The organism is Streptosporangium sp. NPDC051023, assembly GCF_040689595.1.
GTDB lineage: Bacteria > Actinomycetota > Actinomycetes > Streptosporangiales > Streptosporangiaceae > Streptosporangium.
The window spans coordinates 1-90,369 of record NZ_JBFBCE010000020.1 but is presented as its reverse complement, the minus strand read 5'-3'; the positions used below and the strand labels follow the sequence as shown (position 1 = coordinate 90,369).

At 69.5% G+C, this 90,369-nt stretch carries 77 protein-coding genes, 1 pseudogene and 1 riboswitch; of the genes and pseudogenes, 42 read left to right on the top strand and 36 right to left on the bottom strand.

Features of this window, described 5'->3' with window-relative positions:
- Positions 1 to 222: 222 nt before the first annotated feature.
- Together AB0395_RS15805 and AB0395_RS15800 are read right to left on the bottom strand one after the other, a co-directional pair.
- Positions 223 to 861 carry a Uma2 family endonuclease gene (locus AB0395_RS15805; RefSeq protein WP_366281088.1) on the bottom strand — a complete coding sequence of 213 codons (639 nt, stop codon included), beginning with the start codon at positions 859 to 861 and terminating at the stop codon, positions 223 to 225.
- A 171-nt stretch (positions 862 to 1,032) separates the two neighbouring features.
- Positions 1,033 to 2,376, bottom strand: coding sequence for an NAD(P)/FAD-dependent oxidoreductase (locus tag AB0395_RS15800; RefSeq protein ID WP_366281086.1), 1,344 nt, complete (start codon positions 2,374 to 2,376; stop codon positions 1,033 to 1,035).
- A gap of 117 nt (positions 2,377 to 2,493) precedes the next feature.
- Here AB0395_RS15800 and AB0395_RS15795 point away from each other — a divergent pair, with 117 nt between their 5' ends.
- From AB0395_RS15795 to AB0395_RS15780, 4 genes are all read left to right on the top strand, one after another.
- Positions 2,494 to 3,021 (top strand): MarR family transcriptional regulator, encoded by a 528-nt coding sequence (locus AB0395_RS15795; protein ID WP_366281085.1) that lies wholly within the window; start codon positions 2,494 to 2,496, stop codon positions 3,019 to 3,021.
- 184 nt (positions 3,022 to 3,205) lie between these two features.
- Positions 3,206 to 3,517, top strand: a complete 312-nt coding sequence (gene groES, locus AB0395_RS15790) for a co-chaperone GroES (RefSeq protein ID WP_184712660.1) — start codon at positions 3,206 to 3,208, stop codon at positions 3,515 to 3,517.
- Between the two features lie 89 nt (positions 3,518 to 3,606).
- Positions 3,607 to 5,232, top strand: a complete 1,626-nt coding sequence (groL, locus tag AB0395_RS15785; RefSeq protein ID WP_366281083.1) for a chaperonin GroEL — start codon at positions 3,607 to 3,609, stop codon at positions 5,230 to 5,232.
- Positions 5,233 to 5,507: 275 nt separating this feature from the next.
- Positions 5,508 to 6,146, top strand: a complete 639-nt coding sequence (locus tag AB0395_RS15780) for a sigma-70 family RNA polymerase sigma factor (RefSeq protein WP_366281161.1) — start codon at positions 5,508 to 5,510, stop codon at positions 6,144 to 6,146.
- Positions 6,147 to 6,401: 255 nt separating this feature from the next.
- Here the strand turns inward: AB0395_RS15780 and AB0395_RS15775 are convergent, their stop codons facing one another.
- Entirely contained in the window at positions 6,402 to 6,779 is a 378-nt protein-coding gene (locus AB0395_RS15775; protein ID WP_366281081.1) for a DUF5319 family protein, read from the bottom strand.
- A 130-nt stretch (positions 6,780 to 6,909) separates the two neighbouring features.
- On the bottom strand, positions 6,910 to 7,908 hold the full coding sequence (locus AB0395_RS15770) for a helix-turn-helix transcriptional regulator (RefSeq protein ID WP_366281080.1): 999 nt from the start codon (positions 7,906 to 7,908) through the stop codon (positions 6,910 to 6,912).
- A 399-nt stretch (positions 7,909 to 8,307) separates the two neighbouring features.
- Between AB0395_RS15770 and guaB the strand changes: the two genes are divergently transcribed.
- Positions 8,308 to 9,789, top strand: a complete 1,482-nt coding sequence (gene guaB, locus AB0395_RS15765; RefSeq protein ID WP_366281078.1) for an IMP dehydrogenase — start codon at positions 8,308 to 8,310, stop codon at positions 9,787 to 9,789.
- Positions 9,790 to 9,937: 148 nt separating this feature from the next.
- Entirely contained in the window at positions 9,938 to 11,056 is a 1,119-nt protein-coding gene (locus AB0395_RS15760; RefSeq protein WP_366281076.1) for a GuaB3 family IMP dehydrogenase-related protein, read from the top strand.
- 207 nt (positions 11,057 to 11,263) lie between these two features.
- On the opposite strand, the gene AB0395_RS15755 is transcribed toward AB0395_RS15760, so the two are convergent.
- A complete protein-coding gene (locus AB0395_RS15755; protein ID WP_366281074.1) occupies positions 11,264 to 12,175 on the bottom strand; it encodes a MerR family transcriptional regulator in 912 nt (303 codons plus the stop codon).
- A 343-nt stretch (positions 12,176 to 12,518) separates the two neighbouring features.
- Between AB0395_RS15755 and AB0395_RS15750 the strand changes: the two genes are divergently transcribed.
- The gene (locus tag AB0395_RS15750; RefSeq protein WP_366281073.1) at positions 12,519 to 13,457 is read left to right on the top strand and encodes a hypothetical protein; all 939 of its coding nucleotides are present in this window, start codon (positions 12,519 to 12,521) and stop codon (positions 13,455 to 13,457) included.
- On the opposite strand, the gene AB0395_RS15745 is transcribed toward AB0395_RS15750, so the two are convergent.
- The 4 genes from AB0395_RS15745 to AB0395_RS15730 all read right to left on the bottom strand — a co-directional run bounded on the left by AB0395_RS15745 (position 13,458) and on the right by AB0395_RS15730 (position 17,544).
- The gene (locus AB0395_RS15745; RefSeq protein ID WP_366281071.1) at positions 13,458 to 14,282 is read right to left on the bottom strand and encodes a class II fructose-bisphosphate aldolase; all 825 of its coding nucleotides are present in this window, start codon (positions 14,280 to 14,282) and stop codon (positions 13,458 to 13,460) included.
- Positions 14,283 to 14,494: 212 nt separating this feature from the next.
- Complete coding sequence (locus tag AB0395_RS15740; RefSeq protein WP_366281069.1) at positions 14,495 to 15,493, bottom strand: hexose kinase; 999 nt, start codon at positions 15,491 to 15,493, stop codon at positions 14,495 to 14,497.
- On the bottom strand, positions 15,490 to 16,626 hold the full coding sequence (gene nagA / locus AB0395_RS15735; RefSeq protein WP_366281068.1) for an N-acetylglucosamine-6-phosphate deacetylase: 1,137 nt from the start codon (positions 16,624 to 16,626) through the stop codon (positions 15,490 to 15,492). The genes AB0395_RS15740 and nagA overlap by 4 nt, the downstream gene beginning before the upstream one ends.
- 36 nt (positions 16,627 to 16,662) lie before the next feature.
- Positions 16,663 to 17,544, bottom strand: a complete 882-nt coding sequence (locus AB0395_RS15730; RefSeq protein WP_366281066.1) for an SIS domain-containing protein — start codon at positions 17,542 to 17,544, stop codon at positions 16,663 to 16,665.
- Between the two features lie 104 nt (positions 17,545 to 17,648).
- Here AB0395_RS15730 and AB0395_RS15725 point away from each other — a divergent pair, with 104 nt between their 5' ends.
- Positions 17,649 to 18,419: a DeoR/GlpR family DNA-binding transcription regulator gene (locus AB0395_RS15725; protein ID WP_366281064.1), complete on the top strand. Its 771-nt coding sequence runs from the start codon at positions 17,649 to 17,651 to the stop codon at positions 18,417 to 18,419.
- Positions 18,420 to 18,536: 117 nt separating this feature from the next.
- Here AB0395_RS15725 and AB0395_RS15720 read toward each other — a convergent pair whose 3' ends face one another.
- On the bottom strand, positions 18,537 to 19,796 hold the full coding sequence (locus tag AB0395_RS15720; RefSeq protein ID WP_366281063.1) for a cytochrome P450: 1,260 nt from the start codon (positions 19,794 to 19,796) through the stop codon (positions 18,537 to 18,539).
- A 23-nt stretch (positions 19,797 to 19,819) separates the two neighbouring features.
- Positions 19,820 to 21,169, bottom strand: coding sequence for a glutamine synthetase family protein (locus AB0395_RS15715; RefSeq protein WP_366281062.1), 1,350 nt, complete (start codon positions 21,167 to 21,169; stop codon positions 19,820 to 19,822).
- 608 nt (positions 21,170 to 21,777) lie between these two features.
- Between AB0395_RS15715 and AB0395_RS15710 the strand changes: the two genes are divergently transcribed.
- On the top strand, positions 21,778 to 22,305 hold the full coding sequence (locus AB0395_RS15710) for a MarR family winged helix-turn-helix transcriptional regulator (RefSeq protein WP_366281060.1): 528 nt from the start codon (positions 21,778 to 21,780) through the stop codon (positions 22,303 to 22,305).
- A gap of 154 nt (positions 22,306 to 22,459) precedes the next feature.
- Here AB0395_RS15710 and AB0395_RS15705 read toward each other — a convergent pair whose 3' ends face one another.
- Positions 22,460 to 23,140 (bottom strand): response regulator transcription factor, encoded by a 681-nt coding sequence (locus tag AB0395_RS15705; RefSeq protein WP_366281159.1) that lies wholly within the window; start codon positions 23,138 to 23,140, stop codon positions 22,460 to 22,462.
- A gap of 203 nt (positions 23,141 to 23,343) precedes the next feature.
- Here AB0395_RS15705 and AB0395_RS15700 point away from each other — a divergent pair, with 203 nt between their 5' ends.
- The 3 genes from AB0395_RS15700 (at position 23,344) to AB0395_RS15690 (ending at position 26,103) form a co-directional block, all read left to right on the top strand.
- A complete protein-coding gene (locus AB0395_RS15700; RefSeq protein ID WP_366281059.1) occupies positions 23,344 to 23,973 on the top strand; it encodes a hypothetical protein in 630 nt (209 codons plus the stop codon).
- A gap of 32 nt (positions 23,974 to 24,005) precedes the next feature.
- Positions 24,006 to 24,920 (top strand): hypothetical protein, encoded by a 915-nt coding sequence (locus AB0395_RS15695; protein WP_366281057.1) that lies wholly within the window; start codon positions 24,006 to 24,008, stop codon positions 24,918 to 24,920.
- Between the two features lie 151 nt (positions 24,921 to 25,071).
- Positions 25,072 to 26,103 (top strand): hypothetical protein, encoded by a 1,032-nt coding sequence (locus AB0395_RS15690; RefSeq protein ID WP_366281055.1) that lies wholly within the window; start codon positions 25,072 to 25,074, stop codon positions 26,101 to 26,103.
- A 158-nt stretch (positions 26,104 to 26,261) separates the two neighbouring features.
- Here AB0395_RS15690 and AB0395_RS15685 read toward each other — a convergent pair whose 3' ends face one another.
- Positions 26,262 to 26,933, bottom strand: coding sequence for a response regulator transcription factor (locus AB0395_RS15685; protein WP_366281053.1), 672 nt, complete (start codon positions 26,931 to 26,933; stop codon positions 26,262 to 26,264).
- 168 nt (positions 26,934 to 27,101) lie between these two features.
- The gene (locus tag AB0395_RS15680) at positions 27,102 to 28,310 is read right to left on the bottom strand and encodes a histidine kinase (protein ID WP_366281052.1); all 1,209 of its coding nucleotides are present in this window, start codon (positions 28,308 to 28,310) and stop codon (positions 27,102 to 27,104) included.
- Positions 28,311 to 28,518: 208 nt separating this feature from the next.
- Between AB0395_RS15680 and AB0395_RS15675 the strand changes: the two genes are divergently transcribed.
- The 5 genes from AB0395_RS15675 to AB0395_RS15655 are packed head-to-tail and all read left to right on the top strand — an operon-like array spanning position 28,519 to position 34,067.
- A complete protein-coding gene (locus tag AB0395_RS15675; protein ID WP_366281051.1) occupies positions 28,519 to 30,042 on the top strand; it encodes a hypothetical protein in 1,524 nt (507 codons plus the stop codon).
- On the top strand, positions 30,039 to 30,467 hold the full coding sequence (locus AB0395_RS15670) for a FixH family protein (RefSeq protein WP_366281050.1): 429 nt from the start codon (positions 30,039 to 30,041) through the stop codon (positions 30,465 to 30,467). The genes AB0395_RS15675 and AB0395_RS15670 overlap by 4 nt, the downstream gene beginning before the upstream one ends.
- 45 nt (positions 30,468 to 30,512) lie before the next feature.
- A complete protein-coding gene (locus tag AB0395_RS15665) occupies positions 30,513 to 31,667 on the top strand; it encodes a hypothetical protein (RefSeq protein WP_366281048.1) in 1,155 nt (384 codons plus the stop codon).
- 3 nt (positions 31,668 to 31,670) lie between these two features.
- Positions 31,671 to 32,288 (top strand): hypothetical protein, encoded by a 618-nt coding sequence (locus AB0395_RS15660; protein WP_366281047.1) that lies wholly within the window; start codon positions 31,671 to 31,673, stop codon positions 32,286 to 32,288.
- A gap of 36 nt (positions 32,289 to 32,324) precedes the next feature.
- On the top strand, positions 32,325 to 34,067 hold the full coding sequence (locus AB0395_RS15655; RefSeq protein WP_366281045.1) for a glycerol-3-phosphate dehydrogenase/oxidase: 1,743 nt from the start codon (positions 32,325 to 32,327) through the stop codon (positions 34,065 to 34,067).
- 117 nt (positions 34,068 to 34,184) lie between these two features.
- On the opposite strand, the gene AB0395_RS15650 is transcribed toward AB0395_RS15655, so the two are convergent.
- The 4 genes from AB0395_RS15650 to AB0395_RS15635 all read right to left on the bottom strand — a co-directional run bounded on the left by AB0395_RS15650 (position 34,185) and on the right by AB0395_RS15635 (position 38,581).
- Positions 34,185 to 35,672 carry an acyl-CoA dehydrogenase family protein gene (locus AB0395_RS15650; RefSeq protein WP_366281043.1) on the bottom strand — a complete coding sequence of 496 codons (1,488 nt, stop codon included), beginning with the start codon at positions 35,670 to 35,672 and terminating at the stop codon, positions 34,185 to 34,187.
- An 892-nt stretch (positions 35,673 to 36,564) separates the two neighbouring features.
- Positions 36,565 to 37,728: a methyltransferase domain-containing protein gene (locus AB0395_RS15645; protein ID WP_366281042.1), complete on the bottom strand. Its 1,164-nt coding sequence runs from the start codon at positions 37,726 to 37,728 to the stop codon at positions 36,565 to 36,567.
- 23 nt (positions 37,729 to 37,751) lie between these two features.
- Positions 37,752 to 37,874: a hypothetical protein gene (locus tag AB0395_RS15640; protein ID WP_366281040.1), complete on the bottom strand. Its 123-nt coding sequence runs from the start codon at positions 37,872 to 37,874 to the stop codon at positions 37,752 to 37,754.
- Between the two features lie 311 nt (positions 37,875 to 38,185).
- A complete protein-coding gene (locus AB0395_RS15635; protein ID WP_366281039.1) occupies positions 38,186 to 38,581 on the bottom strand; it encodes a cupin domain-containing protein in 396 nt (131 codons plus the stop codon).
- A 52-nt stretch (positions 38,582 to 38,633) separates the two neighbouring features.
- On the opposite strand from AB0395_RS15635, the gene AB0395_RS15630 reads away from it, so the two are divergent.
- Entirely contained in the window at positions 38,634 to 39,626 is a 993-nt protein-coding gene (locus tag AB0395_RS15630; RefSeq protein WP_366281038.1) for a helix-turn-helix domain-containing protein, read from the top strand.
- 307 nt (positions 39,627 to 39,933) lie between these two features.
- On the top strand, positions 39,934 to 40,299 hold the full coding sequence (locus AB0395_RS15625) for a MerR family DNA-binding transcriptional regulator (protein WP_366281036.1): 366 nt from the start codon (positions 39,934 to 39,936) through the stop codon (positions 40,297 to 40,299).
- 142 nt (positions 40,300 to 40,441) lie between these two features.
- On the opposite strand, the gene AB0395_RS15620 is transcribed toward AB0395_RS15625, so the two are convergent.
- Positions 40,442 to 40,777 carry a helix-turn-helix domain-containing protein gene (locus tag AB0395_RS15620; RefSeq protein ID WP_366281035.1) on the bottom strand — a complete coding sequence of 112 codons (336 nt, stop codon included), beginning with the start codon at positions 40,775 to 40,777 and terminating at the stop codon, positions 40,442 to 40,444.
- A 132-nt stretch (positions 40,778 to 40,909) separates the two neighbouring features.
- Between AB0395_RS15620 and AB0395_RS15615 the strand changes: the two genes are divergently transcribed.
- Entirely contained in the window at positions 40,910 to 42,310 is a 1,401-nt protein-coding gene (locus AB0395_RS15615) for a DHA2 family efflux MFS transporter permease subunit (protein ID WP_366281033.1), read from the top strand.
- A gap of 160 nt (positions 42,311 to 42,470) precedes the next feature.
- Here the strand turns inward: AB0395_RS15615 and AB0395_RS15610 are convergent, their stop codons facing one another.
- Entirely contained in the window at positions 42,471 to 42,779 is a 309-nt protein-coding gene (locus AB0395_RS15610; RefSeq protein WP_366281032.1) for a hypothetical protein, read from the bottom strand.
- A 107-nt stretch (positions 42,780 to 42,886) separates the two neighbouring features.
- A complete protein-coding gene (locus tag AB0395_RS15605) occupies positions 42,887 to 43,486 on the bottom strand; it encodes an ABATE domain-containing protein (protein WP_366281031.1) in 600 nt (199 codons plus the stop codon).
- A gap of 89 nt (positions 43,487 to 43,575) precedes the next feature.
- Between AB0395_RS15605 and AB0395_RS15600 the strand changes: the two genes are divergently transcribed.
- The 5 genes from AB0395_RS15600 to AB0395_RS15580 all read left to right on the top strand — a co-directional run bounded on the left by AB0395_RS15600 (position 43,576) and on the right by AB0395_RS15580 (position 48,383).
- On the top strand, positions 43,576 to 44,376 hold the full coding sequence (locus AB0395_RS15600) for an MBL fold metallo-hydrolase (RefSeq protein WP_366281030.1): 801 nt from the start codon (positions 43,576 to 43,578) through the stop codon (positions 44,374 to 44,376).
- Between the two features lie 153 nt (positions 44,377 to 44,529).
- On the top strand, positions 44,530 to 45,798 hold the full coding sequence (locus AB0395_RS15595) for an MFS transporter (protein ID WP_366281028.1): 1,269 nt from the start codon (positions 44,530 to 44,532) through the stop codon (positions 45,796 to 45,798).
- A 237-nt stretch (positions 45,799 to 46,035) separates the two neighbouring features.
- Positions 46,036 to 47,220, top strand: a complete 1,185-nt coding sequence (locus tag AB0395_RS15590) for a methyltransferase domain-containing protein (protein WP_366281027.1) — start codon at positions 46,036 to 46,038, stop codon at positions 47,218 to 47,220.
- Positions 47,221 to 47,613: 393 nt separating this feature from the next.
- Entirely contained in the window at positions 47,614 to 48,195 is a 582-nt protein-coding gene (locus AB0395_RS15585; protein WP_366281026.1) for a DUF5753 domain-containing protein, read from the top strand.
- On the top strand, positions 48,183 to 48,383 hold the full coding sequence (locus AB0395_RS15580) for a DUF397 domain-containing protein (protein WP_366281024.1): 201 nt from the start codon (positions 48,183 to 48,185) through the stop codon (positions 48,381 to 48,383). The genes AB0395_RS15585 and AB0395_RS15580 overlap by 13 nt, the downstream gene beginning before the upstream one ends.
- Positions 48,384 to 48,545: 162 nt before the next feature.
- Here the strand turns inward: AB0395_RS15580 and AB0395_RS15575 are convergent, their stop codons facing one another.
- The 3 genes from AB0395_RS15575 to AB0395_RS15565 form a co-directional block, all read right to left on the bottom strand.
- Positions 48,546 to 49,622 (bottom strand): hypothetical protein, encoded by a 1,077-nt coding sequence (locus tag AB0395_RS15575; protein ID WP_366281022.1) that lies wholly within the window; start codon positions 49,620 to 49,622, stop codon positions 48,546 to 48,548.
- Between the two features lie 354 nt (positions 49,623 to 49,976).
- The gene (locus AB0395_RS15570; protein WP_366281021.1) at positions 49,977 to 51,524 is read right to left on the bottom strand and encodes an alpha/beta hydrolase; all 1,548 of its coding nucleotides are present in this window, start codon (positions 51,522 to 51,524) and stop codon (positions 49,977 to 49,979) included.
- A gap of 378 nt (positions 51,525 to 51,902) precedes the next feature.
- Entirely contained in the window at positions 51,903 to 53,450 is a 1,548-nt protein-coding gene (locus AB0395_RS15565; protein WP_366281020.1) for an alpha/beta hydrolase, read from the bottom strand.
- A 420-nt stretch (positions 53,451 to 53,870) separates the two neighbouring features.
- On the opposite strand from AB0395_RS15565, the gene AB0395_RS15560 reads away from it, so the two are divergent.
- From AB0395_RS15560 to AB0395_RS15545, 4 genes are all read left to right on the top strand, one after another.
- Positions 53,871 to 54,887, top strand: coding sequence for a class I SAM-dependent methyltransferase (locus AB0395_RS15560; RefSeq protein WP_366281019.1), 1,017 nt, complete (start codon positions 53,871 to 53,873; stop codon positions 54,885 to 54,887).
- Entirely contained in the window at positions 54,884 to 56,884 is a 2,001-nt protein-coding gene (locus AB0395_RS15555; RefSeq protein WP_366281018.1) for a glycosyltransferase, read from the top strand. The genes AB0395_RS15560 and AB0395_RS15555 overlap by 4 nt, the downstream gene beginning before the upstream one ends.
- A gap of 15 nt (positions 56,885 to 56,899) precedes the next feature.
- Positions 56,900 to 58,678 (top strand): glycosyltransferase, encoded by a 1,779-nt coding sequence (locus AB0395_RS15550; RefSeq protein WP_366281017.1) that lies wholly within the window; start codon positions 56,900 to 56,902, stop codon positions 58,676 to 58,678.
- 274 nt (positions 58,679 to 58,952) lie between these two features.
- On the top strand, positions 58,953 to 62,405 hold the full coding sequence (locus AB0395_RS15545; RefSeq protein WP_366281016.1) for a CDP-glycerol glycerophosphotransferase family protein: 3,453 nt from the start codon (positions 58,953 to 58,955) through the stop codon (positions 62,403 to 62,405).
- A gap of 145 nt (positions 62,406 to 62,550) precedes the next feature.
- Here the strand turns inward: AB0395_RS15545 and AB0395_RS15540 are convergent, their stop codons facing one another.
- Entirely contained in the window at positions 62,551 to 63,435 is an 885-nt protein-coding gene (locus tag AB0395_RS15540) for an SDR family oxidoreductase (protein WP_366281015.1), read from the bottom strand.
- Between the two features lie 112 nt (positions 63,436 to 63,547).
- On the opposite strand from AB0395_RS15540, the gene AB0395_RS15535 reads away from it, so the two are divergent.
- The gene (locus tag AB0395_RS15535; RefSeq protein WP_366281013.1) at positions 63,548 to 64,111 is read left to right on the top strand and encodes a helix-turn-helix domain-containing protein; all 564 of its coding nucleotides are present in this window, start codon (positions 63,548 to 63,550) and stop codon (positions 64,109 to 64,111) included.
- Positions 64,112 to 64,165: 54 nt separating this feature from the next.
- Here AB0395_RS15535 and AB0395_RS15530 read toward each other — a convergent pair whose 3' ends face one another.
- From AB0395_RS15530 to AB0395_RS15520, 3 genes are all read right to left on the bottom strand, one after another.
- Positions 64,166 to 64,552 (bottom strand): hypothetical protein, encoded by a 387-nt coding sequence (locus tag AB0395_RS15530; RefSeq protein ID WP_366281012.1) that lies wholly within the window; start codon positions 64,550 to 64,552, stop codon positions 64,166 to 64,168.
- A gap of 329 nt (positions 64,553 to 64,881) precedes the next feature.
- Entirely contained in the window at positions 64,882 to 65,097 is a 216-nt protein-coding gene (locus AB0395_RS15525) for a DUF397 domain-containing protein (protein ID WP_366281011.1), read from the bottom strand.
- On the bottom strand, positions 65,085 to 65,912 hold the full coding sequence (locus AB0395_RS15520; protein WP_366281010.1) for a helix-turn-helix transcriptional regulator: 828 nt from the start codon (positions 65,910 to 65,912) through the stop codon (positions 65,085 to 65,087). Before AB0395_RS15520 ends, AB0395_RS15525 begins: the two co-directional genes overlap by 13 nt.
- A gap of 296 nt (positions 65,913 to 66,208) precedes the next feature.
- Here AB0395_RS15520 and AB0395_RS15515 point away from each other — a divergent pair, with 296 nt between their 5' ends.
- A complete protein-coding gene (locus AB0395_RS15515) occupies positions 66,209 to 66,619 on the top strand; it encodes an ATP-binding protein (RefSeq protein ID WP_366281009.1) in 411 nt (136 codons plus the stop codon).
- A 437-nt stretch (positions 66,620 to 67,056) separates the two neighbouring features.
- On the opposite strand, the gene AB0395_RS15510 is transcribed toward AB0395_RS15515, so the two are convergent.
- The gene (locus AB0395_RS15510) at positions 67,057 to 69,987 is read right to left on the bottom strand and encodes a M36 family metallopeptidase (RefSeq protein ID WP_366281008.1); all 2,931 of its coding nucleotides are present in this window, start codon (positions 69,985 to 69,987) and stop codon (positions 67,057 to 67,059) included.
- A gap of 173 nt (positions 69,988 to 70,160) precedes the next feature.
- The gene (locus tag AB0395_RS15505; protein WP_366281007.1) at positions 70,161 to 72,320 is read right to left on the bottom strand and encodes a beta-propeller domain-containing protein; all 2,160 of its coding nucleotides are present in this window, start codon (positions 72,318 to 72,320) and stop codon (positions 70,161 to 70,163) included.
- Between the two features lie 86 nt (positions 72,321 to 72,406).
- On the opposite strand from AB0395_RS15505, the gene AB0395_RS15500 reads away from it, so the two are divergent.
- The 3 genes from AB0395_RS15500 (at position 72,407) to thiC (ending at position 77,121) form a co-directional block, all read left to right on the top strand.
- Positions 72,407 to 73,972, top strand: coding sequence for a succinic semialdehyde dehydrogenase (locus AB0395_RS15500; RefSeq protein ID WP_366281006.1), 1,566 nt, complete (start codon positions 72,407 to 72,409; stop codon positions 73,970 to 73,972).
- Positions 73,973 to 74,274: 302 nt separating this feature from the next.
- Positions 74,275 to 75,144 (top strand): hypothetical protein, encoded by an 870-nt coding sequence (locus AB0395_RS15495; RefSeq protein ID WP_366281004.1) that lies wholly within the window; start codon positions 74,275 to 74,277, stop codon positions 75,142 to 75,144.
- A 151-nt stretch (positions 75,145 to 75,295) separates the two neighbouring features.
- Positions 75,296 to 75,408: riboswitch (TPP riboswitch) on the top strand.
- Complete coding sequence (thiC, locus tag AB0395_RS15490; RefSeq protein ID WP_366281003.1) at positions 75,403 to 77,121, top strand: phosphomethylpyrimidine synthase ThiC; 1,719 nt, start codon at positions 75,403 to 75,405, stop codon at positions 77,119 to 77,121. Its footprint overlaps the riboswitch before it by 6 nt.
- 242 nt (positions 77,122 to 77,363) lie before the next feature.
- Here thiC and AB0395_RS15485 read toward each other — a convergent pair whose 3' ends face one another.
- The 3 genes from AB0395_RS15485 to AB0395_RS15475 form a co-directional block, all read right to left on the bottom strand.
- Positions 77,364 to 78,092: an SDR family oxidoreductase gene (locus tag AB0395_RS15485; protein WP_366281002.1), complete on the bottom strand. Its 729-nt coding sequence runs from the start codon at positions 78,090 to 78,092 to the stop codon at positions 77,364 to 77,366.
- A gap of 160 nt (positions 78,093 to 78,252) precedes the next feature.
- The gene (locus AB0395_RS15480) at positions 78,253 to 78,963 is read right to left on the bottom strand and encodes a response regulator transcription factor (protein ID WP_366281001.1); all 711 of its coding nucleotides are present in this window, start codon (positions 78,961 to 78,963) and stop codon (positions 78,253 to 78,255) included.
- 34 nt (positions 78,964 to 78,997) lie between these two features.
- Positions 78,998 to 80,401 carry a histidine kinase gene (locus AB0395_RS15475; protein WP_366280999.1) on the bottom strand — a complete coding sequence of 468 codons (1,404 nt, stop codon included), beginning with the start codon at positions 80,399 to 80,401 and terminating at the stop codon, positions 78,998 to 79,000.
- Between the two features lie 248 nt (positions 80,402 to 80,649).
- On the opposite strand from AB0395_RS15475, the gene AB0395_RS15470 reads away from it, so the two are divergent.
- The 4 genes from AB0395_RS15470 to AB0395_RS15455 all read left to right on the top strand — a co-directional run bounded on the left by AB0395_RS15470 (position 80,650) and on the right by AB0395_RS15455 (position 83,336).
- Positions 80,650 to 82,026 carry an alpha/beta hydrolase gene (locus AB0395_RS15470; protein WP_366280997.1) on the top strand — a complete coding sequence of 459 codons (1,377 nt, stop codon included), beginning with the start codon at positions 80,650 to 80,652 and terminating at the stop codon, positions 82,024 to 82,026.
- Between the two features lie 34 nt (positions 82,027 to 82,060).
- Positions 82,061 to 82,555 (top strand): hypothetical protein, encoded by a 495-nt coding sequence (locus AB0395_RS15465; RefSeq protein ID WP_366280995.1) that lies wholly within the window; start codon positions 82,061 to 82,063, stop codon positions 82,553 to 82,555.
- Between the two features lie 146 nt (positions 82,556 to 82,701).
- The gene (locus AB0395_RS15460) at positions 82,702 to 82,926 is read left to right on the top strand and encodes a hypothetical protein (RefSeq protein WP_366280993.1); all 225 of its coding nucleotides are present in this window, start codon (positions 82,702 to 82,704) and stop codon (positions 82,924 to 82,926) included.
- Entirely contained in the window at positions 82,923 to 83,336 is a 414-nt protein-coding gene (locus AB0395_RS15455) for a type II toxin-antitoxin system VapC family toxin (protein WP_366280992.1), read from the top strand. Before AB0395_RS15460 ends, AB0395_RS15455 begins: the two co-directional genes overlap by 4 nt.
- A 158-nt stretch (positions 83,337 to 83,494) precedes the next feature.
- Here the strand turns inward: AB0395_RS15455 and AB0395_RS15450 are convergent, their stop codons facing one another.
- The 3 genes and pseudogenes from AB0395_RS15450 to AB0395_RS15440 form a co-directional block, all read right to left on the bottom strand.
- The gene (locus AB0395_RS15450) at positions 83,495 to 84,130 is read right to left on the bottom strand and encodes a hypothetical protein (RefSeq protein ID WP_366280991.1); all 636 of its coding nucleotides are present in this window, start codon (positions 84,128 to 84,130) and stop codon (positions 83,495 to 83,497) included.
- A gap of 141 nt (positions 84,131 to 84,271) precedes the next feature.
- Positions 84,272 to 84,664: a VOC family protein gene (locus AB0395_RS15445; RefSeq protein WP_366281158.1), complete on the bottom strand. Its 393-nt coding sequence runs from the start codon at positions 84,662 to 84,664 to the stop codon at positions 84,272 to 84,274.
- 159 nt (positions 84,665 to 84,823) lie between these two features.
- Positions 84,824 to 84,982, bottom strand: a pseudogene (locus tag AB0395_RS15440) (IS701 family transposase); the annotation flags it as partial.
- Between the two features lie 443 nt (positions 84,983 to 85,425).
- On the opposite strand from AB0395_RS15440, the gene AB0395_RS15435 reads away from it, so the two are divergent.
- From AB0395_RS15435 to AB0395_RS15420, 4 genes are all read left to right on the top strand, one after another.
- On the top strand, positions 85,426 to 85,899 hold the full coding sequence (locus AB0395_RS15435) for a nitroreductase family deazaflavin-dependent oxidoreductase (RefSeq protein ID WP_366280990.1): 474 nt from the start codon (positions 85,426 to 85,428) through the stop codon (positions 85,897 to 85,899).
- Positions 85,900 to 86,233: 334 nt separating this feature from the next.
- The gene (locus tag AB0395_RS15430; protein WP_366280989.1) at positions 86,234 to 87,094 is read left to right on the top strand and encodes a glycoside hydrolase family 16 protein; all 861 of its coding nucleotides are present in this window, start codon (positions 86,234 to 86,236) and stop codon (positions 87,092 to 87,094) included.
- Positions 87,095 to 87,164: 70 nt separating this feature from the next.
- Complete coding sequence (locus tag AB0395_RS15425; RefSeq protein ID WP_366280987.1) at positions 87,165 to 88,562, top strand: pyridoxal-dependent decarboxylase; 1,398 nt, start codon at positions 87,165 to 87,167, stop codon at positions 88,560 to 88,562.
- 178 nt (positions 88,563 to 88,740) lie between these two features.
- Complete coding sequence (locus tag AB0395_RS15420; RefSeq protein WP_366280985.1) at positions 88,741 to 90,261, top strand: DUF885 family protein; 1,521 nt, start codon at positions 88,741 to 88,743, stop codon at positions 90,259 to 90,261.
- Positions 90,262 to 90,369 lie beyond the last annotated feature (108 nt).

Sequence of the window (90,369 nt, the reverse complement as noted above, 5' to 3'; positions counted from 1 at the left end):
TCGCGGGTGGAGAGGTCGCGATGTCCGTCGAGAATGAGGCGACGCTCCCGGTCGCACCCGTGCCGGAATACCCGGAACGGCACGGAATGATCGCGGGTGGAGAGGTCGCGATGTCCGTCGAGAATGAGGCGACGCTCCCGGTCGCACCCGTGCCGGAATACCCGGAACGGCACGGAATGATCGCGGTGGGCGAGGAGCCGTGGAGGTCTCTTTCTCCTCCCGTCAGTCGGGAAGCTCGGTGAGGTCGATGTCGATGGGGAACGGCTCGGTGAGCTTGAGACGGCCGTGGTGGATGCCGGTGATCGTGTAGGAGTGGCTGACAGGGTCGAGTTCGTAGATGTAGACGACCGGCTCGTTGGCGTTGTTCTCCACCAGCCAGAAGTGCGGGATGCCCGCCGTGGCGTAGCGCTTCGGCTTCACCTCATGGTCGCGGAACTCGGATTCGGGTGAGACGACCTCTATGACGAGTTGCACCTCGTCGGGGTTGTAGGCGGTGCGGGACCTGTCTTTCGCCACCTCGCTGTCGATCATCAGAACGTCCGGACACGGCCGTTGCCGTGGGCCGAGCACAAGGTCCATCTGCGTCACGGCCTTCAGGTGATCGGGCGCCTGTGCGTTGAGGCTGGTACGCAGGCCGTACAGGACGTACTCGTGAAAGCGCTTCTGGGGGGACATGAAGATTAGGGCTCCATCGACGAGTTCGACGTGCTTGAAGAAGTCCGGCTCGCCGTGTGGGCCTTCCTGGGGAAGCCGGTCGAGGTCGCCGGCCGTCCATCCGCCAGGCGGCGGATAGGGCCAGTTGGCGAGCGGGTCGCCGGCCTCGCGCAGCGTGCTCGTTTCCTCGCTCATCGTGCTGGTCACGTCGCCCACCGTAGTGTCTTTCCCGTCACCGTGTGTGGTCATCGGTTACGTTCTCCTCGGTGCTCGCTCGTCTCCCTCGTATGTTCCCCGAAGTCGTATGTTCCCCGAACCGGGGCCCGATGTCGCGGGAAAGCGCGGGAGTTCGTCCGGAACCGCGGGGCGGGGGCGGGGTCACGCGTCCGCCGCGCGGTAGGCCGTGAGGTCGTCGAGGAACTTCCTGCGCAGCGCGGGGATGTGGTTCGTCGCGCGGAAGAACGTCCGGTTCGCCGCCAGGACCGCGCGGCCGACGAAGGGCCTGTGCAGGGGGTCGGCGCCGTTGGTGCCGTTCTGGGCGAGGGAGTCGGCGACGCGGGCGAAGCCGTACGGGATCATCTCGGCCTCGTAGGCGCCGACGGCGTCGAGCAGCGATCTGGCGCCGTCGCGGACGGCGACGAGGTGCCTGCGCAGGAGCATCGCGTCGCGCAGGGCGGTGTTGGCGCCGACACCGTGGCCGGGCGTCATGGTGTGGACGGCGTCGCCGAGCAGGGTGACGTTGGTGCTCTTCCAGGGGGCGATCGGCACCGAGGTGCGGATGGCGATCGGGAAGCAGCTTCCGGGGTCGGCGGCCTCGAACAGCTCCCGCATGTCCGGGTGCCAGGTGGGCGTCATGTCCAGGACGACCCGCCTGAGCTCCTCGCCGCGCAGGTCCATCACATCGGGCGGGAACTTGTCGGCCGAGGCGGAGAAGCCCCAGTTGATGTAGTCGCGGGTGTTGTCGTACAGCAGACCGGGCCACCGCCCGATCAGCTCGGCGTCGTTGCCGCCGATGCCGTGTTTGACCGTGCCGTCGCGGTCCCACTTGAACTCCATGACGTGCCAGATGCAGAACTGGCCCTTCGGCGCGAAGGTCAGGGAGATCCCGTTGAAGACCTCGTCGGGTAGCAGCGCCCTGGTCCTCGGGGTCACCTCGACCTTGGCGGAGATCGCGATCACCCCGGTGTCCTTGACCTCCGCGTGCGGCAGGTACTGCTTGCGAACCCTGGAGCCGGTGCCGTCCGCGGCGACGAGCAGGTCGCCGGTCGCCGAGGTGCCGTCGGCGAAGAAGGCGGTTACGGTGCCGTCGCCGTTGCGCTCGTAGTGGGTGAAAGCCTTGCCGAAGTGCACGACGTCCTCCATCCCGGTGAGCAGCACCTGGCGCAGGGTCATCCTGGAGACGGAACGCTCGCTGTCGACGGGGTCGTGGTTTTCGGGCAGCGGGAAGGACGCGATCGTCTTGCGTCTCTCCGTCAGCACGTTGAGGTAGGCGGGCGCCCTCGCGCAGGTGGCGGTGTAGATGTCGAACAGCTCCTGCGGCAGGCACTCCTTCAGCGCGTGGTTGCCGGTCGGGTCGATGCCGACGCGGTAGCCGTACACGCCGTCGGCGCGGGTGCGGTGGCGCTCGTAGACGGCGACCGAGATCCCGGCGCGCCGCAGGCCGTGAGCCAGGCACATCCCGCCGGTGCCGGCGCCGATGACGATCACGTGCAGAGAGGACATGGGAGCTCCCGCTGGGAAGGGTTCACGGAGATCTCGCTGGTCGTGCTGTACGGATTCCTCGAACGTCTTGTATCTTGATGTTCGAGACATATTTAGCTTGATTGTGAAGAGACTTGAATGTCAAGGGAAAATTCTGGTGATTTCTGGACGGCGCGGGACGGGGGCGGCGGTGAGGAAGATCTCAGGGCCGTGCTGGGGGCGGAGGTCCAGGCGGGGCAGGCAGCCGTTGACGCCTTCGACGAGGCGGTCGCCGTCTGCCTCGGGGTGAACAGGACCGACCTGCGCTGCCTTGAGGTCCTGATCCGGCGCGAGGCCGTCACGCCGAGCGTTCTGGGGGGCGAGCTGGGACTCACGACGGGCAGCGTGACCGCGATGCTCGACCGTCTCGAGAGGGCGGGATATCTGACGCGCTCTCCCGATCCGGGGGACCGGCGCAAGGTCGTCGTGCGTGCCACGACGGAGACCCTGGAGCGGGCCGCGGAGCTTTACGGGCCCATCGTCGAGCAGGGAGGGCGCATGACCGCGGGCTACACCGACGCCGAGTTGCGGATCGTGCTGGACTTCCTGCGACGCTCCAGGGGGCTCTACGAGAGCGAAGTCGAACGCGTCAGGAGTCTGCCGGCCGCCCGGCGGCGAAGGGTTTGACGTTTCGCGTACGGCGCACAGGAGCGGTTCGTGTTGACTGTCAAGGCCTCCTTGCATACTGTTCCGTATTGGCACTCTCCCGGTGAGAGTGCCAGATACATGCGACGAGGCAGGTCTGACACCCGCGACGGCAGACCGCTGGTCGCCTCTTCTAGATCATTCAAATCTGAAGGGGAGGTCCGACGTGACGACCGCCACCAAGGTTCCCGTTAAGCCGCTCGGCGACCGCATTGTGGTCCAGCCGCTCGAGGCCGAGCAGACGACTGCTTCCGGTCTCGTCATCCCGGACACCGCCAAGGAGAAGCCGCAGGAGGGCAAGGTCCTCGCGGTTGGCCCCGGCAACTGGGACGAGGACGGCGACAAGCGCATCCCGCTCGACGTCAAGGAGGGCGACGTCGTCCTCTACAGCAAGTACGGCGGCACCGAGGTGAAGTACGGCGGCGAGGAGTACCTCGTGCTCTCCGCTCGCGACGTGCTCGCCATCATCGAGAAGTAATCCACGCTTCACAAAGATGACGCATCGAGCCCCGGGTCGCGAGAGCGCCCGGGGCTTTGTGCGCCGACGTACTTTCAGAGAGGACTAGCATGCCGAAGATCCTGGCGTTCGAAGAGGATGCCCGCCGCGCTCTTGAGCGTGGTGTCAACGCCCTCGCCGACGCGGTCAAGGTGACCCTCGGCCCGCGTGGCCGCAACGTCGTCATCGACAAGAAGTTCGGTGCCCCGACCATCACCAACGACGGTGTCACCATCGCCCGTGAGGTCGAGCTGGACAGGCCGTACGAGAACCTCGGCGCCCAGCTCGCCAAGGAAGTCGCGACCAAGACCAACGACGTCGCCGGTGACGGCACGACCACCGCGACCGTCCTCGCCCAGGCGATGGTCCGCGAGGGTCTGCGCAACGTCGCGGCGGGTGCCCAGCCGCTCTCCCTCAAGCGCGGCATCGACCTCGCCGCCAAGGCCGTCAGCGACAAGCTGATCGAGGCCGCCAGGCCGGTCGAGGACAAGAAGGAGATCGCCCACGTGGCGACGATCTCCGCGCAGGACGCCAAGATCGGCGACCTGATCGCCGAGGCGTTCGACAAGGTGGGCAAGGACGGTGTCATCACCGTCGAGGAGTCCAACACCATGGGCCTCGAGCTGGAGTTCACCGAGGGCCTCCAGTTCGACAAGGGCTACCTCTCGCCCTACATGGTGACCGACCAGGAGCGCATGGAGGCGGTCCTGGAGGACCCCTACATCCTGATCAACCAGAACAAGATCTCCTCGGTCGCGGACTTCCTGCCGCTGCTCGAGAAGGTCGCGCAGACCAAGAAGGCGCTGCTCGTCATCGCCGAGGACGTCGAGGGTGAGGCTCTCGCCGTCCTGGTCACCAACAAGATCCGCGGCACCTTCACCTCGGTCGCGGTCAAGGCCCCCGGCTTCGGTGACCGCCGCAAGGCCATGCTGCAGGACATCGCCATCCTCACCGGTGGCGAGGTCGTCAGCGAGGAGGTCGGCCTCAAGCTGGAGCACGTCGGCCTCGAGGTGCTCGGCACCGCCCGCCGCGTCGTGATCACCAAGGACAACACCACGATCGTGGACGGTGCCGGTGACGCGCAGGCGATCGCCGACCGCGTCAAGGAGATCAAGCTCGCCGTCGAGCAGTCCGACTCCGACTGGGACCGCGAGAAGCTCCAGGAGCGTCTGGCGAAGCTGTCCGGCGGCGTCTGCGTGCTGCGGGTCGGCGCGGCCACCGAGGTCGAGCTCAAGGAGAAGAAGCACCGTCTCGAGGACGCCATCTCTGCGACGCGCGCCGCGATCGAGGAGGGCATCGTCTCCGGCGGTGGCTCCGCGCTCATCCACGTCTCCAAGGTCCTGGACGACCTGGGCCTGTCCGGCGACGAGGCGACGGGTGTCTCCGTGGTCCGCAAGGCGCTCATCGAGCCCGCCCGCTGGATCGCGGAGAACGCCGGCCTCGAGGGCTACGTCGTGACCACCAAGGTCGCCGAGCTCCCCGTCGGCCAGGGCCTCAACGCCGCCACCGGTGAGTACGGCGACCTGGTCGCCCAGGGCGTCATCGACCCGGTCAAGGTCACCCGCTCGGCCGTCCAGAACGCGGCCTCCATCGCCGGCATGCTGCTGACGACCGAGGCTCTCGTGGTGGACAAGCCCGAGGAGGAGGCCCCGGCTGCCGCGGGCGGTCACGGCCACGGTCACGGCCACGGTCACTGATCTTCGTCGGCCCGCACGGCTCGCATCCCCACAGGGATGTGAGCCGTTTGCGTTTTCCGGTAAACCGAAACATGCCTCAAAGCGTCACGCCGAGATGTGCCCCATAGAGTAAACTTTCCCCTAACCAATGGCCGACATAATCGGCAATCCCATGAAATATTTCTTCATAGTCAAAGCCTTATTGTGGCCGAGTGATTACGCCCCGTTATCTCCTCCTCAATGTGACCAATCCGTAGCCGTTTGCCATGACGACAGGCTCGATCGGGGCGGGCATCATGCCTAACGTGACCGAGGGATGCGTCGCCGACGCCAAAAGTGGGGTAAGGCTTGCGACGAGATCTGAAGGGGTTGCCCACAGGGACGATCTCAAGGATCTGACAAGCCTCGCCGTTCAGGGAGATCGCACCGCGATCGAATCTCTGATCGCGCAGCTACGGCCAATGGTCGTCCGTTATTGCCGTGCCCGCCTTGGCCGGGTTTCCGGCCAGTACCACATCGCGGACGACGTGGCTCAGGAAGTGTGCATCGCGGTGCTGTCCGCACTGCCCCGCTACCGTGACATGGGACGCCCTTTCGCGTCCTTCGTCTTCGGTATCGCCTCTCACAAGGTGGCCGACGCGCTGCGCAGTTCGGTGCGCTCCGCCGTGCCCACCCAGGACCTTCCGGACGGTCCCGACGAGGGGCCAGGGCCGGAGGAGACCGTGGTGCGCTACATCGAGGCTGAGCACGCCCGCAGGCTGCTGTCCAGGCTCCCGGACAACCAGCGCGAGCTGCTCATGCTCCGCGTGGTTTCGGGATTGTCCGCCGAAGAGACGGGTAATGTGCTGGGCATGTCACCAGGCGCGGTTCGGGTCGCGCAGCACCGGGCGCTTGCCCGGCTGCGCGCGATGGCGGAGCTGGAGTCGATAGCTTGACCGCGGAGCAGTCGAGCCGGATCCAGCGGCGTCGTCAAGGAGTGCGGAGGGGGTCTCGCCGGACCGGTGAGACCCGTGGGCGGGTGTGCCCATGACGGCGGTCCACCCCCGGCGTCCGGCTCGGAGATACGGTCCTGAGGAGGATCGGGGCGTTTCCGAGACCGACAGCCTCGTTGAGACGCTCTCCCTGAGGAAGGCCGTTCCCTCCGCCGACGCCGCGGTCCGCCTGCTGTCCGCGCTGATCGACGACGTCGATCAGCGGTGTTCCTCGGTGTCGATTACCCCGTCGACGTAGCCCCTGGCGTACTCCCAGGTGACGTAGTTCGCCGGGTCGGGCTGATAGGCGGGCTCGTGGACCTGGGGCCTGCCGTTCTCGATCATCTGGCGCAGGTTGCCGCGCAGCAGCTCCCAGTCGAAGTAGTGCTGCTCCCCGCACTCGGGGCAGTCGAGGACCAGGCCGAGCACGCCCTGGGGCTCGAGAAGGGAGCGGAAGACCTCAACGTCGGCGAGGTCCGTCATCGCCTCGTCGCGTTCGGCAGAGGTCAGCGGCTGAGACGCCTCCGCCTCGCCCAGCGCCGCCGCCGGGTCGTCGGGGTCATCCGCGAACGGGTCGCGAGGGACATCGTCGAGCACGATCCCACCTTATGGCCTCGATGCGGCCAACAGACTCCGAACAGCACGAGCCGGTCGAGACACGCTCGCACGCGTGACCGGTGGCCGGAGACTACACGAGCCGGGCGTATCAGGCGAGGGTCCCGCGGCTCTACGCCAGCCAGCCGCGCCGAGCCGCCTCCGCGCCTGCCTGAAAGCGCGTCTGCGCGCCGAGTTCCGCCATGGCGTCGGCGAACCGGGCGCGCACCGTCCGCACCGAGATCCCCAGCTGCCGGGCGATCATCTCGTCGCAGACCCCCTGGGCGGCCAGCCGCAGCACCCGGGTCATCCCGTCGCACCGGTGCGCCCACGGCAGCGGCGCGGCGCGGACCCACAGCTCTTCGAAGAGCGAGCGCAGCGCGGCCACCACGACGGCCGCCCTGACCAGATGGAAGTTGTAGGCGTTCTCCGCGAGGGTGCCTCCCCACCGGGCGGGCATGCCCGCGGCCTCGGTGCCGGCGACCAGGAACCAGCTCGGCGCCGCGTCCAGGGTGCGGATCCGCGCCCCGGCCTTGTGGAACTGCCCCAGTTTCTCCCGCAGGGCGGGCATCTCCAGCGTGTGGACCGGGATGATGGTCCGGGAGGAGAGCAGTCCCGCGCGCTGGGCCCCGATCCACTGGTCGGCGTATCGGTGCGCGAAGTCGTTCATCGTCCGTCTGTCGGGGATAACCGAGAGCAGTTCGAGCGGCGGCGTCTGCATGGCCATGCCGATCACGCTCTCGTAGAGCTCGTCCGCCCCGCCGACCAGGTCGACCGCGAACTGGCCCGTCTGGTAATCGCGGCCCGCGTCGTACTGGTGGATGAGGTCGCGGATCGACCCGACCACGATGTCGATTCTGCGGCTCTCCGCGGCGAGCCGGTCGAGGCGGTCGGCGACCAGGTGGCCGAGGGCCGTGGCGGGGTGCCGGGCGAGGTACTCCCCGCCCTGCTCGTCGACCACGCCCAGCTTCACCAGCGTGGCCAGCTCGCGGCTCAGCGGCTCAGGGGAGCCGTCCGTCGCCTCGGCGAGCTCGGCGCAGGTGGCGCGGTGCAGGCGCAGCACCGCGTTGTACAGGGAGATCTGGGCCGAGGTGAAGCCCAGACTCTCAAGCGGCGGTGTGTCGGTACGCATCGGCGAGAGGCTCCTGAGATGACACGGCGTTCCGCGAGGATAACCTCCCGAATCGCCCCTGTCCGGGCGTTGTCTGTACTGGCCCGCCGAGGGTGCAACTTCGTGCAGTTGCACGTCCGCACATTGCGGGGTGAACGGAAGGTAACACAGACTTTACGCAGCGTCGGCAAGCGGCGCGGGTGTGGTGGCTGTTCGGACGCGGAGGGGGGTTCGGCGGCGTGCGGCGCCCCGCGCCCTTGCCGGTGACCGGGGAACCGGGCGGGTCACCGACCGCTCGGTTCCCCACCTTCCCTCGGGTTTCCCCGGTGTCCTCCAGGTTTGGAGCCAGACTCTAAACTGTGACGTGGGGGCCGGCGCCTTCCCCATCTCATGAGAGCGCCGCGGCAGGAGGGGTTGCAGATGGCAAAATTCACCGAGGCCGGGCTCACGTTCGACGACGTGCTCCTGGTTCCCGCGTATTCGGATCTGCAGCCGGGCGAGGCCGACACCACCACGCGTCTCTCGCGTGGGATCACTTTGCGCATCCCGCTCGTCTCCGCGGCGATGGACACCGTCACGGAGGCCAGGATGGCGGTGGCGATGGCCCGCCAGGGCGGCATCGGCATCCTGCACCGCAACCTGTCCATCGAGGACCAGGCCCAGCAGGTCGACCTGGTCAAGCGCTCGGAGGCCGGGATGGTCACCAACCCGGTCACCTGTTCTCCCGATGACACGCTCGCCGACGTCGAGCGGCTGTGCGCCACCTACCGGATCTCCGGTGTCCCGGTGACCGACGCGACCGGTGTGCTGGTCGGCATCGTCACCAACCGCGACATGCGCTTCGAGACCGACCACAGTCGTCCCGTGCGCGAGGTCATGACCCAGATGCCGCTGGTCACCGCGCCGGTCGGGGTCTCCAGGGACGAGGCGTTCGCGCTGCTCAGGGAGAACAAGATCGAGAAGCTCCCGCTGGTCGACGCGGGCGGCCGGCTGCGCGGGCTCATCACCGTCAAGGACTTCACCAAGAGCGAGCAGTACCCCCTGGCCACGAAGGACGCCGACGGCAGGCTCGTCGTCGGGGCGGCCATCGGCATCGGGGAGGACGCGGAGAAGCGGGCGGCGGCCCTGATCGAGGCCGGCGTCGACGTGGTCATCGTGGACGTCGCGCACGGGCACTCCAAGGGCCTGGCCGACATGATCTTCAAGCTCAAGGCCAACAGCAAGGTCGAGGTCATCGGCGGCAACATCGCCACCCGCTCCGGCGCCCAGATGCTGGTCGACGCCGGGGCCGACGCGGTCAAGGTCGGCGTTGGGCCGGGCTCCATCTGCACCACCCGCGTGGTCGCCGGTGTTGGCGCCCCGCAGGTGACGGCCATCCACGAGGCCTCGCTCGCCGCGGGTCCCGCCGGGGTTCCGGTGATCGGCGACGGCGGCCTGCAGTACTCCGGTGACATCGTCAAGGCCATCGCGGCCGGGGCCGACGCGGTCATGCTCGGCTCGCTGCTCGCGGGCTGCGAGGAGTCGCCGGGTGAGCTGATCTTCATCAACGGCAAGCAGTTCAAGTCCTACCGGGGGATGGGCTCGCTCGGCGCGGTCCGCAACCGCGAGCGCGGCGGCGCCTCCTTCAGCAAGGACCGCTACGCCCAGGCCGACGTCGGCAGCGAGGACAGGTTCATCCCCGAAGGCATCGAGGGTCAGGTGCCCTACCGCGGCCCGGTCGCCGCGGTCGCCCACCAGCTCGTCGGCGGTCTGCGCCAGGGCATGTGGTACTCCGGGTGCCGGACGGTCGAGGAGATGCACACCAGGTGCGAGCTCATGCCGATCACCGCGGCCGGTCTCAAGGAGAGCCACCCGCACGACATCCAGATGACGGTCGAGGCTCCGAACTACCACCGTCGATAGGGTCCTGTCACGGACACCGAGGACGAACGGCGCGAGGTTCGCGACAGACTTCGGCGCGCAGGCGGGCCGCACCGGCCCGTGTAGGCACGGTACGGCTCGCGCTCGCTCGGCGCGCGCCGTACACGCATGAAATGGGAAAGACAGACATATGACTCAGGTGGAGATCGGTCGCGGCAAGAACGGCCGCCGTGCCTACGCGCTCGACGAGATCGGCATCGTCCCCTCCCGTCGCACCCGCGACCCGGAGGAGGTCTCGATCGCCTGGCAGATCGACGCCTACCGGTTCGAGCTGCCCGTCGTGGTCAGCCCGATGGACAGCGTGGTCTCGCCGAAGACCGCGATCGAGGTCGGCAGGCTTGGCGGCCTGGCCGTGCTCGACCTCGAAGGACTGTGGACCCGCTACGACGACCCGACGCCGCTGCTGGCCGAGGTGGCCGAGCTCAAGGGTGAGGCCGCGACCAGGCGGCTTCAGGAGATCTACAACGCTCCGATCAGGGAAGAGCTGATCGGCCGCCGCATCGAGGAGATCCGCGCGGCCGGGGTGACCACGGCGGTGCGCCTGTCGCCGCAGCGTACGGTCCAGTACCACAAGGCCGTCATCGACGCGGGCGTGGACATCTTCGTGATCCGCGGCACCACGGTCTCCGCCGAGCACGTCTCCGGGCGGGCCGAGCCGCTGAACCTCAAGCAGTTCATCTACGAGCTGGACGTCCCGGTGATCGTCGGTGGCTGCGCCACCTACACCGCGGCGCTGCACCTGATGCGGACCGGCGCGGCAGGCGTCCTCGTCGGCTTCGGCGGCGGCGCCTCGCACACCACGCGCACGGTGCTCGGCGTCGCGGTGCCGATGGCCACCGCGATCTCCGACGTGGCCGCCGCCCGCCGCGACTACATGGACGAGTCCGGTGGACGCTACGTCCACGTGATCGCGGACGGCGGCATGGGCACCTCGGGCGACATCGCCAAAGCGATCGCCTGCGGCGCCGACGCGGTCATGGTCGGCTCGCCGCTGGCCAGGGCGGCGGAGGCCCCCGGCCGCGGGTTCCACTGGGGCTCGGAGGCGCAGCACCCCGAGCTGCCCAGGGGCAAGCGGGTCGAGTTCGGCACGGTCGGCACGCTGGAGCAGATCCTGCACGGCCCCTCCTCGGTCGCGGACGGCTCGATGAACCTGATGGGCGCGCTCAAGCGGACGATGGCCACCGCCGGATACTCCGACCTGAAGGAGTTCCAGCGGGTCGAGGTCGTCGTCGCCCCCCAGAACGGCTGACTCATCCCCGAACGGTCCCACCCAGAACGGCCGCCTCTCGGAACGCGCCTTCCGGAACACCGGAACACGCCTCCTGGAAGGGCCTCACGGAGGGCCGAGGCTTCACGGGACGCTCGCCACGAACCGGGCGTCCCGCTCTCTTCTCGTTCTTCACCGCCGGGTGTCGGGATGTCCTCTACGGACGCCGTACGGCGGGTGGTGACGCCGTCAGCCGTGGGCGCGCATGGCGGCGATCACCCACTCGAAGGCGGGGACGGCGGGCGGGGACGGCTGGTGGCCGTTGAGGGTCGCCAGCAGCTGCCAGTAGCGCTCCATCCGGGCGTCGGCGAGCGTTTCGAGCCACTCACGCAGCCCGGCGCGCTCTCCGGCCCCCAGGCGGGGCTCGACGACACGGTTCAGGACGAGCCCGCCCTCCACCGACTCCGGCGTGACCCCGTCGGCCAGCGCCTTGTTCGCGTGCTCCAGCACCAGTCGCCGCAGCTCGAGACCCGCCTCGACGCGCGGCGCCGCGGAACCGCCGAGCACGATCGTCCTGGCCCGCTGCCGGAACTCCTCGTCGGTGATCAGGTCGGCGAGCTCGACCCAGGCCTCGACCTGGTCCGGCGTCGGATCGTCGGGCAGCTCGCCGGGCAGTTCCCGCATCCATCCGGCGACGATCGCCCCCTCCTCGCCGAGGTCGGCTCCGGCGAAGGTCGCGTCGACGAAGTCGTCGATGAGCTGCTGCCGCTCCCTGGCGGACAGCTGGGCGAGTTTGTGTGTCATCAGTGTCTCCTCGGTGGTGCCGCCGTGTTCGGCGATCGTCCTGAGTACGGCCCGGCGGAGTTTCAGGGCCCGGATCTCCGCGTCCAGCGCCCTGGCGTGTGTCGCCGCGACCTCGGCCACCGTGACCCGCCGTGCCAGGATCTCCCGGACGGTCTCCAGCCCGACGCCGAGCTCGCGCAGCGTTCTGACGAGATCGAACCGGGCGACCGCCGCCGCGTCGTACAGGCGGTAGCCGCCCGAGGAACGGCCGGCCGGCGGCACCAGCCCGATGTCGGACCAGAAGCGGATCGTGTGCACCGACAGGCCGGTACGGCGGGCGAGCTGTCCGATCGTGTGGAACTCCGCGCTGTCACTCACGGGGAGAATCTGCACCTTCGAGTGACACGAGAGTCAAGTCATCCCCTCTCGCAGAGGGGGCGGCGGCCGGGGCCAGAGTCTGGGCCTGGCCTTGGCCGGATGCTGTTCGTCCGGTAGATCATGCGGTGTCCGTCGTTGGTCGCCGTCCCGCGGGTCCCGGGGGTGTCCGCGGGACGGGTGCGAGAGGCCGATCGCCTTGAGAGGTGACTGTGCAACGGGTGCCAGGGCATGGCCTTCGGCGACGTTGCCGTGTTGTTGGTCCAGCCAGGTGGCAGATCACGAAATTGACACTGTGGGGGTTGGTAAAAGTGACGTATGCCGAAAAATCTGTGAACATTCGCATGTGTCGGATGATCGTGAGCTGCGGATTGCTCTTCGCGAAGGCCCGTTCCATGTCGCGCTCCGCGCTGCGGTCGAGGCGAGAGGCCTGACGTTGGATCGGCTCCGCCATCGCCTCGAGGAGCGCGGGCTGCGGGTCGGGATGACGAGCCTGAGCTACTGGCAGCAGGGGCTGCGCCGCCCAGAACGGCCCGAGTCGCTGCGTGCCGTCCGCGCCCTGGAGGAGATCCTCATCCTTCCGCCGCGCTCGCTGATGGGCCTTCTGGGGCCGCCGCGCCCCAGGGGCAGGGGGCAGGGCAACGGAGCCCCGCCCGGGCCCGGGGGCTCCTACCCCTCTGTCCTCGAGCCCTCCCGCGCGCTCTCCGCCCTGCTGCACGACCTCGATGGGGTCGCCGACGACAGGCGGCTGCACATCGGCGGGATGTACGAGACGCTGCAGATCGGACCCGACCGCAGCATCGTCCGCCGCGAGACGCTCCAGGTGATGCGGGCACAGGAGGACGCGGCCGACCGGCACATCATCGTCTACCGGGGCGATCTCGGATGCGACGTCGAGAGGGTGCGGATCAGGGCGCTTGAGGACTGCCGGGTCGGCAGGGTCAGGCGGGACGGACCGACCGCGCTCGTGGCGGCGGAGCTGTTGTTCGACCGCGCGCTGCGGATCGGGGAGACCCAGGTGCTCCGCTACGAGCTGGCCGACCCGAGCGGGGTCGAGACAACCGAGTACGAGCGGGGGTTCCGCTTCCCGGCGGGCCAGTACACGCTCAGGGTGAGCTTCGCCGCCTCCGCGCTGCCGGTCGGCATCCGCCGCTTCGCCCGCCACGACCACGGCGCCGAGGATCACGACCACGCTGAGCTGACCCTCAACGCCCACCACGCGGTCCACCTGGTGGCCGACTCGCTCCAGCCCGGCCTGCTCGGGATCCGCTGGAGCTGGCTGTGATCAGCCCGCCAGGACTCCGAGGAGCCGGGTGACCTCGGCGGCGACGGCCGTACGGGCCGCACCGAGGTACTTGCGGGAGTCCACCACCTTCCCGTCGGCCGCGAGGTAGTCACGGACCGTCCCGGTGAAGGTCTTGTTGAGGTGGGTGGCGATGTTGATCTTCTTCATGCCGTGCCGTACGGCGGCGCGCAGGGTCTCGTCCGGCACGCCGGAGGAGCCGTGAAGCACCAGCGGGACCGGGACCACGGCGTGCAGGGCGGCGATCAGCTCCAGGTCGAGCACGGCGTCCCTGGTCATCATGGCGTGCGAGCTGCCGACGGCGACGGCCAGCGCGTCCACGCCTGTCCTCGCCACGTAGTCCACGGCCTCGTGCGGCCTGGTTCGCGCCCCCGGCGCGTGCACCCCGTCCTTGCCGCCGACCTCGCCAAGCTCGGCCTCGACCCACAGGCCGCGGTCGTGGCACAGGGCGGCGACCTCGGCGGTGAGCGTCACGTTCTCCTCGTCGGGCAGCGCCGAGGCGTCGAACATCACCGAGCCGAATCCCAGCTCGACGGCCTCCTCGACGAGCGCGCGGTCCGTGGCGTGGTCGAGGTGCACGGCGACGGGTACGGTCGCCGCCGCGGCGACCGCGAGCGACGCCGCGGCGATCGGCGCGAGCGCGCCGTGGAAGCGGACGCAGTTCTCGCTGATCTGCAGCACGACGGGCGCGCCCGCGGCCTCCGCTCCGGCGACGATCGCCTCCGCGTGCTCCAGCTGGATGACGTTGAACGCGCCGACGCCCGCCTGGGTGTCGCCGACGATGTCGCCGATGCCGACGAGGGGCATGGTTGGCCTCCGTTTTCTGTGGATCTCGGCCGGGGCCTGTCACGGGGCTCCGGCCGGTTCGCCGCGGGACCGTGTCCTGGCCCGCGAAGCTTCTGCCCCGGGAAGGTCGTGGCTCCGGAAGGTTGTCGTCCTGGGAGGTTGTGGTCCCGGAAGGTTGCCGTCCCGGGAAGGCTCTGGCTCGGGAAGGTTGTGGCCCGGGAGGGCGCGGGGGCCTACGCTCGCGCGGGCTCCACCCGGATCCCGGGATGGACGTCCGCGAAGACGTCCGCGTCGAAGTCGCCCGCGACCGGCGCGGCGACCGCCGCCGCGCCCAGCGCCGCGGCCCTGCGCAGCCGTTCCGGCCAGGGCGTCCTCTCGACCAGGCCCAGTGCCAGCCCCGCGACCAGCGCGTCGCCCGCGCCGGTCGGGTTGCCCTCGACCCGGTACGGCATGGCCGCCCGCCACGAGCCCTCCGGGGTCACCGCGAGCAGCCCGTCCGCGCCGAGCGAGACCACGACGGATCCGGCCCCCGAGCGTTGCAGGGCCTGCGCCCCCCGCATGGCCTCACAGAGCCCGTCCACGCCGGGACCGGGTGGGCCGCCTCGTGCGGCGAGGGCGCGGGCCAGCTCCTCCACGTTGGGCTTGACGATCTCGGGGCGGCCCTCCGGGGCGTGCCTGAGCGGCTCGCCGTCCGCGTCAACGATCGCCGGGACACCGCGCTCGCGGGCGCGGGCGGCCAGTTCGGCGTAGAAGCGGGCGGGCACCCCCTGGGGGAGGCTGCCGGAGATGACGACCGCCGCGGCCTGCCCGATCCACCTGTCGTAGTCACGCAGGAAACGTTCGAGTTCGGCCTCGGTCACGAGGGGACCGGGCTCGTTGAACAACGCCGTGCGCCGCCGTTCGGACGGGCCGGGCCCGAGGTCGTGGACGGCCAGGGTGGCGCGTGACGCGGCGGCGATCGGGGTGAGGGCGGCGGGCAGGCCCGCCGCGGCGAGGTCGGCCAGGACCGCCTCGCCGTTCGTGCCACCGGCCAGGCCGGTGACGAGGACGTCGTGGCCGAGGGCGGCGAGCACCCTGGCCACGTTGACTCCCTTGCCGCCCGCCCTGCGGTGCACGGTCCGCACCCGGTTGACGCCGTCCCAGTCGACGTCGCCGGTCGCGTAGGTGACGTCGAGCGCGAGGTTCAGCGTGACGGTGAGGATCAGGCCGCGAGCGGCGGGCGGGGAGGTCATCGGGGTTCCGTGATCCAGCTTCCGTGCCTCATGACGCCGGAGACCTCCAGGTCGTCGGTGAGCACCACCAGGTCGGCCTGCTTGCCGACGGAGACGGAGCCGAGGCGGTCGGACAGGCCGAGCACCCTGGCGGGGGTGAGTGAGGCGACCTCGGCCGCCTCCGTGAGGGAGAGCCCGACCAACTGGACGCTGCGCCGGAACGCCACGTCCATGGTGAGCGTGCTGCCCGCGATGGAGCCGCCTCCGGCCAGCCTGGCGACGCCGTCGACGACCTCGACCCGCATCGGGCCGAGCCCGTAGACGCCGTCGCCCATGCCCGTCGCGGCCATCGCGTCGGTGATCAGCGCGGTCCTTCCCGGGCCGGCGACGTCGTAGGCGAGCCGCAGCATCGCCGGGTGCACGTGCACGCCGTCGTTGATCAGCTCGATCGTGACGCGCTCGTCCTCCAGCAACGCGGCGACCGGACCGGGGTCGCGGTGGTGCAGTGACGGCATCGCGTTGTAGAGGTGGGTGGCGACGCTGCCGCCCGCGTCGATGCCCTGGAGGGTCTGCTCGTAGGTGGCGTCGCTGTGCCCGAGGGCGGCGATCACGTTGTTCGCGACCGCCTCCCTGATGATGTTCAGCGCGCCGGGCAGTTCGGCGGCGACGGTGAGCATCCGCACGTGGCCGCGCCCCGCCTTGAGCAACTCGGTGAACTCCTGCGCGGAGGGGTCCCGCAGGAGGGCCGGGTTGTGCGCGCCGCAGCGGGCCTTGGAGATGTAGGGACCCTCGAAGTGGATCCCGGCCAGCACGCCGTCCTCGCACAGGTCGGCCAGGGAGGAGGCGGCCCTGGCCAGATCGTCCCTGGACGCGGTGACCAGGCTGGCAACGATCGTGGTCGTGCCGTGCCCGGCGTGCAGGGCGGCGATCCGGTGCGCCTCCTCCTGGTCCCCGGTGGGGAAGGAGCCGCCGACCCCACCGTGGGTGTGGATGTCGACGAAGCCCGGCACCACGTACCGGCCCCCGAGACCAAGGCCCGGTCCCGGGGCCGAACCATGGCCCACGTGGGTGATGCGACCGTCTTCGATGGTGAGCCAGCCCTCGTGAACACCTTCGGGGGTCACTATGCGGGCGTCGGTGAGTGTGATGCTCATGGCCTCATCCTTCCCGCTTCTCTCCGGGATCAATGATCAGGAGGAGAGGATGACGGACCTGGTGAGGTGGAGCGGCTCGTCGGGATCGAGCCCCTGGGCGTGTGCCCTGGCCACGGCGACCCGCTGGATCGTGATCAGCTCGGCCATCGGGTCGAGGGAGCTCTCCAGGAACGATCCACCGGTGGCCTCGACCTCACCGCGCAGCCCCTCAGGGCTCCGGCCGAGCATCCAGGTGATCCGGCCGGGGCCCGCGATGCTGATCGGGCCGTGGCGGTACTCCATCGCCGGGTAGGACTCGGTCCACGCCCTGCAGGCCTCGCGCATCTTCAGGGCCGCCTCCAGTGCCAGGCCGTACGACCAGTCCCGGCCCAGGAAGGTGAACTGCTCGGCGGTCAGTGCTCCGGCGGGCAGGGGAGTGGCGAGTGCCCGCTCCGCGTCCGCGATCGCGCCGGTCAGGTCCGCACCGAGGTGGGAACGGAGCAGGGCGAGCTGCGTCGTGGCGAACCGGGTCTGCACGACCGACCTCTCGTCGGCGAAGTCGAGCAGCGCGATCTCGTCGGCGAGGGTCATGACGGGGGTGCCGGGGGAGGCGGTGACGGCGGTCGTTCTCGTGGTCGTGCCCCTCAGGTCCTTCAGCACCTCCAGGACCTCGGTCGTCGTTCCCGACCTGGTCAGCGCGAGCACCCGATCGTATGGCCGCCCGGCGGGGAACTCCGAGGCGGCGAAGGCGTCGGTCTCGCCGTGCCCTGCCCGCTCACGGAGCACCGCGTACGCCTGGGCGATGAACCACGACGTGCCGCAGCCGACGACGGCCACCCGCTCTCCCCGCTGGGGAAGCGCGTCCGTCGGCACTTCGCTGACGGCACGGCGCCAGCAGTCGGGCTGGGACGTGATCTCGGCTTCGGTGTGCGTGGTCACGGCGCGCCTCCCCGGCAAGTTTCGTTTATGAGTGATTTATAGCAGAAATGAGCAAGATTGTGCAGATATAGGTTTTGATCGCCCGCTGTGTCAGGCTGTTGACCGTGAGCCGATATGAGCGCTGGAACGCGATCCTTGAGCTGCTCTCGCAGGAGGGGCGACTGTCCGTCGAACAGGCGGCAGAGGCGCTGACCGTTTCCACCGCGACGATCCGCCGTGACTTCGACCAGCTCGCCCAGCAGCAGATGCTCATGCGCACACGCGGAGGCGCCGTCGCCCAGAGTGTGAGCTACGACCTGCCGTTGCGGTACAAGACCGCACGTCACGCCGATGAGAAACAGCGGATCGCCGAGGCCGCCGCCGAGCTGGTCGCGCCCGGCGCGATCGTCGGCATGAATGGCGGCACGACTACCTCGGAGGTCGCGCGGGCCCTGGCGATTCGGGCCGACCCCGAGCTCGGCTTCACGATCGTCACCAATGCACTGAACATCGCCGCCGAGCTGACGGTCCGTCAGCACGTGAAGATCGTGCTGACGGGTGGAGTCGCCAGGCCGCAGTCCTACGAGCTGATCGGCCCGCTGGCGTCCGGGGTGCTTGAGCAGGTCACGCTCGACATCGCGTTCCTGGGGGTCGACGCGATCGACGCGGAGGCGGGCGCCTTCGCGCACCACGAGGGTGAGGCGAGCGTCAACAACCTGCTGATCGGCAGGGCCTCGCAGGTGGTCGTGGTCGCGGACGCCTCCAAGGTCGGTGGCCGGGCCTTCGCGCGGATCTGCCCGATCGGCGCGATCGGCACCCTGATCACCGACGACGGCCTCTCGGACGAGGAGGCCGCCCGGTTCACCGACGCGGGCGTGAAGGTCGTCCGCGCGTAGCCAGGCGCCCCCGGCCGCGCCGCTGCGGGGACCCGCCGGGGAGCAGGGGACCGCACGGGGGCTCGTCGGAGGCCGAAGGACGGGCCCGGCGGACGCGCGCGGAAGGCCGGCCCTCCGTCAGTGGGTCCGAATCCGGACGGGGAACCTCTTGATGCCGTTGACGAAGTTGCTGCGGACACGGGTGACCTCGCCTGCCGGCTCGATGCTCCTGATCCGCGGCAGCAGCGTCTCGAACATGAGCCGCATCTCCATCCTGGCCAGGCTGTTGCCGAGGCAGAAGTGCGGGCTGCCCTTGCCGAAAGTGACGTGGTCGTTGGGGCGGCGGGTGACGTCCAGCTTGTACGGCTCCGCGAACACCTCCTCGTCGCGGTTGCCCGAGGCGAACCACATCACGACCTTGTCGCCCGCGCTGATGCGCTGTCCCCGCAGCTCGACGTCGCGGGTGGCGGTCCTGCGGAAGTGGTAGACCGGGCTGGCCCAGCGCAGCAGTTCCTCGACGGCGTTGGGGATCAGCTCGGGCCTGTCCTGCAGCAGGGCGAGCTGGTCGGGGTTGTCGATCAACGCCAGCATCGAGTGGCTGATCGCGTGCCGGGTCGTCTCGTTCCCGGCCACGACGAGGAGCAGGAAGTAGTTGTCGAACTCGGTCGCGGTCAGCGGCTCGCCGTCCTCGGGGACGCGGTTCACCAGCTTGCTGACCAGGTCGTCGCCGTCGCCACCGCGCCGCCGGCGGGCGAGCTCCCTGCCGTACTCGAACACCTCGAGGGCGCTCGGCGACCGGAACGGCAGGTGCTTGTACTTCTCGCTCTCCGCATCAGAGATGAGGACGTCCGCGTAGTCGGGGTCGTCGTTGCCGATCATCTTGTTGCCCCAGTCGATCAGCCGGCCGGTGTGGTCCTCGGGGACGTCCAGCATGCGGGCCAGCACCTGGATCGGGAAGTCGGCGCTGACCTCGCGGACGAAGTCGAACTCCCGGTTGCGCAGCGCCGCGTCGACCGTGGCGCGGGTCAGGCCGCGCAGGAACTCCTCGTACTTCTGCAGTGTCCGGCTGCCGAAGTCGCGCTGGAGCAGTTTGCGCAGCGCGCGGTGCCGTACGCCGTCGGATTCGAGCATGGACCGGCGGATCTTGATGAGGTCGTCGTCGATCTCCTCCAGGTTGACGAACCGCGTCGAGGTGAACGTCTCGGCGTCCCGGTCGACGGCGACGATGTCCTCGTGCCGGGTGATCGACCAGAAGCCGGAGTTCGGGGCCTGTTCCGGGTTCCAGTGCACCGGCGCCTCGCGGCGGAGCAGGTCGAACCGCTCCCAGGCCCGGTTCTGCTCGAAGGCGTCGAGATCGGTGAGGTCGACAGCGGCGAGGTCGACAGAGGTGCTGGTCATGGCGGCTCTCCTGCTCGTGACGGTCAGAGGTGGTACGCGTACTCGCGGAACTCCCAGTCGGTGACCCACCGGGAGAAACGCTCGACCTCGTCGCGCTTGTAGTCGAGGAAGGTGCGGACGAACTTCGGGCCCAGCAGTGTGGCGAACTCGGTGTCGGCCTCGAGCGCGTCGAGGGCGGCGCCGAGGTTCTGCGGAAGCATCTCAGCCTTGCTCGTGTCGTAGCCATACCCCTCAAGCGGGGGCGGGACGACCAGCTCGTCACGAATGCCCAGGTATGCCGAGGCCAGCAGGCCCGCGATCACCAGGTAGGGATTGGCGGTCGCGTCGCCGAGCCTGAGCTCCAGCCTGGAGGCACGACCGCGCTCCGGGGGGATGCGGACCATGGCGCTGCGGTTGTCCAGGCCCCAGTCGACGAGCCACGGGGCCAGGGTGTCCGGGCCGAACCTCTTGTAGGAGTTGACCGTCGGGTTGGCCAGCGCGGCCAGTGCGGGGGCGTGCGCGAGCACGCCCGCGACCGCCGACCGGCCGACATCGGACAGGCCGTGCCCGCCGTGTGGGTCGTCGAAGGCGGGGCGTCCGTCCTTCCAGGCGGAGAAGTGCAGGTGGAAGCCCGAGCCGCCCTCGTCGTTGAACGGCTTGGCCATGAAGGTCGCGAGCTTGTCCTCCTGCCGGGCGAGCTCCTTGACGGCGCTCTTGAACAGGAACGCCCGGTCGGCGGCGTCCAGGGCCTCGGAGTGCCACAGGTTGATCTCGAACTGGCCGCTGGCGAACTCGTGGTTGGCGGCGACCGCGTCGATGTCGTAGTTGTCCAGGTGCCGCAGCGAGCGCAGCAGGAAGTTCTCCGGGTCTCCCTTGCGGCCCGCCACGTAGACGTTGCCGGTGGCCTCGCCGTACCGGCTCCAGCCCGAGGCGGCGTCCGCGTCCCGCTGCAGGACGTAGAACTCCAGCTCGGGGCCGACCATCGGGGTCATACCCAGCTCGTCGAACGCGGCGACGACGCGCCTGAGAACGTTTCTGGGACTCTCCTCCGACGGTGTCCCGTCCGGGTTGAAGACGTCCGCGATGCAGTGGGCGACGCCCGGCTCCCAGGGCACCTCCCGCACCGTCGACAGGTCGGGGAAGGCCACGACGTCGGGCAGTCCGTCCGCGAGGCCGCCGTCGATGGGGACCACGTCCCCCGTCGGGGTGGTCGCGTAGACGGACCGGCAGAACGCGACGCCGTCGCCGACGGTCTGGGCGAACCGGTTGAGCAGGATGTCACGTCCGCGTTCGGTGCCGATCAGGTCGGAGTACCCGAGACGGAGGACGTCGATGCCGCGTCCGCGGAGTTCACCGGCTGTGGATTCCAGCCCGGACTCATCGAAATGGCCCATTGCCGCGCTCCTCAGTTCGTTTGAACCCGTACGATAATCACGAGGTGGACCGCTGACAAGGGGGGTCGTTCCCCCAATATTGTATGGATCCAAACGATTGGAAATCGTGGAGTTTCGAGGGGATTCCTCTCGCGTGTGGACGGCGACCGCGTGTTCCGGGAGGTGCCGGAGGGTTGTCCGGAGGTGGTCTTGACCGGTGCCGCGTGCCGTCATAATGTTTGGTTCCGAACGATTGATTCGACCTCCGTGCCCGCCGCCATGCTTTCGGGAACACGTGAACACCGCTGTTTCCGCCGATCTCGACGAGTCCCTGCGTGAGGAGGCCGAGGAGGCGGCGGGCGTCTGTCCGCTACAGGCGATCACTCTTGAAGGCTGATCCTCGCCGCTCGCCCCGCCGATCCGGCCGTGATCGTCGCGGGCGCGCATTATCGTGAGCTGATCGCGTCATGGGCGGAATCGGGGGCGATTCCATAACCTCTCAAGCGTTTGCGGCCGGTTCATCGTCTAGGATCGGCAGGGTCTGAACGATTAGGACACCTCTGCTGCCCGGTGTGGAAAGCCGGACGCACGGAGACGTGCCGGCACGGTCGACCCCCGAGGAGCTGTTTGTGAGCGGCGCGCATACCCTGCGGCAGACCGAAGAGGCCGTGACCGGGAAGATCGAGGGTCTGGAGCTGGATTTCCGGGCGATGACCGCGATATCGAACCTCTACCGGGTCGCCTCGTCCATCAGGAATCACTTCGAGCAGACCGTGCTGAAGGAAGCCGATCTCACCTGGACCGCCTTCGTGGTGCTGTGGGTCGTGTGGATATGGGAATCGATCGAGAACCGGCACGTCGCCGCCGAGGCGGGCATCACCAAGGGCACGTTGACCGGAGTGGCGCAAACGCTCGAAACCCGCGGCCTGATCGTCCGGGATATCCCGGCCAGTGACCGCAGGCGTACCGTTTTCTCCCTCACGCCCGAGGGCAAGAAACTGATGATCACGCTGTTTCCCGAGTTCAACCGGGAGGAGCAGTTCGTGCTCTCCGGACTTGGCGAGCGGCGGTTGACCGAGCTTGGTAATACGCTGCGTCACGTCCTGAAGCATTTGGAAAAAGAAGGCCCGGATCGAAGGGCCTCCAGGAACGCCTAGAACGTCGGACCATTTTTTCCGAGGCCTGCCGTGTGGCGGGCCTCGGCTGTTTTCCTGGCCCCGAGAGCGGGGCCAGGAGTCATGTTCACCGGGCTCGTGCGTTCTTTTCGTCGACGACGGCGCCGTTGAGGATGGGGACTTGCGCGGTAGGGCTCTAACGGGGCAGCAGCCCCGACTCGTGGACGAGGATCGCGGCCTGGACGCGGTTGGCCAGGCCGAGCTTTGTGAGTGAGTGGCTGACGTGTGCCTTGACGGTCGCCTCGCTCATGGTGAGCAGGCGGCCGATCTCCGCGTTGGAGAGGCCGCCCGCGACCGCCCACAGGACCTGCCGTTCGCGGTAGGTCAGCACGGACAGGCGCTCGCGCGCGGTCTCGGCCCGTGACGGCTCTTCCTCGCCTTTCTCGGCGAACGCGCTGATCAGGCGCTTGGTGACGGTCGGGGCGAGCATGGCGTTGCCCGCGACGACCGTACGGACGGCGGAGGCGAAGTCCCGCGGCGCGGTGTCCTTGAGCAGGAAGCCGACCGCGCCCGCCCGCAGCGCCAGGTGGACGTACTCGTCGTGGTCGAACGTCGTCAGCATGATCACCTTGGGGGGCTCGGGCAGCCTGCCGATCTCCGCCGCGGCGGTGATCCCGTCCATGCCAGGCATGCGGACGTCCATGAGGACGACGTCGGGGACGAGCCTGACGGCCGCGCCGACCGCGTCCGCGCCGTCGCATGCCTCGCCGACGACCACGATGTCCCCGGCGGCCTCCAGGATCATGCGCAGGCCGGAGCGGACGAGAAGCTCGTCGTCGACGACCAGTACGCGGAGCCGGTCGAGGTCGGCGAGCATCGGCTGCGGAGCGAGCGGGGCCTTCGCGTCGGTGTCAGTGTTGGTGTCGCCGGTCGCGGCGCCGACACCGGTGTACGGCGAGCGCAGGACGCCGAGCACCTCCCGCAGGTTGAGCCGCCTCGCCGTACTCCATGTCCCGAGCGTAGGGCGCCCCGGCGGCACGCACCCACGACGATCGTCGCGGTGCCCCCCTACCAAAGTCGGTGTTCCCGCTGGTCGTGTTGTCGCCGGGCTTCTCCGTGCCCCGCTCCTCGCTGACGGCCCTGGCCGAGGACCTGGCGAGCAGGGGATACGTCGTGGCGGGCATCGACCACACGCACGAGGTCACGGGCACGACCTTCCCCGACGGGCACACCGCGACCTGCGTCGCCTGCCCGCACGAGGACGACGCCGACTTCGGCCCGAAGGTCACCGGGGGCAGAGCGGCGGACGTCTCCTTCGTGCTCGACCGGCTGACCGGGCCGGACCCCGCCTGGAAGGACGCGGGACTGATCGAGCCGTCCAGGATCGCGATGGTCGGTCACTCCATCGGCGGCAGCGGCGCGTCGAGGACCGTGGTCACCGACTCCCGGGTGCGCGCGGGAGTCAACATGGACGGCACCTTCTACATGCCGATTCCCGGCAAGGGGCTCTCCCGCCCGTTCCTCATGATGGGCGCGGGCGAGTTCCACGAGCCGGGCAAGCTGGACGTCTCGTGGGACCGGGACTGGCGCCGGATGACCGGGTGGAGGCGCTGGGTCACGGTCGCGGGCATGGAGCACATGTGCTCCACGAGGAACCGTCGTCAGATGGAGGTGAGGGCACGGGCGGCGTTTTGCCGGTTCAAAGGATGAACCGGATGGGGCATCGTGAGCGTTTTATGGGCATGAGCCGACACCTGACGCGCATGGCGGTCCCGTGTCTCACGCTGTCCCTGACACTCGCGGCCTGCGGGACGACGCCCTCGGCACCCGGCAAGCCGGACGCCACGGGGCCGGGAGCCGTCGAGACCACGGCGGGAGGCGACCGCGCGCCCCGCTACGCGGGAAGCGGGACCGTACTTCAGGATGGTCGCCACGGTCCGCAGCTGTGCACGGCCGTCGCCCAGTCCTACCCACCGCAGTGTGGCGGGATCGACATCGTCGGCTGGGACTGGAAGGCCGTCGAGTCCGAGGCGGCGGGAGACACCCGGTGGGGAGAGTACCGGGTGGTCGGCACCTGGGACGGCAGGCGCCTCACCCTCACCGAGACACCCCGGCGGCCGGTCGTGAGCACGACTCCTCCCTCGTCCCGGCGGCACGACCCGAGGTACGACAGCCCGTGCCCACGGCCGGCAGGGGGATGGAAGCCGGTCGATCCGGCGAAGGCCACCGAAGAGGCGAGGCAGGAGGCCATGGACCGGGCGGGGAAGGCGCCGGAGTTCGCGGGCGCGTGGATCGACCAGGCCTACCTCGACGACGTCCCCACCCCGCAGGCGTCGACGGCGGCGAACGACCCGGCCAGGTACGTGCTCAACCTCAGGTTCACCGGCGACCTCACGGGCCGTGAGCGATGGATCCGCCAGGTGTGGGGCGGGGCGTTGTGCGTGAGCGGTGCGAAACATGCGGAAGCGGAGCTCCGTGGCATCCAGCAGAAAATCGACAAGGAGCTGGAAGGGCTGCAGAGCTCAAGCGTCTCGACCCTGGACAACCGCGTCGAGGCGCTGGTCCCCGTGGTCACCGACGAACTGCGGCGCACGTTCGACGACCGGTACGGAGCCGGTGTGGTGTTCCTTGAGGGGATCCTGCGGCCGGTCGGGTGAGCGCGTCGTCGCGCCCCCGGTCACGAGGCGCGGGCCCGGGGCCCGGCGCAACTTTCGATGCGGTGGCGCTCCGCCCTCGGCAGGGGAGTCCCCCTCTGGATCATCCTTTGGGGTGAGGCTCCCGATCGCCTGTCTGGCTATGGTCCTGGACATGCGTTCTCTCGGATGGACTCTGGCGGTTGCGGGGCTGGTTCTGGCGGGCTGTGGCAGTGGGGGGACCACGGGACAGGGGGGCACCGGGCTGCGCCAGATGATGACGCACCTGGACGCCGACGGTCCCGCGGCCGGTTACCTCGAGTACGGTGACATGGCGCACTGGCGGAAGCTTGGCGTGGTCACCGAGAACGGTCCCGGCCAGGACCGCCGCTGGATGGCCGCCATCGGCGCGGGCTTCGGCGACCTCGGCGTCAACGCGAGCAGGCTCGCCGAGCCGACCGGGCTCAACGTGTTCGCCACCGATCAGGGGGCCGTCTTCGGCATCCCGCCGAAGACCGGGATCCGCGTCGAGGGCCGCCTGGACTCCTCCGCCATCCGCGCCAAGCTGACCGCCCTGGGCGCCAAGCCCCGAGAGATCGGCGGGCAGGAGGGGGTGTCCCTCGCCGAGGACAACATGATCGACATGAAGGGCCCGCAGACCGCCCAACTCGGCCTGATCAACCAGCTCAACCAGGTGGTGGTGACGGACTCCGCGCTGGTCGCGGGCCCCGCGGCCGCCCCCGTCGCGTCCGCGCTCGGGGCGGGGTCCTCCCTCGCCGACAGCCCGGACCACGCCGCGGTCGCCGACTGTCTCGGCGACGTCGTCGCCGCGATCGTCATGGCTCCCCGGCAGCCGGGCGGCGTGACCCTGTACGGCGTGGGCCTGCGCAGGCCCGCGGGAACGGCCGACAAGGCGGTGGACGTGGTGTGCGTGCTGCCGCGCGTCGCGGAGGTGGGCAAGACGTTCACGGAGAGGTTCACCACCGCCGCCAAGGTCGGCGGCAAGCCGCTGGGAGATCTGGTCGAGACGGTCACGCACGACGACGTCCGTTCGGGGGAGCGAACGGTGCACCGCGCCCTCCTGACCGTCAAGCCCGACGGTCCGGTCATGGTCGCCAACCAGCTCCTGGTGCGCGACGAACTGGCGTCGCTGGCCGACCCCGCCGCCCCCGCGAACCCGCTCGACCTCGTGAAGCCCACCTCTTGACGCGCTCCCCGGCCTGGCTGACATTCCGGTGGCGTTCGACGCCGTGAAGCCCGCGCGGTGGGGTTCGCCGCCGGGTGGTCAGCGCAGGACGTAGGGCGCCGACGCCTTGAGGTACTGCTCCCGGGAGGGAACGGTCATGACCGGGGGGCGCGGCGGCGTCACGAGGCCTCCTGGGGACGTTGTCCGGCCAGGCCGTTCAGGTGGGCGTACACGACGGCGTGGACACGGTCGCGCAGGCCGAGCTTGGCGAGGATGCGTGACACGTGCGTCTTGACGGTCTCCTCGCCGACGTGGAGGGCGACGGCGATCTCGGCGTTGCTGCGGGCGTCGGCCAGCAGAAGCAGCACCTCACGTTCCCGGGACGTCAGCCGTTCCACCTCGGGCGGGACAACCGGCGGCTCGATGCTGGTGGTGAACCGGACGATCATGCGTCGTGTCACCGAGGGGTCGATCAACGCGTCGCCGCGTGCGGCGACCCGCATCGCGGACATCATCTCCTCGGGAGGCAGGCTTTTGAGCAGGAAGCCGCTGGCCCCCGCCCGCAGTGTGCGGTAGAGGTAGTCGTCGCTGTCGTAGGTGGTCAGCACGAGTACTTTCGTGACGTTCCCCGGCGTCGACAGGATCGCCTCCGTGGCGGCCAGGCCGTCCAGTCTCGGCATCCGCACGTCCAGGACCGCCACGTCAGGGCGGAGTCTCGCGGTCTCGGCCACCGCCTCGTGGCCGTCGCCGACCTCGGCGACACAGCGCAGGTCCGGCTGGGTCTCGAGTACGGCGCGCATACCGGAACGGAACATCGCGTGGTCGTCGGCGAGCAACACGCGCAGCGTCACGGAGGGTCTCCAAACAGTGCGGGCGGGGATTGTCGTGCGAACAGGGATCCGCGGACCGAGATCGTCGTACGTGCAGGGGGTGGCGTGTGGACGGGGATCGTCGTGCGAGTGGGGGACGGAGGGGGACGGCGAGGGACACGGTGGAGGTCTTCGGGAACACGGGAGTCCTCAGGGGCATGGCTGCTCCAGCGGGAAGCTCACCCGGACCTGCCAGTGCCTGCCGTCGGGGCGCACGCCGTACGTGACCCGGCCGCCGAACAGCGTGACCCGCTGCCTGATCCCGGCCAGGCCGCGGTGCGGCGAGTTCCGGCTCTCAGGGTGCCCGGCCCGCTCGGCCAGCTGGTTGGTCACGGTCACGACCGCCTCGGTGTCCCGGTACTCCAGCTCGATGTCGACGCTCTCACCCTCGCCGTGCCGCAGGGCGTTGGTCAGGGCCTCCTGCGCGATGCGGTACAGCGTGACGTCGAGCGAGCCCGGCAGCTCACGGGGGACACCGTGGGTGGTCAGCGTGATCGTCAGACCCGCCGCCCGCACACCGTCGAGCAGCTCGTCGAGGTTGTTCAGACCCGGCTGGCGCCGCGCGGTGTCCGTTTCGTCCCCGTGCAGGATGGCCAGCAGCCTGCGCAGGTCGGCCATGGCGGAGCGGCTGCTCGACTCGACGGCGGTGAGTGAGCGATGCACCCTGTCGTCGGGCCTCGCGTTGCCGGCGGCCACGCCCAGCCCGAGCCTGGCCGCGCCCGCGTGCATGCCGATGGCGCTGACGTGGTGGGAGATCACGTCGTGCAGGTCGCGGGCGATGGCGCTGCGCTCCTCGGCGACGGCGCGTTGCACCGCGATCTGCTCGTCGTGACGCCGTAGCTCGGCCTGTCGTTCCAGCTCGGCGATGTAGGCGCGCCGATCGGTCGTGTACCGCCCGACCAGCCAGGGGAGAAATGCTCTGGCGATCGCTTCGAGCACCAGGGAGGGCAGCGCCGTCGCCAGGCCGATGGAGTTGTCGTAGTCGGACAGCAGGTGGCATCCGGCGATCCCCGTCGTGAGCGCGGCCAGTGCCGCCAGCGCCTGGGCCGAGCGCAGCCACGCGCCGGCGCGGTAACCGGCGACCAGCAGGCCGGTCTCGGCCACCTGCCAGGTGACGCGGACGAACAGGAACGGCGTCAGCAGGAGAGCGAGGCCGTGGAGCGCCGCGACGACACCGGAGAACCGGGCGGGCGTGGCCAGCGCGGCGTCGATCGCCACGATGATGAAGAACATCGTCCAGAACCGCCACCCACCGGCCGACGGGCTGTAGAGCAGGAGCAGGCCCGCGTCCGTCATCGCGCACACCCCGGCGACCAGCAGGGACCGACGGGTCAGCGACCGTCCGGTGTCGCGGGTCATGCCACCTCTTTCCGGCGAACTCTCCGGCGAAGCGGTGTGCCGCTCCCGTATCCGGGTACCACACCGCAGGCTACTTCCCGAGGGACGAATCGGCGCGGGAGAGCGGGAGAGATGACCCCTCCGGAGCGCCGTGTCCCTCACGTGGGGGACACAGGTCCCGCCTTCAGGTGACGAAATCCAGGAAGCCCGCTCGTTAGCGTCGGAAGGGATGAGAACCTACCGAAACGGCGTGCGTGTCTTCGCCGTGCTGATGGCCGTCGTGGCCCTGCTGGCGTTCGGCTCGCAGCCCGCGCTGGCTGACGGCGCGCCGATGGGGCAGGACGTCCACGTCGCGCAGACCCTGGGCACGCGTGAGCTCTCGGTCGTCCTGCGGCGTGTCGACGAGGTGCCGGGCCCGTTGCGGGTCGACGTTCTCACCCATGTCGGCACCGCCGCGGGGACGCTCACGCTGCGGCTGACCCCGACCGGTGTCAGCGTCGGGACCGACGGCCTGCCGCCCGCGGGTTCCGTGGTCGGCGAGGGCGAGCTGGTCCTCGGCGCCGTGCCCGGCTCGTACGGGATCACGTTGCGCGTCGACCGTCCCGGCCCATGGGAACTGGCCGTCGACGACGGGCAGCGCATCGGGCGGATACCGTTCGTCGTCCCGGCCCCGGTCAGGTCGCCTCCCGATGTGGTCGCCTACGCCGGGTTCTCCGCGGCGGGAGGGTTGCTGCTGCTCGCGCTCGGCCTCGCGGTGTGGTCACGGCGGTGGTGGCCACCGCTGGTCCCGGCCTGCGGGATGATCGCGGCCCTGGCGGTGGGGGTGACCGGCGCGTCACTGTCCCCGCTCACGCCCCTTCCCCCGCAGCCTGGCCTGCAGATCGACGCGACGGCCGACAACGTCGCGGCGCCCTACGCGGGCGGCAGGCCCCCCACGACGGACTACTCAAGGCCGCCGGTGAACATGCTGGTGCGCGCCTCGAAGGCAAGCGCGGGACGCCCCGTCGACCTCGATCTCCTGCTGTCGGACGGCTCGACGGGACGTCCCGTGGACGATCTGCTCGTCCGCGACAACGCGCTGATTCATCTGCTGGTCGTCTCACCGTCCGGCCGGTTGTGGCACCTGCACCCGGTCCGGTACGGCCCCGGCCACTACCAGGTCAGCCTGGTCGCGGCCGAGCCCGGTCACTACGCGATCTCGGCGGAGCTGGCCAGACGCGGCGGCGGCGTGCAGCTGATCCGCTCGGCGACCGGGCTGGACGTTGGCGAGGGGCTCTCGACCGTCACGGCGCTCCCCGTTCCCGGGGGCCTCGGGGCGAGGAACGTCGACGGGATCCGGGTCGACCTCACCGCCTCGACGCTGTCCGCGGGCACCGCGAGCACGATCACCGCCAAGGTCGGCGAGACCGCCGACCTGCAGCCGTGGCTCGGCATGGTGGGGCATCTCATCGTCGTCGGCCCGCTGTCCGGCTCAGCGCCGGTCGGCACCGCCGCGGAGTCCGCCCCGATCTGGGGGCACGTGCATGCGATGGCGGCGACTCCGCGGGGCGCCGTGAGCCGTCCCGACGAGACCGTCGCGGCCTTCGGGCCTGTCGTGCGGTTCACCCACACCTTCCTGGAACCGGGCCGCTACCGGCTCTGGCTGCAGGTGGAACGGAACTACTCACTTGTGACCGTGCCCGCGGTGCTGGACATCACGGCCCCGCGCGACAGCACGGCACCGGAAACGGAAGGAGGCCGGTCATCGTCATGACGTCAGTGGCCGGCGGTCGCCGCCGGACCTTGTGGACGGCCGTCTGCGCCGCGGTTCTGGCCGGTGCCGCGCTGTGGCTGTTCTGGCCGTGGGGCGACACAGGCCCGGCGGTGCTGAGCAACGGGACCGCGCACTACCGGATACGGCTCACGGTCGACGCCTCGCGCACGGGGGCGAGCCCCGTGACCGTGGAGGTGGCCGATCTCCAGGGACGGCCGGTGACGCTGCGGAAGGTCACCGTCGAGCCGGTGATGACGACCATGGGGCACGCTTACGAACCCGTCGACGCCGTGGCCGCGGGACCGGGGAGATACCGGGCGGAGAGCCTCTCCCTGCGCATGGGCGGCGCCTGGGAGCTCAACGTGCTCCTGCACGGGCCCACCGGGGTCGAACAGGCCGCCTTCCCACTCCTGGTGACCGGATGACGTTCCCAACCCCCATCAAGATCATGAACAACCGAGGAGGAAACGATGACCGTCGCCGCTGACGGGGCGCTACCGGCTCGCGGGCGCGCCCCGGCGTCCACCCGTACCACGACCGTGTCCAGAGGGTGGATACCGGCTTTCGTCGTCCTGCTGGGCGCGGCGTTCTCACTGTCCGCATCGAGCTGGGACATCCAGTGGCACATCGACGTCGGCCCCGACACCTTCTTCACGCTGCCGCACCTGTTCCTGTACGCGGGCAGCGCCCTGTCCGGGCTGGCCAGTCTGACCGTGGTGCTCATGACCACCGCGGCGCGGCGGGCGGACCGCGCGGTGGACGCCACGGTCGGCGGGCGGGCCGTCCGGGTGTTCGGCGGGACCTTCGCCGCGCCGCTCGGCTACCTCATCTCCGGAACCGGCTCCGCGGGCTTCCTGCTTTACGGCCTGTTCGACCTGTGGTGGCACAGCCTGTACGGCTTCGACGCGGTGATCGCGTCGCCCCCGCACATCGGCCTCCTCCTGTCGATCTCGCTGAGCATGGTCGGCGCCGTGATGGTCTTCGCGGCGGCCTGGGGCCATCGCTGGGCCCGCCTGGGCGTCGTCCTCGCCCTCACCGTGATGCTGGCCTTCAGCCTGGTGGCCACGCAGGGCCTGGTCGAGCTCGAAGGCGGTGTGATCGACGCCATCACCGTCGGCATCACGTTCCTCACGGTGCTGGTCGTGTTCACGGCCGCGGGATTCCTGCGTGATACGCGCCTCGTCCTGGGTTTCGGAGCCGTGTTCGCGACCCTGCAGGCCCTCCTGTGGTGGTTCTCGCCATGGGCGACGAGGGCGTACGCCGTGGCGGTCGGCCTGCCGCTGCGCGACTACGTCGACGTGGCGCCGCTGGTGCCCTCGCAGATGCCGATGTCCCTGCTGGCGGCGGCCGGACTGGCGCAGGGGGTGACGTGGGTGGCGCGTCGCCGTGGCTGGCCGGAGCGCCTGGTCGCGCCGCTCGCGGGCGGTTTGATCGGGATGTTCGTGACGATCTGCGGGCTGGTGCAGTCGTCCGTGGTCTACCAGTACCCGTTGCCGTCGGCCGTGGAGTTGACGCCGACGATCGTCACGGGCGCCCTCATCGGCGTGCTGGCCGGATTCCTCGGCCGGCGCTTCGGCGTCATGCTGCGCGCGATGGTTCCCGCCACGACCGTGAGAGATCGGTGACCCATGTCCATCGCCCGTCCGCCGCGCGCCTCCCGCTCGTGGCGAGTCTCCCGTCCGCTGCGAGCCGGTACGGCGCTGCTGGCCGCGATTGGCCTGGTCCTCGCCGCCGCGACCCCGGCCCTGGCCTACCCACCGGTCGAGACCGTGCACACCGAACGCGTTCAGGTCGGCCCGTACGGCATGACCGTGGGGTTCAGCACGTGGCCCCTGAGGGCCATGCAGTCGCTTGACTTCACGTTCGTCCCCGACGGGGGGATCAGCGGCAAAGGCGGCTCTGTCACCCTGATCGGCCCGGACGGGAGAGATCAGAGGAGCCCGCTGGCCAGGCACCCGCGCAAACGTGAGGTCTGGGGCCTGGACACCGTGTCCGTGCCGACCGAGGGGAACTGGGTGTTCACGTTCACCGTCGACGGTCCCTCGGGGCGGGGCGAGGGGCGCACGGCGGCCTTCTCCGCCCTGCCACAGCCCGGACCGCCGCTGGCCCTAAGCTGGGCCGTCGGCACGATCCCCCTCTGGGCGCTGGTGGCGCTGATCGTGGTCGCCTGGCGCCGTACGGGGCCGGGCCGCCGGGATGGGCTACCCGCCAGTAGTAACGCTCGGGCTGAGGGGGTAAGTACCTGACGTAAGCCGGTGACCCGTACCCCAGGGAGATGCATCATGACGGCGCGAATGGGCACGGCTCGGCTCGGCCCCGCCGAGCGGGCCGCCGCACTGACGCAGATGGCCGCTCAGGAGCTCGACGTCGTGGTGGTCGGCGGTGGGGTGGTCGGTGCCGGGGTCGCGCTCGACGCGGCGACGCGAGGCCTGAGCGTCGGGCTGTTCGAAGCCCGTGACTTCGCCTCGGGAACCTCGTCCAGATCGTCGAAGCTGATCCACGGCGGGCTGCGCTACCTGGAGCAGCTCAACTTCGACCTCGTCAGGGAGGCGCTCCAGGAGCGGGCCCTGCTGCTGCAGCGGATCGCCCCCCACCTGGTCAGGCCGGTGCCGTTCCTGTTCCCGCTGACCCACCTCGGCTGGGAGCGGCCGTACGTCGGGGCGGGCCTGGTGGTCTACGACTCGCTGGGCTTCTCCTTCGGGTTCACCCGGGGCGTCCCCGGGCACCGGCACCTGTCGCGCAGGAGGGCCTTGCGGCTCGCGCCCGCGCTGCGCCGTACGGCCTTCTCCGGCGCTGTGCAGTACTGGGACGCCCAGGTTGACGACGCCAGATACGTGATGACCATGCTGCGGACCGCCTCGACCTACGGGGCGCACGTCGCCTCGCGGGCCCAGGTCGTCGGTTTCCTGCGGGAGGGGGAGCGGGTCACCGGGGTCAGGGTGCGCGATCTGGAGGGCGGGACCGAGCTGGACGTGCGGGCCAGGCAGATCGTCAACGCCACCGGTGTGTGGACCGACGACATTCAGGAACTGGTCGGAGGACGCGGGCAGATCCACGTCCGGGCCTCGAAGGGCGTCCACCTGGTCGTCCCGCGCGACAGGATTCACGCGCTCACCGGGATCATCCTGCGGACCGAGAAGTCGGTGCTCTTCGTGATCCCCTGGGGCCGCCACTGGATCATCGGGACCACCGACACCCGCTGGGACCTGGACAGGGCCCACCCGGCCGCCTCTCGCTCCGACATCGACTACGTGCTCGAACACGTCAACCAGGTGCTGTCCGTGCCGCTCTCCCACGACGACGTCGAGGGCGTCTACGCCGGGTTGCGGCCACTGCTGTCCGGGGAGTCGGAGGAGACCTCCAAGCTCTCCCGCGAGCACGTGGTGGCCCACCCGGTGCCGGGGCTGGTCATGGTGGCCGGGGGAAAGTACACGACATACCGCGTCATGGCGAGGGACGCGGTCGACGCCGTGGCCCATGGGCTCGACCAGCGGGTCCCGCCGTCGTGCACCGACCGGATCCCGCTGGCGGGGGCGGAGGGCTACCAGGCGCTGTGGAACTCCCGGCAGCGCCTCGCCCAGTCCTCCGGGCTGCACGTGGCACGGATCGAGCACCTGCTGCAGCGGTACGGCTCGCTGGTCGACGAGGTCATCTCGCTGATCGAGGAGGACCCGTCCCTGGCCCGCCCGCTGGCCGGGGCGGACGACTACCTCAGGGCGGAGGTCGTCTACGCGGCCACCCACGAGGGCGCGCGGCATCTGAACGACGTGCTGTCCCGGCGCACGCACATCTCGATCGAGACCTTCCACCGGGGGGTCGCCGTGGCCGAGGAGGCGGCCGAGCTGCTCGCCGGGCCGCTGGGCTGGGATGCCGAGCAGGTCAAGCGTGAGGTGGAGTACTACACCAAGCGCATAGAGGCCGAGCGGCTCTCCCAGGAGCAGGACACCGACCAGGAGGCCGACGCCATCCGCCTGGGCGCCCCCGAGATCGTCCCGGTCGCGGTCCCCGACCCGAACCGCATCTAATGCCGCGTTCCTGAATACGGTCGTGCATCCCTGTCAACCTGGGGTGATGATGGTTTCAGGGGATTGTCGTGCGAAGCTGCTGCATGCGCGTCCGCCGGCGGATGCCGACCCTCCTGGTCACGTCTGGGCGAGATGCGAGAACGCGCTATGGGGCGGCCGTACCGCATCGTCGGCGTCGCCGAGGATTCCGGTGGCCAATAGGCGGAATTCCGCGGCGATGCCGACGAGGTCATGGTTGAGGAACTCGGTGGCGGCCTGGACTCTGCCGGGGGCGGCGCGGGTCTCGGCGGCCCACCGCATGACCTGACCGGCCGCGAACAGGTAGGCGATGGCACGGCCGGCCAGCACCTGATGTTCCTGGTCGAGGTCTTGATCGAGGAAGCTCAGGTCCGGCTTGAGAGCTGTGACGGCGGGCGCGGTGAGTGGCCAGCCGGCCAGGAAGCCGCTGAGGGGCTGGCTGGCTTGCCGGGCCAGGCAGTACTCGGTGAGCTGCTGGCTGAGCAGGTCGTTGTTACCGTCGAAGATCGTGAAGACGCGGCTGTCCAGGGCCGCCTGGCCGGCGATGTTGGTGGGTGAGCCGCATCGGTACCCTTCGCCGCCGGCCAGCTGCTGGTAGTGCAGGGCCGAACTGAGCATGCGTTCGGAGGCGACCGTCTTGATGGCTTGCACGGCGGGGAACGCCAGTGTCATGTCGGCTTTGACGTCCAACGTCGTCTGCAGATAGTGGTTGAGCGCCTCGCAGATGGTGTAAGAGGTGTCGATGGCCGCGAGCCTGTAGCGGGCGAACCGGATCGTCGACAACGGCGCCGTCCCGATCTTGCGGTGGTCCGCGTACGCGTGCGCCTCACGGCTGACACGGCGGAGGAATCCGCACGCCAATGCCGCCATCATCGCCCGCGACACCAGGAGGATCTCCACCATGGTGCCCAGGTTCGCTCCCTCGACCTTGAGCCGCCGGTGCCGGGGAACGGTCGCATCGATGTCGTTGACTCCGTAGTCGACTACCTTCAGGCCCAGTGGTTCGTAGCGCTCGATGGTGCGGAAGCCCTCGCTGCGCTTGACGATGAAGTAGCCGTACTCGCGGCGATCGGAATCTGCGTGGCGAGCGACGACCAGCCACCAGTGTGCGGAGAAGCTGAGGGCCTGCCAGTGCTTACGGCCGCGGATTCGGTAGCCTCCCTCGACCTCCTCGAACGTGGTGGTCATGCTGGACAGAGCCGAGCCGCAGCCGGGTTCGGTGGCGGCGAGCCCGGCCATGAGCGGATCATCGCCGGCGAAAAGCGGCAGCATCTCCTGCTGGGCGTCCTCACCGGCCCACTTCGCGACGGGCCGCAGACCGAGCGCCATGTTGACCGTCACGTGGACGCCCAATGCCAGGTTCCACTCCGAGGTGGTCTCGGCGATCCGGCACATTTCGACGTGGCTGTCGCGGCCTCCGAACTGCTTGGGCAGAGATGGAAGCAGGACACCGGCCTTCACCAGGTGTTCCCAGTCGTCGGCGGGAAGGTTCTGCTGCGGATAGCTGGCGGAGTCGAACGTGGATGCGACCGCGTCGATGCCTGCGATGAACTCGTTCGTCGGCAGTGCCAGAAGATCCCTGGTCATATGCTCGCTCTCAGCGCCGGGGGTCGGCAGGGGGAAGGAGGATCCCGATCAAGGCCGCCCTAACATCCGAAATGCCCGTTCCATAATTTAGTAGTTTGGCATACGAACCTCCTCCCGGGACGCTTGTTATGTGTAGTGGCCCACAAGCTCATGGCGATTACGTAAGACGTCATTTTGGCCAGCCCCGAACCACTCGCCCGTCGCCCTGGACCAGGCCTCACCTCGACGGCTGGATGATCTTACTTTCGCACGCGAGCCTTACGACTGGCCGGTGTGGTCGGACCCGGGTTGCAGAGCCGGGGACCTACAGCTCGGCCAATGCTCTGAAGGCTTTCGATGACTTCGAGAAGCACTTCAGGGACAACACGCTTCCCACGTTGAATACATTGGCGAACGCTGTAGCTCTGACAATCGATGAAAAACAGTCGACAATTGACCGTATCGTTCGCGGAACGGCATCTTGTGGGTGCCGGAAACCTGGCCGGCGCTGTTGACCCGCGGTTCGGCACTCGAGTGCACGGCGCTGGGGGTCCCGGCGGTATTGGCGAAATTTTCAATGGATGCGCAGGTCGGAGCTTCCTTATAGATATTCGCACACAGTGTGGAAGGTGGGCCGCCGACCTGTTTATCCGTTGCTTCCTGTGTCATTACCACTGGAACCCCCTGAGCAACGAAAGACGCGCAGGCATGTGATCACACCAGAGGTGCAGAGAAAGTCACTCTCCAGGCAACTGGGACGCTGAAAAAAGACGCAGAAGGCGAGACAAACGCGTCAGGCGCAATAGGCGTACTCAGCTGGTTACCGGCGCCCGAGAGGTTCTCGGCACGCTCTCTGAAACGCGAAGGCCCCTGCCGACCGAACGTCAACGGAGGCCTCTGCCACACTCACACTTCAGTGCACGGCCACTGCTTGCGATACGAGCGCTGATGGCTCGCCCAGCCATACCTGCCGGCGACCGTCGGCGGTGACGGTCAGCCCGAACTCCTCATGCCCCGGCCGTCCCTGCTCGACCCACCAGCGGTGCGCGGCCTCGACCTCGTCCCACAGGCTGCGTGGCCCACCCTGGTAGACCCGCGAGTCCGCGGGGTCGTTCTCGTCGAAGAAGGTCGCGGCCCATGACCGGTCGCTCAGCCCGAACAACCACATGGTCTGCTTACCGCTCGGGCTGCGACCAACGGTGTAGGAACAGCCGGGCACCAACAGGCCAAGCACGAAGTCCACCGCGGCGTAGGAGCCCTCGGCCACGACATCGGCCTCGGTGAGCGCCGTCGAGGACTCGCGGGTGTCAGCGGGCCAGTGGCCGTCAGGCAGGTAGTCGCTGAAATCCCACCTCACCCGCTGAGAGCGCACATGCATGAACCGGGCAGGCCCGGTGAAGTGCCCGCTGGCACTGCCGTCGCCGGCCACGACCAGCCGCACGATGGCGTTCTGATCGGTGAGGTCCGGCCCCCATGGCATCACGATCACCCCGCCGGGCCGGGTCTGCCGGATCCAGGCGTAGGGCACTTCACGCACACCTGCGGTAACGAGGACTCCGTCGTAGGGCGCCCATTCCGGCATGCCCAGCAGACCTTCACCGACGAAGACCTTCGGGTGCCATCCGGCGGTGGCCAGGGCTTTGCGCGCGGCCTTGGCCACCGCCTCGTCGATCTCGATCGACACCACGTTGTCCTCACCCAGGCGAGCCGACAGCAGAGCGGCGCACCAGCCGGTCCCGGTGCCGATCTCCAGCACCTTCGCCCCATCGACCAGCGACAGGTCGGCGAGCATGGAGAACACCACGCTCGGCATCGAGCTGGAGCTGGTCGCCAGTTCCCCATGGTCGGCTCCGACACGCCGGGGCCGACCGTCGTCCCACTGGGTAATGAGAGGCATGTCGGTGTAGGCCCAGCGCTGCCATTCCTCGGGGTCGTCGGCTTTGGACGCCACCACGCGCTGCCCCTCGACAGAGGGCCACATCACCTCGGGCAGGAACAGCTCCCGGGGGACCGCGTCGTAGGCGGGCGCCCAGTCAGGGGTCATCGCGCCGGAGGTCAGCAGATGATCACGTAGCATCCGCTGCCCCGGCCCTGTACCGCTCACTTCGACGAGGGCTTCGCGTGCTTGCCGTCATCGGGGCGGCCGTCGGACTGCTCCTTGGTCAACGGCGTCGGCTTGAGCACCTTTTCCTTCTCAACGGGCTTGCCCTCATGATCTCCCATATGCGCGTCTTCCTTCCCTTGCCGGGCCCCTGACGCGGAGCGGTCGTCGTAAGCGTAACCTCACCGCCGGTGACCGGTAGGGGAGAATTCAATCTCTGCGGCCCTGGCCGTCTGCGCTGTCGTCCTGGGGCGGGCGGGCCCGGTAGAAGGATCGAGCGAAGGCCGGCGCGGGCCTCCACGAAAGAGCGCTTTCCAGGTGGTGGGCGTAGCGGCCGGCGGGGTCGGAATCCAGCTCCTGGCGCTGGCCGGGCACCGTGAAGCCGAGCGCAGCCGCCGTGCGTAGATCCACCGCCTTCAGCAAGCCTGTCGGCTCAGGTGTTGAGTGCGTGCCCGGTGGTTGCGTCCACGTGGCTCGGAATCTCGTCGTGGCGATCGCCCACGGTCGGTGTCCCGGTGGGCTCGAACATCAGGATGGCGGCGCCGGACGGAGCGTACGGCCTGTGCTCCGTGCCTCGGGGAACGGTGAAGACCGCACCCTGTGGGAGCAGGACCGTGCGCTCCCCCGCGGGCTCGCGCAAGGAGATGTGCAGTTCTCCGTCGAGTACGAGGAAGAACTCGTCGGTGTCGTCGTGGACGTGCCAGATGTGTTCGCCCTCGACCTTGGCGATGCGGACGTCATAGTCGTTGACGCGCGTGACGATGCGAGGGCTCCACAGGGCGTCGAAGGAGGCCAAGGCCTTGCTGAGGGGGATCGGTTCGTTACTCATGAGCCCATCCTCCGCCGTTCCGCATGGTCGGCGTAACTGCTAGGAATTGCAAATGGCGAAAGAATCCTCGCACGCGGTTCACGCGGCGGGCGTACACCGGGTCGTCGCGATCGTGGACGAGAACTCGAACCCCTTCGAGCTCGGCTGCGCGACCGAGGTCTTCGGTCTGCGCAGACCGGAGCTCGGTCGTGATCTCTACGACTTCAGGCTTTGCTCCCCCGAGCCCCGCACCCTGATGCGGGACGGATTCTTCACGCTTACGGGAGTCGGCGATCTGGAGGTGGCCGACGCGGCGGACACCTTGATCGTCCCCAACCGCCCCGACGTCGAGGTGCCCCGTCGCCGGGCCGTGCTCGATGCCATCAGACGGGCGCACGCGCGCGGTGCGCGCCTGATCGGCTTCTGCAGCGGCGCTTTCACGCTGGCGGAGGCCGGAGTCCTCGACGGGCGCCGGGCCACTGCGCACTGGCAGTGGGCGGACTCCTTCCGGGCCCGCTTCCCCTCGGTCCAGCTCGAATCAGACGTGCTGTTCGTGGATGACGGTGACATTCTCACCGCGGCGGGGAGCGCGGCCGCCCTCGACCTTGGACTGCACGTGGTCCGCCGCGACTACGGCGCGGAGGTGGCCAACTCTGTGAGCCGGCGCCTGGTCTTCGCGGCGCACCGGGACGGTGGGCAGCGGCAGTTCGTGGAGCGCCCCATACCCGACCTGCCGGACGAGTCCCTGGCTCCCATCCTGGCCTGGGCCCAGGAACGGCTGGACTCACCGCTCACGGTCTCCGACCTCGCGGCGCGTGCGGCGGTCAGTCCGGCGACGCTGCATCGCCGCTTCCAGGCACAACTGGGCACGACGCCGTTGACATGGCTCACGGGGGAACGACTCGCCCTGGCATGCCGGTTGATCGAGCGAGGTGAGTCTCGCTTCGAGATGGTCGCGCGGCGCAGCGGGCTTGGCACCGCCGCCAATCTGCGCATGCTGATGCGTCGCGCGACCGGCATCACTCCGTCGGCCTACAAGCGTCGGTTCGGGCCTGAGGCGAGTTGACGGCGGGGCATCCTCTGACCGGTTCCGGCTGCTGTCCACCGGCAGCCGCACCGCGCTGCCCCGGCACCGCACGCTGCGCGCGGTCATGGCCTGGAGCTGGGAGTTGCTGCGAGCACGCGCGTGATGGCCCGGTACGACCCGCAGAGAAGGCCGCGGACGACCAGGCGCAGATGCGCGAGCTGGTGGACCGGCTGTCGGAGCGGTCCTGCCAAGGCGCGTGGAAGGGTGGTGATGTTGTTGACCTTCCCCTTGGGTGAAGCCCCAGCATCGTTGACACCGGTCGTCGTGGCCGGGACGAGGAGGAGTGGTGCGGGAGCTGCTGACGATCGGAGCGTTCGCTCGGGCAGCTCGGCTGTCGCCGAAGGCCCTGCGGCTCTACGACGAACTCGGGCTCCTGCTGCCGGCCGCCGTGGATGGCGATTCGGGATACCGGTTCTACATCGACCATGGCTTCTCCGGCACTGCCCGCCGCAACCGCGCCGGCCTCGACCAGGCCCTCGCCGTCGTCTGGGACGGGTCGGTGTTCACCGTCACCAAGTTCGACCGGTCCGGCCGCGGCGTGCTGTTCGGCCTGGGCGGCTCGGTCTATGACCGGAACGACCCGTTCGGCCGGCTGTTCCCGCAGACCCTCGCGACGGTCGCCGAGTTCGAAGCCAACATCGGAAAGAACTGACCGACACCCAGCCGGATCGACGGCGCAGAGGCCCTGGTCTGCGCACTCCCTCAGCCGAGACGCATCCGACTAGATGCTGCCCGACGGTGGACACGTGCCCGATGCCAGGGATTGACATCCATGTCAGCGCACGCCGAAACCTTTACGGCAGGCCGCTGTTCAACGGCTCGGCCGTACCGAGGCGCAGGATCGGATCCAGCAAGCCCGGGAAGCGATCGCGTAGATCGTCGGCGCGTGGCCGGATCCGCCGGTGTCGGCCGTCGACGGTCATGCTGATCAGCCCGGCCTCGCGCATGATCCGCCAGTGGTTGGACAGCGTCGACATCGGCACGTCCAAACCGTCGGCGAGAGCGGAACAGGTCGACTCGGGATTGATCCAGGCCCGCCGTACCAACTCCAGGCGCACCGGATCGCCGAGCGCGTGCAGCACTGACGCGAGTGTCAGTGACTCGCGCGGGGGCTGAGGTAGCGGTCGCATGCCTCAACGATACCTCACTATTCGACACTTCGGAATTATCGAACTATCGTGCAGAGGCATGCGCATCTCGAAGGGTCGGAGGGACCGCTTGTGGCCGTAGGCATTCGATCGAACCAGGCAACCCTGCTCACAGTGACCTGCCTGGGGCAGTTCATGGTGCTGCTCGACAGCACCATTGTCGGCGCGGCACTGCCCGACATGCAGCAGCGATTACACACTCAACTGACCGGCCTGCAATGGATCGTCGACGCCTACGTGCTGCTGGTCGCCATGCTGTTGCTGTCCGGCGGCGTCTTCGCCGACCGCTTCGGCCGCAAGCAGCTGTACCTGGCCGGTGTCACGGTGTTCACCATCGCGTCCGCGCTGTGCGCTGTCGCACCCTCGATCGGCTGGCTGATCACCGGACGGGTGGTGCAGGGCATCGGGGCCGCGGCGCTGAGTCCCGCCTCGCTGGCCCTGCTCGCCGCCGCGTATCCCGTCCCGCAGGAACGCGTCAAGGCGATCGGGCTGTGGGCCGGATTCAGCGGAATCGGCCTGGCCGCCGGACCGTTGGTCGGCGGCATTCTGGTGGACGCCTTCGGCTGGCCCGCCATCTTCCTCGTCAACGTGCCCATCGGCGCGGTCCTGCTGCTGGCAGGTCTGTACATCCTGGGCGAGTCCCGCAATCCCGGCGCGCCGACGATCGACATCCCGGGGACGGTCCTGTCCGTCCTGGGTGTGGGAGCGTTGACCTATGGGCTGATCGAGGGCGGTTCCCGTGGCTGGACCTCGCCGGTGATCCTGGGCGGCTTCGCCGCCGCGGTGGTGATCCTCGCCGTCTTCTTCGTCGTCGAAGGACGTGGCTCGACGCCGATGCTGCCGCTGCGGCTGTTCCGGCAGCGGCTGTTCACGGTGTCCAACACGGCGATGGTCGTGGTGGGTTTCGCGCTCATGGGTTCGTCCTTCTTCTTCTCCCAGTTCTTCGTATACGTCCAGGGCAGTTCGATTCTGCGCGCCGGCCTGCAAACCTTGCCCATTTCGCTCGGCATGGTGATCGTCAGCCCGTTTGCGGGCCGACTCGCCGCCAAGTACGGCTTCCGGATCGTGGTCACCATCGGCCTGGCGCTGGCCGGGCTGGGACTGCTGGCGTTGGGCTTGGTGCACGCGGACACCGGCTACGGGAACGTGTGGTGGCGGCTGGCCGTCGTCGGCATCGGTTTCGCTCTGACCATGTCCCCGCTGACCGGCGCCGCCATCCAGGCGGTCGGCCCACAGGAGGGAGGCCTCGCGTCGGGCATCAGCAGCACCACCCGGCAGATCGGCGCGGTGCTCGGCGTGGCGGTGCTCGGAGCCATCGTCCGCACCCGGGAATCCGATGGAGCGTCCTTCGAGGCCGGCCTCAACAGCGCCTTCGTCGCGGCCGGTGCCGTCACCTTGGTCTGCGCCGTGTTCACCGGCCTGTGGCTGGTGAATTCCAAGCCCGCGGAAGTTTCCGCCCCGCAGGCACAACCTACTGGTTCAGGCGATTCACCCACGGTCACGACACCGGTCTGAACCCGCTTCGTCACCCTGATGACGGTGTGGGCGCGTTCCCGGGTACGGCCGCGGGGCCGGATGCCGCCCGGACGGTAGGGCGCTCGCGTCACGCCGGTGCGGCGGGGGGCCACCTCCCCGCCGCGCCGGATCATCGCCCCTCGGGCGGGGAGGGGCTTGGTCAGCGGTGATGCCCGCGGGCACGCGCGACCAGGACGGCGGCTGCGGCGAGGAGCCACAGCTGGACGGAGGCGACCCCGACACTGGTCAGCGCCCCGGCGTCCACCCCGGCCAGCTCGGCCAGCGGGAGCGCCGACGCCACGACGACAGCCGCGCCGAACCAGGTCAGCCAGGTGGGCGCGAGCTCACGGGTCGCGATCACGGCGCAGGCCACCGCGGCGGCGCCGAGCGCGGAGACGCCGAGCAACTCGCCGATCCCGCCGCCGAAGTCGTTCCCGCCTCGCCGCTCGCCGTACCGGCGCTCAGACAAGCACGAGCACGGTGGAGGCGGAGGTGCGGGCGGGTGAGGTGAGAGGTCCCATGCGAGACGTCTCGGGGAGACCCCTGGATGAGACTCCCCGGGGAGACCTTGTTCGCTCACCGCGTCCCGGGCCGGGGGCGGCGGGCGTAGGCCCGGGCGGCGCGGGCGCGGTCGCCGCAGCGGATGGAGCACCAGTGGCGGCGGCCGTGGCGCAGCAGGTAGCGGTTGCAGGGGGGAGATCCGCAGGCGGTGAGGCGCTCGGCGTCGGGTCCGGTGAGCAGGTCGGCCGCGTTGGCCGCGAGGGTCGCGAGGGCGTGGTCGAGGATCTCGTTGACGGGGCACGGGACCGCGCGGTAGGGGCCGTTCTTCTCGTCCCAGTACAGCAGGGCGGCCGTGGGGACCCTGCTCAGCGCGTCGTTGACGGCGGCCAGGGGCACGGGCAGGGCGGGAAGCGCGGCGACACGGGCGGCGAACAGTGACCTGAGATGTTCGCGCAGCGAGCGCAACTGCGCCGTGCACATCTCCTGCACCCCGGCGTCGGCCGGAGCAAGGCCGTGTTTCGTGAGCCAATGGTTCGCCGTCGCAGGGGTGCCGAGAAGGTCGATGAACTGCCCGCCGGGCAGCGCGACGGCGCTGTTGACGAAGTCGAGGGCGGGGTACTGCTCCGCCCCCGGCGCGGGCGGCGGCGCGGACTCGGCGATCAGGGTCTCCCTCATGGGTCTCATGTTACGGCTTGCATTCATCCATGAGAAACAACTACCGTCAGTTCACGGATAGACCGGCCTTCATCCGTGAGGAGTTTCCTGTGGCCTCTGCAGGCTCAATCGATGAGCAGTTCCCCGTCCGCGTTCTCGGCGGCCCGACCGCCCTCTTCGAATACGGTGGGTTGAGGTTTCTCACCGACCCGACCTTCGACGCTCCCGGTGACTACTACGCTCCCGACGACCTCCAGAGGTCGGGCAGCCCGATCCTGACCAAGACCGCCCCCTCCTCCGCCGCGCCCGCCGACCTCGGCCACGTCGACGTGGTCCTGCTCTCCCACGACGAGCACCCCGACAACCTCGACACCTCAGGGCGGGCCCTACTCGCCGACGTCCCGCTCACCCTCACCACGCCCGGAGGCGGGCGGCGCCTGGGGAAGGGAGCCAGGGGGCTGGCCGACTGGGAGTCGATCGAGCTGGACCGCCCCGGCGGCGGCACGATCACCGTGACGGGCGTGCCCGCCGTCCACGGGCCCGGCGCGCGTGAGGAGGTCGAACCGGTCACCGGCCAGGTCGTCGGGTTCGTCCTGACCGGGGAGGGCCTGCCCACGGTCTACGTCAGCGGCGACAACGCATCGCTCGACCTGGTCAGGGAGATCGCCGAGCGCTTCGGCCCGGTGGACACCGCCATCCTCTTCGCCGGGGCTCCCCGCTTCCCCGTCCTCTTCGACGGCGCGCTGATCGTCCTCGACAGCGCCCAGGCCGCCGAGGCCGCAAAGGTCCTCGGCGCCCGCCGGGTGGTTCCCGTCCACTACGACAGCTGGGCCCACTTCACCGAGGGGCGTGCCGAAGTGGTGGCGGCCTTCACCACCGCCGGCCTGGTGGACCGCCTGGACCTGGGCTGACCTGGGCTGACCTGGGCTGACCGGGCAGGCCGGGCGCGGCCGATATCTCGGCCGCGCCCGTCGGCCTGTTCCTTCGCCTCCGCCGACCTCACCCGTCGGAACCGCGCCGGTGGCGCCGTCCTGCCGGGTCACGCCTATCGAAGGAACTCCCCCTTGACGACTTCCGTGCCTGCCCGGATCGAGGACCCCTCGCACTCCCGGACGCAGCGTCGCATCCTGATCGTCTTGGTTGTCGCCCAGGTCCTCAGCGGCGCCGGACTGGCGGCCGGCGTGACCGTCGGTGCACTGCTCGCGCAAGACATGCTCGGCTCCACCGGCCTCGCCGGTCTGCCCAGTGCCCTGGGCACCGCCGGTTCCGCGCTGGCGGCCGTCGCCGTCGGGCGCATCTCCCAGGCCCGTGGCCGCCGCCCTGGTCTTGCCGCCGGGTATCTGGCCGGTGCGGTCGGCAGCGTGGGTGTCATCGCCGCCGCCGTCGTCGGCAACCCCGTCCTGCTGTTCCTCGCGCTGTTCGTCTACGGTGCCGGCACGGCCACCACCCTGCAGGCGCGCTACGCCGGAGCCGATCTGGCCGCCCCCGCCCACCGCGCCCGTGCCGTGTCCACCGTGCTGGTCGCGACCACCCTGGGCGGGGTGGCCGGTCCCAACCTCGCCGCGCCCACCGGCGACCTCGCCCACACCCTCGGCATCCCCCACCTGGCGGGGCCGTTCCTTCTCGCCGGTGCCGCCTACGCGATGGCCGCTTTGGTCCTGGCCATCTGGCTGCGCCCTGACCCGCTGCTGCTGGCCCGCACCCTGGAGGCCGAACGCACCGCCAAGGCGTACGCGCAGCCGGGCGACGCCGACGGCCGGTCGCGTCCGGCGGTCGAAAGGCGCCGCTCCGGCGTGCTGGTCGGTGTGCTGGTCATGGCGCTCACCCAGCTGGTCATGGTTGCGATCATGACGATGACGCCCGTCCACATGCACGACCACGGCCACGGCACCGCAGCCTCCGGCCTTGTCATCGCCATCCACATCGGCGCGATGTACCTGCCCTCACCCCTGACCGGATGGCTCGTCGACCGCTACGGCCGCCTCACGGTCGCCGTCGCCTCCGGGCTGACCCTGCTGGCGGCCGGGATCGTCGCCGCCGTCGCCCCAGGCGACTCCGTAGCCCCGCTCGCGGCGGCCCTCGCGCTGCTGGGGCTGGGCTGGAACTTTGGTCTCGTCGCCGGTACCACGATCATCACCGACGCCGTCCCGACGGCCACCCGCGCCAGAACCCAGGGCCTGGTCGACGTCGCCGTCGCCGTCGCCGGGGCCTCCGGCGGCATGGCCTCGGGCCTCGTCGTCGCCGTCAGCGGCTTCTCCACCCTGGCTCTCGCCTGTGGCGTCGTCGCCCTCGCGCTCCTCCCCGTGATCGCCGCCATCACTCGCGACCGATAACGGCGCGCGGCCCGGTGAACCTCCCCGGTCTTTTGAATGCCTACTGAGCCACGCTGCCGGACGTTACGCTTACAGGCAATCACTCTACGTAAAGAGTCCGGTGGGAGAAGGAAGACGCATGGGAGACCACGCAGGTAAGCCTGCCGAGCATGACAAGCTCCGTCCCGGTAAGCCGACACCGGCACAGTCGGACGGCGCCGCACCGGGTGGGAAGCATGAGAAGCCGAACCCGAAGAAGTGACCGTGGAGCCGGGGCGGCGCAGGCTGCGCGACCTGTTGCTGAGGTCCGGAACGCTGACCCCCGACTGGACGTCGGCTTTCGAGACGGTCCCCCGCGAGCTGTTCCTGCCCGAGGCGATGTGGCCCTCCACGGATCAGGGGCACATCGCCGTCTCCCGGGCTGAGGATCCTGAGGAGTGGCAGCGCTGGGCCGGCGCCGACGTGGCGATCGTCACGCAGTGGGACGACGGTCGCCACACCGGCGCCGCGCCCGGTGAGCTGGCGACCAGTTCCAGCTCGATGCCCAGCGCGGTGTTCTCCATGTTCGCCGATCTGTCGGTGGTCGACGGGGTGCGGGTGCTGGAGATCGGCACGGGGACAGGGTGGTGCGCCGCGCTGCTGTCGGCCCGGCTCGGAGAACGCAACGTCGTCTCCGTCGAGGTCGACGAGACGGTGGCCGAGACCGCACGCAAGGCCTTGGCCGCCGCCGGGTGGCATCCCGAGATTGTTACCGGTGATGGTCTGCTCGGCTGGCCGCAGCGGGCGCCGTACGATCGGATTCTGGTGACAGTGGGCGTTCACGAGGTCCCCGGGGCCTGGATCGCGCAGACCCGCCCCGGTGGGGTGCTGGTGATGCCGTGGGGGAGCCGCTACAGCGGGCAAAACGCCATCGTGCGCCTGACAGTGGCCGACGACGGCACCGCCGGCGGACACTTCACCGGCGCTGCCCGGTTCATGCATGTGCGCTCCCAACGCCTGGACTGGCCCGAGTACGACGACTACCTCCCTGGAGAGGGCTGGCCCATCGACACTCGCCGCTCGACCACTGAGCTGCCAGCCGCGCAGATCGTGGACGAATCCGACTATGCGGCCTCCGACTTCGCGCTCGGCCTGCTGGTGCCCGATTGCGCCCGTGCCTTCGCGCGCAGCCCGCAGGGAGTACAGACCATGTGGCTGTTCGGTCTAAGTGATCGGTCCTGGGCGGCGGTGTACTTCGACGAGGACGACCCTGCGGACTCACAGGTCTACCAGGGCGGTCCCCGCAGCCTGTGGGACGAGGTCGAAGTCGCTCACCGCTGGTGGGTCGGGCAGGGACAGCCGGGACATGAGGAGTTCGGGCTGACCGTCACCGTCAACGGCCGCCAGGAAGTATGGCTGGGCGAGCCGTCCGCGCTTGTGCCGCAGGCCGTACCCGTGCGCTGATTCGACAAGCTCGCCGGTCGCTACCTCGAAGGCGTCACCATCGCGTCGATCATGCTCTGGCTTCGCCACGCCGAATCATCAGACAGGCCTTAGCAGGGCCTGTCGGGCTTTTCCGGTGGTTGGTACTCGGCGGCGATGCCGGAGCGTCGGGGCTCGGCCGGGCGAGGCTCGACGTCGTAGGTCGCTGCGCCTCGGAGGGACAAGATCCTCGACGCTGACGAGGCCATCGCCTACGGCTTCGCCGACACGATGGCCGTCTCCCGTAAGTTCGTATGGTTTGGTCAGTATGACCGAAACCGGAAAAGGCCACCTACTGATGATTTCGTCAGAAGGTGTGATGAGGCACTCGAACTCGAAGGAGCGCTCGGGCGTCTCAAGTCGATGATCGACAACATGAACGCCAAGATCCCACCATGGTTCCGGGAGTGGGTGGAGATCGAGCAACAGGCGGAAAGCTTCCGCGCTTGGCATCCGCTCACCGTTCCCGGGCTTCTCCAGACAGAGGGATACGCCCGCGCCATTCTCAGGGGAAAGCCTGGGGTGTCTTCCGCGTCGGCGGAGAACTCACTCTCCTCCCGAATGGAACGTCAAGCGGTTCTGCGGCGTGAGAATCCGCCCATGCTCTGGGTCGTCATCGACGAAGGCGTTCTTCTGCGTCCGGTGGGAAGCGACGAAGTCATGCTGGGGCAGCTCGACCACCTGCTGGAGTCGGCCCAACAACCCCACATCACCATTCAGGTGCTCCCTTACATCGCACGGGCGACCACGGGCCTTCTCGGCGGTTTTGTCATTGCGCAGAGCAAGGGCATGGTGGATACCGTGTACCTGCAATCCGCGCTGCGTGGGCACACCACAGATCAGCCGGGAGAGGTGAGGGAGACGCTGACGTGGTACGAGGCAATCCGAGCCGAAGCCCTGTCCCAGCGCGAGTCCCTTGTCCTGATCGAGGAAAAGAGAAGCCGATGGACGACCTGAACAGGGCCGAGTGGATGAAGTCATCGCTCTCCGGGCCGGACGGCGGTGAGTGCGTGGAGATCGCCATGCTGCTCCAGGGGCGGGTCGGTGTCCGTGACAGCAAGGACAGCGCCGGTCCTGCGCTGGTCTTCGCCCCCGGTGAGTGGACCACTTTCGTCGAAAGCATCAAGGGCGGCCACTTCGGCTGACCTTTTTGGAACGGGCGTGAGTCCTCCGGTGGCCATCCTCGGTCACCGGAGGGCGTGGATGGTACGGCTGGCGCGGTGACCGGGCTCTTTCAGCGGGTTGCGCGCCGTTCATCAGCGCCGGTCCTCCCCGCCTCACTGCTCGCCGTACCGGCGCTCGAACGGTCACCAGTCCCAGCGTTCGAGCGCCTTCTTCTCGTCGTAGCCCACCAGGGCGGCCAGGAGCAGGTAGAGGTCCCTGTCGTTCTGCGTCTTGGCCTTCTTCGCCGCTTCGTACGCGTCGGGCTCGAACTCGGCGTTCACCATGGCGTCCTGCAGCACGCCGATGAGGAAGCCCCGGATGTTCTGCTCGCCATATATGGCGTAGCGGTTCAGCAGGTACTTCAGGTGGTCCTGGTAGGCGAGGAGCACCTTGGGGGGCGCGTCCGTCGAGACCACGATGGCGTCGCTGGGGCCGGCGATGTGGCACCTGGCCCGCTCGTAGACGGCCCTGGTATGGGCGGCGGAGAGGAGGTCCAGCGCGTGCAGGATGCTTTCGAGTGAGCTGTTCTTGCTGGTCAGCGTGTCCTTGGCGGTGAACAGGACGATGCTCAGCTCACCGGTCGCGGTGAGGTCGGCCTTCTTCGAGGTCGCGGCCGTGAAGAACTCCCCCATGTGCTGCGCGATCGTCTGCGAGGACGTGCTGCTGTCGGCGTGGGACAGGTAGGAGATCTTCGCCGTGCGGCTCCACATGGCCAGCACGGTGCAGGTGTGGATACGCGTGGTCCACGCGGAGCCTGCTCCGACGTGGTAGTAGAGCTGGTCATCGTCGAAGTCGGTTTTGTCCTGGGCGTCCTGCTCGATCGACACGCCCAGGCTCGACAGGGGGGAGGGGGCGCTCTCCGCCGGGTCCATGAGGTCGACCCGGCGGCTCTGGGCGCCGATGACGAGTTGGAGCGCGTCCACCCCGCTGACCTCGTCGGCGGTGCCGTAGAACCGGACGCGGGTGCGGTCGGGGTAGGCCCCCCGCAGCGCGGTCTTGAGGGGGACGAGCAGACCCGCCTCGTCGTCGACGGCGTTGTTCGCGATGATCATGCCGGTCAGGCCCGGTGTGATGCTGCCGACGGCCCGGGGTGAGGCGAGCGTGTAGGTCACGAGGGTGCCCACGGGCTGAGTCCTGAGCTCCTGCGGGATGTCATAGGTGCTCCCGGTCTTGAGGTCGCGCAGGACACCTCGGGTCATGAAGATCTTGCCGTTCGGCATGTAACGCTCCAAAACTGAGGGTGACCCGTTTCCGGAAGCCCGGATGATCTACGGGTCTGCGGGGAGGGAACAGGCCCGCTGTGGGCTTTCGCGGGAAATCGCTCGGGTGAGAGCGGCCGGGGGCACGAATGCGGGCGGGCCAATTATGGATGATCCGAACTTCGGAAGAGTAACACCCGTAAGCACCCTCGAATAGTGATGAACGCGAGGCAACCTGAAGCGGATATAACCCGAGAAAGGCGACATTTGACGCATTCAACTTCTTTTAGGTGTCGGGCGGGATAGTCGGGTCCGTGAGATCCCCGGGCTCGCGCGAAGGCGAGCCCGGGGAGGCCAGAAGGGGATCGGGGCGGGTTAGAACAGGTAGGGGAGTCGGCCTGACGTGCCGAGTGGCGGGGTGACGCGTTCCCGGAGCGGGTTGACCTCGGAGGGCGGGACGGCCGGGCAGCGGGCTCCGGGCGTCGGGAGGGTCTGCGAGATCAGGTAGGAGTCGACGGCCCCCGTGGCGCACGCTCCACGCCCGTAGACGCCGTGCCCCCAGCCCTCATAGGTGAGCAGTCGTCCCGAGCGGCCGAGCTGGCGGGCCGTGCTCACCGCCCACGGGTAGACGGTGGCCGGGTCGTGCAGGGAGTTGACGACCAGCAGCGGCGTGTCCGTGTGGACTCGCAGACGGCGCTGCGGGTTGGGGGTCGGGGCCGGTTGTCCGAGGCAGCCGGCGGTCAGGCGGAGCGCGATGGGGCTGAACCGCATGTCGGGCGCGATCTTCGCCAGCCGACGCAGGTGCTCGCGGTACTCGCGGTAGTCACGGACGGGCAGCCGGTAGTCCAGGCAGAAGATCTGGAGCGGGGAGGGGTAGACGTCCGGCGGCCCGCTGAACGGGGCGGGCGGCGGGCCCAGACGCGAAGTCCGGCCGCCGTTGACCTCGGCCAGGAACTGGGAGAAGTACTCCCAGTTGGCGGGATCGTAGAAGAGGCCCGTCGCGGTCTCGATGAGCGTGAACGCGGCCATCGAGGTGCCCTCCTGCCCCGAGAGCCCCGAGAGACTCGGATCGCCGCGGTCGGCGCGGGCCAGCAGTTCGCGCCAGAGCGCTCTGACATCCCCGTCGTGCTGGAGGCAGCGGCTGTCCCGCTCGCACCAGGCCACGAACTCGTTGAAGGCGTCCTGCGCGCCCCAGGCCTCGGTGTCCAGGAAGCCCTGGGTGTCGAGGCTGTGGTCCATGGTGCTGTCGAGTGTGAAGGCGCGGACCCGGCGCGGGTAGCGCTCGGCGTACTGCTGGCCGAGAAGGGTGCCGTAGGAGACGCCCCAGAAGCTCAGCTTCTCCTCACCGAGCGCGGCGCGGAAGGCGTCGAGGTCCGCGGCGGTGCTGATGGAGTCGACGTGGTCGAACAGCGGGCCGGTGCGAGCCCGGCAGTCGGCGCGCAGACGCTCGTTGTAGGCCAGCATTTTGTCGAAGTCGGCCTGGCTCTTCATGATCGGGGGAAGTCCCTGCATCACCAGGTCTATGGAGCAGACCACGGGATGGCTCCGATTGGTGCCGCGAGGGTCGAGGCTGACGACGTCGAAGCGGCGCAGGATCTCGGGGCTGAGGTCCTTGAGGCTTCCGAAGACCATCTCCACCCCCGATCCTCCGGGGCCGCCCGCCCCCAGCATGAGCGCGCCGATCCTGGCGGCCGGATCGGTGGCCTTGTGGCGGGCGACGCCCACGTTGAACGTGCCGCCTTCCGGGTGGTTCCAGTCGATCGGTACGGCGAGCGTCCCGCACTCCACGGCCGGTTCCTCCGGACAGGGCGTCCAGGAAATCACGGCTCCGGCTTCGGCGGTCCGTGTCGTGGCGGCCGCGACCGGCGCGAGGGACGAGAGAGGAATGGCGAGGCCCAGTAACAGGGCGGCTAATCGTCGCATGGACTGATGATCAGTCAAATATGAAAAAATAGGAATAGTGGGGAATTGTGAGCTTTCGGACCACTTGCGAGGTCGGCGAAGCGGGTCTCCGCGTCTTACGGCACTTCATGGAACGCCATGTGGTGTCTGTGTTTCCCGGCCTCGGCCTCCTCGCATTCGTGACAGAGGTGAGACGGGCGGCGAGGTGGCAGGCGTTTCGGACGTCCGAAATCCAGTTGATGGCCGAAATAACGGTTTTTGTGGGGATATTTCTCCGTGCGGAGCTGGTGCCCGATGCCGCTCGTCCGAGGATGAAGTGTGAGCGTCCACCGTGTGTGCTCGTACGCGCGTCCACGACGCGCGTACGAGCGGGGAGAGCGGAAGGGGCCAAGAAAGGGGTCAGAAGAGGGAGGTCCAGCCCAGTGTGCCGGGTCGCCGGGGGCCGAGCTCCTGGAGCCTGTTGGCCTCGTCGGTGGGCGGGACGGCCGGGCAACTGGCTCCCCGCGCCGGGAGGGTCTGCGAGATCAGGTAGGAGTCGACGGCCTGGGTGACGCACGTCCCCCTGTGGTAGGTGATGTGGCCCCAGCCCTCGTAGGTGAGCAGCCGGCCCGAGCGGCCCAGCTGGCGGGCGGTGCTCGTGGCCCACGGGTAGACGGTGGCGGGGTCGTGCTTGGAGTTGACGACCAGCAGCGGAGTGTCCGTGCGGACCCTCAGGTGATGTTGCGGGTTGGGGATCGGATCCGGCTGCCCGAGGCAGGAGACGACCGGCAGGAGCGCCTGGAGGTTGTACCGCATGTCGGGTGCGATCTTCGCCAGGCGGCGCAGGTGTTTGCCGTACTCGCGGTAGTCGCGGACGGGCAGCCGGAAGTCCAGGCAGAGGATCTGGACGGTGTTGGGAGTGACCTCCTCCGTCCTGGCGGCCGCCGGGGGCACCAGGGGCAACGCCCCCTTGGGTGTCGCCCCGCCGGTGTCGAGGGCGGCGAGGAGCTCGGAGAACGGCGGCCAGGAGTTCGTACTGTAGAAGTAGCCCATCGCGGTGTTGACGAGCATGGGCGCGGTCACCTTGGTGTCGGGCTGCTCGGGATCGGGCAGTTCACCGCGATCGGCGCGGGCCAGCAGCCCCTTCCATAGTGCCCTGACGTCCCCGTCGTGCTGGAGGCAGCGGCTGTCCCGCTCGCACCAGGCCACGAACTCGTTGAAGGCGTCCTGCATGCCCCAGGTCTCGGTGTCCAGGAAGCCCTGGGTGTCGAGGCTGTGGTCCATGGTGCTGTCGAGTGTGAAGGCGCGGACCCGGCGTGGGTAGCGCTCGGCGTACTGCTGGCCGAGGAGGGTGCCGTAGGAGACGCCGTAGAAGCTCAGTTTCTCCTCGCCGAGCGCGGCACGGAAGGCATCGAGGTCGGCGGCGGTGCTGAGGGAGTCGACGTGGTCGAACAGCGGGCCGGTGCGGGCCCTGCAGTCGGCGCGCAGACGTTCGTTGTAGGCCAGCATTTTGTCGAAGTCGGCCTGGCTCTTCATGATCGGATCGGGCGCCTGCGCCATCAGGTCCGTGGAGCAGACCACGGGGTGGCTCCGGTTCGTGCCGCGCGGGTCGAGGCTGACGAGGTCGAAGCGGCGCAGGATCTCGGGGCTGAAGTACTGCGGGCCGTAGAGGACCTCCTCAACCCCCGAGTTGCCGGGACCGCCCGGCCCCAGCACGAGCGCGCCGATCCTGGCGGCAGAGTCGGCGGCCTTGCGGCGGGCGACGGCCACGTCGAACGTGCCGCTCGCCGGGCGCTTCCAGTCGATCGGTACGGCGAGCGTCCCGCACTCCGCCGTCGGATCCTCCGAGCAGGGCGTCCAGGAGATCACGCCGCTGGATTCGGCGGCCCGCGTCGTGGCGGCCGTCACCGGCGTGAGAGGGGTGATAGGTATGAAAAGCCCCAGTAACAGGGCCGCGAATTTCCGCATGTCTTGATCATTGGGGGATTTCGGACATGTGGGTATCGGACGAAAGTACGGCCCGACAATCGTTTCTGAGAACGAGGACAGGGGTTCCCGATGGTACGGCGTTCCGGGGAGACGTCTTGTGTCATTCCGCGTTCTCCGCGTCACTGTCGGTGAGTGCCGGACTGTCCCAGTGGAGAGGGTGGCGCCGCTCCTCCTCAAGGGGGCGCGTTTTTCGGTGAGTTTCCCGTGAAATTCAGGGATGAATCCCGGCATTTCCTTATGGTGCGCAAGCCCTTGGCCCGGGCTTCGCAAAGCCCGGGCCAAGCGCGGGCCGCCGCTTTGACGTGGCCACTACGTTATTTTCACAACGTTGCCCGTTGAATGGCCGGTGGGCGCTGAAAGGCGATCCGTGCGGGCAATTTCCCGAAAGGCCGGATACGTATGCCGTCGAAAAGAGTTCCCAGTCGTTCTCTCAAGGTCGCGGCCGGTCTGGCGCTGGCCGCGTCGGCGCTGGCGTACGGCGCGGGTGAGATCGACGCGCGCCTGCCCTCGGTGCTGTCCGCCGGGCTCGTGGCCGGGACGGGGGGCCTGACGCTCATCGCCGTGCGCTCGGTGCTGCGCGTGTCCCGGCGGGGCAACGCGAGGACCAAACGGGCAGGCAGGGCGACGGGCAGGGCGCTCGCCCGTCTTGAGCGCAGGGTCGGCTCGCTGGAGAACGAGAGCGGGGCGCGGCACGCCGAATGCCTCCGCGCCGTCACCAGGTCGCACGATCTGGTCGAGCGCGGGTTCACCCGCGTCGGCAAGGAGTGCCGCTCCCTGGAGAAGGCGATCGACCGCTCGTACGCGCAGCTGGAGGCGTTCACCGACCTGAGGGCGCTCATCACCCCCCGGGCCCCGCTTCCCGCGCTCAGGGGCTGGGCCGCGTCGCCCGACGTGCTGCGGGTGATGGCCGGATGGATCCTCAGGACCAGGCCCAAGATGATCGTCGAGTGCGGCAGCGGGTCCTCCAGCGTGTGGCTCGGCTACGTCGCCGAGCGGATCGGGGCGACGATCGTGGCGCTTGAGCACGAACCGCGCTACGCGGAGGCGAGCCGCGACCTGGTCCGCGCGCACGGGCTCTCCGCCGTCGTCGAGGTGCGCGACGCGCCGCTCGGGCCGTGGGAGAACGAGTCGGAGACCTATCTCTGGTACTCCCAGGAGGCCCTCGCGGGCATCGCGGACGTCGGCCTCATTTTCGTCGACGGGCCGCCCGGCGACACCGGTCCCGACGCGCGCTATCCCGCGCTCCCGCTCCTGCTGCCCCACTGCTCGGAACAGGTCGCGATCTTCCTCGACGACGCCGCGCGGGAGGGGGACAAGGCGGTGAGCGACCACTGGGCCGTTCGCTTCCCCGAGGTCGTCCGTACCGGCTACCCGGCGGAGAAGGGCCTGGACGTGTTCGTCAGGAGCGGCGGATGAACCGCGAACCGGATACGAGGCCTCCCGCTCTCGGCTGTCACATCGGGTTCGAGGGCAGCCCGGCGGCTCTGTCGAGGCTGTGCGAGGAGATCGACGCGACCTGGACCGACCTGGACGTCGTCCCCGCCGATCACGTGATCGCGGCGGCGGAGCGTGCGGAGGAGAACGGGAAGGAGCGCGCGGGGGAGAACGGGAAACGGGCTCAGGAGCGGGGGAAAGAGCAGCGGGAGGACTTCTTCCTCCTCGCGAGGACCCCCGCCGACCTGCGGCGGGCGGTGCCGTACGGGGGCATGCTGCCGCGGGCCCACGCGCTGACGGTGATCGTCGCCGACTCCCCGCCGTGGCGCATGGCGCCCGTGCCCGTCCCGGACGGCGCCCCGTTCTGGCGCACACTGCGCGACATCCGGGTCCGCAGGGGGGAACGGCGCGCCCGCGACTCGGGGCGCCCGCCCGCCTACTCGTGGCGCGTCGATGTGACCTTCGGCAGGCCCGCGCCCGCGGGCGACGTCCTGCGCGCTCTCGCCCGCGGGCTGGGCGGCCTTCCCCGCGAGACGCTGCACACCCCGGTCGTCTCCCTCGCCGGGGTGGGAACCGGCCACTGGCGGCCGGGAGACCCCAACGCCACCCCGGCACCCGTCTCCGGCCCCGTTCCGGCCAGGCGCGACGCGCCGGGATGCGACCTCTCCCTCCGTACGGCAGGCCCGGACGCTCCCGTCTGGCAGGCGGAGACCGCGCCCCTGGTCGACCGCCCCGAACCCGGCGATCCCGCGCCCGGCCGCTTCGGGCCCGACCATCTCGCGCCGATCGATGAGCGGTCCGTCTGTCCGATCGGCTTCCTCCCCACGGCGGACGGCCCCGTCGCCCAGCTGGTCGAGCGGTCGGGGGCGCCCGAGGTGGTCGGGGAGGACGTCGTCGTACGCCTCCCGGTCTCGGGATCCCTCACGGACGTGGACGTCGCCCGCCTGCGCGGGCTCGCGGGCGTCGCCGTCGACCTCGGCGCCGCCTGGAGCGTCCCGCTCGGCGTCGCCCGTGCCGTCTGCGGCCTCGCGGCAGCGGGCGTCCCCGTGGTCGCCGAGCCCGGGGCGGCGTGGCGTGACCTGCTCGGCGGCGAGTTGGCGGCGCTGCTGGACGGGTTCGCCGCGGAACGGCTGTCCGACGCCCTGGTCCGCGAGCAGTACAGCATCAGGCTGCGGCGGTGCGCGCTGGATCTGCACGGTGTCGCGGGCAGGTGGCGCAGGATCGCCGCCGCGAGCGGCCTGAGGCCGCGGGCCCCGCAGACGGTCTCGGTGCTGCTGTGCACGCGGCGGCCCGACATGGTCGGGTTCGCGCTCGAACAGGTGGGCAGGCAGCGGGGACCCGAGGTCGAGGTGATCCTGACGCTGCACGGCTTCCCCGCCGACCATCCGGACGCCGCGGCGGCCCTCTCCGCGTACCGGGGAGCGATCACGGTGATCGAGGCCGACTCGCGCCTGGTGTTCGGGGACGCCCTCAACCAGGCCGCGGAACGGGCCTCGGGGGCCTATCTGACGAAGATGGACGACGACGACTGGTACGGCCCCGACCATCTGTCCGACCTGCTGCTCGCGCAGCGCTACTCGTCCGCCGACCTGGTCGGCTCCGCGCCAGAGTTCGTCTACCTGGAGCGGATCGGTGTCACCGTACGCCGTGACCTGGCCACGGAGACCTACACCGGCATCGTGGCCGGCGGCACCATGCTGATGTCCCGCGCGGCGTTCGACAACGCGGGAGGGTTCCGGCCGATTCCGCGCACCGTGGACGGCCAGTTGCTGCAGTCGGTCGCGGCGGCCGGGGGAAGGGTCTACCGCACCCACGGCTTCAACTACATCCTCCGGCGCAGGGAGGCCTCCGGTCACACGTGGCAGGAGCCCATCAACGCCTTTCTCCGGTCGTTCAGGCGGCAGTGGAGGGGGCTCCACGCCAATCCGCTGATGGAAATGGAAGGGCTCTCCGCGACCGGAGAGCGTGACGAGGCATAGATGAAGGTGTCGACGATGAACATGCAGGACGTGCGCGTCCATCCGGCGAGGGGAGCGCAGCCGCTGATCCGGCTCAACGACTTCGGCGCCGTGACCCCTCCAGCGCTGGGCGCCTGGACTCCCAGCAGGACCGTGAGCGTCGTCATCCCCGCGTACGGCTCCCGCAGCCTCCCACTGACCCTCGCGAGCCTGGCCGCGCAGAGCTATCCCGGCCACCTGATGGAGGTCGTCGTCGTCGACGACGGCAGCGAGCCCGCGCTACGGCTTCCCGAGATCGTCCCCGAGCACACCCGGATCGTGCGGAGTCGCCCCGGGGGATGGGGGCGTGCGTGGGCCTGCAAGACCGGGGTCGACGTGGCGGACGGGGAGGTGATCCATTGGCTCGACGCCGACATGGTCGTCTTCCGCGAGCAGGTCGAGGCGCAGATGCGCTGGCACCACCTGGCCGACTACTTCACCGTGCTCGGCAGGCTCAAGATGGTCGCGACCTGGGACGCGGATCTCGGTCCCGCCGAGGTGCACGCCGCGGTGAGCGCGGACGCGACGGAGAAGCTGTTCGAGGTGGAGGGCGCCGAGGGCGCCGAGGGCACGGCGCCCCCGGGACACGCCGGACACGCCGGGGGCGCCGGGGGCAACGTCACGGAGACCTGGAGCAGCGAGTACATAGAGCAGACGAGGGGGTTGCGGGAGGCGGGGTTCGACGCGTTCAAGGTCCACGTCGGCGCGAGCGCCTCGCTACCCGCCTCGCTGTTGCGCGCCGCGGGGGGAATGGACACCTCCCTGGTCCTCGCGGAGGACACCGAGCTCGGCTACCGCCTGGCGCAGGCGGGCGCGGTCTTCGTCGCGGACGGGGAGTCCCGCAGCCGCCACCTGGGGGCGTCCACGATGATGCGCAGGGAGCGGGAGGTCAAGCGGCACAACTGGGTCTTCCTCGCCAACCGGGTTCCCAGCTACCGCTGGCTGCGCAAACACCCCGCCAGGCAGTGGGAGGTCCCGTTCGTCGAGGTCGTGGTGACGGTCGGCGACGCGTCCTACGAGCAGGTCCGCGCCACGGTCGACGGGTTCCTGCGCGGCGCGGTCGCCGACGTCAGGGTCGCCGTCGTGGGGCCCTGGACGGCCGTTCCCGGCGGGCGCCGCGCCCCGCTCGACGACCCCGACATCGACCTGCGGCTCATCCACGAACTCTACGCGCACGACGGCCGGGTCGACCTGGTGGAGAGCGTGGCGGAGAGCCCCTTCCCCGCCCCCTTCAGGTTCGTGTGCCCGCCGGGCTGGGTGCCCGGGGCCGACTGCCTGCACCGGCTCACCCGGCTCGCGAACGAGGAGGAGTACGGGCTCGTCTCACTGGCACTGGCGGAGGGCGGCGGGAAGGACCCCGGAGGGCGTGACGGGGTGGTCGCGGCCAGGCTCGAACGGACCGCCGCGTTCAGCCGCGCCCGGATGCTCGTGACGGGCCGCGGCGCCTCCGACCTCGAGGAGGTCGTGGACGCCGCCTTCGGCACGCAGTGGCTCGATGGGGAGACCTGGGGGCTGCTGGCGATGGAGGCGGTCGAAGAAAGCCCACCCCGGATCTCCGACAAGGCCAGGCGGTGGAGGAAGAAGGCACTGCGCTGGAAGCGGAGGACGGTGCTGCTGCAGGGCAGGCTCGACCGCACACCGGCGCGGCGCCTCAGAAGGGTCTTCGGAAAAGGACTCAGAAAAGGACTCGGGAGAGGGCTCAGAAAAGTGCTCTCCGTCGCGGGCATCCGCCGCAGCAGGCGGTCCCGCTCCCGCGGGGGGAGCCGTCCAGGATGAGAAACGGCCAGACGACGTCCATCAGGACGGGACCCGGTCCGGAGACGTCCGGTGTCGTGACCGGAGACGTCCACCGGGTCACGCGCCGCTCGTCGGCGCCGGTCGGGTTCGCGTCACCGCTCGCCGTACCGGCGCCGTGGGACACCGTGAGCGCGGGGAGGGCGTGTGTTCCCGCTGATCGTCGTCACCCGGATCGGTCGCCTGTTCTTCGGTCGTCCCGGATCCGTTCCAGCTCGTTCCAGCCATGGGGGTCGACACCTTGCCAGGACTGAGTGTGATCGTTCCGATCTACGATGTGGAGCCGTACCTCGCGGCCTGTCTGGAATCGCTCGCCTGCCAGACGTGGCGGGACATCGAGGTCGTCATGGTCGACGACGGGTCTCCCGACGCCAGCGCGGAGATCGCCGCGGGTTTCGCCGAGCGGGACGGGCGGTTCGTCCTCGTCAGCCAGGCCAACGCCGGGCTCGGCGCGGCGCGCAACGCGGGCCTGCGGGCCGCGTCGGGGGAGTTCCTCGCCTTCGTTGACAGCGACGACATGCTTCCGACACACGCCCTCGAGACCATGGCGGCCACCCTCGCGGAGACCGGGTCCGATCTCGTCACGGGGAACGTGCACCGGTTCAACGGCCGGGGCGCGTGGCAGTCGAACATGCACAGGGACACCTTCGCCGAGCGGGTCACGCGGACCCATGTCACCCGTGGGGAGACCCTGCTGAGGGACCGTCTGGTCACCAACAAGCTGTGGCGGCGGTCGTTCTGGGAGGAGCACGGTTTCCGGTTCCCCGAGGGTGTGCTCTACGAGGACACCTCGGTCGCGCTGCCCGCCCACTTCCTCGCCACCGCCGTCGACGTGCTCGCCTGCCCGATCTACCTGTGGAGGGAGCGGGACGGCGACTCCCTGTCGATCACCCAGGACCGCACACACGTGAAGGGCGTCGAGGACCGTTTCGCCTCGGTCACCTCGGTGCGGCGTTTCCTGCTCGGTGCCGGTCGCGCCGCGCACGTGCCCGCCTGGGACCTGACCGTGCTCGACGGCGACCTGCCGGTGTTCCTCCAGGCGCTGGAAAGGGGCGGGGAGGCGTTCCGTGAGTGTTTCCTCGACCTGGCCGGGGAGTACCTCGACGCCGTCGATCCCCGGGTGCTCTCCCGGCTGCCCGCGCCGAAACGGGTGAGGTGGCAGCTGGTGCGGGAGCGCCGGCTGCCCGAGCTGTTCGAGTTCCTCGAGTGGGAACGGACGGTCCCGCCGGACGCCAAGGTCGTCAGGCGCCTGCACCGTCACCATCTCGCCGCCCCGGTGCCGCTGCCGTCCAAGGTCACCCGGCTCCGCCATGAGCTGGAGCCGAGGCAGCGGATCGACGATGTCCGCTGGGAGGGCGGAAGGCTCTGCGTGCAGGGCAGGGTGACGCTGAGATACCTCAGCCCGCAGGAGCACAGGCACCAGCACGTGTTCGCCTGGTTCGTGCGGGAGGACACCGGGCGCGGGTTCAGGGTCCCGGTCACGGTGTTCAGTGCCCCCTCGCTGGTTTCCCGCGAGTCGGAGGACTGGTGCGGTTTCCGGTTCGCCGTCGACGGCGACAGACTGGCGGGCGCCGAGACGACCTGGCGCGTTGACCTGTGGGTCGTGCACCGGGGCATGCTCAGACGCGAACGGCTGAGAAGGCAGGACTCGCACCAGGGGCCGCCGCTGGAGCACCACGGCCCGCGGCGGGGGGTGCGGGTCTGGCCCCACTGGACGGACTCGGGGGAGTTTCGCGTCCGCGTCGAACGGGAGCGGGTCCTGGCCACGGAGTGCACCCCGGACGGCGATCGGCTGCTGCTCGCGGGCCGCGTCCTGGAGGACCTCGGCCCCGACCCCGTGCTGCGCGTGTCCCGCGCCGAGGGCGGGCTGGTCCGCAGGCATCCGCTCAGCGTGTCCGGCGGGAGCTTCCGCGCCGCGATCGACCTCGGGGAACTGCTCTCCTCCCGGCTTCCCGCGCTGCCCGCGTCGAGTCCGGAAGCCGGGATCCTCGACAGGACGACCGAGTGGCGGTTCGAGGTCGAGGGCGCGGGCTCGGTGGCGGCGGGAGGCGCCGGGTGCCGTCACGTCCACGCGGGCCGGGACCTCACCGTCGGCGCCTGCGCCTCCGGCGCCCTCGTGCTGCGGGAGCACGCCTCCGCCTTCCACGTCCAGCGCGCCGAGTGGACCGGGGAGGGCGACCTGGAACTGGCCGGGACCGCGGTCGGTGAGGAGCCCGCGCACCTGGTCGTGACCTCGCGCAGCCGGTTCGACGAGCATCTGTTCCCGCTGCGCGTGTCCGGCGGGCGCTTCACGGTCACGGTGACGCCGCGGGAGGTCGTCTCCCTCGCGGGGCGGCTGCCGCTGCCCTCCGGCACGTACGGCATGGCCGTACGTGCCGCAGGACGCGAGCGGCGGATCGTGGCCAGCCTGGACGCGCCGGTGACCCACACCTCCCCGCACCGAGAGGTCGTCTTCGAGACCGGGCAGGAGGGCGTCCCCGAGCTCGTCGTCGGCGGCGACCTGCGCGGCGAGGCGCAGGACCCCAAGGCGAGGCGGACACTGCGCGACCGGCTCCACGCCCGGCTGCGGCAGGAGGAGCCGCTTCGCGAGGCCGTCTTCTTCGACAGCCACGGCGGCAGGCGTTTCTCCGGCGACCCCAGGGCGATCTACGAGGAACTGCACCGCAGGGGGGCGGACCTGGAGTTCCTGTGGCACGTCAGGGATGGCCAGGTGGCGCTGCCCGACGTGGTCACTCCCGTCCCGACGTCCGCGCGTGAGCACTTCGAGGCACTGGCGACCTGCAGATACGTCGTCACCAACGCCTATCTCCCGAAGTGGTTCCGGCGGCGGGAGGACCAGGTGGTCGTGCAGACCTGGCCCGGGGCGACACCCAAGCGTGTGGGCTTCGACATCGACAGGGGGCCGCTGGCCGACCCCGCCCACCGGGAACGGCTGGCCAGGGAGGTCGGGCAGTGGAGCCACCTGGTCTCACCCGGCCCGTGGAGCACGCGGACGCTGTGCTCCGCCTTCCGCTTCGAGGGGGAGGTGCTGGAGACGGGCAGCCCGCGCGACGACGCCCTGACCCGTCCGGGACCCGTCGCGGCGATCCGCGAGAGGATCGGCCTGCCCGAGGGCAGGAAGGTCGTCCTGTACGCGCCGACCTGGCGTGACGACAGATACCACGGCAGGGGCCGTTCCCGGTTCGACCTGCACCTCGACCTGTACAGGCTGTGGAGGGGGCTCGGCGAGGACCATGTGGTCCTGGTGCGCAGGCATCCGAACACCTTCGACCGGGTCCCCCAGGTTGGCTCGGGCTTCGTCTTCGACGTCTCCGCCTACCCCGACATCCGGGACCTCTACCTGGTGGCCGACGTGCTCGTCACCGACTACTCCTCCGCGATGTTCGACTTCGCGGTCACCGGACGGCCGATCCTGCTGTACGCCTACGACCTGGAGCACTACCGGGACGAGGTCCGCGGCTTCTCCTTCGACCTGGAGACACTGGCGCCGGGACCGCTGCTGCGCACCGCAGGGGAGGTCGCGGACACGATCCGCGACCTCGACCGGGTGGCGGCGGACCACGCGGAGCGCTACCGGGCCTTCACCACCGACCTCCGCCCGCCCGCCGACGGCAAGGCGGCGGCCCGGATCGTCGACCAGGTGTTCGGGCCCGGGACCGGGGTCGACATCCCCCGCCAGTCCCGGGCCATCCACGACCACCTGCAGTGACCGTCACCCGGGACGGGTGAGACGTCCGCCGGCCGGGGCGCGGACGGCCGGCGGCGACGCTCTTCCGCGGCCACCGCATGATCTTCCGTCTCACCCCACCTGGATGATCACAGCGGTGGCCGTCTGTTTCCCAATGGTCCCGGTCTCATCCCCCCGACGACACCAGGCCGGCTCTCAGCGCGTCCAGGTTGGCGGCCAGGAACTCCTCGAACGTGCGTGGCCTGTCGCCGGTGAGGTCCTGCACCGATGTCGTCGTGGTGGCGAGAGAACCGTTCGCCACCGCCTGCGACAGCGCGGCGACATCGTCGGCGAACCGCGGCGGGAGGCCCTGAGCTTTCAGCGCGGCGGAAAGCCGGTCCGGCGACAGGTCGACGTACTCAACGGTTCTTTCCAGCGCGGCGGAAAGCCGCTGCGCGATCTCGGCCTGGGTGAGCGCTTCCGGGCCGGTCAGCACGAAGGTCTCGCCGTGGCCGTACGGCCCGGTCAACAGTACGGCCCCGCAGGCGGCGATGTCGTGGCAGTCGATGTAGGACACGGGGCTGTCCCCGAAAGCGCCGACGAGCTTCCCCTCCTCGGTGAAGGCGCCTGCCCCGGTGATGAAGTTCTGCATGAATCCGCTGGGCTGCAGCAGCGACCAGCCCAGTCCGGACGCCTTGAGGTATTGCTCGATCTCCCAGTGCGCGCCCTCGGCGAGCCTTCCGCCTTCGTGGGCGTGCCAGACGGACACCTTCACGATCCTCGACACGCCGGCGACCCGTGCCGCGTCGATGGCGGCCCGCTGCTGCCGGATCATCGGCTGCTCTCCGGACACCGGCTGCGCCCCGGCGGCGTTGAGGAACAGGCGGTCGACGCCCTGCATCGCGGCGGCGAGGGAGTCCGTGTCGTCGAAGTCGCCGACGACGACATCGCAGTCCAGCGCGCTGCCTTTGGCCTCGTCGCGGACCAGCGCCTTGAAGGGCACTCCATCCCGCTGGAGACGCCGGACCAGCTGTGTGCCGATGGATCCGGTGGCACCGGTTACCAAGATCATGGGTAGTTCTCCCGCCGGGGGCGCGTTCATGACATGGCGCACCCCTGCAATAAACTGAGGTTGCCTCGAAAACAATATACCGAGGCAGCCTCGAATTAACAGGGACTCCCACATGAGCACCGGCAGCCGCCGCCCCCGCGCCGACGCGCGGCGCAACTACGAGCGCCTTCTGGCCGAGGCCGACTCCGCCTTCCGCGAGCGCGGCACAGAGGCGTCACTGGAGAGCATTGCCCGCCGGGCCGGAGTGGCCATCGGCACGCTTTACGGGCATTTCCCCAACCGCCGCGCGCTGGTCGGCGCGCTGCTCCGGGACCGCAACGACGCCCTGTTCGCGTTCGGTGAGCGGTTGCTCGCCCACCCGTCGGGGACAGAGGCCCTCGCCGACTGGGTGCGCGCGGTCGTGGAACACGCCGCCACCTACAGCGGGCTGGCGGCCATGCTGGCCAACGGCCTTGACGACGAGGCGTCGGAGTTGCACGCGTCCTGCGTGCGGATGGCCGACATCGGCGAGCGTTTGATCACGCACGCTCGGGGGAGCGGAGCCGTCCGCCCCGATGTGACAGGAACGGATGTGTTCACCCTGATCAACGCCGCCGCCTGGGTCCGCGAGCAGACATCCCACGAGGACGCCGATCGCCTGGTGCGCCTCACCCTGGACGGGCTCGCCCCCCGCTGACGGAACCACGCTGACCCCTACCGGGGCCCAAAGGTCTCACGTTGTTTTTGCGATCTACGCCGGCAGGTCCCAGGCCGGTCCGGTGCCGATTTCCAGCGCCCTGTCCCCCTCGCTGATCCCGGCGGCTTCCAGCATCAGCACGATCAACCCCGGGAAGGTGGACGACGAGGTGGGCCGCACGATGACCACCGGTCCGGCCGCGTCCTCGGCCATTACTCCGTCGATCTGGGTCACCCACGTCTCGTCGGTGTATGCGAGGGCAAGCCAGTCGTCGGTGCTCATCTCGGACCGTCGTACGGGAGTCCAGCCGCGCTCGGGTTCGTACCGGTAGACGGCGTCGCCCAGGAAGAGTTCGCGGGGCACCGCTTCCAACGCCGTGTGCCAGTCCGTGGAGCCGATCGCGTTGGCCAGCTTACGACGAAGCTCGGCTGCCAGGTTCATGTGAACCATCCTTCCAGCAGGGTGTCGGCGACAGCTTCGGCCATCGCGGATGAATCAGGCAGCCATCCCCACTGCCCGTTGGGGTTGCACTCGATAAATGTCCAGGTTTCCGGGTTCTGTCTGTTCCCGTCGCCGACTCCTAGGGCGAAGTCGAAGCAGAGGCGCCGGCGGACAGTTCCCGCAGGGAGAACAGGTCTCCACGACGCTAAACCGGACCGTTCATGCACGCCAGGCGTACTACCTGTTTGAGGTAAGCCACACATGTGTGTGACCTGATGTAATACGAGAACCCCCGGCCAAGTGGCCGAGGGCTCATGTCGTTTGTCGGACTAGAAGTCGAACTCGCCCTTCTTGGCGCCGTCGATGAAGGCATCCCACACACCCGCACTCACCACGAACGGTGCCTGGCCGGGGGCCTCAGTGTCCCGCAGACCGACTCGGCCACCCGACAGAGGGGCGACCTCGATGCAGTTTCCGTCGTTCGATCCGGACTTGGTGGCCTTGCGCCAGGCGGCGGTCTCCAGCTCAACGCTCAGGTCGTCCATACCCTCACCATCATCTCTCTGATCATGTTTGTTGAGGCGTGTTGTGAGTGTGCGTCGCCGCGGATCGTCTCATATCTGAGATTAACGGCCTGAATCTCCTCCGGGCGATCGGTTACATGTCCGGTGCCTATCGACTCCAAGTAGGCCGTGTCCTGTGCCCCCCGGAGTTGAGCTATGGCGAATCCACCCAGAAGCCCAGTGGTGGCGCCGAGGTCGAAGGGGACGATCTGGATGCTGACGCGCGGGGACTCCAGCATCTCCAAGAGGTGTTCGAGCTGGCGGCGCATGACCTCACGGCCGCCGATGGGGCGTCTGAGCACACACTCGTCGATCACCGCCCAGTACATCGGCGGATCGGCGCGCTGGAAGATCTTCTGCCGTGCCATCCGGATGGCCAGCGCCTCCTCCACCTGGTCGGGGGTCGCTCCGGGCCTGCCGCTGATGACCGCTCTGGCGTAGTCCTCCGTCTGGAGCAGTCCCGGGAGCACGAGTGGTTCCCAGGAACGGATGGCGTGGGCGTCGCCCTCGATCTCCAGCCAGGTGCGGAACCACCGTGGCGAACCTTCCCTGGTGAGATCCGGCCAGTGCTGGAGCAGCTCGCCCCGGAGGCCGAGCGCCTCTTCGCAGCGCTCGATGAAGATGCGTGAGGGGCGTCGGGTGGCACGTTCCACCTGCCCTATCAGACTGTCGCTGAAGCGCATTCTCCTGGCCAGCTGCTCCTGGGTCCATCCTGCTGTCTCTCTGCGTTTTCGCAGTTCGTAACCGAAAAGGGCCAGCGGGCCTGTGTCCGGATTCAGCTCCTTGGGGGCGGGCATGGCGGCTCCGTACAACAGGATCCCACCGCAGCCGAACTCATCGAATCTTTTGCGGTGCGGATCTGTCCGGTAGGTGTGCTGCGAGTTTCGCACAAAAAACCAGCTCGTTAAGGGCACTCTCGGAAAAGCCCGCCGGAAGAAAGGCGGAGGCATTGGCTCTGTCACACAGCCCAAACGAATTTTCGTACTACCTTTGGACGGGCTGGACGAGCGAGGTGATACCAATTATTAACGGACATTTCACGTGGGAAGAAACGCTACTGGGAGAGGTTCTCCTGGAGAACACCCTCGCGTCGGTGGGGGTCGCGAGAGCCAAGGCGTTGGACATCGTCGGTCGAGACCACTCCGCAAAGGACGACATTCTGCTGATCGTTTCTGAACTGGTCGCCAATGCCGTGGTCCATGCCGACAAGGGACGCCCCGGAGCCCTGATACGCCTTCGGCTCGCCACCACCAAGGACCTCCTCATCGTGGAGGTCCACGATCCCGGTTCGCTCGTCGGCGCACCACGGATCAAGGAGAACCAAGACGTGTACGCCGACGGAGGACGGGGCCTTTACCTGGTCTCGCTCATCTGCGAGGGCCGGTGGGGAACCAGCCTTCTGGCCGGAGGGCGGGGACGTCTCGTGTGGGCGGCCCTTCCGCAGACGGATCGAGCCCCTTCGGCGTACGAGGTCATCGCCGCTCGAAGGCGGACGGCCGCGTAACGCCGGCGACCACGGTCCCGGTACCCCGAAGCTCCCCCGGTAGGGCGAACCTTCCCCAGGCCGGTCACCCCCGGACCGGCCGCTCTACCGGGGGCCCACCGTGAGAGGTCCCTCGAACACCGATCGCCGGGGCGCCGACGCGGGCCTCGGGTGCGAAGAACACCGCACCCGAGGCCCGCGTCGAAGCGGATTCAGGAGGTGCTTCCCGGATCAGGCCCCAGGCCAGCCCTGACGGGACCGGCCTGGATGCCCCCTTCCCGGGACTGGGTTTTGGCTTGGGCGCGCCGGTGTCCGGACTGAGGAGTGAAGAAGCGAAGCGGATGAGCGACGAGGGAAGACACCGGCTCTGGGGCGCCCAAGCCCGCGACGCCGAAGGTGTCGCAAATAAGCACAGCCCGCGACGCCGCCAGGCGTCGCCATCAACACAGCCGCGATGACTAGCGCGAGAACGCCTGGAACTCAGCCGCCCTCAGCTGGTCCTTGAACGCGCTCGCGGTGGCGCAGTCGGTCGAGGAGTTGGGGTCGTTGTCCTGCTCACCGGCGTAGAGCGGGTTGCCGGTGCACTGGGTCGACAGGGCCCGCAGGGTCAGGTGGGTCGCCTTGGTCGTGGGGATCCTGAAGGACTTGATGATCAGGTCGGCGCCGCGGGGGCGCGGAAGGCGGGTCTGGAAGGCGTCGGCGGGGCTGGTGTAGACGACCGAGTACGACGCGGGGGAGGAGCAGTCCTTCTTGGTCGCGTCGCAGGCCAGGACCTCGAAGGAGCGCAGGGCGGTGAAGCGGTTCTGGGTGCCGGGGTCGGCGGGGTCGTTGATGTTCGGCCTGAGCAGGGCGCTGACCTGGACCCTGCGGATCGAGACCGGTTCGGTCCCGGCCAGGTCGACGGTGACGGACCTGCCCTTGACCGGTCCGGTGAGCGAGGCCCAGTCGGTCGCCTCCGTCTCGTCGATCAGCTTGGCCTGGTTGACGCCGTCGCCCGAGGCCGTCGCGCCCAGGGCGGCGGAAGCGTGGTTCTTCGGCAGCGCCAGCGGCAGCGTCAGCTTCCCGCCGGGCCGTACCGTGAGCTCGAGCCGGGTGTGCCCGAAGCCGTTGCCGACGACCAGGAAGCCGTAGGTGCCCGGGGTCAGCTCGGCGGTGTCGCCGAGAGCGGTCGCGGGGTCGGTGTCGGCCACCGGTACGGCGCGGCCCTCGTAGTCGCCGACGTAGAGCCGTAGTGCCGCGTCCTCGGTGTCGAACAGCGGCTTCAGTTGCACCTCGCCGTTCTTGCCTGCGGGGTTGACGAAGCTCGGCGTCGGGTCGGGGTCGTTGGCGTCCTTGCTCGCCGCGCCCTCGCCGAGGCCGTGCTCGGCGAACGCCCGCCACATGATGTCCTTGTCCTTGCCTCCGAAGCGGATGGCGTCGGCCGCCAGCAGCGCGTCGCGGTGGTCGACGTAGCTGACCGCGCCGGAGGCCATCAGCAGCAGCGCGTCGAAGGAGACCTGCGCCCAGCGGCGGTTGCCGGGACACTTGCCGATCGGGATCCTGCCGTCGGCGCACGCCCGCTGCTGGGCGGGGGTGCCCTTGCCGTACCTGTCGATGAAGGCCTTGCGCACGTCGTACTGGGTGGCCGTCCAGATCTCGCCGTCGGCGTGGACCTGCTGGCCGACCAGGTCGTAGGCGATGTCGCTGTAGTTCAGCGGGGAGGCCGACATGTCGTAGTTGCGGATGCCGGACTTCTTGTCGCCGGTGACGTAGCCGCCGGTGACGTACGGCGTGTCGCCCGCGGGGCGGAAGCCGTTCTCGAAGAGGTACTCCATGGCGAACAGGTCGGAGGTGCTCTCGTTCATGGCACCCGCCTGGGCCCCGCTCCACCCGGCGTCGGGACCGCCGACCATGCGGCCGGAGATCGCGTGGGTGTACTCGTGCCCGATCACCGACATGTCGTAGTCGCCGTCGACGCACGGCGCGTAGAACGCGCCCGCGAGCGGCTGCCAGAGGTACATGTTGGTGATCGGCGCGACCCCGTCGGGGCCGGTGATCTGGTTGGCGTTGTCCCGCACGGTGAGGTCTCTCGCGCCCGCCTGGGCATTGCCCTGCTCGGGGTCGGCGCCGAGGCCGCCTCGGGTGCCGTTGTCGTTCTGCATGTTCCATGCGGTCTCGGTGAAGCCGAGACGGTAGGACCAGTCGTGCATCCGGTTGTGCATGACGTGCAGGTTGGCGATCGCCGCCTCGAGGTCGGCCTCGCCTGGCTGGTCGAACGTGGCCGGGGCGCACTTGGCCGTGTACCACTTGTTGGTCCACGGGTAGGCGTACTCGCGGCTGGGCGTCAGCACGTTGCCGCGGGTGCCGACGGTGTACGGGTCGCCGCTCGCGCGGTTCTCGAAGGTCTTGGCGGAGTTGCCGACGCTGGATCCGCTCGGGGTGTCCGTGGCGTGGTCCACGTCCCACGCCTTGCCGGTCGCGGCGTCGCCGACGGGGGCCTGGTCGCAGCCGGGGCCAGGCTTGAGGCACCAGGTCGCGCGGGTGTCGGTCGAGGAGTAGTCGCCGGGCGGGTTGGCGGTGAAGCCCTTCCACCGCGGGTTGTCCGGCTGGAAGTCGTGGTCGACCAGGTTCTCACGGGTCAGGATCCCGCCGCTGACCGCGTCCACGTGGGTGGTGTACGCGGCGGCCTCGCCACCGCCACCGCCGATCAGGGTGATCTGGAAGGCGTTGTGCGTGCCGTCGGGCGCGGGCACGGCGACCTGGGTCACCTTCTTCACGCTCGCCGTGGCGAGGTCGATGCCGCCGTCCCTGGCCGCGATCTCCAGCGCCTGCTGTGCGGTGATCTTGGCGGCGGGCGGCGGGGCGCTCGACCGGGAGAGGGTCGAGGTGACGTGCAGGACCTTGCCGTTCGCCACGCCGATCGCGACCTGCCCGTCGACGCCCGCGGGCAGGTCACCGAACCTCTGCCGCAGCAGTACGGCGTGGCCCTCCCCGACGGGGTTGACCGCGACCTTCTCCAGGGCGTCGACGGCCTCAGCCGACAGGCCGAAGAGGGGTTCGTTGGCCTTGAGGTAGGCGCGGGCGGCCTGTTCCGGGTCGGAGCCCAGGCCCTCGGCGAGGGGCGCTACACCGCTCTCCGCACCGGTGTCGGCGCCGGTGACGACCGCGGGGGTGCCCAGGCTGTTCCATCGGATCGTCGCCGCGTTCGCGGCCTTGGCGAGCAGGGCGGGGGGAGGGACGCTGCCCCGCCGGTTGTCCAGGTCGGGCTTCTCGTGCTCCTCGGCCTGGAAGTCGTGTGCCTTGGGGGGTTGCCCGCCGGGCTGTGCCTGGGCGAGTCCCGGGAGGGGAAGTGCGAGTGCCGCTGTCGCGGCCGCGATGACGGTGATGCGTAACCAGGGTTTGGTCGACACCGATCCTCCTGCGCAGAGATGGCCGTCGTTGGCCATGCCACACGTTGGGCACGTGTGTTGCGCAAGAGGTAACACTTACTCAAGTAGCCTGACAAGATCTTGTAAAGGTCGATATGTCCGTGTAATGGAGTGCCCCGGAACCTGCGTGTCCGCGGGCTCCGGGGCATGGGGGATCAGTCGAACGGGATCCAGGCCTGGTCGGCGAGGCCGTTCATGTCACTGACCTTCAGACCCTGCTCGGAGACCGTCCAGAGGCTGTCGCCGATGACGAGCGAGCGGCGGATGCTCGGGTCGGACATGGCCATGCGGGTGTCCTTCACGGGCTTCGGCGCCGGGTGGACGACGGTCCCCGTCTTGGTGACGGAGGAGTCGTCGATCTTCAGAACCAGCGCGGAACCCTCGGTCCCCGCCGTGCCGTCCCAGGTGTTCAGCGGCAGGACCGCCATACCGGTCTTGGCCCAGTAGAGGAAGGCGTGCGGGTCCCACTCGGCCTCAGAGCCGGAGTTCTTCTGGAACATCTGCGACAGGCGGCGCGGGTTGGCCGGGTCGCTCACGTCGAAGAGCGAGACCTGGGTGCCGAGCGTGCGGCCCTTCTCACTCGCCTCCTGGCCGATGCCGATCAGCCGCCCGTCGCCCGCCGGATGGAGGTAGGCGGAGTAACCGGTGATCTTCAGTTCGCCACTCTTCTTCGGGGCGGCGGGGTCGCTCAGGTCGAGCGTGTAGAGCGGGTCGACCTGCTTGAAGGTCACCACGTAGCCCGCCGGGCCAATGAACCGGACCGAGTAGATCCGCTCGCCGTTGCCCAGGCCGCCGATCTCGCCGACCTTGGCCATCGTGTCGCCCTTGAGGACGTAGACGGCGCTCGAACTGTTCCGCCCGTCGGGCGAGGTCGAGGTGGTGGCGATCCGCAGGTTGCCCTCGTACTCCGACAGGGAGTACTGGTTGAGCAATCTGCCGGACACCTTCCCCGAGGCGACGTAGCGAGGCGTGCCGGGCGCGCTGATGTCGAACCGGTGGACCTCGGTCTCCTCGGGCGGCTGCGGGGGCGCCGAGGGGGGCTCGAGCGTCGCGGATGTCGTCGTCGGAGCGGGGGAGGTCGTCGCGGGGTCGGGCGACGAGGGGGAGGTCGAGGAGTCAGACGACGGCACGACTGCGGGCGGTTCCGTCGGCGTCGGCTCGACCTGCGGGGCCTGCCCGGTGCCGCTGGGCTTCGGCGTCTCCTGCGGGGTCTGCTCCGTGCTCGCGGGCGTCGCGGTCTCGGTGACCGTGTTCGAAACCGTGTCGTCGATCGGCCTGGGCCACCACCACCAGCGCGGGTTGCTGGCCACGTACAGGCTGGAGCCGGTGCCGTAGACCGTGTCGCCGTCGGCCGCGATGCTGATCGGCGCGCTGTCGGTGATCCCCTGGGACAGGTCCAGGGTGTGCACGGTCAGCATCGAGGTGCCGGTGTAGTCGTCGGGGTGGCTGACCTGCTCACACTTGACCGAGCCCGTCGAGGTCACGCCCTTGGCGTCCGTCGTCTCGAACGTCGGCAGCCACGCCTTGAGCGGCGCCTTCTTCACGATCTCCGCGTTCCGCGCGGTCCGTTCCTTGTCCGAGAAGTCGCCGGGGCCCAGGTCGGGGAAGGGGATCTCGGGCTGGCTGCGGACCACGATCCGCACCGTCGAGCCGACCATCCTGGCGTCGACGTGGGAGCCGTTCGGGGTGAGCGAGCCGATCACCTTCGGCGCCCCGGACAGGTCGACGAGCACGTAGCGCGGTCCCGGGCTCGCCGCCCGCTTGACCATCGCGCCGTAGGGCACGATCCCGCCGCCGGAGAAGAGCACCAGCGCCCTGTCCCCGCTGAGCAGCAGGTCGGCGGGGGCCCACCACTGCTCGGAGTCCACCAGCCTGAGCGAGCCGGTGACCTTCCTGGTCGCGGCGTCGATCACCCGCAGCACGCCGCGGCTCACCGTGATCACCCGGTTGCCGTCGGTCTTCACCAGGTCGGGCTCGTCGACCCCGGCCTCGTGCGTGTTCGTGGTCGAGTGCTCCTGTGACTGTCCCGACCCCACCGATGACTTGGCCTGGGGCGAAACGACGTCCGAGCGTGCCTCGGCGTACATGATCGGCGAAGCCCCGAGCCCCCACGGACCGACGTTCTTGACCGCCGCCGCCCGCAGCCCGGTCAGCATGTCGTCACAGCCGCTGTAGGAGACCAGCTTGACCTTCCCCAGGTCCACAACCGGTGTCGTACGGCTCGCGCCGCCCACTGTCTCCGTGGAACTGCACCCCGTGGCGAGTAAAGCGGCGGCGAGGGTGACTGCGCCGGCCGTACGAATGGATGTCCTCATGCCACCTACCACGGATCGAAATCGCGTCCGGTTCACCCCGTTACCGCCTGGTAGTCAACGACGATCGCCCGGAATATTCTTCGAGTATGGCTGTGACTCTTGGAGCAAACCGGACACTCGATCCGGCCATGATCGAACGTGTCGTTCGGCAGGTGACCTCCGGCGGCAGGACGCAGGAGATCACCGCGCCGTTCACCGGAGAGACCCTCACCGAGCTTCCCGTCTCGACGGCTGAGGACGTCCGCGCCGCGTACGCCAAGGCCCGCGAGGCACAGCGGGCGTGGGCGGCGCTGCCCGTGCACGAGCGGATCAAGCCTTTTCTGCGCATGTACGACGCCATCATCGACCGGCGCGAGGAGATCCTCGACGTGGTCCAGTGGGAGACCGGCAAGGCCCGCAAGCACGCCTTCGAGGAGGTCCTCGACGTCGCGGGCTGCACGCTCCACTTCGTACGGCGCGCCCCCGGCCTCCTCGCGCCCCGGCGCAGGGCGGGCATCTTCCCCCTGGCGACCAGGGTGTTCGAGGCGCGTCAGCCCAAGGGCGTCGTGGCGCTGATCTCCCCGTGGAACTACCCGCTCTCCCTCGGAGCGCCCGACGTCATCCCCGCCCTGCTCGCGGGCAACGCCGTGGTCCACAAGCCCGACACCCAGACCGCGCTGTCCACGCTCTGGACGATCGACCTGCTGGTCTCCCTCGGGATGCCCAGCGGCATCTGGCAGGTCGTTCTCGGCGACCCGGCCGAGGTTGGCGAGCCGCTGATCGACGAGGCCGACTATGTGGCGTTCACCGGCTCGACCAAAGGCGGCAGGAAGATCGCAGAGGCGGCCGCCTCGCGGCTGATCGGCTGCTCCCTCGAACTCGGCGGCAAGAACCCGATGGTCGTGCTCGACGACGCCGATCTTGACGCGGCCGCCCAGGGCGCGCTGCGCGCCTGCTTCACCAGCGCCGGGCAGCTGTGCATCTCCATTGAGCGGCTCTACGTCCACGACAGCGTGTACGACGCGTTCGTCGACCGGTTCGTCCGCCAGACCCGAAACATGAAGCTCGGCTCCGGGTTCGACTGGAGCGTGCAAATGGGCTCGCTCACCTCCCAGCGCCAGCTCGACGCGGTCGGCGCCCACGTGGACGATGCCGTCGCCAAGGGGGCCAGGGTCCTGACCGGCGGGAAGGCGCGTCCCGACGTCGGCCCGCTGTTCTACGAGCCCACGATCCTGGCCGATGTGGACGAGAGCATGGCCCTGTGCCGCGACGAGACCTTCGGCCCCGTCGTCTCCGTCTATCGCTTCCACGACGACGACGACGCGGTTGAGAAGGCCAACGACACCGTCTACGGCCTCAACGCCTCCGTCTGGACCCGGGACCTGGCCAGGGGACGCGCGCTGGCCACCCGCATCAAGGCGGGAACGGTCAACATCAACGAGGGGTACGGCTCGGCCTACACCTCCTACGACGCGCCCATGGGCGGCATGAAGTCCTCCGGGCTCGGCCGCCGCCACGGGGACGAGGGCCTGCTGAAGTACACCGAGGTGCAGACCGTCGCCAGCCAGGCCTCCTGGCTCGGCTTCGAGCCGATCCTTGGCATGACCTACGACAAGTACGCCGACACCCTCGCGGTGCTGCTCAAGACCATGAAACGACTCCACCTGAAGTAGGCCATGAGGCGTCCGGGCCCGGAGAACCACGGGCCCCACTACCTCATGCCCGGGGGTTGTGGCGATGGGTCCCTTTGGCGTCCGTACAGCTACGAAGTACAGCAGTAGCCTGGCTGCGAACCTGCTAAATGGGTGTTTTCGGACTGGGGATCCGTGTTGCGTGGTTTTACCGATGCCGATAAGCAACGAGTCTGGAAGTATCACGTCCGCCTTTGCGGCGGACTTCGCCATTGGCCCCGGGAAATGCCAATGGCGGCCGATACCTGCGTCAACCCACGCGACGACATGAAGGAGTGCTCATCGTGACACCCGAGACGGCCCCGGCGACTGACCTCAGCGGGTGGAGTGCCGCGCTGGCTGGCGCCTTCGAGATACTGCTCGGCGGAAAGCCGACCGTCGACCCCGCCGCCGGATACGGGGTGTATTACGCCTCGGACCCCCTCGACGAGTTCCTGTTCCCGAATCCCTGGGCCACCCCTGACGCGCTGTCAGGTCGGGAGCCGAGGCACCTTCCGGATCCGGACGGTGAATACCCCTTCTCTCCTTGGGCATGGCAGTTCAGCCTGAGCGAGTCGCTGTTCCGCTTCGACGCCGAACTCCTGGCAGGAACGGGAGCGTGGGGCGACGGCGGACACAAGGGCCCCCGGCCGTTCGACGACACCTTCGTCGCCGACCTGCGGACCGTCTCCTCGGTCGATGAAGCCGGTGAAGCGCTGGTGCACGGCGCGGAGTTGGGACCGCTCCTGGACCGCCATGGCATCGACCTGACCAGCGAGGAATCCGGGAAACTGAACGGCTGGCTGACCGTGCTGCTGCGCGTCGCCACCGATGGCACGCTCACCGATGCGATGCGGGCCGCCACGTTCACCGAGCGTGGCCCCGGACACCTGGTGTCGATTCACGACATGGATGACGCCTTCTCCGCCGACGAGCCCTGGGAGGAAAGGCTGAGCGCGGTCACGCATCCCGCGCTCCGCGACCATCTCCGCATGCTCTGCCGCACCGAGGACGACGCGCGCAGCGAGGGCGGCTTCTACTACGGCACCGACCACTGGCCGTGGAGCGATCTCCTGGAAGCGGTCGGCTGCTCCCTTGTCGCAGGCTGGGGGTTCGGCGAGTCCCAGGCCGGTACCGCCGTCGTGCGATTGGCAGACAACCCAGGAGCGCGCTGAGCACGCCGCTTCACAATCTCTCACTGAGAACACCTCGGTAGGGAATCAGCGACTCCTTTAGCCGATCGTGTCCGCGTCTGGCGGCCAGTAGCCGAACGCGGACAAATAATGCATCATTGGGGCGCGAACTGGGGTGATCCCAGGTCGGCACGTAAGCCAAAGCGGGAGCTCGGGGCAACCGGGCTGAGAGGGCAGCTATCGCCGCTGCCGACCGCATGAACCTGACCGGGTAATGCCGGCGTAGGGAGTAGTTTTCTTATGGTTTCGCCTGCCCAAGGTGCGGTTTCGCCTGCCCGCAAGACGTATCTCATCGGTTCGCGCCCGGACATCCGCGTGCCGATGCGTGAGATTCCGCTGACCAACGGGTCCACCGTCGTCCTCTACGACACCTCGGGCCCGTACACCGACCCCGCCTACACCGCCGACTCGAAGAAGGGCCTGCCGCCACTGAGGGCGGCGTGGCGTCACCCCGACGAGGTGGCTTCCCCCGATGAGGCGGCCTCCTGCGGCGGGACGGGTTCCTGCGGCGGGACGCTGGTCGGGAACTCCGCCGTTTCCGCTTCCACGGGCATCACGCAGCTGGCCCGTGCCCGGCGCGGAGAGATCACGCCGGAGATGGAGTTCGTCGCGCTGCGCGAGGGGGTCGCGCCGGAGTTCGTCCGCGACGAGCTGGCCCGTGGCCGAGCCGTACTGCCCGCCAACGTGAACCACCCGGAGAGCGAGCCGATGATCATCGGCCGCAACTTCCTCGTGAAGATCAACGCCAACATCGGCAACTCGGCCGTCGCGTCCTCGATCGAGGAGGAGGTCGACAAGATGCGTTGGGCCACCCGCTGGGGTGCCGACACCATCATGGACCTGTCGACCGGAAAGCGGATCCACGAGACCCGCGAGTGGATTCTGCGCAACTCCCCGGTCCCGGTCGGCACCGTGCCCATCTACCAGGCGCTGGAGAAGGTCGGCGGCAGGCCGGAGGCGCTGTCGTGGGAGGTCTTCCGCGACACGGTGATCGAGCAGTGCGAGCAGGGCGTCGACTACATGACGGTGCACGCCGGGGTGCTGCTGGCCTACGTGCCGCTGACCGCCCGCCGCAAGACCGGCATCGTCTCGCGGGGCGGCTCGATCCTCGCGGCCTGGTGCCTGGCCCACCACGCGGAGAACTTCATCTACACGAACTTCGCGGAACTATGCGAGATCCTCGCCGCCTACGACGTGACCTTCTCCCTCGGTGACGGGCTGCGCCCCGGCTCCATTCACGACGCCAACGACGAGGCCCAGCTCGCCGAGCTGCGGACCCTGGGAGAGCTGACGAAGGTCGCCTGGGAGCACGACTGCCAGGTCATGATCGAGGGGCCGGGCCACGTGCCGATGAACAAGATCAAGGAGAACGTCGACCTGCAGATGGAGCTGTGCTCAGAGGCGCCGTTCTACACGCTCGGCCCGCTGACCACCGACGTCGCGCCCGGCTACGACCACATCACCTCGGCCATCGGCGCCGCGATGATCGGCTGGTACGGCACCGCCATGCTGTGTTACGTCACGCCGAAGGAGCACCTGGGCCTGCCCGACCGCGACGACGTCAAGGCGGGCGTGATCGCCTACAAGATCGCGGCACACGCGGCCGACCTGGCCAAGGGACACCCCGGAGCCCAGGCGTGGGACGACGCGCTGTCGGAGGCCCGCTTCGAGTTCCGCTGGGAGGACCAGTTCAACCTCTCCCTCGACCCGGAAACCGCGCGCTCCTTCCACGACGAGACCCTCCCCGCCGCCCCGGCGAAGACCGCGCACTTCTGCTCGATGTGCGGGCCGCACTTCTGCTCCATGCGGATCACCCAGGACGTGCGCGCCTACGCCGAGAGGAACGGCCTGTCGGACGGTGAGGCGCTGACGGCCGGGATGCGGGAGAAGGCCGAGGAGTTCGTGCGCGGCGGAGGACGGGTCTACCTGCCGATGCCCACGCCTCCTGGCGATGACTAGCTGATCGGGGCCGAGGGAGGGGCTGTGGGAATCCACGGGGTCCCTCCCTTGACCCACTTTCGTCCACGAGGTCGGTCGTGACCATTTGGCCTCCTGCCCGGCCGGTCTGTCAGCCGGTCTTGATGGCGATTCCCGGGAAGGCGGTGGTGCATCCGGTATTTCAGGTATTTACGGTGCAATCAATGTCTTAGTTGCGTATCCACATCCGTGACAGACGGCGTCGGCCCCCTGGGGAACGGGCCTCAGGCCAGGCCGCCGGTCGCCCGGAGGTTCTGGCCGGTCATCCAACGTCCATCGGGTCCGACCAGAAAGGCGACCACGTCGGCGATGTCGGCGGGCGTGCCGAGCCTGCCGAGCGCGGTGACGGAGGCGACCCGCTCCAGGGCCTCGGCCGGGTTGGTGCCGCGCAGCAGGTCGGTGTCGGTTGCCCCGGGCGAGACCGTGTTGACCGTGATGCCGCGCGACCCGAGCTCCCTGGCCGCCACGGCGGTCAGCTGCTCGATCGCCCCCTTGCTGGCGGCGTAGGGCGCGTTGCCCGGCGCGGGACGGACCGTGTTGACCGTCGAGATGTTGACGATGCGGCCGTCGTCACGCATGCGCCGGGCCGCGTACCGCATCGTCAGGAAGGTCGTCTTGGCGTTGACCCTCATCACGTCGTCGAACACGGCCTCGTCGGTGTCGGCGATGGATGCGACCCGGAAGCTCGCCGCGGCGTTGTTCACCAGGATGTCGAGCCCGCCCAGACGTTCCTCGGCGATTTCCATCAGCCGTTCGGCGGCCCCCGGCTCGGCCAGGTCGAGCCTGATCCCATACGTCCCCTCGGCCGTCGCGGTGATTTCGGCCGCGGCCGCCGTACTGGAGGCGTAGTTGAACACCACCTCGGCGCCGTCCCGCGCCAGCCGTTCCACGATCGCCCTGCCGATGCCCCGTGACCCGCCGGTCACGACCGCTGCTTTTCCCTTCAGCTGCATTCCGCCAGCCTTTCATCCGTCCGGTTCCGGAACAAGATCGTTCTGGTGCCGCCGGGAAGGCTCGGGGCGTCCGAGAAAAGCACGGATCGTTCGAGCGGGGAGAGCCCCGACTGCACCGTCTCGTGGGAGGACACCTATCCTCTGGGCCCCCGCTGCAGGGTCATCCGGAACCGCCGGGGGAGATCAGGCCGGTCTCGTAGGCCAGTACGACGGCCTGGACACGATCACGGAGGCCGAGCTTGGACAGGATGCGCGTGACGTGGGTCTTCACCGTCGTCGGGCTGAGGGTCAGCCGGTCGGCGAGTTCGGCGTTGCTCAGGCCGGTGGCGAGCAGGCGCAGCACCTCCAGCTCTCGGGGCGTCAGCTCGGACAGATCGCGGTGCGGGGTGGCCTTCGCCTCGTCGCGGCGGGCGAAACGCTCGACCAGGCGACGGGTGATGCTCGGGGCGAGCAGGGCGTCGCCGGAGCGCACCAGCCGTATCGCGGCCACCAGGTGCTCGGGCGTGACGTCCTTGAGCAGGAAGCCGCTGGCACCCGTGGTGAGGGCGGTGTAGACGTACTGGTCGAGATCGTAGGTGGTCAGGATGAGGACGCGGGTCTCCTCCGCGCCGCCGGTCAGGATCCGCCGGGTGGCTTCGAGGCCGTCCATCCGTGGCATCCGGATGTCCATGAGCACGACGTCGGGCCTGGTGCGCCGGACGGCGGCGACCGCCTCGGCTCCGTCGGCCGCCTCGGCCGCGACCTCGATGCCGTCGGCGGTGAGGATCATCCGGAATCCGGTGCGTACCAGGGCCTGGTCGTCGGCGATGACGACGCGCAGCGGCCCGCTCACGGGGTCGTCCGGCGGGAGGGCGGGCGGTGGCCGGTCCACGCGGTCGTCCGGGGGAGGACGGGGGACGGCCGGTTCACGCGGTCGTCCACGGGAGGCGGGCTGTGAGTCGGTATCCGCCGCTTTCCGGCCCGGCGTCCAGGCTCCCGCCGTAGACGGCCAGCCGCTCGCGCAGTCCGATCAGCCCCCGACCGTTGCCGCTCAGCCCCCGACCGTTGCCGGTGCGCGACGGGACGGTGTCCCGCGCTCCGCCGGTGTCGGTGACCTCGATCTCCAGCCAGTCGCCGTCGTGGCCGATCGTGACGGACGCCGCGGCGCCGGACGCGTGCTTGATCGTGTTGGTCAGGGCCTCCTGCACGACACGGTAGGCGGCCAGGTCGACCCCGGCGGGCAGCGGACCAGGTGGAGGTGACAGCGCGACGCTCACCGGCGTTCCGGCGGCCCGGACCCGCTCAACCAGGGCGTCGAGCCGGTCGAGACCGGGTTGTGGTTCGAGCTCGTCGTCCGCGCCGACGGGGCGTCCGCCGTCCGGGCCCGCGAGCAGGCCCATGACGTGGCGAAGCTCGGCCATGGCGGCCCGGCCGCTGGCCTCGATCGCGAGCAGAGCCTCCTCCGACAGCTTCGGCTCCGCCTCCAACACCTTGCGCGCCGCGCCGGCCTGGATCACCATCACGCTCACATTGTGGGTCACCACGTCATGCAACTCCCCGGCGATCCGGGCGCGCTCCGCCTCGACGGCCCTGCGCGTTGCGTCCTCCTGGGCCCGCTGCAGTTCGGTGAGTCGACGCCGGCTCGCCCTGAGCCGCTGCTGCCAGAAGTGGACGAGACTCGCGGCGACCCCGGCGCCGAGCAGCACGACGAAGGGGCCCAGCCAGCTCGGCAACTGCGGGGCGACGTCCCGGAAGGCCGCCCCGGCCAGTACGGCCGCGAGCACGAGACCGGCCAGCGCGGGCACCCGGTTGCGGCTGTGGGCGACGGCGCTGTAGGCCGCGACGGCGCAGGCCAGCACGGTGATCCAGGTCGCGCCCTCGCGCGTGGCCAGCGCCGCGGCCAGCACCGTCCAGAAGACGGCGAGCGGATAATGGCGTCTGGCCGCCAGCGGCAACGCCGTCAGCATCACCAGGAACAGGGACGGCTCGTAGGTCCGGGAGCCGACGAGGACGGGCGTGGGGTCGGAGAACAGGTCGGTGCCGAGGGGCCCGGGCGAAAAAGGCAGGACCTGGATGGGCGGCCGGGCGTTGCTGTCCACGGACACGACGTGCCGCAGTTGCAGGGCGTCGAGCAGGAAGTCCGGCCTCTTGACGTCGCCGTGGTCTCCGCCGGGGAAGTTCGCCGCCGCGACCACCGCGAGGACGGTCAGCGCGACCGCCAGCAGCACGTCGGCGGCGAGTGCTCGGCGAGACGGTCTGACGGGTTCCCCTGCCGGGCGCAGCGCGTCCCGCACGTACCGTCGCCATAGTCGTCGTCCATATGCCGCCACCTGCACATTGTCGCCTCTGCCCGCTTCGGCCACATCCGCCGTGAAGACCACGGCCTGGTTCCCGGGAAGTACATCGCGGGGATGACACCGGGCCGGATCATTCCCCGGGGGTACCCGATGTCGACGCGACGGCCGACGCGCACGGGGGCCGGCGGAGCCTACCTTCGTTCCCGCCATCGGGCCGTTCACGGGTGCCTTCCGCCAGGGCGGCCGTCTCGGCTGAAAAGGACGGACATTTCATGAACCGTGTGACCGAACGGGAAAACACAGTCGAGCGGTACGGCGCCGCCGTCGCACCGCCTTCCGCCTCAGGGAACGGCGGGGCGACGCGCCCCGGCGGGGGAAGACCGAGAGTGCGCGGCCCGATCCTCCGAGGCGCCCTGGCCGCCGCCGTCGGCCTGCTCGCCCTCGCCGCATCCGCCTCCCCCGCGTCCGCCGCTCCCACACCCACGCCTGCTTCCTCCGCCTCCGCCGTACCCTCTCCCGCTCCCACGTCTGCTTCCTCCGCCTCCCCGACGCTCGTGCCGCCTGTGCCGCCCGCGCCGGCCACGCCGACCGGCGCGGCGTCCCTGCCCGCGCCGACCGGTTCCCACCCGGTCGGCGCCACGTTCCTGTACCTGAAAGACACCTCCCGCCCCGATCCCTGGGTCCCGACCGTGAAAGCCAGGGAGCTGATGGTCTCCCTGTGGTACCCGGCGAAGTCACCGGGCGGGCGGCGGGCTCCGTACATGACGCCGCAGGAGTCGGAGGCTCTGCTCAAGGGGGAGGGGATCACCAACCTGCCGCTCGACATCCTCAGCAAGACACGGACCAACGCCTTCCTCGACGCGAAACCGGCGGGCCGCAAGCACAGCCTGCCCCTGGTGGTTCTCTCTCCGGGTTTCACCAGATCCCGCAAGACGCTCACGGGCCTCGCGGAGGAGTTGGCGAGCAGGGGCTACGTGGTGGCCGGAATCGACCACACCTACGAGAGCCGGGGCACGAGCTTCCCCGACGGGCGGGTCGCCCCCTGTGCCGCGTGCGAGGTCGACGATCAGGAGGGCTTCCACGAGAAGGCGGTGGACGGCAGGGCGGCCGACGTCTCCTTCGTGCTCGACGAGCTGACCGGGCCACACTCGAAGTGGAAGGGCGCCTCCCTGATCGATCGGTCCAGGATCGGGATGTCGGGTCAGTCCATCGGGGGCGCGAGCTCTGTCGCGGCCATGCTGAAGGACGACCGGATACGCGCCGGGATCAACGCGGACGGCACCACGCACGCCCCCATCCCCCAGAGCGGGCTGGCACGGCCGTTCATGTTCCTGGGTAATCAGGAACGCCACAGCCCGGGAGGAGGCGACACGTCGTGGGACCGTGACTGGAAGCTCCTGACCGGCTGGAAGCGCTGGCTCGTGGTGGCAGGGGCGGCGCACGCGTCCTTCACCGACCTCCCGCTGCTGGCGGACCAGCTCGGCGTGCCCCATGGCGCCGAGATCTCCGGGGCCCGCTCTCTGGAGATCACCGGCCAGTACGTCCACGCCTTCTTCGACCTGCACCTGCGGGGCGAGCGGCAACCCCTGCTGGACGGGCCCTCGGCACGATACCCCGAGGTCAAGCACTGCTCGGTGGACACGAAGACCTGTCAGTAGGACATCACCCGGCGCGGCCGGTTCCCGTCCGCCGGTGACATCACCACGTTCGAACGACCACCGCTCCGCCGGACGCCGCCCGGCGGAGCGGTGTGCCTCGGTGGCTCGCCCGGTGGAACTGGCGGGGCTGTCCCAGGACCCGGATTTTCGCGTCGGCGTACGGCGCATGGCCGAGCGGTACGCGGCCGAACGGACCCAGAGCGACACCACGGTCCCTCGCCGCGACTCCGTCGCGATGGTCCGTGACCAGGTAGGTCCGGCCCTGGCGGGCGGCATCGCCCCGGCCTCGCCTCAGGCCGATCCGATCGTCGCGGCGGTCACGGCACAGTACGCGCACGTCTTCGGTTGCCCCGACGACGTCGGCCTTCGGCGTCGGCTGCTGGACTGGCTGGAGACCGTGAACGACCCCCGTAGGGAGCGGTACCTCCGGCTGCTCGCGGTGATCAACGACTGGCCCGCCCCGGAAAGCCTGGCGCCGGTGTTCGACTGGTTCGTCCAGGCCCTGCGCGTCCGGATACCGGGTGAGTGAGCCGATCGCGGTGTCGGCATCTCGGAGACATCCCCGAGGAGGATCTCGGAGGCATCCCTGAGGAGGGGAGAAGGCGTTGCCGTGGTTCTCTGTTCGCGCATAAGTGCATGCATGGATGCATGCAAATTGCATGCTATGGTGATGGTATGGGAACCATTCAGATCAGGGACGTCTCCGACGAGACCGAGCGGACGCTGAAAGCGCGGGCCGAGCGCGAAGGCAAATCGCTGACGGCTTATGTGCGTGACCTGCTGAACGAGGAGGCGAACACCCCGACGATGGACGAGGTGATGGCCAGGATCGCCGCTGACGAGCCGGTGCCGTATGACCCTGACTTCGTTCGCGAGACGATGCGCGAGGGGCGCCGGTGAGCCTGGTGGTGGACGCCTCGATCGTTTTCCGGCTACTGGCCAACGTGAAAGGCGACGACCTTCTTCGGCAGCGGTTGGCCCGTAAGGTGCACGCCCCGGCGTTGATCGATGTGGAGATCGCCTCGGTGGTGCGCGGGCATGTGATCACCAGTAAGCCGGAAGTCCGCATCTCCGAGGCGCGGGCCCAGATCATGCTGGAACGTTACGCCCAGCTCAAGATCGTCCGACATCCGATGCTTCCTCTGCAGGTGCGGGTGCTGGCGCTGCGGAACAATCTCGCCGCCTATGACGGCATGTATGTGGCCCTCGCCGAACTGCTGGGAGTGCCGCTGCTGACCGATGATGCCAAGTTCGCCGGCTCTACGGGACATCGGGCGGAGATCCATCGTTACCCACCGCCGCTGGTGTAGATCGTCCTACGATGCGTCGCGGACAGCGGCTTTCACTCTTTGACTGTCTGATGAGGGGGCGGATCGGAGGATCGCGCCGATCGGGGGTGAGGGGAGTGTTCGGCATCGTGGTGTCAGCCCTTGGCCGGAACAGACGGTGCTCCGGCCAAGGGAACGGGTCAGGAGCCCTGGCCGGAGTTCTGGTCGGTGCCGGTGCCGGTGCCGGTGCTGTTGTCGGTGTCGCCGGGGCCTCTGTGGCCATCTCGCGGTCCGCCGCCGAGCAGGCCCGCGCGCTGCGCCTTGAGAACGGCGTCGGCCTCGGCCTGGGTGAGAGTGCCTGCGGAGACGGCCGTCTTGAGCCGCTCGCTCAGGGCCGACTCGGCCTCGGCGGACCGTTGCTGGCGCAGCGTGTCCAGGGCCGCGGTGACCTTGTCGACGGTGATGCCGAGCTTGGCGGCCAAGGCCTGGGCGAGCTGTTGCCGGTCGCCCTGCTCGCCCCGCTGCCCGTTCCCGGACGACCGGTCGCCGCCCTCGGCCGTACGGATCTCCTGCAGGGCCGTGGAGACCTTCTGCGCGTCGACGCCGAGCAGCTCGGCGAGCTTGGCGGCCAGCTGGCCCCGAGCGGCCTGGTCGCCGCCGTGCCGGCCGTGCCGCCCGTCGACAGACGGGGCGTTGGTCGGGGCGCCGGGGTCGCTGGAGGTGCTCGACGAGGGGGTGGGCGTCGGGTCGGCCCAGGCCACCATTGGGGCGAGGAGCCCACCGGCCACGGCGGTGCTGATCCCGGCGATGACGGCAAGACGCTTGGTGCGGTTCATGGCGGTCCTTAGGTCGATGCGGATCATCGGATCTGTCATCGACAATCGGCCCGCCTTATGAGACGCCTCTGGTGGTGAGCTGAGAATCCGATGAGGACGCCGGGCCCCGCGGCCGGTCCATCCGGGACGTGATCCCGCCGGTCAGACCGAGCCGAGCAGATCCCAGCGGTTGCCGGCGATGTCGAGGAACACGGCGACCCACCCGTACGGCTCCGCGCGCGGCGAGGTCACGAACTCGACACCCGCGGCCGTCATCCGCCGGTAAGCGGCGTCGAAGTCGTCCACCCGCAGGAAGAACCCCACCCGCCCGGCGACCTGGTTCCCGATCGCCGTCGCCTGATGCTCCCCGTCTGCGCGGGCGAGGAGGATGCCCGTTTCGGCACCCGGCGGGCGGACGACGACCCACCGTTTCGGACGGCCGTCGTTCGTCAGGGACGGCGAGTCCTCGGCCAGCTCGAAGCCCAGGATGCCGACGAAGAACTCGATGGCCGGGTCGTAGTCGTCCACGACGATCGTGAACAGGTCGATTCGCATGATCCCCGATCGTAGGGTGGCAGGCCCGGTCACGGTGGTCAGGCGGGCGAGGGGCTCGGCGTAGCCGACACAGGTGGTGGTCGCGGTGCGGGACGCCAGGAAACGCTCGACGGCGGCCGCGGCCGATGAACCGGTCGAGCGGCGGCGCGGGTACCCGGACGACATATTCCATATAGATGTGCGGCAGCCGTCGAGCAGCAGGCCGCGCAGGTAGGCCAGGCCTTTGGCCCGCTGATCCGAGCGGGCCAAAGGGGTGAACACCTCAGTGGCGAAGGTTTCCAGCCATTGCCGGGTATGCGTGAGTTGTTCGGGGGTCACCCCCGGAGAAACCATCACACAGTCACAACAAGCGGACCCGGCAAGGCACTACTAGGGGATGAGGCCGTACTCGATGGCCGTCGCGGCAGAGGCCGCGACCTGCGCGGCCGCGACGGTGATCAGCGCTACGGCGAGCATGATGACGAACCTGACGGTGGTACGCATGCGAGTCTCCTTCAACTGTCGGTTGGCGAACTCTCCTCGTTCTTCGGAGCAAAGCCGAGTACGGATGGCACCGACTGGGGCCCGCGCTCGGAAGTCGGGCCCGAAACGCATGAATCGGTCGTCCGGTGTCATGCTCGGCGTCACCGGGGCGTCATATTGGCGACCTCGCGTAATCAGGTGTCGCCTATTCCATAGAGCGGGAACGATGGTCTCGCCTTCGCGCGAGGCTTGTGTTGAACTGCGTAACATAATCCGTGCGCGACGATGGGGTGAGCGCGATGTCTCTTGAGGGCGAGTACGAGCCGAGTCCGGCGCAGTGGGTGCGCGAACAGGTCGAGCTGTATGAGAGTTCGGGCGGCACGCAGGGGACGACGCTCTGGGACACGGGCCTGCCCGTCGTCATTCTCACGACGCGCGGCGCGAAGAGCGGCAAGATCCGTAAGATCCCGCTGATGCGCGTGGAGCATGAGGGGCAGTACGCAGCCGTGGCCTCGAAGGGCGGCTTCCCGCGTCACCCGGTCTGGTACTTCAACGTCACGTCCGACCCGCACGTGGAGCTCCAGGACGGGTCCGTACGCCAGGACATGACGGCCCGTGAGATCGCCGGGAACGAGAGGGCCGAGTGGTGGGAGCGCGCGGTCGCCGCGTATCCGCCGTACGCTGAATATCAGGAGAAAACCGACCGTGTGATCCCCATTTTCGTGCTGGAACCCGTGCCCGGCGGACGCCCACCGTCGTCAACGAGGGCCTGATCCGCGCGGCCCGCGACATGCTGCGCAGCCCCGGCCAGTAGCGTGACCACCATCGCCAAGATCCTCGGTGTCAGCCGGAACACGATCTACGTGGAGTTCATGCCGGGACCATATAGGCCGGGATCATCATTTCGGACCGGGTTCGTCGCAAGCGGGTGGAGGCAGAGCGGCTTCATGCCTGTCCACATGGTCGCCGCAACGTGCGTGCCGTTTATGGGGCCTTCCGTAGAGGATTGTTGAAGTGGTTCCGGTTTGGTGTTGATCGATCGCTACGCTGCTGTCCCAGTCAAGATCACGAAGGCCGCATCGGCCGTACGGGGAAAACGGACACAACATGGACAAGCGGCACAATCACCGGCGACGTGTGCTTCTCGCGGGGGCGGGAGCGGGAGTGGTCGTCCTCACGGCCGTCGCGGGGGTCGCCGCCGCTGACCCGGTGAGGCCGAAGCTCGTCGCGCAGCGGCAGCTCGTCGGCGCGGCCAGCGACGAGTTCGCCGGCTCCGCCCTCGACACCGCCAAGTGGAAGACGGGCCTGTGGTACGCCAAGTCGGGCGTGGGGGCGTTCACCGATGCGAACGTGAGCGTGGCCGGCGGCAACCTGGTGCTCACCGCCAAGAAGGAGGCCTACAACGGCTCTCCGTACACCTTCGGAGCCGTCGAGTCGAGGTTCGACGTGCCCGGTAACAGCTACGTGGAGGTGCGCGCCAAGGTCCTCGACTCCCGGGCGAACGTGCTCAGCGCCATCTGGCTGCAGTCCTCCCCGCTGTCGGTGCAGAACAACCCGAACCCCGAGATCGACATTCACGAGACGTTCAGCTACCGCCGGCTGGTGTCCACCCTGCACCGGTGGGTCTGGCCGTACTCGGACAAGTCTCACCTGGTCGACGGTGACAAGCGCTCCGACTTCGGGGTCACGGACACCAGCACCGGCTACCACGTGTACGGCCTGGAGCGCAGGAACGGCAGGCTGCGCTTCTACGCCGACGGCCAGCTCGGCTGGGACGTGGCCGCGCCGGACCCGGCGTACGTCAACATGGCGCGGCACATGGTGCTGAGCCTGGAGGGTCACCTCGGGCAGCCGAACGACGCCTACCTGCCGTCGACGTTCCTGATCGACTACGTCCGGACCTACAGCTACGCCGGGGTCAAGGCCGCCCGGTCGCCCGTCCCCACCTCGTCGGCGACATCGCGCTGACCGCGGCGAATGCGGGCGCCCCATCCCGCGAAAGTGGAGATTTGTCGGGGATTCGTCCAGTATCCCGGGTGTGATCTGGAACGTTGAGGAGTTCGTGAGCGCCGCGGGCGTGACCGTCGAGCGGCTGGCCGCCTACGTGGACGGCAGCCAGCGGGGGCTGTCTCCCGTCGTCGGGCGACGCCCGCCGGGCGAGCTGGCCGAGCGGCTCGGGCTCGCGCGGTGGATCCGCGAGGGCGGGATGACCCAGGAGACGTACGCGGAGTTCCTGGCGACCTACCTCGACGAGGGCACCAGGTTCCATCACCCCGGCTACCTCGGCCACCAGATCGCCGCGCCCGACTTCCCCGCCGCGCTCGCCGACTTCGTGCACGGTGCCGCGAACAACCCGATGGCGGTCTACGAGATGGGCGCCGCCGCCGCGACCGTCGAGTTCGAGGTCGTGCGCTGGATGCTGGAGCGGGCCGGGTACGGCGAGGCGGGCGGGGGCGTGCTCACCCACGGAGGGTCGCTGGCCAACCTCACGGCTCTGCTGGCCGCGCGGGCGGCGGCCGTACCGGACGCGTGGGCCGAAGGGGTCCCCGGCGATCTCGCGCTGCTCGCGCCCGAGTCGGCGCACTACTCGCTCACCCGCGCCGCCGCGATCCTCGGCCTGGGAGAGCGGGCGGTCATGCCGCTGGACGCCGACCCTCTCGGCCGGATCGACGTCACGCGGCTGCCCGCCGCCCTGGACCGGGTACGGCGGGCGGGACGGCGGCCGATGGCCCTGGTCGCCGCGGCGTGCGCGACGGGCACCGGGCTCTACGACGACCTGCGGGGGATCGGCGAGTTCTGCGCGGCCAACGGCGTCTGGTTCCACGTGGACGGCGCCCACGGGGCCTCGGCGCTGCTCGCGGACGGGTACCGGCACCTGCTCGACGGGATCGAGCTGGCCGACTCGCTCACCTGGGACGCGCACAAGATGCTGCGGACCTCCAGCCTGGTGGCGGCCGTGCTGACCAGGCGCGAGGGCGACCTGGACACGGCCTTCCGGCAGCGGGCGAGCTACCTGTTCTACGGTGACCAGGGGTTCGACTCGATCGGCAGGACTGTCGAGTGCAGCAAGGCCGAGCTGGGGCTGAAGGTCTTCCTCAACCTGGCCTGGCGGGGAGAGCGCGGCCTGGGCGAGCACGTCGCGCGGCGGTACGCCACGGCTCACCGTCTGTGGGAGCTGGCCGGGGAGCGGCCCGGCTTCGACCTGCCGTACGAGCCGGAGAGCAACATCGTCTGCTTCCGGTACGGCGCCGGCGACCAGGCCCGCATCAGGGAGCGGCTGACGGAGGACGGCGCCTTCCACCTGACCTCCGCCGAGATCGGCGGTGTCCGCCACCTGCGCGTCACCGTGATGGCCCCCGCGACGGACGACAAGACGCTTGAGGCGCTGCTCGACCGGATCCGTGAGGTGGAGCCGCAGGAGTTCCGGGTGCCGTGAGCGCCGTGGGTGCGGTGAGGGCGTCGGGAGTTCCCGCCCGGGCCGTGACGGGCCTCGATGTGATCCGTTTCCCCGGGATTTCCGCTGACGCCCCCGGACGTCCTGCGGGCATCAGCGGGTGACACTTGGCCTTTTCATCCTGATCACTGCTGGGCCGTCCTGATATAGCGTCAAGCTCATGACCGAACTCGACAGCCGCCTGCGCGCGGTGTGCGATCTGGCCGTTGCCCAGGCCCGGGAGATGGCAGGCAGGCACGAGTACGACGGCCTGATCCAGGACCTCTCACCGGAGGGTGTGCGTGCGGGCCTGGCCGCGCTCGGCGAGGGACCGTTGCCCGAGGACCCCCACGACGCGGCGCATCTGCAGATCTTCGAGGAGGCGGCGCGAGTCCAGTTCGGAGAGCTGGAGCTGTACCGCGGCAGCCCGCTTCTCCACCTGGAGAGCCTCGACCTGGCCACCTACGACAGGGAGTACGCCCCGGAGGCGGAACGGGGCGCGGCCAGGAACGCCCACCTCGCCCGCTGGCCGGAGGCCGTCGACCAGGCGATCGCCTCTCTCGACCGGCTCAGCGCCCCCGTCGCGACCGCGCTGCTCGGCGCCGTGCGCGGCCTGGCGGCCGGAGTGCCCGCCGGCGCCGAGGAGTCCGTGCGCGAGACGGCGCTGAAGGCCCACGCCCGCCTGGTGGAGCACGTCGAGGAGGCCTCGCGCTCCGGTGACCCCGATGCCTCCCTCGGGGCGGCGGGGCTGGCCAGGCTGATGGGAGCGGGCGACGGTCTCACGGTCGATCTCGGCGCGCTCGCCGAGCGTGCCGACGCCGAGCGCGACCGGCTGCTGGCCAGACTGGCCGACTCCTGCGACCGTCTCGGCCTGGAGGGCCGGTCCCCGCTGGAGCTTGCCCGCGAGCTGGTCAAGGATCACCCGGGAGCCGACGGTGTGATCGAGGCCGCCAGGGCGGGCACCGAGCGGGCGATCGCGTTCACCCGTGAGAAGGACCTGGTCCCCTACCACGACGGCGAGTGCCTGGTCGGGATCGCGCCCGAGTCGCGCAGGTGGGCCACGGCGATGATGAGCTGGGCCGCGCCCGGGGAGCCCGAGGGCCCTTCGTGGTACCACGTGACCCCGCCCGACCCCTCCTGGCCCGAGCGCGATGCCGAGGAGTGGCTGGAGATGTTCAGCGAGACCACACTCCCGGCGATCAACGTGCACGAGGTCGCCCCCGGCCACTTCTCCCACGGCCGCGCCCTGCGCCATGCCCCCTCACCGGTGCGCAGGACGCTGATGTCGCTGGCGTTCGCCGAGGGCTGGGCGCACTACGCGGAAGAGCTCTGCGTCGAGGAGGGTTTCGCGCCCGAGGACCCGCGCTTCGAGATCGGGGTCTGGCTTGAGGCACTGATCCGGGTGACCCGGCTGGCCTGCGCCATCGGTGTCCACACCGGCGCGATGACCGTCCAGGAGGGCGCCCGCCGATTCGAGGCCGACACCCACCTCGCAGGTCCCGCGGCGCTGTCCGAGGCGGCGCGGGCCACCTTCGACCCGACCTACGGCCGTTACACCTGGGGAAAGCTGGAGATCCTCGACCTGCGTTACCGGGCCAGGGCCGAGTGGGGCGCGGGATTCACTCTCAAACGCTTCCATACGGCCATGCTCGACCTTGGCTCCCCGCCCCTCGGCCTGCTCGGCGACATTTTCACTCGGTAGACGGGTCAGTGGTCGACGGCGGTCACGCACCTTCCCGGGGTTGATCGTGCTGATGCTGGAAGCCGCCGGGATCAGCGAGGGGGACAGGGCGCTGGAAATCGGCACCGG

Excerpts from the sequence above, each read along its gene's own strand:
- AB0395_RS15800 (WP_366281086.1), bottom strand. The coding sequence starts at position 2,376 with ATGTCCTCTCTGCACGTGATCGTCATCGGCGCCGGCACCGGCGGGATG.
- AB0395_RS15795 (WP_366281085.1), top strand. The coding sequence starts at position 2,494 with ATGTCAAGGGAAAATTCTGGTGATTTCTGGACGGCGCGGGACGGGGGC.
- groL (WP_366281083.1), top strand. The coding sequence starts at position 3,607 with ATGCCGAAGATCCTGGCGTTCGAAGAGGATGCCCGCCGCGCTCTTGAG.
- AB0395_RS15780 (WP_366281161.1), top strand. The coding sequence starts at position 5,508 with ATGCCTAACGTGACCGAGGGATGCGTCGCCGACGCCAAAAGTGGGGTA.
- AB0395_RS15770 (WP_366281080.1), bottom strand. The coding sequence starts at position 7,908 with ATGCGTACCGACACACCGCCGCTTGAGAGTCTGGGCTTCACCTCGGCC.
- guaB (WP_366281078.1), top strand. The coding sequence starts at position 8,308 with ATGGCAAAATTCACCGAGGCCGGGCTCACGTTCGACGACGTGCTCCTG.
- AB0395_RS15760 (WP_366281076.1), top strand. The coding sequence starts at position 9,938 with ATGACTCAGGTGGAGATCGGTCGCGGCAAGAACGGCCGCCGTGCCTAC.
- AB0395_RS15745 (WP_366281071.1), bottom strand. The coding sequence starts at position 14,282 with ATGCCCCTCGTCGGCATCGGCGACATCGTCGGCGACACCCAGGCGGGC.
- AB0395_RS15740 (WP_366281069.1), bottom strand. The coding sequence starts at position 15,493 with ATGACCTCCCCGCCCGCCGCTCGCGGCCTGATCCTCACCGTCACGCTG.
- nagA (WP_366281068.1), bottom strand. The coding sequence starts at position 16,626 with ATGAGCATCACACTCACCGACGCCCGCATAGTGACCCCCGAAGGTGTT.
- AB0395_RS15720 (WP_366281063.1), bottom strand. The coding sequence starts at position 19,796 with ATGACCAGCACCTCTGTCGACCTCGCCGCTGTCGACCTCACCGATCTC.
- AB0395_RS15715 (WP_366281062.1), bottom strand. The coding sequence starts at position 21,169 with ATGGGCCATTTCGATGAGTCCGGGCTGGAATCCACAGCCGGTGAACTC.
- AB0395_RS15705 (WP_366281159.1), bottom strand. The coding sequence starts at position 23,140 with ATGCTCGCCGACCTCGACCGGCTCCGCGTACTGGTCGTCGACGACGAG.
- AB0395_RS15695 (WP_366281057.1), top strand. The coding sequence starts at position 24,006 with ATGAGCCGACACCTGACGCGCATGGCGGTCCCGTGTCTCACGCTGTCC.
- AB0395_RS15690 (WP_366281055.1), top strand. The coding sequence starts at position 25,072 with ATGCGTTCTCTCGGATGGACTCTGGCGGTTGCGGGGCTGGTTCTGGCG.
- AB0395_RS15680 (WP_366281052.1), bottom strand. The coding sequence starts at position 28,310 with ATGACCCGCGACACCGGACGGTCGCTGACCCGTCGGTCCCTGCTGGTC.
- AB0395_RS15675 (WP_366281051.1), top strand. The coding sequence starts at position 28,519 with ATGAGAACCTACCGAAACGGCGTGCGTGTCTTCGCCGTGCTGATGGCC.
- AB0395_RS15670 (WP_366281050.1), top strand. The coding sequence starts at position 30,039 with ATGACGTCAGTGGCCGGCGGTCGCCGCCGGACCTTGTGGACGGCCGTC.
- AB0395_RS15665 (WP_366281048.1), top strand. The coding sequence starts at position 30,513 with ATGACCGTCGCCGCTGACGGGGCGCTACCGGCTCGCGGGCGCGCCCCG.
- AB0395_RS15660 (WP_366281047.1), top strand. The coding sequence starts at position 31,671 with ATGTCCATCGCCCGTCCGCCGCGCGCCTCCCGCTCGTGGCGAGTCTCC.
- AB0395_RS15655 (WP_366281045.1), top strand. The coding sequence starts at position 32,325 with ATGACGGCGCGAATGGGCACGGCTCGGCTCGGCCCCGCCGAGCGGGCC.
- AB0395_RS15650 (WP_366281043.1), bottom strand. The coding sequence starts at position 35,672 with ATGACCAGGGATCTTCTGGCACTGCCGACGAACGAGTTCATCGCAGGC.
- AB0395_RS15645 (WP_366281042.1), bottom strand. The coding sequence starts at position 37,728 with ATGCTACGTGATCATCTGCTGACCTCCGGCGCGATGACCCCTGACTGG.
- AB0395_RS15640 (WP_366281040.1), bottom strand. The coding sequence starts at position 37,874 with ATGGGAGATCATGAGGGCAAGCCCGTTGAGAAGGAAAAGGTGCTCAAG.
- AB0395_RS15635 (WP_366281039.1), bottom strand. The coding sequence starts at position 38,581 with ATGAGTAACGAACCGATCCCCCTCAGCAAGGCCTTGGCCTCCTTCGAC.
- AB0395_RS15630 (WP_366281038.1), top strand. The coding sequence starts at position 38,634 with ATGGCGAAAGAATCCTCGCACGCGGTTCACGCGGCGGGCGTACACCGG.
- AB0395_RS15620 (WP_366281035.1), bottom strand. The coding sequence starts at position 40,777 with ATGCGACCGCTACCTCAGCCCCCGCGCGAGTCACTGACACTCGCGTCA.
- AB0395_RS15605 (WP_366281031.1), bottom strand. The coding sequence starts at position 43,486 with ATGAGGGAGACCCTGATCGCCGAGTCCGCGCCGCCGCCCGCGCCGGGG.
- AB0395_RS15585 (WP_366281026.1), top strand. The coding sequence starts at position 47,614 with ATGAACGCCAAGATCCCACCATGGTTCCGGGAGTGGGTGGAGATCGAG.
- AB0395_RS15580 (WP_366281024.1), top strand. The coding sequence starts at position 48,183 with ATGGACGACCTGAACAGGGCCGAGTGGATGAAGTCATCGCTCTCCGGG.
- AB0395_RS15575 (WP_366281022.1), bottom strand. The coding sequence starts at position 49,622 with ATGCCGAACGGCAAGATCTTCATGACCCGAGGTGTCCTGCGCGACCTC.
- AB0395_RS15570 (WP_366281021.1), bottom strand. The coding sequence starts at position 51,524 with ATGCGACGATTAGCCGCCCTGTTACTGGGCCTCGCCATTCCTCTCTCG.
- AB0395_RS15565 (WP_366281020.1), bottom strand. The coding sequence starts at position 53,450 with ATGCGGAAATTCGCGGCCCTGTTACTGGGGCTTTTCATACCTATCACC.
- AB0395_RS15560 (WP_366281019.1), top strand. The coding sequence starts at position 53,871 with ATGCCGTCGAAAAGAGTTCCCAGTCGTTCTCTCAAGGTCGCGGCCGGT.
- AB0395_RS15555 (WP_366281018.1), top strand. The coding sequence starts at position 54,884 with ATGAACCGCGAACCGGATACGAGGCCTCCCGCTCTCGGCTGTCACATC.
- AB0395_RS15550 (WP_366281017.1), top strand. The coding sequence starts at position 56,900 with ATGAACATGCAGGACGTGCGCGTCCATCCGGCGAGGGGAGCGCAGCCG.
- AB0395_RS15540 (WP_366281015.1), bottom strand. The coding sequence starts at position 63,435 with ATGATCTTGGTAACCGGTGCCACCGGATCCATCGGCACACAGCTGGTC.
- AB0395_RS15535 (WP_366281013.1), top strand. The coding sequence starts at position 63,548 with ATGAGCACCGGCAGCCGCCGCCCCCGCGCCGACGCGCGGCGCAACTAC.
- AB0395_RS15530 (WP_366281012.1), bottom strand. The coding sequence starts at position 64,552 with ATGAACCTGGCAGCCGAGCTTCGTCGTAAGCTGGCCAACGCGATCGGC.
- AB0395_RS15525 (WP_366281011.1), bottom strand. The coding sequence starts at position 65,097 with ATGGACGACCTGAGCGTTGAGCTGGAGACCGCCGCCTGGCGCAAGGCC.
- AB0395_RS15520 (WP_366281010.1), bottom strand. The coding sequence starts at position 65,912 with ATGCCCGCCCCCAAGGAGCTGAATCCGGACACAGGCCCGCTGGCCCTT.
- AB0395_RS15505 (WP_366281007.1), bottom strand. The coding sequence starts at position 72,320 with ATGAGGACATCCATTCGTACGGCCGGCGCAGTCACCCTCGCCGCCGCT.
- AB0395_RS15500 (WP_366281006.1), top strand. The coding sequence starts at position 72,407 with ATGGCTGTGACTCTTGGAGCAAACCGGACACTCGATCCGGCCATGATC.
- thiC (WP_366281003.1), top strand. The coding sequence starts at position 75,403 with ATGGTTTCGCCTGCCCAAGGTGCGGTTTCGCCTGCCCGCAAGACGTAT.
- AB0395_RS15485 (WP_366281002.1), bottom strand. The coding sequence starts at position 78,092 with ATGCAGCTGAAGGGAAAAGCAGCGGTCGTGACCGGCGGGTCACGGGGC.
- AB0395_RS15460 (WP_366280993.1), top strand. The coding sequence starts at position 82,702 with ATGGGAACCATTCAGATCAGGGACGTCTCCGACGAGACCGAGCGGACG.
- AB0395_RS15450 (WP_366280991.1), bottom strand. The coding sequence starts at position 84,130 with ATGAACCGCACCAAGCGTCTTGCCGTCATCGCCGGGATCAGCACCGCC.
- AB0395_RS15445 (WP_366281158.1), bottom strand. The coding sequence starts at position 84,664 with ATGCGAATCGACCTGTTCACGATCGTCGTGGACGACTACGACCCGGCC.
- AB0395_RS15435 (WP_366280990.1), top strand. The coding sequence starts at position 85,426 with ATGTCTCTTGAGGGCGAGTACGAGCCGAGTCCGGCGCAGTGGGTGCGC.
- AB0395_RS15430 (WP_366280989.1), top strand. The coding sequence starts at position 86,234 with ATGGACAAGCGGCACAATCACCGGCGACGTGTGCTTCTCGCGGGGGCG.
- AB0395_RS15420 (WP_366280985.1), top strand. The coding sequence starts at position 88,741 with ATGACCGAACTCGACAGCCGCCTGCGCGCGGTGTGCGATCTGGCCGTT.